This window comes from Mycolicibacterium moriokaense (assembly GCF_010726085.1).
GTDB lineage: Bacteria > Actinomycetota > Actinomycetes > Mycobacteriales > Mycobacteriaceae > Mycobacterium > Mycobacterium moriokaense.
This window is the reverse complement of the sequence record NZ_AP022560.1, coordinates 5515501-5630843: the sequence shown is the minus strand read 5'-3', so window position 1 is coordinate 5630843 and position 115343 is coordinate 5515501. Positions and strand designations below refer to the sequence as shown.

Here is a 115343-nt window from a genome sequence, read left to right as displayed (position 1 = left end):
CCACGTTCAGCCCGACGGACGAGCAGCGCGCGCGGGCGCTGCCGGTCTACTCGCGGCTGCCGGATGGCAGCGTGGCGCCGACCGAGGTCGACCTGTCGGTCGACCAGGAGTGGGACTCGGCCGGCCACGGCTCCTACGGGACGATCGCCGACTACGGGCGTTTCGTGCGTGCGTGGGTCAACGGCGGCGAGCTCGACGGCACACGCATCCTCAACGAGGAGACCGTGGAGCTCGCGTTGCAGGATCACCTCGACGGGGTGCCACTGCCGGCGAAGCTGGTGCCCACCGTCCCCGAACTGGCCAACCCGGTCGAGCTGCTCCCCGTGCCTCAGGGGTGGGGGCTCGGGTTTCACGTGTACTCGATCGATCTGCCGGGCATGCGCAGGGCCGGCTCGGGCGACTGGTCGGGTCTGTTCAACACCTTCTTCTGGATCGACCGCAAAGCGGGGATCGGCGCCGTGATCGGGACGCAGCTGTTGCCGTTCTTCGACGGCAAGATGATCGAGACGATCCTCGGCTTCGAGGCCGCGGTCTACGCGGAGCTCGGCGCCGCGGTCACCTGAACCGCCAACATCAGGCCGCCCGTCGATCCTCCAGGTTCGCGGGCGCACCCACTGGCACAGCAACCGCCTGAAGGATGCGCTCATGGCCGTCACGCACGGCACGGTAGTTCTCCATGTACCGGCTGATCTGCTCGCGTCGTAGCGGCCGCGCCCAGATGTTCTCACTAGGGATGTCGATGCCGCTGTCGTTGGACGCCGCCCGCGTACGGGCTCCGATGCGGAACCCCACAACCGTCGCGGCCATCAACACGATCAGGGCGGCACCGAGGATTCCCGCCACCGCGCTTTCGGCGGCCAACGCGTAGACGAACGTCCCCAACGCAACGAACGTCAGCAATAGACACACATACGCCACGTACGTCCTGGATACGTTGCGCACTGCCTTCAACACGTCGATCAGCTCCATCCATCCACTATCAAAACGCTACGCGTATCGTAGCGCTACGTTTAGTGTAGCGTTTTTTCCGCCGTCGGTATTCCCCGGCGACGGAGGAGGGAACGATGGCGCAGCGTCCGGATGTCGATGAGGGCATCGCCGATGCCACGTTGGCGCTGCTACGCACCAAAGGCCCCAGATCGGTGACGATCGAGGCTGCGGCGGCGCGCTCGGGCATAGCCAAGACCACCATCTATCGCCGGCACAGCGATCGCCGCGACATGCTGTCCGCGGCGCTGTCGCGCGTGGCCACTCCCGAGCCCCTCGCCGCCGATGCGCAGGCGCCCGATCGACTGCGGTGGCTCATCCACGAGGCCGTCAAGACCATCGAAGTGGGCATCGGCTTCGGCGGCCTGGCGGCCATGCTCACCGACGAAGACCCGGAGTTCAGCAAGATCTTCCGCCGGATCCTCGGGCGACAGCGGGCCGAGCTGGAGTCGGTGATCGACGCGGCGAAAGCGGACGGGTCGTTCCGTACCGACGTCGATGGCGAGACGCTCATCGACGCCATCGTCGGGGCACACATCGCCGAGCGCGCCCGCACGGGGCGTGTCGCGGCGGGGTGGGAAGCGCGGTTGTTCGACCTCTTCTGGCCGACAGTGCAGGGCTAAACAGTCATCGACGAAGAGCCTTGGCCTTCTTGGTGCGGTACACGCTAGGGCGTGCAGCCGGCCATGACCGCTTCGTCCAGAGTTCGTCGAGATTCGCCATGACCCGTTCTGCGCCGGGTGGCAACGGAACTTGGTCGACGGCGGTGCGTATCCGCTCCATCACTGACTCAACAGTGGCGCGCGCCCGCCGATGTGAGGTGCCCCATGACGCAGCCTCATCGACAAGATCGGTAGCTTCGACCGAATCGACCGACGTTTTCCCGTTGATGACGTGGCCGGTGCCCTTGTATCGAGAATCCAGGTAGAACGTCGGGGCGGCATCGTAAATCGGTGCGAGAGCTACGCTTCCATCACGATCGATCATCACTGAATAGTTCTTGGAGTGCGCGTCACCATTGCCGATGGCGACGTTGAACGTCACCGCTTCCAGCAGCGCGGTCCGAAACCTATCTGGATCGTGCGCTCTGGGCGCGCCTAGGCGAGCGACCCGCTTGAGTCGAGATCCGTGCCGGTCCGACTCGGCCGTGCTTTCGTACTTCGCTTGTGGGTCCAGGCCGAGCGCCTGGCAGAAGTCCTCCTGGTGGAAGCGCTCACCGGCCGTGCTGCGGTCATATCGGGTAATGACAATCGCATCACGGCGGTCGAACTTCGCCATTCGCGAGTCGGCTGCCGAGATGCCTGCCTGTGCGGCCACATGGAGCGCCCAGTCCTCGGTTTGGATCAAGTGCTCCAACGCGCCGGTCAGCGGTTCCGGCTTGATGATGTGCGTTGACGGCGCGCCTGACTCCGGCCAAGCCCAGCCGCCGTCCGGCAGCGCGGCCAGCAGCACCTTGTCTTGAATGCCTGCCAGCGACGCCTGCGGCGTTGTTCCTTCGGGTAGGCGGTAGGTGGGAAGATCGGCGACCAGAGCGGTGACTTCTTGATCCGAGAGTCTTCGCACGCGTCCAACGTCGGGGGGATCTCCGTCGGGCAGAAACTGAACGGCGCCTGCGCATTCCGCGCCAACGTGTTCCAGCAATCCCATGGTGTCGGTGACCGGAAGGCCGGCCTGGCTGGCGATGTGTTGACGTACATTGCCTTCTGGCAGAAGGCCTTCGACGAATGCCGTCACCGGGTAGCCCGAAGACCTTGCTTTCGCATCACGTACCGGCTGCTGGGAAATGGGCAATGCCAGCGAGAGCACGCGACTGCCTTCGCCGAAGGTATCGAGTGCGTCTGTGGTGAAATCGAGCCGCAGTCTGAACGGGCTCGGCTCGCTGAGACGTGCGATATGGACGCCATACAGCCATACCGCCAACGCTCTAGTTGCCATCGAGTACCGCCACACGAGTGAATTTCGGCGCCACTGCGACGGCGTAGCCGCACTCAGAAAGCGCGCGCAGCGCCGTGTCGACGCTGACGGACTGCCCGCGTTCCAACCGCGAAACCGTCATGCGAGTCACGCCAAGCCGGTCGGCGAGTTCTTCCTGTTGGAGACCCTTCTGCAGACGGGCGCGGCGGATCTGTTCGCCGAACTCGACAGTGTCGTAGACGAGCGCAACCGCATGATCCATATATTGAGCATACGCCGGATTGGGCAGAATGCGCGATATTTTAATCATCATGCTGCTGATGCGCCCTGATATAAATATCGATCATTTCGGCTGACGCCTAAACCCCATCGACCTGCCACTTAAGTCTCGGCCTGACCAACTTCAAGGCCTATGCATCGATCGAGGCCGAGAACGTCTGAACGCGCAGGACCTCTGATGGAGACACGACGAGCGTGAAGGGCCGGGCTGGTCGCAATCACTGAGTTGGCGATGGTCACGCCATTCCGCATAGTAGGCGCAACCTGCCTGTCCGGTCCCGGCTCTTAGGCCATGTCGAACAGGTCCTGCATCACCACGACGCTGGCGACACGCTGCAGATTGCCTTCCACCGCGATGCGTTGGTCGGCCGGGACCTCCAGCAGCTGGTCCAGCGCCGCTGACACCCTCGTCATGTCGAAGATCGGCTGGTCCTTGGCCGCCTGCGACGCGAATGTGTCCCGGTAGAACTCCAGCATCGGGTCGTTCGGGTTGCGCGTCGGTGGCGTCGTGAACGGATGCTTCTGCCGGTCGTACACCTCGGGGATCAACACATCCTTCGCCGCCTCGCGCAGCACATGCTTCTCCCGAATTCCCTTCACCTTCATGCTGACCGGCACCCGTGCCGCCGCTTCAGCGACGTGGTGGTCGAGGAACGGCACCCGTCCCTCGATCGAGTGCGCCATCTCCATCCGATCCGCCAGATAGTTGAGGATGAAGTTCGGCATCACCGTCTTGGCGTTGACATACAGCATCTGATTCAACCGGTCGCGGCCCACGACTCGCTGCGCGACCGGCAGCCGGTCCAACGCCGACACCAACGGCTGAAACTCGCGCACGGACGCCGGCAGGTCGTCGCGGAAGAAAGGGGCGATGCTATTCGCCTGGCTCGCAGCCACATTCAGCGTCGCGGGCAACCAGCCGAGCCTGCGCTCTATTGCCTGCATCTCGGGGCTGCTCACCCGCTCGGGCATCATCAAGGCCCGCGTCGCCGCATTGGCGCCGAGCATCTCGTCGAGCAGCTTGACCCGCTGCTCGGGGGTCATCGTCGGGTCATTGTTTACCGCGTCGACGCGGAAATACGGGTAGCCGCCGAGCATTTCGTCGGCGCCCTCGCCGGTGAACACCACCTTGATGCCCGCGTTGCGCACGGCGCGGCTGAGCAGAAACTTCGCTACGCCGTGGCCGTTGAACATCTGCGTCTCGGCGTGCCAGACGGCGTCGGCGAACGAGTCGGCGATCTCGCGGCCCGTGATCGGGATGGGGTGGTAGCTGGCGCCGACGCGCTTGGCCTGAGCCTCAGCGATGCTCGCCTCGTCGTAGAGCGCGTTGTCGAAGGTGAGCGTGAACGCGCGGATCGGCCGGTCCATCTCCTGTTGCGCCAGACCGAGCACCGCGCACGAGTCGATGCCGCCACTGAGATACGACGCCACCTCGACGTCGGCGACGAGTCGCTGCTTTACCGCATCGCGGAGTGCTTCGCGGAAGTCGTCGACGACCTCGGCCTCGCTGCGGGTGTCGGCCTGCATCTCCTCGGCCGTCGGCATCTCCCAGTCCCAGTACGGGTAGATGCGGACGTTGCCGTCGCGGGCGATCGCGTAGCAGCCCGGCGGGACGGTGCTGATGCCGTCGAATTCGGTCTTCTCGTGCGAGCGGCCGAAGCCTCCGGTGACCCCCTCGAGGTCCCACTTCGCGGGCACGCCGAGCGCCAGCAGCGCCTTGATCTCCGAGGCGAAGAACACGTCGCCGTTGACCACGGCGTAGTAGAGCGGTTTGACGCCGAAACGGTCGCGGATCGCGAACATCGCCTGCTGGCGTTCGTCGGCGATGACCACCGCGAACTCGCCGCGCAACTGCGTCGCCGTCTGCATCCCGCGCTGGTCGTAGAGGTGCAGCGCGATCTCGCTGTCGCTGTCGGTGGTGAACCGATAGCCGCTGGACCGCAGCTGCTCACGGAGTTCGCGGTAGCCGTAGAACTCGCCGTTGACGACGACGTGCACGGCCCCGTCGGGGCTGGTCATCGGTTGGCTGCCGTGGCGTAGGCCGATGATCGACAACCGGGTGTGCCCGAGCGTCCATGTCCCGTCCCGTGACGTCCAGGTGCCGGTGCCGTCGGGGCCGCGATGTTCGAGCAGCTTGAGGGCCTGATCGCAGCGGTCGCTGGGCAGGCCGTCGCGGGTCATCGCGGCGAAAATTCCACACATCGTTGTGTTCCTCCGGCTACATCTTTGTCATCGTCGCGCACCAACCTCAGAGCGTCGGCGCTGGGCGTGTACCTCTCCTTAACGAGGCCAACGCCTGGGTTTAGTAGACCATTCCCAGCTGTGCGGCCGTTGTGGGCATCGCTATCCACGAAATCCAGAGGGTTACTCGCACTTTCCCTGTGACTGTCGGATAGCGATGCGGGTGACGACTCAGCCACTCGCTCGAACTACGACGGCGCTCCCACGCCCGTCGTCCGGAACCGCCTGCGATACGAACTGGGGGAGACGCCCAGTGCCCGGCGGAACGTGCGTCGCATCGTGTCCGCGGACCCGAACCCGGCCCGTCGCGCGACCGCTTCCTGACTGTGATCGCCCGTCGCCAGCAGCACCTTGGCCGCCTCCACCCGCGCCCGCTCGACGAACCGCGCCGGTGTCATCCCCACCTGCACGCGGAACATGCGCACCAGATGCCGCTCGCTCACCGCGGCACGATCCGCCATCGCCGCGATCGAGTGGTCAGCGCCGGGATCGGCCACCACCGCATCCAGGATCTCGCGCAGCCCCGTCGACACCGGCGACGCCGCCTCCGTCCACACACTGAACTGCGCCTGCCCGCCCGGCCGCTGCAGGAACACCACCATCCACCGCGCGACCCGCCGCGCCACGTCCGGCCCGTAGTCGCTCTCCACCAGCGCCAGGCCCAGGTCGATACCCGCGCTGATCCCGGCACCGGTGATGAACGGCCCGTCCTGGACGAACAGCGAGTCCGGGTCCACCGAGACCTGCGGGTACTCCCGCTCGAGCTTCTGGCAGTGCGCCCAGTGCGTGGTCGCCCGACGGCCGTCGAGCAGGCCCAGCTCGGCGAGCACGAACGCGCCCGTGCACACCGATGCCACCCGGCGCGCCCGCGGCGCCAACTCCCGCACCATCTCCAACGCCGACGGCACGACCTCCGGCGTCTGCTCCTCGGGGATGTCGTGCTCACCGGGCGTGAAGTTGAAGTCGGCGGGCACACCGCCCGGCACGATCAGCGTGTCGATCCGGTCCGGCACCTCGTCGAGCGAGTGGTCGACGTTGAGGGTGACGAACGATGTTGTGTTGACTGGCTTTCCGTCGACCGACGCGAGTATCACGTCATACCGCGCACCGAAGTCGTTGGCGCGGGCGAAGATCTCCAGCGGCGCGGCGACGTCCTGCAGCGTGACCTTGTCGTAGAGCGCGAACACGATGGTCCTGCGCTGCCGTTGGGGTCGGCTCCCGTCGGACATCGGCTGCTGTCCTTTCGTGCCCCCGTCTGAAGTGACGACAAAGTAGCTCGCGACTGTTACGTCCACGTTGCGGGCAAGCCAAAGTCCGGATTTGCACGAATCGTGTCCGGTCCTGCCGGGCAGAGAAATTTGAGTGTAACTCGGCCGAAACCTGCTGCCGTGAACCTCATTTCATGGATTCACGAACAGCTCTGACGCTGAGCATAGGCGTCCTCGGTGGGCTCGCGGTCGCGCTGACCGCCGAAGTCATCACGGTACCGATCTGGGTGGTGTTCCTGACGTGGGCATCGTTCTTCTTCGTGGGCGGCGGCGTCGCCGGATGGGTGCGATCGCTGTCGTCGAACCTGGTCGGTGTCGTGATCGCGTCGGCCAGCTTGTTCGCCGCCCACCTGATGGGCGGCAGTCTGCTGGTCACCGCCATCGCCGTCGGTGTCGGCAGCGCCGTCATGGTGCAGGCGTCCTGGGTGCCGCTGCTGGCGACCACCCCGGCCGTCGTCGTCGGATTCGCGTCCACCGTGTCGACGGTCGCGGGCACCGGCAACACCATCACCGTCACGACCATCTCCCACCCGGGTCTGGTCGCCGCCGTCGCGTGCGTCCTCGGGGCGTCGTTCGGATTGCTCTCGGAGTACCTCGCCAGCGTGATGACGAAGAACCCGGAAACCGCTCCATCAACAGAAGGAAGCCCCGCCTGATGAAACTGCAGCACTATCTCGGCGGCCTTGAGGGCCTGCCTGAGTTCAACTTCGAAAAGCGTGTCTTCGTCGAGGAGTGGGAGAAGCGCATCTTCGGCATCCACGTCGCGATGATGGGGCTGTCGAACCACCTCGGCTCGGCGCTGCCGGCGTATCCGATCGACGAGGTGCCGACCACCTTCAAGGACGAGTGGACGTGGGCGGACCTGCGCACCGGCGCCGAGGCGATGAACCCGTTCGACTATTTCAAGTTCCGCTACTACGAGAAGTGGCTCGGCGGCATCACCCAGTTCTTCATCGACAAGGGCTATGTCACCGAGGAGGAGCTCGCCGAGCGCATCGCCGAAACACCGCCGGCGCCAGAAGGTTCCGGCGAGCCGGTGGTCGACGACCAGGTGATCTCCTACCTGCGACTGGGGGACAGTCCCCGCCGCGACGTCGCGCACCCGAAGTTCGCCGTCGGCTCGACGGTGCGCATCACCAATGTCCCGGCCGACGCGCACAGCCGCCTGCCCGGGTACCTACGCGGGCGTACCGGAAAGGTGGAACGCGTCTTCGAAGGCGACTACGCCTACTTCTGCCACACCGGCGACGGCATCGGCGACCCGATGCCGATCTACATCGTCGAGTTCGACCCGGCCGAGATCTGGGGTCCTCGCGCCGAAGACGGACCGTTGACCCTGTACGCCGAGCTTTTCGAGGCCTATCTGGAACCCATCGAGGAGAAGGAATGACAGAACAGTTCGCCTATCCGCCCGACCGCGAGGAAGCCAGCGCCAAGAAGGCCGCCGCGCTGGAGTCGCTGCTGATCGAAAAGGGCGTCATCACCCCGCAGACCGTGGACAAGGTGCTCGCCTACTTCGAGACGGAGATGACCCCGCTCAACGGGAAGAAGATCGTCGTAAAGGCCTGGACCGACCCGGAATTCGCCGAGAAGATCGTCGTCGACACCCCGGCCGCCATCGCCGAACTGGACTTCCCTGAGGGGATGGCCGGCGCCGAGGGTGAGCATCTGCAGGCCGTTGCCAACACGCCCGGCGTGCACAACCTGGTGATCTGCACGCTGTGCTCGTGCTTCCCGTGGCCAGTGCTGGGTCTGCCGCCGTACTGGTACAAGGATCCGACGTTCCGCGCCCGCGCCGCCCGCGAACCGCGGAAGGTCCTCGCCGAGGTGGGCCTGGATCTGCCCGCCGACACCGAGATCAAGGTGTGGGACTCCAGCGGTCACTCGCGGTGGTTCGTGATCCCCGAAAGGCCGGCGGGGACTGAGGATTTCACCGACGAGATGCTGATGGACCTGGTGACCACCGAGTCGATGATCGGTGTGGCGTTGGCGGGGCAGGCATCATGAAGCTGCATGCCACGTGCACCACCGATCAGGCGGCGCCGCAGTTCGATCACGAATGGCAGCGCCGGGCATTCGGGTTGGCGCTCGCACTGTCGGAGTTCCGGCACTACCAGTGGAGTGAGTTTCAGCAGACGCTGATCGAGACGATCGGCGAGTGGGAGAACACGCCCGAATCCGAACGCGGAGACTGGGAGTACTACGACCACTGGGTCGCAACACTGGAGAAGCTCGTCGACCGCCACGAACTGTTGACGGCGCCTGTGCTGACCGACGCCAACGACCACGCCCTGCCCGTCGCACACGACCACGACCACTGAGGAGTTCCATGAGCAACACCAAAGCCGCTGCCGCCCCGCACATCAACGTGCGGGCGGGATTCGCGCCCGCACTTGTGATCGCGGCCCGACTGACCGCGATCACGATGCTCGCGCTGATCGCCTACTACTTCGTCGGCTACGACCAGGGCGCGGTGTCGGTGTTCGGCAACGACACCCACGTCCACGAGTTCCTCCACGATGCCCGTCACCTGCTGGGGTTCCCATGCCACTAGACGTCGAAATGCCTTCTGCCGTCCGCTATCTCGTCCCCGGTGCGGTCGCCGGCCTGGCGGCTTTCGCGTTCAGCCGGGTGATGATCGAGCCGTTGATCGGCGTCGCCGTGGACTACGAAGGGCAGCGTGAACACGTCGAGGCGGAACTGACCGGCGAGCATGGGCACGGTCATGAGCTGTTCACGCGTGCGGTGCAGGAGAATTTCGGCGCCGCGGTCGGCATCGTCGTGTTCGGCATCGTGATGGGAGTACTGTTCGCGGTGGCGCACAACGTGATTCGAACGATATTGAAGCGACGGGGATTTGCGCCGGATCCGACTGGGCTGGCGTTGTTGCTGTCTCTGGGCATGTTTGTGGCGATCGCTTTCGTGCCGGGTCTGAAGTATCCGGCGAACCCGCCCACCGTCGGGCTGGATGAGACCACGGGGGTGCGCAGTTCGACGTTCCTGACGATGACGGCGCTGTCGGTGATGGCGGCGTGCATCGCGGTGGCGGCCGGCTTGGCGTTGGCTCGCTCGTGGGGTTTATGGCGGGCTGTTGCGCTTGCGGTCGGCGGTTATGCGGTGGTGATGCTGGGCGTGATGATGGTGTTGCCGGGCTTCGACGAGGTCCCCTTGCCGATCGCCGGGCCTGACGGGCTGCTGCTCGACGGCTTCCCGGCCGCGGTGCTGGCCGACTTCCGGATGTACACGATGCTGAACCAGGCGTTGATGTGGCTGGTGATCGGTGTCGTCACCGCGGTGCTCATCGCTGCATGGCGGCGCGTCGAGAAGGAGTCCGCCAGCTTCGTGTAGCGCGAATGTTTCGAACGTGCGTGCGATGGTTATCCCGGCCGCATGAGCAATGCACCTGCCGAGAACGCAGAGAAGGACCGTGACGACTGGGTGACCGGCGACGAGCCGATGACCGGGCCGCAACGCAGTTACCTCAACACCCTTGCGCAGGAGGCCGGCCGAGAGGTGCCGGACGACCTGACCAAGGCGCAGGCATCGGAGATCATCGACGAATTGCAGCAGCAGACCGGTCGCGGTGTCGGGTGATCGCACCGAGCTGCCGAATCTCGTTGACACCGCTAGGGTTGACGCCGATACGCGTGCACGGTTCAGCAGACTGCCGTCGGTGATCATTCTGACTATCTACGGAAGCGGTGTGCGATGGCTCTTTGGCGACGATCGAAGACGGTGGACGACATGCCGACCACAGGGCTGAAGCGAGACGTCGGAGCGGAGCTCGAGGTGGAGGTCACGTCGCCGACCATGCTCGAGTTTCAGATCGCCGTCGCGGATCATCCGGGAGCGCAGGTGACGGAGTCGCTCACGTTCACCTGCAACGGCAAGCGCATCACCCCGGACGAGATCATCGGCGAACACGGCACGCGGATTCATCGCTTCGCGGCGCCTGAGGGCACTGTCACCGCGTCCTATGAGGCGTCTGTTCTCGGGCAGGCCGACCCTGCGCCGGTGCGGGACATCGATCTGATCACGTATCTGCGCCCCAGTCGCTACGCCGAAGCTGACAAGTTCTTCGGTTTCGCAGCAACGGAATTCGAGCAGTACGTTGAATCGGAGAAGCTGCTGGAGAAGGTGTCGTCGTGGGTGGGGACCCGGCTGAGTTACGTGCCGGGATCGAGCGATCCGATCGACGGGGCGGCCGACACTGTGCTCGCCGGTGAGGGCGTGTGCCGCGACTACGCACACCTGGTGGTCGCGTTGCTGCGCGCCGTGAACGTGCCCGCGCGTCTGGTCGCGGTCTACGCGCCTGGGTGTGAGCCGATGGACTTCCACGCGGTCGCCGAGGCTTTCGTCGACGGGGTGTGGCGCGTGGTCGATGCGACGTGTTTGGCGCCGCGGCAGTCCATGGTCCGGATCGCGACAGGACGCGACGCGGCCGACACCGCGTTTCTCGACAATCACAAGGGTGCGATCACGCTGACGCACATGGAGGTGAGGGCGGTCGTCGACGGCGACCTGCCGCATGACTCCGTGCACGACCTCGTCTCGCTGCACTGACGGGGGGAATGCGATCTGGCGGGGCATGGTTGCCTCCTGCATGGGCAAGATGACCACCGAAGAGCGCGAAAAGTTCCTGTCCGATGTTCACGTCGGGGTGATCGCGGTCGAGCGACCGGATCGCGCCCCGTTGAGCGTCCCGATCTGGTACGGCTACGAGCCGGGCGGGGAGGTGCTGTTGTGGACGGAGTCGGGGACCCTCAAGCATCGGCTGATTCGCGATGCCGGCCGGTTCTCGATCACCGCGCAGGACGAGGCGCCGCCGTATCGGTATGTCACCGCGGAGGGCGACGTGACCGAGATCGGCCCGGCGACGGATGCCGAGGTGCGCCGGGTCGCGATCCGCTACCTCGGCGAGGAGGCGGGCAACCAGTTCACCGATGCGAACCTGGGGCAGACGTCGATCGTCATCCGGATGCGGCCGAAGCGGTGGCTGAGTTTCGATTACTCGGACGAGTGACTAGCCAAGGTCCCAGTTGACCGTAAAGCCTTGGTGCAGGACGAGTTCGGTCAGCACGTCGCTGCGCTTGCCGAGACGCCAACTTTCGACGGCGAATCCGTCGACCCCGAAGAACGCGTAGTTCAGCGACGACTCCGGCGTCGTGCGTGACCGATAGACGATCGCGTCGATATCGCCCCACCAACGCCTGACCGCGTCAGCCAGCCGATGGCAGGTGGCCCAGATGTCCGGGTGCTGGCCCGTGCTGATCTGATCGTCGACCTGCAGCACGTCGAGGTTCTTCTCGGTGCGCAGGTCGAGCACCCGCAGATTGCGCGACGCCACCAGTCGGACCAGATGATGCGTTCGATGATCAGCCGGGATGACTAGGCCCGTCGACCGGTACCGCTCCCTGAACGCGCCGACGAGCGTCGCTCCGGCGTAGCGGGTACGGAACGCGCCCGACTCCGGATCGAAGCGATAGCGCGGGTCGGGAAAGCCGGCCCAGTCCCACTTGGCCGGCGGCGTCGCATCCACCCGCCACATCTCGCTGCCGGCCGGAATTGATCGTCGGCGCAGGCCGACGGGCCTCCGCTCGGGGAACGGGCTCAGATAGCCCGCGGGGAGCTCAGGCACCGAGCGAGGTCAGCATCCGCCACGCGATCTCGGCGGTCTTGGGTTTGCGCAGGGCCTCGGCGATCGACGTGTTGCCGAGCTCCTCGTGTTTGAGCCGAATGATCCGGTCCGCCGCCAGCGGGTCCGACGTGAAGCGGCCCAGCAGCTCGAGGATCCGCGGCAGGTCTTCGCGCAGTCGGCCGCCGTCGAATTGCCAAGCGGGAAACCACGTCTGATTGCCGACCGCACTGCCGATCAGCTTGCCTCGGCTGCGCAGCCGGTGCACCGCCTGCGGCGTGCGCAGCTTCAGCAGCTTCTGCACCTCCGACGTCCGGATCGACCCGGCGACGAAGTCCTCGACCAGCGCGGCGCGGCGCAGGTCGCTGAGCCGGCGCGCCGCCGTCTTCTCCAGGGTGCCCTGCGGCGCGGTCGGCGCGGTGAGCAACGCGTCGAGGACCCTGGCGAATCGCGAGTCCTTCTGTGCGCGAGCGACCACCTGATCGGCGAGAGGGATGACAGCAGCGGTCATACCTCCACCCTACGCCGACAATTGAAACAATCGAAACAGACTGCTCATCGTCCCAACCACGCGAAGAACTCCTCGGCAGTGAACACCGCTTTGCCGTATTCCTGCGCCTTTCGCGCCTTTCCCGACTGCGTGCCGGCTTCAGCGGTGACCAACACCTCGCAGCGCGTCTTCGTCACGGACCGCACCGGCGTCAGACCGGCCGATGCGGCCAACCGCTCCATCTCGTCACGCTCGATCACCCGCCCCGCGGCGTCCAAAGCAGTTCCCGTGAAGCAAATTCGAGCACCTGGGACCAGCGCGGTACTGATGTCGTGGCGTGCGACCGTGACTGCCCCGGTCACTACATCGACACCGAGCAGCACTGAAGCGTCGTGCAGACGTGCCACCACCTCGTCGGGCAACAGGGCTCGTGACGCCGCCGCCCGGAGTTGGTCCGCCACGGACTGTCGAGCCGCGGCGTGCCACGTCGTCTCATCACGCGTGTCGATCTCGGCGGGGGACAGCCCTCCCAGCAGCACCGCCCCGACGTCGCGGCTCACGCGGAGTAACGCCGACAACGCCGGCAGATGATGGGCCGACGGCGTGCAAACGGAGTGGTCGCGGCTGACGAGGAGACCGGAAACCGATTCCGCCGGTTCAGGCTCGTCGAACGCCGACGAGCCACCCTGGGTGTCGACCGAGGAGTGCGCCTGCAGAGCCGACTCTGCGCGTTCCAGTGCCGTACGCCCCGTCACCGGCACCCGTCCGAGCTCGACACCGAGCGGCATCGCCGTCACGTGGCCCAGCCGCTTGAGCTCGAAATCGATCAGCCCCAGTGTCTCGTCGACGCCGACACCCACCGGTGTGCAGCCGGCCAGCATCGGTGCGATCACTGCCCACGCTTCACGCAGCGTCGGCGCCAGCAGAACGTCAGACACGCTGATCCCATAGGCATTCCGCGCATCCGCGAGGTCGCGCTGCGGGTTGATCAGCGTCGACAGCCCGGTGCCGTCATCGAACGCGACTGCCAACTCGACCGGACGCGGGCGCGACATTCGGCCCTCGTCGCCGACGGTCAGGATGCCGATCGCGCAATAGCGGCGTGACCCAGCGTCGCCGACCGAGTCGCGCAGAAACCGCGCGATGCGGCGGTCCGTCTTCAGATCCTTCGGCAGGACAGGGCGTTTCAGTACCAGACCGGCCAAGTAGGTGCACCTGCTCAGCGCCACATAGAGCTGACCCGTCGAGAACATGCCACCGGTGAGGTCGACGACCAGCCGGTCGAGCGTCTGGCCCTGGCTCTTGTGGATCGTGATCGCCCACGCCAGCTTGAACGGCAGCTGGGTGAACGTGCCGATCACCTCGTGCCGCAACGAACCACCCTCGACCACCGGCCGCGTGGCCTCCCACGTGAAGGGGGAGACGTCGGCGCATGAGCCGTCGGCGAATTCGACTTCGACGACGGCGCCGTAACGGTCGTAGTCCACGCCGATGACGCGTCCGATCGAGCCGTTGACCCACCGGTCGCCCTGATCGTTGTTGAGCATCATCACCTGGGCGCCGACCTTGAACCGCAGTTCGTCCTCGACCGGTTTGTCGAAAAGGGACAGGTCGCCCGATTCCTGTGCCCGGTGCAGGAACTCGTCGCCGGGGAGGCGTTCGAGCTGTTGACGGTTGCGGGCCGTCACCAGTCGATTGGTCGGCGCCAGCGTCAACCAGAACTCGTCGTCCGGCGGGATGAAGTCCCGATTCGCGCGGGCGTTGAGTTGCTCCTGGGCGTGGCCGAGCAGCACGCCTTCGCGAATCTCGTTGAGTATTGCCGTCATTCGGTCATCGCCCAACTGCCGGAACACGGTGGTCAGGGACACGGTGGGGAAGTCATCCCGGGTGAACTTGCGGGCCGAGAAGAAGTACGGCGTCGGGTATACCGTCGAGAAGTAGGCCTCCTCGCCGTCACGGATCACCGGTGGCAGTTGGTAGAGGTCGCCGACCAACACGATCTGCACGCCGCCGAAAGGCGACCCCGGCTCGGGGCCGAACCGCTCCAGTGCGCCGGCGACCATGTCGAACATGTCGGCGCGGACCATGGACGCCTCGTCGATGATCAACGTCTGCAGCGACAACAGTGTCTTGGTGAATCGGCCCGGTCGGTAGTCGCCACCGTTGACGTCGTCGACGGTGGTTGTGGTGCGGAACCCGAACAGCCGGTGAATGGTGTAGCCGTTGACGTTGAGGGCGGCGATCCCCGTCGGCGCTACGACCACCACGTTGCGGTCGGTGTTGGCCATGAAGGTGCGGATCAGGGTCGACTTGCCGGTGCCGGCCTTACCGGTGAGGAACATGTGCTTGCCGTCCCCAAGCAGCGCCAACGCGTGGCGGAACTCGTCGGTGAGGACGATCTCGCGTTCGACGGACAGGTGGTCGGCAGCCATCGCCCCCCAACTTATCCGCTCTCGGAGATGTCACAGCACGTGATTGGGCACGGGTCTCCCTGTCACATGGCCGACGGACACTCGGGCCATGCCGACGCGCGAGCGCCACGCCCGTCTGGCTCGTCAGGCCTACGCCGACTTCGGCAAGGGCAGCGGTCACCCCGCCCGACTGAACTTCGGCGATTGCCTCACCTACGCGCTGGCGCTCGACAGCCGCGAACCGCTGCTGTGGAAGGGCGACGCCTTCGGACACACGGGTATCGCTTCCGCGCTCGGGTGACATCCAACCTACGAGCGACACTGTCGCTCGGAGGTTGGCACCTCTATATATCGTTCCCGAACTCAGGCGACCGTCATCGCCTCACGCTCCATCACCTCGGCGGCAGCACGCTCACCTGAGCGGACCGCTCCGTCGATGAACCCGTACATCACCGCCGAGCTTTCCGTTCCCGCCCAATGGATTCGGCCGCACGGCTCGCGCAACGCAGGTCCGAACTCGGTGAGCACTCCCGGCGGCGCGTGGGCGATCATCCCGCCGCCCGAATACCGTTCAATGGTCCAGTTCTGCTCGACGTAGTCCGTCAGCGTCCGTGCCTTCTCACCGAACCTCGCGACGACAGCGTCGATGACCCCTTGTTTGCGCTCTTCCTCGCTGAGCTTCGTCATCTTCCGCGCTTCCGGCCCCTCGGTGATGACGCACAGCACCGCCGGCGATTCCTTGTCGGTGCTGGCATCGATCGTCAGGCTGGCCATCGACCCCGCCCCGAACGACTGACCCGACAGACCATCGGCACGCCACCACGGCTCGTCGTAAACCAACGCGATCTTGTACACCGCACCCGACGGCATCCGCTGCTGCAGGAACGACCGATCCATCGGCAGCATCGGTTCGAAATTGATCTGGCTGACAATGGAAACCGGCACCGCCACGATCGCGCGTCGTGCCCGCACCACCATGTCGTCGGAGCGCACCGTGACGCCGTCGGCATCCTGCGCAATGCTGCGCACCGGCTGCGACAGATGAATCGCGTCGCCGAGCTCATCGGAGATCGCCCGATGAATCGCGCCCATGCCGCCGACCACTCGCTCATCCTCGGCGGCGTCCTTGACACCGAGCACGAAGCTCGGCCCGCCGGCCGATGCCATCTGATACAGCACGAACAGCAGCGAAACCTCTGATGCCGCAGAGGTATACAGCCCGGCGACCGAGTGTTCGAGCAACTCACGCGCCGGCTTCGACAGCGTATTGCGGTCCAACCACCCCGCCCAGGTGGTCTGATCCCACTTCTTGGCCTTCGGTGCATCCCACGGCGCCTGCGGATCGATCTGCTTGCACATCTGCGTCAGCTCGAGGAAGACCGTGCCGATGTTGGCCACCGCCCACGGGCTCATCGACAACGGGATCGTGCCCTTGTAGCGATACTTCTTGCCGTCGACGAACATCATCGCGTCGCCCTCGGTGGGCTGTTTGTAGCTCGGAATCCCGAACTCTTTCATCAGCCCGTAGATCGCGTCCTGGCCCGGCCCGATCCACGCGCCGCCGCGGTCGATCCACAACCCGTCGTCGCGGGTTTCGGTCCACGTGCGGCCGCCGACCCGGTCCCGCGCCTCCAGCAGCGCCACCGAGTGACCCGCCTGCTTCAACCGCAATGCCGCGGTGAGCCCGCCGAATCCGGCACCCACCACGCAGTAATCAACATCGACCATGACAGACCCCTGTCGTCCGCGCAGGGCCGTAGGCGCGACGGCCGAGCAATGCTGCTCGCGCCCGGACGGACACGAGGTGGGTTCAGTTATTCAACATGCGCCTAACAGTATTAGACATACGCCCAATTACCGCGGCAGTCAATAGGGCGAACAACTTTTCACGATGCGGTTGGAACCGCTGCTGACCAGCTACTACGCAAAGGCGGGCTAGCAATTGCGAACGGTAGTAATTAACCCATCGGGACCAGGTTCAGCCCGGGCGTCGCGCCCGTAGCCGGCGCTGCCGGCACCGCAGCGCGAGGCGCGACCGGCACTGCGGGTGCCGCCACCCGAGGTGCCGCCGCCTGAGGTACAGCCGGCGCTACGGGCGCAGGCGCGGGCACTGCTCCCGGGGCGGGGGGAGCCGGCGGCGGTGGCGGCGGCGGAGGGTTCAGGATGCGCAGGATGTCCGGCTTCATCTGCTGTAGCTGAGCGCCCCAGTACCCCCAGCTGTGTGTGCCGTTCGGCGGGAAGTGGAACACCGCGTTGCGCCCGCCCGCGGCCAGATACTTCTCCTGGAACTCCTTGTTGGTAGCCAGCGTGATGTTCTCGAGGTACCCCGCGCTGAACTGCTGCCCGAAACCGCCGTCGCCGCCATCGAGATCGGACAGCACCCCGTTGCCGCAGTAAATCCACAGCGCCGTGCGGTTGGCCACCAGTCGATTGATGTTGAGCATCGGGTCATTGCGCTGCCACGCCGGATTGTTCGGCGGCCCCCACATGTCGACCGCGCGGTAGCCGCCGGCGTCCATCATCGCGAACCCGATCAGCGTCGGCCACATCCCCTTTGACGGGTTCAGGTAGCCCGACAGCGATGCGGCGAAGAAGAACTGCTGCGGATGCCACGCGGCCAACGTCAACGCGGCGCCACCCGACATCGACAGTCCCACAACGGCATTACCACGCGGATCCTGCTGCCGGTTCGCCATCAGCCAAGCGGGCAGCTCGTTGGTCAGGAACGTCTCCCACTTGTAGGTCAGCGTCCCGTTGAAGCCTTTCGCCGGGGCGTACCAGTCGCTGTAGAAGCTCGACTGCCCGCCGACGGGCATCACCACCGACACCCCGGATTCGTAGAACCACTCGAACGCCGCGGTGTTGATGTCCCAGCCGTTGAAGTCGTCCTGCGCGCGAAGCCCGTCGAGCAGATACACCGCATGCGGGCCGCCGCCCTGGAACTGCACCTTGATGTCGCGGCCCATCGACGGCGACGGCACGCTCAGCATCTCGACGGGCAGGCCTTCGCGTGAATACGCCGACGCCTGAGGTGCGGTAACCAACGTCAACGCCATCATCACCACGACGGCCATCAACACCCCGACGCGACGTCCCCGATCTGCGACTCCACCTGCCACGCCCGCGAAAGTAACAGCGCCGCCGGCGCGATCCATGCTCCCGCGCGGGGCAGTGACCACCTTGTTATCGAGCGCTCAAGCAGTCGAAATGCGGCGCGCCACCGCGCCGTAGCGCTCGATGCGCTCGGGATCGGCCAGCGCGTTGTACAGCACAACGCGCGACGCGACGCCCTCGTACTTCGCCACCAGCGCATCGGCCAGGCCGTCCCACGTCGACTCGGTCGCGAACGTCGCGATGTGCTCGTCGCTGATCTGCGCCGCCATGCCCTTGAAGTCGCCGGCCTTCTGCTTCTCGCGGATGCGGGCCGTCGTCCCCTCGAATCCGGCCTCGTCCCAGATGAACGCGTAGTTGGGCGTGCTGCCGTAGAAGCTCATGCTGGCGCGGACGAGCTCGCGTTCGCGATCGCGCTCCTCGTCGGTGTCGCCGACGATCGTCATCACCGGCACGATCACCGCGATGTCCGACGCCGAGCGGCCCGACTTCGCCGCCCCCTCAGCCATTTTCGGCACCACATGCCGCGAGATGTAGCCCGGCTCGCCGAGCGGATGCACGTGCACTCCGTCGGCCACTTCGCCCGCCATGCGCAGCATCCACGGATTCACTGCCGCGATGTCGACCTTCGGATCCGGCGCGTCGATCGGGCCCGCGCTCCACTGCGGACTGATGAAGTCGAGGTTGTAGAACTCACCGTGGTGATCGAGTTTCCCGGTGCGGAACGCCGCAAAGCACGCCTTGACCGCGAGCACGTAGTCGCGCAGCCGCGGACCGGGATGCTCGAAATCTGCGCTGTAGCGCCGCACTACGTGTGTGCGCACCTGCGTGCCGAGGCCGAGTCGGAACCGGCCGCCCGTCGCCTCCTGCAGTTCCCACGCCGACGCCGCCGTCACGAACGGGCTGCGCGGAAACGCCACGGCGACACCGGTCGACAGGTCGAGACCCGGTGCGGCTTGTGACGCCACGGCGACGTTGAGATAGGCGGTGCGGCCGGTCTCGGTGAACAGCAGTCCGGCGAACCCCGCCTCTTGTGTGCGACGGGCGAGGTCCCCGATCGACTGCAACGGTTGCGGCGTGATCATCGCGTCGACATACACAGGGCAACCCTATGCGCATTGCGGGCATGGACTCGTGGCGATTTTTAACATTTCGCTTTCTGACCAGGGCTGATGCGGTAACTGTTGAATAGTCGAATTCGCCGTGGGAGGGAACTGCATTGAGCATCAAGGGACTAGCAAAACTTGCCGGCGCGACCGCGGTCGCGGCCGGCCTCGCGCTCGGGACGGCTGGGATCGCGACGGCCACCGACAGCATCCAACAGTTCGGCGTGGAGCAGACGATCAACGACGTCGCGTCCGGCGGCCCACTGATCGGCTACGTAGTGACCGATCTTCAGCCGAGCACCGATTCGATCCCTTACCCGGTTGCCGGACGACTGTGGGAAGCGACGCTGACGGTGAATGCCTTTGGAAACTGGGCTAATCCGGTGCTGCCGCGTTTCAACGCCCGCGCGGAGAACGGCCAGGGGTACCAGGCGATCACCAACGTGTTCATCCCGACGGCCATTCAGGGCAACGCCGTACCGCCGAACGGTACATCGAGCGGCAAGCTCTACTTCGATGTCGTCGGTGTCGATCCGAACAGCGTCGTCTACAACGACGGGATTCGCGACATTCTCGCCTGGGTGCCCTGATCCCGACGGTGTGAGCCTGGCTCACAGCAAATTCACAGCGGCGTGAGTCGCTGGTCAAGCGACAACTTGGCGATGGATCTTGCCAACGTCGGGGCAGCCTCTGGTTGTCCCGACGTTTTCTGTCGTACCCTCGATCCATGGAACTACTACGTCACGTAGTTGTACTGCTGCACATCGTCGGTTTCGCCGTCACGTTCGGGGCGTGGGCCGCCGAAGCGGCCGCCAAACGGTTCCGCTTCACCCGCATCATGGACTACGGCATCCTGCTGTCGCTGCTTACCGGACTGGCGCTCGCCGCGCCGTGGCCGGTGGGTATCGAACTGAACTACCCGAAGATCGGCGTCAAGCTCGTCATCCTCATCGTGATCGGCGGCCTGCTCGGCATGGGAAGCGCGCGACAGAAGAAGACGGGCGAGGCCGTCGCGCGTGGGCTCTTTGTCGCCGTGGGTGTGTTGTCGTTCGCGGCCGCCGCGATCGCCGTTCTCTGGTGATTTGTGTGCGTTGAGGAGCGGTGAGCGCTCTCGAATGCGCACAAATCGCTCGCGTAGGGTGGGGGTATCGGCGGTACTTCGTCATATGACCGTTCAAGGTTGTGTCGTCGTCGATTCGTAGGATCTGGCCGGCTCACGGTCAAGACGGGAGCGTCGAATGACGCGAAATCAACCTTCCACCACCGATGCGCCTCGCACCACGCCCGATCAGACGCCGCGACTGCGCTTGAAACCCAAGGCCTGCATGAGCGGGTATGTCGACGGCGCATGGTGGCCGCACAGCGACGACCTCACGACTCAGCTACCGGACCTGCTGGCAGTGCTGTCGGTACGGCTGGGCCCGATTGGCCGCGTGGTGTACAACGCGAATGAATGGGACACGCCGCCCCGGAAGGTGACCATCGGCGGCCGAACGGTGCGGCTCGGCGGATTTCAGTATCAGCCGGTGCACACCCTCGAAGTTCTCGGCTTGAGCGGCAACAGAATTGCCTTACTTGTGGTTCCACCGAACACCGATCCCGAGGAGGCGCACACCGCGCTGATGGCCGCTGCGGGTCCGGGCAATGATTCGACCGTTGCCGATCTCCTGGCGTCGACCGCGCGGGTGGGCACCTGATGTGCTCCATGCGGTCCCGGGAGGCTCGACCATGACGGTGATCGTGACCCGCTCAGACGGCGGCTCCGACGAGTACATGCGCAACGGCGACGTCTACGTCACGCACCACGACGGTGCGCTCGACATCATCCGCGTGGGCGCCAAACGGCCGTATCACTACGAGCCGGCAGCGTGGACCGATGTCACCGGCGATCAGAAAGCGCGGAAAGCGGGCCGTTTCTGGTGATTTGTGTGCATTTAGGAGCGGTGAGCGCTCTCGAACGCACACAAATCGCAACGATTCGGAGTTGCGCGACGAGTGCGTCCGTCACCCGGACCATCCTGTGAATGCGGTGCCGATCTACGACTCGAGCATTTCCTGTGGTGTGCCGCAAAAGATTTCGCGTCCGGTAAGGTTCGCCATCGTTGGTACCGGTACGTGTCCACCGTGTGGGCTTGCGAGGTTCACCGCCGGTCTGGCTTCGGCTTTGGGTAAGTCGGCTGTCAGCTGGGTGGCAGACACACCGGACGGGTCCATGGCCGCGGGACGCAGCCAGGTGGACGTCGCGATCGTGCAACATGAAGTCGGCACGACCGACGACGTGGTCGAAATCGTCGACGGACTGGGTGTCCCGTCGATAGTAGTCGTCCACAGCATTCCGGAACAACCTACGGCACAACAATGTTCGAGCCTCGAAGCGATCGCGGCCATTGCGGACCGCGTGGTCGTGATGTCCGAGGCGGCGCGTCAGCGCCTCTACCTCACCTACGCCATGGACCGGCGCAAGATCGCCACGATCCCGCACGGTGCCACGTTGCCGACCGTCCCTCGGGTGAAACGCCCGAGTCGGCCCACCATCCTGACGTGGGGCCTACTGCGTCCAGGCAAGGGCATCGAAAGGGTCATCGACGTGATGCCGACCCTCGGCGACATCCCCGGCCGACCCCGCTACCTGGTTGCCGGGCCGATGGATCCCGCGATTCCGGTGGCCGAAGCCGAGGCGTATCGCGATGCGCGAGTCGAACAGGCGCGGCGTCTGGGCGTGGCCGATTCGGTGTCGTTCGACCCCCGCTACTACGACAATTCATCGTTGGCCGCACTGATCCAGCAGGCCTCCGTGGTGGTGGTGCCCAACGACTCCACGGCGCAAGTGAGCTCCGGTGTGCTCGTCGACGCGTTGGCCAATGGCAGACCTATTGTGGCCACGGCGTTTTCGCACGCCATCGAGTTGCTGGCCAGCGGGGCGGGCATGGTCGTCGAGCACGATGACCCCGTCGCGCTCGCGGGCGCGCTCCGACAGATCATCACGCAGCCGCGACTTGCCGGCTCGATGGCAGCCGAGGTCAGACGGCGGGCGCCGGAGGTCGGATGGCCGGTGGTCGCCGCCGCCTATACGGAACTCGCGCAGCGAGTCATGGCTGAACCGCGTGCGGATAGGTTTGGTCGCGGCGCTGAAACGACAGAATCCCGGGATTGAGGACGACACCGTCGCGGATCTCGATGGCCCTGGCGATCGTCGGAGTGTCGTCCCATGCCTGCGGACCCGCCAGCAGCGCGTCCAGGTGGGGTAACAGGGCCTCGCTGATCTCCCACGTGGCCGAATTCCAGAGATAGGACGGGCTGTGGTCGACCGCGTAATAGTGGATGCCGTTCGCCACCTCGATGATGGGCTGGGTGAATGACGTCGGACGCGCCCAACTGAAGCCCATGCCCACGTCGCAGGACACGTCGACGATGAGACTGCCGGCAGTGAAGGTGGCCAAGTCGTTCCCGGTGACGAAGACGAGGGGCGCGTCCGGATCCTGAAGGACACAGTTGACGACGATGTCGTTGTCCGCGAGTAGATCGGCCACTGGGACGACCCCGTCGGGGGTGTCTGCCCATATCCGCTCAGGCGCGTCCGGATCGGGCCCCATCTGGATGATCTGGGTGGAGTGGATCGGCGACCCGACGGCCGCCACGTCCCGGTTGGTGAGCACGCGCACGTCGTCGACACCGTGCGAGTTCAACGCGGTGACGGCGCCGCGGGCCGTCGCACCGAATCCGATGACGGCAGCGCGCAACTTGCGCCCGTAAATGCCAGTGATCCCTACGGATTGCATTGCGTGCAGGACGGAGCAGTAGCCAGCCAACTCGTTGTTCTTGTGAAAGACGTGCAGCCCGAACCCGCCGTCGGACTGCCAATGGTTCATCGCCTCGAAGGCGACCAGTGTCAACCGATTGTCGATGGCGAGTTGCGTCATGGCGGGGTCCTGGACGCAGTGCGGCCAGCCCCACACGATCTGCCCCGCCTTGAATGCGGCCAGATCCTCCGCCTGAACTTTCGGCAACAGAATGACGTCGCACGTGGCGATCAGATGCTCGCGGTCGGCTATTCCGCCGACGAGTTCGGCCAGGTCAGCGTCCCTGGCGCCGAAGTCCGAACCGTAGCCGTGCTCGAGAAAGATGCGCTCGCGGATCCGGTGATCGATCCTTGCGAAATGTGCTGGGTGGATCGGCAACCTGAACTCGTTCGGCTTGCGCGAGCGAGCCAGAACTCCAAGCGAAAGCTGTTGAGCCCTATCGCTTCTTGTCATGGAAGAGCGCCTCGGCTGCGGAGGCCTTGGCTGCGGACTTGGCGTGCTTGTCGGCGCGCTTTTCTTTCAGCGATTTGCCCGACTTCTTGGTCATGGATTGCCGCGGAGATTTATCAGACACCGATGGCCCCTCGATAGTGGGGCCTGGATGGTCCCGATCACCCGACCCTACCCCTCGGGCCGCGAGATCACCCGGCGCGCGGCCGGGGTAGACTGACAAGTACGCCGACGCGCAACCGTCGTATTCTCAGATCTCGACCGCTCGTCCGCATTCTTTCGGGTTCGTTCAGGAGCCCTTGCCCTGATTCACCCGCCGGCTCCACAGGACTTTCAATGGCGATTGCCGATGTCGCCGCGTACGCCCATCTCAGCGACGCGGATGTCGAAGCTCTGGGTGATGAGCTCGATGCCATCCGCAGCGACATCGAGGAGTCCCTCGGCGAACGCGACGCGGCCTACATCCGGCGCACCATCAAATTCCAGAGATCGCTGGACGTCGTCTCCCGCGTGATCATCGCGTGCACCCAGTCGAAGGGTGGCTGGCTGCTCGGAACGACGTTGTTGGCCTTAGCGAAAAGCGTCGAGAACATGGAAATCGGCCACAACGTCGGTCACGGCCAGTGGGACTGGATGAACGATCCGGAGATCCACTCGAGCACGTGGGAGTGGGACATGGTCGGCGTCTCGTCACAATGGCGCTATTCGCACAACTACCGCCACCACGTGTTCAGCAACATCGTCGGTGTGGACGACGATCTCGGTTTCGGTGTGATACGCATGACGCGCGACGAGCCGTGGGAGCCGGTGAATCTGCTGCAGCCGCTCCGTAATCTGTTGCTGGCCTGTGTCTTCGAATGGGGTATCGGCCTACACGGAATTCATTCGGCGCGTGATCGACTGGTCTCGGGCGACGGAGAGTTCGCCAGGGCGAAGGGTGCGTTCATTCGAAAGATCGCCCGGCAATCGCTCAAGGATTACGTGCTGATCCCCGCGATCAGCCGATCGCGCTGGCGCAGAACTCTGACGGCCAACGCCACGGCCAATCTGTTGCGGAATGTCTGGGCGTACGTGGTGATCTTCTGCGGTCACTTCCCCGACGGCGCCCTGACATTCACCGCCGACGTGCTCGAGGACGAAACCCGGGCCCATTGGTATCTGCGCCAGATGCTGGGTGCCGCGAACTTCAAGGCCGGTCCGCTGCTGGCCTTCGCCAGCGGGAACCTGTGCTACCAGATCGAGCATCATCTGTTCCCCAGCCTGCCCAGTAACCGCTATCCACAGATCGCGGGCCGCGTCCGCGAACTGTGTGACAAGTACGACGTGCCCTACACCACCGGTTCGCTTGTGCGCCAGTATCTTCAGGTGTTGCGCACCATTCACACACTCGCACTGCCTGATCGAGTGACGCTGACGTACCCAACCCCCAACGGCGCCGCGTCCTGCCCGGAGGAGGAGGCTGAGGGAGTGAGCTTCGATCCGCGTCCGGCGGGCAGCGTTGATGCCCCACTTGCGTTCGGGTAGACGTGGCGATTGCAGAGCAACTTTTCGCCGCTGTCGACGGACGGCAGGGGACAGATGCCGCCGACCGACTCTGCGAAGCGTGTGTGGTGCTCTTCGACATCGACGCGGCGGCGATCTCTCTGGTGTTCGACGGCGCCAGCAGTGGAACCCTCGGCTCCAGCGGTGAACACGCGCGCACCTGCGACGAACTGCAGTTTCTCCTCGGTGAAGGTCCGTGTCTGGACTCGGTCGTCCGACGCGCACCCGTCCTGATCGTCGATCTCGCCGACCCCAAGGAAGGGCGCTGGCCCGTGTACGGGCCCGCGATGTTGGACCTGCGGGTCCGCGGCGTTTTCGCGATGCCCGTTGTCGTCGCAGGTGAGTACGTCGGCGCTCTCGACCTCTTTCGCGCCGCGCCCGGCCCCCTGGAGGGCGAGCAGTTGTCCGGTGCCATCGTGGCCGCGGAGCTTGCCGGTGTTCCGCTGCTCGACCTCCTCGACGGCGACCTGCAGGCCGCCGTGGCCGATCCCGACAGCAATGCCTGGGCCGAACTACACGCCCTGTCCCGCGTCGAGGTCAGCCAGGCCACCGGCATGCTCGTCGCGCAACTCGACCTAGAGCCGGCCGAGGCGCTTGTCCGCCTGCGTGCCCACGCCTACGCGACCGGCCGCAGCGCCACCGACGTCGCACGCGACATCCTCGATCGCAGGCTCAGGCTCGAGGCAGACTGATGGGCACCAGGGACGGAGTGTGAAATGACCGAACCCCCCCGCGAGACCCGCGTTCTCGACGCGGTCGTTTCCCTCGTCGACTCTCTCCTCGACGATTTCGACATCGTCGATCTGATGACCGAACTCACCGAGCACTGTGCCCGGCTGCTCGGCGTCGCGGCCGCAGGTTTCCTGCTTGCCGATCCCCTGGACCAACTGCGACTGATCGCGGCCACCTCCGAGCAGGCTCGCGAGCTGGAGCTCTTTCAGTTGCAGGCCGACGAGGGACCCTGCATCGAGTGCTACGCCGGTGGACAGATGGTTTCGGTGGCCGACCTGGCGGCTGCGGCGGACCGGTGGCCCCGGTTCGTGCCCGCCGCGCTCGATGCCGGCTTCGCCTCCGTGCACGCCGTCCCGATGCGTGCGGCAGGCATCGTCCTCGGCGCGCTCGGCTTGTTCGGTGCCCATCCGGGCGAACTCGACCCGGCGGACCGTCTCGTGGCCCAGACGCTCGCACACATCGCCTGTGTGGCGATCCTGCAGGAGCACCCCCCCACGTCGGTGACCGTGATGCCGCAGTTGCGCTCGGCGCTGGCCAGCCGTGTCATCGTCGAGCAGGCGAAGGGGCTGCTGCGGGAAACCCTCGACGTCTCGGTTGAAGAGGCCTTCGCCCTGCTTCGAGCGTATGCGCGCGCCAACAATGAGCATCTCACCGAGGTCGCCCGGCGTCTGATGAGCGATCGCCACGCACGTCCGGTGCTGACCGCCGCGATCGGTGAATTCGCCTCGACGGAAAGGTAACTCAGCCGCGTCGGCGCGCCCTTGCGCGCCGCACCGCCTCGTCGACCAGGCGCTCGGCGACGATGTGTAGTTTCACGTTCTCCGCTTGGCTCATCCGAATCAGCCTGTCGAACGCCTCCTGCGCGCCGATGCCGGAGCGGGCGCGGATGATTCCGATCGCCTGATCGATCACCGCGCGGGTGCCGAGCGCATCCTGCAGCTGTTTGGTCCGCTCCTGTGCCCGGCCGAGCAGTTGCGCGTTGTACACCGACGCCGCTGCGGGCCCGGCGAACCTCGAGCCCAGGTCGACGGCATGGTCGTCGAATGCATCGCGGCGGTGTGCGTACGCGGCGATGGCACCGACGAGCTGATCGCCCACGAGCATTGGCAGCGCAAGCGCGGAATGCACGCCCATCCTGGCGACGCCTCCAGCGAAGTGTGGCCACCGGCCGTCACTACCCAGCGAACCGCTGACGGTGGGCCGCCTCGTCTGCATGCAGGTGAGGAACGGACCCTCGTTGTCTTGCAACTTGTCGAGGTCCGCAACGAATTGAGCGGTGACGGCCCGCGCCTTGATCGACGGTGCGTCCGCGGAAGTATCTACGACCGTCACCCCGACACCGTCGACGCCGGGAATCGCCCGAAGGGCCAACTCCGCAACGTCGTCGAGTAGGGCCATCACCCCTTGACCGCTGGCCACCAGACTGGCGACCCCGCTCAGTGCGGCATACAGGTCGAGGTCGTCCGCTTCGCGTTGTGCGGCAGTCAGATCGGGCTGCGGTACCGATACCCGACCTGGCTGGGGGTCGTAGTCAGCCATGGGCGGTACAAATGTACTCGTTCGTGCGGGCCTTCGGCCCGTCTCGTCAACCCACCAGCGAGAGTGCTTGCGTGCGCCTCAACTTGCCCGACGGTGTCTTGGGGATGGTGCCGGGTGCGAGCACCACGACGTTGCGGGGTCGCACGTCGACCTCACTGAACACCTCGTGGGCGACCTGCCGTTCGACGCGGCGGACCTGTGTGGAATCCGCGAATTCCTTGCACTCCACCGCGACGGCGAAAGTCTCGCGTGACAGGCCGGCGTCGAGGCGCACCGCGACGGCACAACCGGGACGAACCCCGTCGACGCGGCAGGCGGCGCGTTCGATGTCGGTCGGGTAGATGTTGCGCCCGGCCATGATGATCACGTCCTTGAGGCGTCCGCACACCACCACATCACCGGCTTCGGTGAGATAGCCGAGGTCACCGGTGTCATACCAGCCGCGCTCGTCTTGGGCCGGAATGAAACCGGCGACGGTGGTGTAGCCCCTGGTCACGGGTTCGCCGCGGACCTCGATGACACCGACACCGCGCGCCGTGAGCACGCTACCGTCCTCGTCGACGATCCGGACCTCCAGGCCCTGCAGTGGCTTGCCGAGCGAGACCAGCCGTCGGGTGTGGCCCCTGGTGGCCGGGACGGCACGGTGTAGGACAGCCAACAGATCGGCGTCCACCTCGTCGACGACCATGCCCTTGGCGCACTCTGAGAACGACACGGCCACCGTCGTCTCGGCCATCCCATACGCCGGGACGATTGCCTCGGGCTTCAACCCGAACGGTGCGCCGGCATCGCAAAGGTCCTCGACGTCGAGTGGGTCGACCTGCTCGGCACCCGACAACGCCCACCGCAGCGAGGACAGATCGAACTCGCCGGGTCTGGCTTGGCGACGTAACCGCTTGGCGAACAAGTTGTAAGCGAAGTTCGGCGCCGCCGTCATCGTGCCCTTGTACTTGTCAATCAGCTTGGCCCACAACAACGTATCGCGGAGAAAGTCCATCGGCGTCACCTTCACCAGCTCGGCCCCGATGTACATCGGCACCGTCAGGTATCCGGTCATCCCCATGTCGTGGAAGCACGGCAACCAGCTGATGATCACGTCGGAGTCGACGTCGAAATTGCAGCCGACGACCATCGCCTCGGCGTTGGCGACGATGTTGGCATGCGTGATCTGGACGGCCTTGGGGGAGCCTGTCGAGCCCGACGTCAGCTGCATCAACGCCACATCGTCGTCGAAGCTGTCGAGCGGCTCGATTGGAGCGCCCGCCAACAGCGACTCGATCGTCAGCACCGTCGTCCCGCGCTCCGCCAGCACCGGGGCCGCGGCCATGAACGGATCGGAGACGACGACGGCTTTCGCCGAGATCATGTCGATCACCGCGGTGGTCTCTTCGGCCCAGCGAGCCAGGTCAGTGCGGGGAGTGGGCTGATGAACCATGGTCGCGCTGGCGGCGCGCATCCAGATTCCCTGCGCGGTCGGGGCGATTTCGACCGGGGCCCCGGCCAGCACAGCGACGGCGTCACCAGGCCCAATACCCGCCGCGGCCAGCCCGCCGGCCACCCGTCGGGCGCGGTCATGGACTTGAGCCCAGGAATGGCGGACGGGCGCATCGGGCTCCCCGGTGACCATGCCCTTCGAACTGGACTGGGCGTTGCGGTACATCGTCTCGGTGAATCGGCTCACGGCAATCCCTCTGGCCTCGGCGCGCTGGCACCGCTTATCGGCTGTGGTAGTGATCCTGCGCGAATCTTCTTGTGCGCCAGGTGGTATGGGAGCCGCTGGGGTTCGACTGTCGCCCGGTCCGGTTGCGGACCGACGAGGACGGTGGAGGTGTGTCTCTCCTCTGTATTGACCCCAGGTGTTTCGCCGCACCGGTCGGGGCGACGTGCCGTGCATGTCGGACGAACTGACTGTACAGACCCGATGCCTGCGGAACCTCCGCGCACGCCGACACAGATCCAAGTCGTTACGAACTCTTCGCTTGCAGGCACCCGAGCCCCCCAGCCCGTTCGTGACCTGAATTGCGGCTGACGTCGGGTTAGGCACCCGGGCCGGCGGGGAGCAGTGTCGCCGCCGAGACGTTTCCGTGGGGCTGTGAGATCAACCCGGTCAAACTCTACCCCGTTGATGGTGCAGATGGGTTCTCTGGTGATTTGTGTGCGTTTAGGAGCGGTGAGCGCTCTCGAACGCACACAAATCGGTTTAGCGCAGGCGTTTCCTCGCCCGGGCGACAAGTTGCGCCGCGAACGACGGCCCCGTCGCCGGCCGGCGCGACACGTACGGCCAGGGATTGTTCCGCTCGGGGACGGCGTCGGTGCGCACCTGCTTCAGCTGCATCCTCAGGTACCTGCGCAGGTCGTCGAGCGCCGGGTCCGGCCACCGGTTGACGGCTTCGGTCGGGTCACTGGTCAGGTCGTAAAGCTCCCACTGGTCGTCCAGCGGCGACGTCCGGTAGGCCTCGCCGCCCAGCCCGTTGGCCGCGAGATGTCGCACCCCGGGTTCCGTCCACGTCGCCGGGTCGTCGAATGTGCGCACCAGCTTCCACAGGTGACCCTCGCCGCCGTCAGCCTCGTCGACGCGCATGACCAGCCCCTCGAAGTTGGAGGCGACGTGTGCGGGAACCTGAATACGCAGCGGCGCAGGCGGATTCGTCGTCAGCTTCAATCGGCGCGCCAGCCCCGATGCGCCGGTGTCACCCTCCAGCACGTTGTCGCGCGTCAGCAGGTACACCGCGCGTGTCTCGTCGGCGGGCGCCCCGTCGACCACCGGCATCAGGTTCCGGCCGGGCAGGTCGTGCACCTCGGAGAACGACTCCCTCAGTGTCGCCGCCGCCTCTGCGACGTCGATGCCCGCGGCGCCCAGCAGCGTCGGCACCAGATCCACATGTGACGTCGGCGCCGTCACGGTGCGCGCCTCCGTCGCGTCCACGCCGATCCGCGCGACGACGAACGGCACCCGGGTGGCCTCGTCGTACAGGTTGAACCACTTTTGGTGCAGGCCGCCGTGCGCGCCGAGCAGGTCGCCGTGGTCGGAGGTCCGCACGAGCACCGCGTTGTCCGAGCCGCCCTCGGTCACCGCACGGCGCACCCGGTCGATCGGCGTGTCGACCTCGGCGTGCAGTCGGTAGTAGAGGTCGCGGTAGCGCTGGGCGCTGCCGTTGTACGTCCGGTCGACCGCAGGCGCGACCCCGTAGCCGGAGTAGTACGCCTCGCGGAAGGCGATCTGCGCGGCCGGCTTGGTCGACAGGTCCTCATCGGCGGTGGGCGCGAGGGGGACGTGCGGCGGGTCGAGGTGCGACGGCTTGACCGGACTCCTGCGTACCCACGCGGGGAAGAGCACGATGTCGTGCGGGTTGACGAAGCTGGCGACCAACAGGAACGGCTTCAGCGCCTCGGGGTCGCCTGCGCGTCGCCGCGCGTAGCGGTCGTTGAGCCAGGCGACGACGCGGTCGGCGATCAGCGGGTCGCGGCGGATGCCGGCGTTGGCGAGCAGCGCGCCGTGCGGCTCGGGGCCGACCCAGCCGGAAAACCCGAACGGCGCAAGCGGATCGGCGTCGAGATAGCGCTGCACCGCCTCGTGGTCGATGACGCCGTCGTCGTCGTTGGTCGCGAGGGGGCCGCCGGTGGCGGGGTCGGTGAGGTCGGCGTGCGAGATATGCCATTTGCCGTCGTAGTGGGTGTCGTATCCCGCTGCGCGGAACCAGTTTCCGAGTGTGGGCACCTCGCCCTGGCGCAGCCAGCGCATGCGGGAGTCGTTGTACACCTTGCCGATGCCGTCGGTCTGCGTGACGCCGTGCAGATCGGGGTATTGCCCGGTGAAAATCGTTGGGCGGCTTGGCACGCAGGCCAGCGAGCCGGTGTAGTGACGGGTGAAGCTGACGCCGTGCTCGTCGAACCATTTGCGGCCGGTCAGCGTGCGGTCGCGCCATGCGAGCACGTCGGGCGACTCGTAGGGAGGTATCGCACGTTCCTCGTCGGTCATGATGATGACGATGTCGGGGCGCTCAGACACGAGAGTTCTCCAATCGCTTGTCGAGTCCGGCGAGCATGCCGCCGGACTCGCGGGCCATCACGCGGCATACGGCACGTTCGGCGAGCTGTCGTAGTGGGCCGGAACCGATTTCGACGGTGCTGGTCAATGTGACCGATGTCGAGTCGCCCTGCGGTCTCAGGCTCCAGCGGTTGGTGACGCGACCCAGTTGCTTCGGCAGTCCGTCGATCTCGTAGGCGAGGGCGCGCGGCGGGTCGAACTCGACGATGGTCTCTACGAGCGTGTTGCGACCCATCTGCACCCGCCGGCTGGTGCCAACAGGGCCGCCGTCGGGGCCGTGCACGAGGATGCTCGAGTGGTCGGCGCGGTCGACCCACGTGCTGAGGGCGCCGAAGTCCGCGAGGACATTCCAGACTTCCTGTGGGGCAGCCGCGATGGTGCGGGTGCGGGCGATCTCGGCCACGGCCTCACGGTACCTGCGTTGTGCAACGGCGGGTGAGCAGAAGTGTCACGATGGGGGCATGTCCGATGATGCGATGGCCGGGGAACGCGAATTCAACAAGCAGAACATCGAGGAGTTCCGCCGCAACGGCGGGAAGGTCGGCGGGCAGTTCGAGGGCTTCCCGCTGCTGCTGTTGACCTCGACCGGCGCGAAGAGCGGCGAAGAGCGCATCAACCTCGTGGCTTACTTCGACATCGACGACAAGATCTATGTCGTCGGGTCGGCGGCGGGGCGCGATCAGAGTCCGGCCTGGGTGTTCAATCTGCGAGCCCATCCCGAGGTCAACGTCGAGATCGGCGCGGATCCGCCGCGGTCCGTCGTCGCCAAGGAGCTGCCGCGCGACGAGCGCGACCGCATCTACCGGATCGTCGTCGAGCGCGCGCCGGGGTTCGGCGAGTACGAGAAGCGCACCGATCGCGTGATTCCAGTCTTCGAACTCGCGTGATTTCTGGCGATTTCGGTGTGCGCAGTCGCGCTCAGCGCGACTAAATACGCCGAAATCGCACAAAATCAGGCCCGCAATCGTTGCGCCAGGCCCGACGCTCGGACCGCCCGCCGCTGCACCGCCGCCCGCACCGACTCCTCGGTCCCGATGACGCGGATGCGTTCCTTGGCGCGCGTGACCGCGGTGTAGAAGAGCTCGCGGGTCAACAGCCGCGAGTCCTCGGGAGGCAGCAGGACGGTCACCTCGTCGGCCTGGCTGCCCTGCGATTTGTGGATCGTCATCGCGTGCATCGTGTCGACCTCGGAGAGCCGCCCCGTCGCGAACTCCAGAGGTTCCCCGCCGGCGGCCACCACCGCGCGCAGCCCCTCGTCGCGCACCACCGTCACGCCGGTGTCGCCGTTGTACAGGCCCAGCCCGTAGTCGTTGGCCGTCACGAGGAGGGGTCTGCCCGCATACCACTGCGTCCACAGCGGCTCGCCCGTCGCGTCGGTCAGCCACCGCTCGACCTGGTGGTTCCAGAACCGCACCCCGTACGGCCCGCGGCGGTGCGCGCACAGCAGCCGGTGCTCGTCGAGCGTCGACAGCGCGGCCTTCGCGTCGCCGAGGGTCGCCGCCTCCCGCAGCCGTAACGCATGGGGGAGAAGCACTTTGCGCAGCTGCTCGGCCGGAGAGTCGGTCTCGAGCCACTCGATGTGCTCCCCGCCGGCCCGAAGCGAGGCGATGACCTCGTCGGTGTCGCCCGTGCGGATCGCCGACGCCAGCTTGCCGATCGACTCGCCGAACCGGTGCGACGTCTTCAGCTCGGCGATCCGTTCCGCCCCGAGGCCGTCGACCATATCCGCCAGCACCGCCCCGGCCTCGACGGACGCCAGCTGGTCGGGGTCGCCGACGAGCAGCAGCCGGCTGTCGGGGCGCAGCGCCTCGAGTAGGCGCGCCATCAGTGTCAGCGACACCATCGACGTCTCGTCGACCACGATGACGTCGTGCGGCAGCCGGTTCTCGCGGTGGTGCCGGAACCGCGACGAGTTGTCCGGCCGCGACCGCAACAGCCGATGCAGCGTCGAAGCCTTCAGCTCCGGCAGCCGGTCGCGATCGACGGGGTCGAGCTTGTCGACCTCCAATTGGACCGCCTCCAGCAGCCGCGCCGCCGCCTTACCCGTCGGCGCCGCCAATGCAATACGCAACGGCGGACGCCCCGAGAGCGACGCCTGCTCCGCCAGCAACGCCAGCAGCCGCGCGACCGTGGTCGTCTTACCCGTGCCCGGACCGCCTGTCAGCACCGTAAGTGACTGTGACAGTGCGACTTCCGCGGCCGCTCGCTGCTCCTCCCACCCTTTGGGGAACAGTCGCTCGAGACTCGGGACCGCGCCAGGCAGCGACGAGGACAGCAGTGTCAGCACGTCCTCGCACACCTGCTGCTCCTCGAGCCAGTAGCGGTCCATGTACAGCAGATCGCCGTACAGCCGCAGCACCGGAGTGTCGGTGACGAGCGGGCTCGCCCGCACCGCCGCCAGCCACGCGTCGGGTACCGGCCAAGGCAGGTCGGGCATTTCGAGTTGCTCGGCCACGGACCGCAGGTCCACGCACACCGAGCCGCCGCGCAGCGCCCGCACCACAATCGCGATCGCCAACTGGACCGTCTCGTCGCTCTCCTTCGCCATCGCGGTGAGCCGGCGTGCGACGTGCACGTCGGCCGGCTCGAACAACTCCGCGAACGCCTCGAGAAGACTCACGCCGCCACCGTTCCCGCGTCGAGCAGGTCCGACAGCGCCACGATCAGCGCCGCCGGCGGCTGCCAGCTGAACACCCCCGCCGGATGCCCGTCGACCACCGGCGTCTGCGCGCCGCACATGCCCCGCACGAACAGGTACAGCACGCCGCCGAGATGCTTCTCCGGCGAATAGCCGGACTGTCGCCACCGCAGGAACCGATGCAGCACAACGCTATACAGCAGCGCCTGCAGCGGGTAGTCCGAATGCAGCATCGCCTCGACCAGCCGCGGCTGGCCATAGTCCGCGGCCGTCAACGACCGCCCCGGCTCGCCCAGCCAGTTCGTCTTGTAGTCGACGACGAGATAGCGGCCGTCCACCCGCAACACCACGTCCAGCGACCCCGTCAGGTACCCCTTCAGCGACTGCGCACCCAGGGCACCGCCCGACAGGCGATCGGCGTACGAGGCGAGGGGGTCGTCGGACGGCAGGTGTTCGGCCAGCAGCCGGCCGACGTCGGCCAAGGTGATCGACGGCGCGCCGGTCCGCACGTCGCCACCCGCCAGCGGGAACTCGAACTCCATCTCCTGCAGGCGGTCTCGCAGACCGATCTGGCGCAGCGTCAACCCGGGCGCCAGCGGACCGAGCGGGGTGTCGTGCATCGGCACCATCGCCGTCGCCAGGTCTTCGGGCGCGGCGTCGACGGGCCACCACACCGAGTGCTCGCGGATCTTCGACTCCAGCTCGGCGGCGAGATCGTCGGCGAACGGGTCCGCCGTCTCGAGCACCGCGTGCACCAGCGTGCCGAATTTCGCACCGGTCGGCAGGTCGGCCATCGGCGACGGCACATCCGCCCCGACGTCGGCGGGCTCGTGCACGGGCACCTCGCCGACCTCGTCATCGAGTTCGATGACCTCCGGCTCGCTGGTCACCCCCACCGATTCGGCCGCCCGGATCAGGCCCGAATACGACGTCCGCCGCCAGGAGGTGTCGATCCGACGGTGGAAGTGTCGCACGTCGAGACCCCATGGTGTGGGCGGCAATTCGACCTCGACGGGCGGTGTGATCACCGACTCCTCGAGCACCGGCCCGCCGGCGGTCTCCCAGGCTCGCAGCGCGGTCAGCGCGTCGGCGTCGTCGATCTTCGGCGGGTCGCAGCGGTCGGGCACCACCGGGTCGCCGGGTTGCCGGCCGCGCAGCAGCCGCGACAGCCCACCGTTGGGTTCGTCCCACGACGGCGCCCACCATGCGACCACCTGCGACTGTGCCCGGGTGAGCGCGACATAGGTGAGCCGGACGTCGTCGCTGGCCGCCTCACGCCGGCCCAACTGCTGGACCGCCGAGTAATCCGGGCTCTGCTCGCCGCCGATGTGCAGGCAGCGGGTGTCGCCGTCATGGAACAGCACGACGTCGCGGGTCTGGATGTTGCGGTTGAACGCGAACGGCAGGTACACCACCGGGTACTGCAGGCCCTTGCTCACCCACACCGTCATGATCTGCACGGCTGCGGCGTCGCTGTCCAAGCGGCGATTGCGCTCGACGGCGCCGCTGGGCTCTTCGCGCTGTGTCCGTAGCCAGTCGCGAAGCGCGGGCAGGCTGAAGTGCTCGCGATGGGCGGTGTCGTGCAGCACCTGCGTCAGATGCGCGAGGTCGGTCATGTGGCGTTCGCCGTCGACCCACGACAGCACCCTGGTGCCCATTCCCCTCAGCTGTGCGGCCTCGAACACGGCGGCCACGCCGCGGTCGCGCGCATGGTCGGCCCATTCGCGCAGGATGTCGGCGATGCGGTCGGTCAACGTGTCACCCTCGGCGGCAAGGGTTTCCGCGGTCTCGCCGAAGAACATGGTCGTCGCCGCCGCGCGCACCAGCCCGGAGCGGTGGGGTTGATCGAAGGCCTCCAGCAGACACAGCCAGTCGTCGGCCGCCTGCGACGAGAACACGTCCGAGTCGCCGGTGTACACGGCGGGAATGCGCGCCGCGGCGAGGGCGTCGAAGCAGGCCCGGCCGTCACGGTGCGTCTCGACGATCACGGCGATGTCACCGGGCCGCAGCGGCCGGTCGCAGAACGTCGCGCCGCTCGACAGCAACGCGGCGATGTCGGACGCCAGGTCCGCGCTGATATGGGGCCGCAGCCGGTCCATCGTGATGGTGCGATCGGGTTTGGTGCGCAACGTGTCCCGCGACACCACCCGCAGCCGGAACGGCTCGTTGTGTGGCGCACCCTTGAGCCGGTGCTCCTTGTGGTTGGCCTCGACCTCCCGGACCACGATCCTGGAATCGCCGAGCTGTGCGTCGCGCATCACCGCCTGCAGTCTGTTGACGAGCGGGCCGTCGCTGCGCCAGTTGGTGCCGAGGGTGCGACGTTCGCCCGCGCTCTCGGCGGCGTGCAGGTACGTGACGATGTCGCCGCCGCGGAACGCGTAGATCGCCTGCTTCGGATCGCCGATCAGGATCACCGTGGAGTGGCCGGAGAACGCGCGGTCGATCACCTGCCACTGCACCGGGTCGGTGTCCTGGAACTCGTCGACCATGACGATCGACCAGCGGCGCTGCATGTGGGCCCGCGCCGGAGAATCGGTGGGCTCCAACGCGTTCGCGAGCCGCGAGAGCAGGTCGTCGTAGTGCAGGATGCCGAGCTTGCGCTTGCGCTTCTCCAGCTCCGCGCACACGGCCTTGGCGAAGTCGACACGCACCGCGGGCTCGAGACCCGGCGGCGGATCCAACGGCCGCAGCTCGGTGTGCGGGTTGGCGACGACCTGTCGCGCCAGGTCGAGTGCCTGCTCGCGGGTCAGCTGCGGATCGTCCTTCTGCTGACCGAAGTGCGCCAGGTACAGGTCGTCGACGATCTCGGCGACGATATCGTCGAGGCTTTCGACCAGCTGCACGCCCGCATCGGTATCACCCGCCACTCCAAGCGATTTCAACACCAGCTGGCAGAACTGATGCGTGGTCGCGATGGTTGCGGCGTCGAATCCGGCCAGCGCATCCCGCAGCCGGAGCTTGCGCTCGGCGAGCTCGTCGGGGTCGGCATCGAGCAGATGCTTGAGGATCTGGTTATCGCCGACCGTCGACGGGTCGTCGAACGCCAGCAGCGCCTCGAGGATCTGGCTGCGCACCCGCTCCCGCAGTTCCTGGCTCGCGGCGCGCCCGAAGGTGATGAGCAGCATCTCATCGAGCGTCGCCACACCCTCGGCGACATAACGCGTCACCAGGCCCGCGAGTGCGAACGTCTTACCCGTCCCCGCGCTCGCCTCGAGCACGGTCGTGGACCGCGGCGCAGGCAGCGGACCCAGCAGGTCGAAGGGGACCATCTCCATCAGTCGGGATCCCTCTCGGCCGAGAGCATCGGCGACCACAGCCGTGTCGCATAGTCCGGCAGGCCGGCGGCGACCAGGTCTTCCAGCGGATAGCTCGGGCCCCACACCCGCACGTGGGCAGGCTCCTGGTCCTCACCGGGGTAGCGGCCGGTCTTCCATTTCCAGCTTGCCTCCCGCATCGGCGTGCCGCGGTGGTGCTCGGTCTCTGCCCACGCATAGGACGTCTTGAGCGGCAACGGAATCGGCTGGCGACGTCCCTCGTCGTACATGGCGACGAGATCGCGCAGCACCTCGAGCGCGGCGTCCGGCGGACCCAACAGCCGCTCCTTCGGCGGGCCCGCCTGCTTCGGGCGACCGATGCACACCGCCGTCCACTCCCGGCCTGGATATTGGGCCGTCAACGCCACCAGGCGAATCCACGATTCCAGTAGGTGCCGCCCGTCCAGCTTCGAGTACGTGACCGCGACGAGCCGGTCGCCGTACAGCCGCGGGACGGTGCCGGTGATGCGGCGCCCGCCGAGGTCGATGTCGACGTCATAGGCGTCCGGCTCGACGGTGCGGTGTCGCTTCGCGGCCTTGGCCAGCGCGTCGGCCTTGACGCAGATCTCCGTCGCCGTGCGCCAGCCCAGCTTGCCCGGCGGCAGCGAGCCGCGACGCCATTCGGCCTCCCGTGCGTTCTCGGGCGACATGCCGCGCAGCATGTCATCGAGCATCCGGTCGCCTACCTTCCACTCCTGCAGGGCGTCGATCTCAACGGGCATCGCATCCTCGACCGCTTCGACGTCCCAGGGCAGCGTGTAGTCCAGCGCACGGAAGAACCCTTTCACCGGGTCCTTGAAGAAGCCGATCAGGTCGTCGAGGGCGAGGTCGTCCGGCGGCGGTGGGGGCAGCGGTTGACCGATGAGACGCGGACGCTGGGCGCGGTGGCCGGTCGCGACCTGGGCCACGGTGAGAGCGGTCGGGTCGAACGTGAACGGTTTACCCGGCGGCATGCCGAGCTCGCCCGGCGTCACATTGCGAACATCGAAGGGCTGCAACGGATGTTCGGTGAGTACCCGATCGCGAACCTTCTCCGACGTGGTGACATCGAGCGTGTCGAGCAGTTCGACGAGCGGCACCGCGGGCGGTTTGCGCTGCCCCGAGTACTCGTTGGCGCCGGTGTAGGTGATGACGAGCTTCTCGGTCGCCGCGCCGATCGCGTCGAGCAGCAATTGCCGGTCTTCCGAACGGATGTCGCGCTCGCCGGTCATCGGATCGCGGGCCAGCGCGTCGTCGCCGTCGACCACCCCGAGCCGGGGGAAAACGCCGTCGTCGAGCCCGACCAGGCAGACGACGCGGTGCGGCACCGACCGCATCGGCACCATCGTGCACACGGTCAGCGTGCCGGTGCGGAAGTTCGCGCGGGTCGGCCGGCCGGCGAGGTGACGGTCGAGCAGCGCCTTGATGTCCGGCAACCGCATCAGCGTGTCGGCATGCGGTCCGGCCTTCGCGAGCACCTCGTTGAACTCGCGCTCGACCTGGCTGGACTGCCACAGGTCGGCATCGGACACCGCGGTCAACCGGGCGATGCCGGTGGACAACGCGGTGAGCCATTCGCGTAATGGCCGTGCGCCGGAGAGTGATTCGACGCACGCCTGCAGCCGTTCGACGTACTCGGCGAGCCGACCGGCGAGCTCGATGCGGTTGCTGCCGACGTCGTCGAGCGGAAGCGTGGTGTCCAGCCACGCATGCGAATCGTCGGACATCGCCACTCCCGCGAGCACGCGGTCGATGCCGAAGCGCCACGTGTTCTGTAGGAAGTCGACGCCGTACGGGTGGCGGTGCGCACGGTCGAAGCCCCAGCGGATGTTCGCCTCGCGCACCCAGTCGGCGATGGCGTCGAGGTCATCGTCGCTGAAGTTGAAGCAGGCGCGCACGGGACCCGCCTCGGCGAGGTTGAGGACCTCGCTGGCGGTGGCGCGTCCACCGGCGAGCGTGAGCAGTTGTGACGCGACCCCGAGCAGCGGATTGGTCTGTGTCAGTGCACGATCCGCGAGTTTGACGCGCAGCTGATGCGCGGGATGCGCGCCGTCGACGACGTCGCCGAGGCCGAATCCGGCGACGATCAGCGGTGCGTAGGTCTCGATGTCCGGGCACATGACGAGGATGTCGCGCGGCTCGAGGGTGGGGTCGTCGGCGAGCAGGCCGAGCAGTACCTCGCGCAGGACGTCGATCTGGCGGGCGGGGCCGTGGCAGCTGTGCACCTGCACGGAACGATCGTCGGCGCTGAGGGTACGGCCCTGTGGGCGCACGGCGTTGGCGGTGATGTCGGACTGCAGCCAGCCGAGCAGCGTCTCGGGATGCGTTCCGCTGCCGAGGTATTCGTCGGTCTGCGCGTCGGCGGGCAGGGCGCGCTGCAGTTCGCGCAGATCACGTCCGAGTGTCGCGAGCAGCGGGTGGTGGACCCGCCGATGGGAGGTGTCGTCGCGGCGCGGGACGGGTCCGCGGTCGTTGGCGAGCGACGTCCACAGGTCGTCGCTGGGATGCGGCAGCCACAGGTGCAGGTCGTGATGCGTGGCCAGCGCGTCGAGCAGTTCGATTTCGGTAGACGGCAGGCGTGTGTGGCCGAACAGGGAGATGCGCTCCGGCAGATCGGTGGGCAACTCCTGCAGTGTGGCAACGGTTTTGGCGTGCCGGAAATGGGGCGGGTCGGCGTCGATGCGGTCCAGCAGCGCGCGCCATAGCGCCGGCTGCCATCGCAGGTCGGCGTCGATACCGCCGTCGTCCCCGCTTTCCCAGTCGATGAGCAATTGCGGTCGCTGGCGGGCGTAGGAGGCGAAGAGCCCGGCGAGCCGTCGGGCGACGGCGTAGCGGCGGCCCTGCCGGAGTTCGCGTTCGTCGCCCTGTTCGAAGTGGCCGAGGTGGGTGGCCAGTGTCCAGCACCAGGGTTCGTCGCAGGTGTCGTCGATGACGGCGAGCAGCGGCCACACCATGGCGTCGGGTGACCACGGGTCGTCGCGGTCGGTGCCGCTGATCTCGGCGATCAATGAGCGCGGGCTGCGGAACGAGATGCCTGCGCACACGCCGTCGTCGCCCCGCCCACGGCCGAGCACGTGCGACAGCCGCTGACTGAGCCACCGTTCGACGCCCTTGGCGGGGACGATGACGACTTCCTCGGCGAAGGGGTTGGGCAGCGGATCCGATAGCAGGGCACCGAGGCCGTCGGCCAGCAGGTCAGTGCGCTCAGCACGGTGCAGGTGCAGTGCCATCAGGCGTCCACCATAAGCGGCGCGACCGCGTTGTCAGACCAGGATGACGCGGTCGTCGCCGTCGACAAGACGCTTGAGCTCGTCGACGACGCGGTCGAGCTCGTCGACCATCCAGCTGTCCAGCCCGCGTTGGCGGTACGCGGCCAGGAGTTCGCCGTAGTACCAGAGGTGGTCGCGGGGGTCTTTCACGTTGAAGCGCTCCCATAGCTGGGGGCCGTGTTCGTGGTAGTCGCGCAGCATGGAGCGGGCGTTGTCGAGCTTGTCGGCCACCGACACCAGCAGGGTGTCCATGCCCACCTGTCGCAGATGGCGGATGTAGGCGCTCTTGCGTTCGTGCCACGGCGGTTTCGGCACGACGTCGGTGTCGCTGCACTCATCGACGATGCGCGCGACGTCCTCGCCGAAGTTGCGCCGGATCTCCTCGAGCGTCGGGGGTCCGCCTGCGTCTTCGACGGTGTCGTGCAACAGCGCCGCGATGGCCTGGGCTTCGGAGCCGCCGTCGTTGATGACCAACCCGGCGACGGTGAGCAGGTGGCCGATGTAGGGAATGTCGCCGCCCTTGCGGACCTGGTTGTGGTGCTTCAGCTCGGCGTAGACGAGCGCCTTGGCGAACTGGCCGGTCAGTTTGGGTGTCGAGGTCTGCTTACTCACGTCGTTCCTCTCCTGTGACCCGACCTTAGCCCCGAGGGGTGACATGCCTTCGTGCCAACCTCGTAGCGACAGAGTCGCTCAATTACTACCGCGGACCCCATCTTGAGCGACAAAGTCGCTAAGAGGTTGGCAGATCGACTAGTGCTTCCGGGGGGCAAGAAGTTAGGTGCCGTTGATGCGGCGGATCACCAGATCCTTGAGTTCGGCGAGGTGTTCGTCGACAGAACGAAAGCCCGCGCGCACCTCCTGTCGGAGGTCGGCGAGCCCGGACTCGACGGCACCCAAGCGCGTCTCGACCGTCGTCACACGCCGCGAGTGTTCGCGCTGGTTGGCTCCCAGCGCATTGACCGCCGGCGGCACTGCGTGGCAATCGGCCTGCGAGGCCTCCAGGGCCGCCACTCGCGCCTCCGGATCCTCCGGCGTGGCCACCACCGCTCCTAGGCGGCGCCATCCGAGCGGCCACCGGAAGTTCAGCCGCGGGAGACCGTATTCGATCCCGTGGCGTCGACCTTTGGATCGCCCGAGTGATAGATGACTTCGTTGTCGAAGCCTGACGCTCCGATGGTGTCGACGCTGTCGACGGTGACGTTGTTGTCCACGCCGGACACGGTGACGCTCAGGCAGTGTCCGGTCAGCGTGATGGTGTTGTTGACGCCGCTGACGCTGATGTTGCTGTCGTTGCAGGGGATCGTCCTGACGTTGTCGACACCCGCGACGCTGAACTGTCCGCCGGGTTTCGGCGTCTCTTCCACGGTGCTGGGGATGGTGGGAATCGCGGGAATGCTTGGCAGCGTGATCGTCGGCGGGCGAAAGGTCGGCGTGTTCGGCCGGTCGACCGACCCGCCGCCGCCGGCCACCCCCTCGATCGTCGACGACATGTTCCACACAAACGCGGCGATCGCACCGAAGACGGCGAGGAAGACGAACACGACCAGGCCGATGATCAACCCGACGGGCGCACCCTTCTTCTGTATCGGGGTGTACTGCGTGCCGAACGGCGGCTGATAGGGGTCGCCGTATGACGGCGCGTCTCCGTAGGGCGGCGGGGGCGGGCCGAATGCGGGCGGGGGCGCATAGGCAGGGGGCACTGGCGTGTTGTAGGCCGGCGGCGGAGGGAGCTGGGACGACGGATCGACGCCTTCGCGCGGGGCGTGCTCGGCGCCCAGCTCCACTGCCCCGTACGAGGCGGCCGACTGCTCCAGCTGCCTGATTCGTTCCTCGGGGTCTTCCGGGGAGGTCATGGGCAGATATTCGCATATTGCGATCAGGTGTGGGTGTCGAAGTTTCCGCGCCGGGTAACTTCGTGCCCATGCCACGTGCCTCGAATGTCCTGAGCAGCGTCAAGCAGAGGATGGGGTCGTCCCGCTGGATGCCCATCGCGTTTGTGCTGCTCGCCGTGGCTCTGTTGGCTGTCGCGGTGGTGTGGGTTGTGAAACCCCGGCTGTCCGGGCCGACGACGCCGCCGTCGAACGAGGCGTCGCCGCCGCCGTCGGCTGCACCCACTCCGCCGTCGTGCAACGACGCCGAGGCCTTGGTCAACACCATGTCGACCCGCGACAAGCTCGCCCAGCTCCTGATGGTCGGGGTGACCGGCGCCGACGACGCTCGCGCCGTCGTGGCCGACCACCACGTCGGCGGCATCATGATCGGCAGCTGGACCGACCTGTCGATGCTGCAGGACGGCTCCCTGCGCGAGATCGTCGCGTCCTCCGGTCCGCTGCCGCTGGCGGTCAGCACCGATGAGGAAGGCGGCCGGGTGCAACGACTGTCGAGCATCATCGGGTCGCAGCCGACGCCGCGCGAACTCGCCGCCACCAGCTCACCCGAGGAGGTGTACAACATCGCGCTGCAGCGTGGTCTGGCGATGAAAGAGCTTGGTGTCACAGTCGATTTCGCCCCCGTCGTCGACGTCACCGACGCCCCTGACGACACCGTGATCGGCGATCGGTCCTTCGGCGCGGACCCGCAGACCGTGACCACCTACGCCGGTGAGTACGCGCGCGGGCTGCGTGAAGCCGGCGTGCTGCCCGTGCTCAAACACTTCCCCGGCCACGGACACGGCTCCGGCGATTCGCACACCGGCGGCGTGAGCACCCCGCCGCTCGAGCAGCTGAAGGCCGACGACCTCATCCCGTACCAGACGCTCACCACACAGCACCCCGTCGCCGTCATGCTCGGACACCTCCAGGTGCCGGGGCTGACCGGCACCGACCCCGCCAGCCTGGCCAAACCCGCCTACGACCTGCTGCGATCCGGGGCCTATGGCGGGCCGCCGTTCACCGGGCTGGTGTACACCGACGACCTGTCCAGCATGGCCGCGGTCAACGAGCGCTACAGCGTCCCCGAAGCGGTGTTGCGCGCCCTGCAGGCCGGCGCCGACGTCGCGCTGTGGATCACCACCGACGAGGTGCCCGCGGTCTTGGATTCGCTTGAGCAGGCGGTCAACTCGGGTCAGCTGAGCATGGACCGCGTCAACGAATCGGTTCGGCGGGTAGCGGCGTCGAAGAGCGCGAACCCGACCTGCGGCGGCTAGCGGTCGTTTGCCGCGCCGCGATAGCGGCAACCCCCAGACCATGCTGGGAAAGCGACGGTCGGGCAAAAGTGACAAAAGCCTGACAAGCGACGTGTCGCGCTCCGCGCAGTGGTACCCAGGAGATGTGGCGGCAGCAGGCTTCATCGCCATCGGGAGTGGGCCCGCGGGGCTGAGCGCGGCGGAGACGTTCCGCAGCAAACACCCCGGCATCCCCGTGCGCATCCTCACCGGCGACCCCGCGCTGCCCTACGCCAAGCCTCCGCTGAGCAAGGGCTTCCTGTGCGATCGCGAGGACAAGCGCGACCTGCACAGCGCCGGGTGGTTCGACCACCACAAGATCGAACTCATCCGCGGCATCACCGTCGACCGCATCGACACCGACGACCAGGAGGTCATCACCGCCGGCGGCCAGCGGTATCCCTACTGGCATCTCGTCATCGCGTCGGGCGCCACACCGGTCAAGCCGGATATCCCCGGCGCCTCAACGGCACTGAGCCTGCGGTCGTTCGCCGACGCCGTCGCGCTGAAAATGGCCGCCCGCTATGCGGAGTCGGCCGTCGTCATCGGGGCGGGCCTGATCGGCTGTGAGGCCGCCGCCTGTCTCGCCGCCCGCGGCGTGGAGACCGCGCTGGTGGCCGCGGAAGCCGTTCCCGTGCAACGGCGTTTCGGTCCCGAGGCTGGTGAGCGCGTGCTGAAGATCCTGTCCGACAACGGCGTCGGGTTCGTCGGCGAGACCACCGTCACCGAGATCCGTGACACGGGTGTGGTGTTCGACGATGGGACGGAGGTCAAAGCGGACCTCGTCGTCCTGGCGACCGGCGTGCGTCCGGACATCCGACTGGCCGAGTCGGCGGGATTGGAGACCAGCGATGGGCGCATCGTCGTCGACGAGCACATGCGCGCGTCGGCGCGCAACGTCTATGCCGCGGGCGATGTGGCGCTCGCTCACAACGTGACAGCGCGGCGACGCATCCGGTCCGAGCATTGGCGCGACGCCGCGGTTCAGGGTCTGGTCGCCGGACTCGCGGCCGCAGGCATCGACGCCGCATGGGATCAGATTCCCGGATTCTCCTGCACTATCGGCGATTCCGTCCTCAAGTACCGCGGCTGGGGCGGTTACGACACCTGCCGACTGGTCGACCACCACGGCGGGTTCACCGTCTGGCACGAGGCCGACGGTGACGTGGTCGGCGTGCTGACCCTCAACACCGACGCGGACCTGTTGCGGGTCGACGAACTGCTCAGAGCCAATCCCGTCGCTTGAACATCCAGTACAGGACGATCACGATCAGCACGATGATCGCCGTACTGGTCACGAACCCGCCGAAGGTGTCGATGCCCGGGTACAACACATTCTGGCCGTAGAAACCGGTGATCGCCGTCGGGACCGCGATGATCGCGGCCCACCCGGTGAGCTTCTTCATCACCGTGTTCAGCCGCGCGTCCTGCAGCGACAGGTTGGTCTCGAACACCGTTGTGACCATGTCCCGCAACGATTCTGTCCACTCCGAGGCACGTAACACGTGGTCGTAGAGGTCGGCGTACAGCGGGTCGAGCTCGGGGGAGGTCTTGGCGTCCAGCCTGCGGTGCTGAATCGAGTTGACGACCTCGCGCATCGGCAGCACGACTCGGCGCAGCTCGACGAGATCCTTGCGCAGGCTGAACGTCTTGCGCTGTATACCCTTTCGAGTGTTGTTGGCGAACAGATCGTCCTCGATCGCCTCGATGCCGTCGTCGAGCGCCTGCACCGCGTCGAAGTGACTGTCGACCACGACGTCGAGCAGTCCGTGCACCAGCGCACCCACCCCGAACTCCTGGCCGCCGAGCTCGTCGAACCGCTCCGAGACGGCGTCGATGTCGAAGTGCGGCGACAACCGCACCGTGATCAATCCGCGTGGCAACACGAACCCGGAGATCCGGTGGATGTCGAGAATCGACGCGGCGTCGTCCTCGGGCAGCGGATCCTTCACCGCGACGCTGTAGACGGTGAAGAAGGTGTGCGTGCGGTAGACGACCGCCTTGGTCCGCTCGGCCTCGGCGAGCGCGTCCTCGACCGCCCACGTGTCGAGTTCGAGTTCGTTCGCCAGGTCCTTGAGGATCGCGTGGTTGGGGTCGTAGATGTCGCACCAGACCAACGTGCCGTCGTCAGTGAGGCAGTCCGAGATCGACGAGAACTCGAAGCCGTCCTGGGGCTTGCCGTGGCGCCACACCCGGCCTCGAACCTCGGTCACCTCACCATGATGTCAGTGTCTCGCTTGTGTAGACCCGGGATCAGCATCGGCACTCGCTTCCGGTACTCGGCATAGTGCGTGCCCAAAGCCGCCATCAGGTCGTGCTCCTCGATCTGCAACGCGAGCAGGATGTATCCCGTCATCGTCGCCGCGAACAGCAGATGGCCCGCGGTCATCGTCGGGGCGGCCCAGAAGGCGATGATGAAGCCCAGCATCAACGGGTGGCGCACCACGCGGTAGAACAGCGTCGTCCGGAAACCGGTCTCGACGGCAGGCCGCGATCGCCATGCGGCGAACACCTGCTTCAGCCCGAACAACTCGAAGTGGTTGATCATGAACGTCGCCGCCAGCACGATCGCCCAGCCCAGCCAGAACAGCGTCCACACCGCAAGCCGCGCCGGCTGCCACGTCACGTCCCACACCACCGAGGGCAACTCGCGCCATTGCCAAAACATTAGGGCGAGAACGAGACTCGCGATCAGCACGAATGTGCTGCGCTCGATGGGTTCCGGCACGATGCGCGTCCACCAGCGTTTGAACGCCGGCCGGGCCATGACGCTGTGCTGCAGCGCGAACAGCGTCACCAACACGATGTCGATGAGTACCGCCCACCCCACGGGAGCGGTGCCGGCGCTGTCGACGCTGCGTGGCACGAGCAGCCCGCCGACAAACCCGATCAGGTACAGAAAGGCAACAAGGAACAGGGTGTAACTGAAGATGCCGTAGACCACGGCGAGATATCGGTTCATGGTTCGACTCTTCACCTCAGGCGGCCCCCGGCGCGTGAGGCGAATGCCTCAACTCTCGGCGACCAGGCCGTGTTCGAGGGCGTACATGCTGGCTCCGATCCGGTTCGAGACGCCGATCTTGGTGTAGGTGCGCTCGACGTGATTGCGGACCGTCTTCTCGCTGAGCACCAGTTTGGCCGCGATCTCCTTGTTGCTGGCGCCCTGCGCCACCAGGCGGAGCACCTCGACCTCGCGTGCGGTCAGCCCGTGTGGCCGCGCCTTCGGCCGGCCCGGCGCCTGCCCGGAGGCGTAGAGCACGGCGTCGGCGGCCACCGAGTCCAGTTCGCCGTCGCGGACGCGTTCCCGCAGCCGACGCGCCGCGCCCGCCGGCCCGAGCGCCTCGCGGTAGGGCCGGGGTTCGAGCGCGCTCTGGTAGCTGACCGCGCAGGCCAACAACCGGTCAGGCATCGTCAACTGACGCGCGGACAAGCCGCGCGGATAGCCGGAGCCGTCGAGGCATTCGTGGTGGTTGGTGGCGACGGCCGCGACGTCCTTCAGGCCAGCTACCCGCGACAGGATGCGCTCCGACAGGTACGGGTGAAGGCGCATCCGCTCGAACTCGGCCATCGTCAAAGCGCTTGACTTGGACCAGATCTGGTTCGACACGCCGATGCGGCCGATGTCGTGTACGCATGCCGCCCTGCGGATCAGGGTGACCGCCTCGTCGTCCAGACCGACGGTGACCGCCGCGTCGGCGGCCAGCTGTGCGACCGCGCGCGAATGGCCGAGGGTGAACGGGCATTTGAGGTCGACGAAATCGCCGAGCGCGACCAGCAGTACGTCCAGCGATGGCCCGTCCAGGCGGGTGTTGCGGTCGGGTGCGTGCTGCAGCGCGGTGGCCCACACGTCACCGGCGGACGGGACCGCGAGTATGTGCGACGGGTCGGCGACGAACGCGTCGACCACCGCGGGATCGAACTGCCCGCCCCGGCGGCTGCGGGCCATCGCGACCGCGCCCTCGATCCCGTACTCGCGCTGGTGCACCTCGACCATGTCGGCGAGTTGGGCCACCCGCATCTCGATCGGGATCGCATCGCCCGACGCCCCGTCGGGCAGTCCGCCACCGTCGTAGCGTTCGAAGGTGAACCGCAACGCCGTCTGCACGTCGTCGGACAGCCCGATCCGTTCGGCCAGCAGCGCCGCCGACGTGCAGTGCGAGTGGATGAGCTGCGAAATGTGTCCTCGCGCATTGGCATACAGCGTCGCGGCGATCTTCAGTCGCGTCAGCAGTGACTCGCCCCGGCCGATGTTGGTCAGCAGGAAACGCTGATAGGGCAGCCCGGACCAGTCGACGAGATACGAGCCGCGTCTTACCGCGATGTCGTCGCCGAACCAGCGGGCGTACTCGTGGGAGTCGGCATGGCAGCCGATCCACATGATCAGCGTCGCGTAGTAGATGCAATCGCGCTGCGATGCAGTGAGTCCCAGCCGGTCGGCGATCCGCGTCGCGATCAGCGAGGACCGCAGCATGTGTTCGGCGGGCTGCCCCAGCCCGAGGTCGATCGCGACCGACAGCGCCGCCAGCACTTCCGCACGCGTCGGAAGGTCTGGCGGCGCCTGCCCGGAGGCCATCTGCCGATTCTGCAGGGTGGTCATCGGTTTGGTCAGCTGGATATGTCAAGACGGTGGCCGTCGCGGTGCCTGGTCACGTCGAACGCCTCGAAACGGCCCTGCGCGACGACGCAGATGCCGCGCTGGGGCAATTGGAAGTCGGCGAGGTTGCCCTGGACGGGATGCGGGCCGATGGGCCCGAGATCCTCACCCTTGACGACGGCGCTCGAGTCGGCGACGGCCCAGACCCGTCGCGGTGCGATCCGGAACTCCTGGCCGTTGGGCAGGTTGCCGGTCAGGTTGATCTTCCCGATACCCAGCAGCGGGCCCACGATCCGACTGATCGCGGCGAGGGCTTTGCGACTCCTCGACACCGGCGCGGGCATCCGCGATCCGATGGCGCTCATCAGTCGCGTCGCCGGCGTCGTGGTGATGTCGACACGCCAATCCACCACTCCGTCAATGGAAATCGCGAGCGACCACGGTGTGACCCAGTGCGACGTGATGTCGCAGACGACCGGATCGACGGGGGTGGCGGAGCTGAAGTAGCGCGAGCAGCTCTGCGGGCCGGGTGTCGTCGCGTAGAACGTCCATACGCCATCCGGGGTGCGATGCCACACCGACAGATACGCGGGGGAGAACGACGTCTCGAGGAAGTCGCGGAACGCGAGGTAATGGCCGTTGGCGAAGGGCAGGCCCATGACGCCGAAGCCGACGACGCGTTCCTCGTCGCCGTCGGGGAGGGGCAGATTCTTGGACGCGGCCGCGGCCGCTTCGGGTGTAGTGGTCATGCGGGTCATCATTTGTCGGCGGCCCGAGCGGTCACATGGGGCAATTGCCCCAATCCTCTCTGCGGCGAGCAGACGCGCACACCCCCAATGTGGGTCAGATTTGGGGGTGTATGTGTCTGCTCGCCGGGGGGGTCAGACGGCCCGGAAGCCCTCCAACAGCGACCGCACACCCAACTTCCACCGCCGCTCGACCACCTGCCCCGACGGACCCAGCCACCGGCCCAGCTCCTGCACCGCCAGGCCCTGTGCCAACGCCAGCAGTACGTGCGCGATGTCGGCGACGTCGCCGGACAGCAGCCCCTCATCGACGCAGCGCTGTATCCGGCCGACGAAGACCTCGCGCACCGACGCGCCCGCCGCCAACTCGTCGGGCCCCGGCTCGAAGTCCATGAACGGCCGCGAGAACATCACCTGCGCCAGCCTGGGGTAGGCCCGGCAGAAGAGCCGGAACACGGGCACGAGCCGTTCCAGGTCGGCCAGCGGATCGTCGGTTGTCGGCACCTGCGCCAACTCGGCTCCGAGCAGCCGGAAGCCCTCGAAGAACATCGCGCGCACCAGGCCGGCCTTGTCGACGAACAGCTCGTAGACCGCGGGCACCGACGTCCCGGCGCGCTCGGCCACCCGCCGCGTCGTGAACCCGGCCACGCCCTCCTCGGCCAGCGTCGCGATCGCGACACCGAGCAGATGCTCGCGGAGTTCGGGCGTGCGTTGCTTGGCCCTGGGCACGTCAGCGGCCTAGCCGAGCGTGAATTCCGTTGCCAATCCGTCGATTCCGGCCCGGATTGCCTTCAACGCCGAATCGCGCGCCTTCAGCTTGGTCGCCACGTGCGCACCCGTGTGCAGCTTCGCGGCCTCGGCGGCGGCCTCCTGGGCGGTGGCGAGCACGGCGTCCTTTTCGACGATCGCGTCCAGCCAGCCCGCGGCGATCGCCTCGTCGCCTGAGTAGATCGACGCCAACGCCGCACCACGCTGGAACGCGGCGGGCGTCAACCGCATCCGCATGATCTCGATCGCGGCGATCGGGATCGTCATGCCGATGGCCACCTCGATCGCCTGGCACTTGGTCTTCGGCTGACCCACCCGATGGTCCCCCGATAGCAGCAAGAACGACCCCATCGCGATCGCCGAACCAGTCGCCGCCATGATCACCGGCGCCGGGAACGTCAGGCACCGCACCGCCAGCTCGAAGCCGCCGGTCAACATGCCCAGCGCCGCTTTCGCATCGCCGGACTGGAACACCGCGAGGTCGAACCCACCGCTGAACACCCGCTCGTTGCCCGCGATCACGACCGCCTTCGCGGAGTCCTTCTCGGCCCGGTCGAGGGCCTCGTTGATCGCGGCTTGCATGTCTGGACCCAGCACGTTGACCTTGCCGTCGTCCATGGTGATCGTCGCGACCGAATCATTGAGCTCGTAGCCAACTGTGCTGGTCATCGCCTCTCCTTTGAGTGCGCTGCGATTTCAGATCGATGTTACGTAACATCGTTACGAATTGGAAGGCCGCTTCCGAGTGGAGTAGTCGGCTACTCACGACGCCGATGGCGCACCGCTATAGCTTTTCACCAGGCCCGGCAGCGGAGGGGGCTGCCGGGCTTCGAAAACCTGGCGATCAGCCGAGATCTCGGCGGTGCCGCGGCGCTCCGTTGAGCACCTGGGTGTGGGCGTCGTCGTCCTCGTAGGCCGCGCCGTTCTCGCGGACGAGCACTGGCGGGTTGAACGGCATGTTGCGCGGCGGGGCGGCCTGGCCGTTGGGCGTGCCGACCTTGGCGGTGGCCAGGCGCTCGCGCATCTTGTCGGCGGCGTTGCGCACCCGGTTGATCTCGCTGCGCAGCACCTCTTCGCGACTCTCGCTGGCCGCATAGTGGTAGTAGGTCAGCAGGTTGCGCAGCAGTTCCAGCTTCTGCTTCTCCTGGCGCGCCAGGTCATGGGTGGTCAGCAGCTCGAGGCGTTCGACGGGATGCAGTGTCGCCCAGTCCAATACGGCCGCCGAGCGGAACTGACGACCGGCGCGTTTGGAGCCCTTGTTCGGCGGCTGGTCGGTATAGGTGACCGCGCCGTCGAATCGGGACGCGATGGCTTCGCCGAGTTCGCGGCGGTCGAGCGCGGAATCCCATACGATTCGCCACTCCTGCGACGGCGCCAGGTACGGGATCTCGGCCGGCAGGTTCAGCGGGACGATGTCGTAATAGCGGTCCTCGTACAGGTTTTCGTACTTACCGACGGTCGGCGGATGAGCCCATTCGAATCGGATGCCGTACGCCGGGGTCTGCCCGAAGTTCCGCACCACCAGCTCGACGAGATGCCAGTCGTTGGCGGCGGGCTCCATGTACATCGCCACGTTGGGCTGCATGAGTTCTTCGGCCTGCGCCCTGGCGCGCTGATATGCCCGCCACGCGTACACCAGCGCGGCGACGAGAACCATCACGGCCACCCAGGCGGCCAGTGCGGTCCACCCCGTGGCCGATACATCGGTCACGCTCAGAGACCGGAGTTCGACCGTTTCCACGCCCCGCTGTATATCACGGTCCAGCGGCTCTCACAGCACTCAAAATATTGTCGCGAGCGTCATTTGCTGTAAAACGCCAGGACGGTGGGTAAGCAGAGGCGAAAGTTCCTATCGAGGTTTGCAGCAAACCGTGCGGTATGGATGTCAGCAAACGTCAGGAGAGCGGAACCTCCGCGCCGGGAGTGGTGGGATCGGCGTGCAGCTCAATGGTTTCTGCCGGTGTGCCCTGCGGCACGTCGAACGCGAGGGAAACGTCGGCGGAGGCGCCCGGCGCGAGGTCTGCGAATGTCCCTTCGAGGTAGGCCGTCGCCTCGTCGTCCAATGCGAACGTCGTCCCTCCGGCGTGCAGCGTCTGGAACGAGCCGATGAACGTTGCCGGGTCGGTGCCGACGTTCGTCACGGTCATGTGCACGACGATGAACTCGCCGACCGCGGTCTTCTCGAGCGGCGCATCCGACATCACCACCGTCTCGCCGACCTCGATGCCGTGGACGGTGAACGACAGCGGGCCGTCGACGACGTCCCCGGTCGGGCCTACCGTCGTCGGCTCTGCGGTCGGCGTCTCCGTGGGCGTCTCCGATGGGGTCGACGTCTCCGTGGAAGTGGGGGACTCCTCGGTCGAGGTGCCCGGCGACGAGATCTCTATCTCGGGCTGATCCTTGATCACGAAACCGTAGATGGCCACGCCCGCCAGAATCACAAGCAGGACAGCAACTCCGATGCCGTACCACACAGCGAGGCCGCGGTTGCGACTCGGCGGTGGTGCCTCGGGTGCGTATTCACCGAACGTCGGCGCGGAGGGGTACGGGTCTGATTGTCGGGGAGCCGCCGGCGAGTCAGTGGGTGGCGCACCGAATGTCGGCGGTGGGCCGGATGGCGGCGGCGTCGAAGGCGGGACATCCGGCGCGATCCGCTGACTCACCGGGTCGGTCCGCTGCGTGAACGACTCGGGCGATGCCGCGGGTTCGTTCTCCGGGTCGGGTTTGCGGTGGGCGCCGACGCGCTCCTCGGCGGGTGCGGGCGGCAAGTTCACAATCGCGGTCGGCTGCTCACTCGCCGCGGGCTCGTCCGAGGCCGGTTCAGGTGGCAGGTTCACGACCGCGGTGGGCTGCTCGCTGGCGGCGGGCTCCGCGGGCGCGGCCGGCGGAGGCGTCGGCGTGGGTGGCGGAGGCGTGGGCGGGGGAGGCGTGGGCGGGGGAGGCGCTGCGGGGTACCGGTGTTCGGTCCAGGAACTGCCGTCCCAATACCGTTGACCGCCACTGCCGTCGGGATCGGGATACCAGCCAGCAGGCGTGGGCGGTGTCGTCATCGAGTCGAGTCCTCCGATCCCGCGCCCCTGAGGCGCTGGCCACGGAGAATAGCTCAGGTTCGACGAAACCCGACGTGTTTTACTGCGGCAAAATTCCAGGTCGCGCCGTGGTCAGGCGCCCATCAGCATGCGCCACTGATCCAGATTGCTCGCGCGGTAGACGTAGTTGGTGCGCCGAACCTCCGACAGCGAGGCGCTGGGTTCGATCGAATACCAGTGGCCGGGAAAGACCGTCGGATCGCCGGACAGCTGCGCCAGCGCCTGCAGACTGCGGAACATCGCGTCGACGTCACCGCCGGGGAAGTCGGTGCGGCCGCAGCCCTCCAGAAACAGCGTGTCGCCCGCGACGAGTCGACCGTCGAGCAGGAAGCACTGGCTGCCCGGCGTGTGGCCGGGCGTGTGCAGCAGCTCGATGTCGATGTCGCCGACCTTGACCACATCACCGTGCTCATGACCCGTCAGCTCGCTGCGCGCGATCCCGGTGACGCGTGAAACCCAGTCCAGCTCAAGGTTGTTCACGTGAACAGGCACACTGGTGCGCTCCAGCAGTTCGGCGAGGCCCTTCAGTTCGAAGCCAATCATCGAGCCGCCGACGTGGTCGGGATGGTGATGGCTGACGAGCACACCCGACAGGTGCATACCGTCGGCCTCCAACGTGTCGACCAGATCCCCTGCGGCATACGCCGGATCGACCACGACGCAGTCGCCGGTCTCGCGGTCGCCGATGAGGTAGGCGAAGTTGCGCATCTGCTGGGCGATCATGTCGCCGGCGGCGAAGTCTCGACCCGAGAGCAACTGGCGGAAGTACAGGCGGTCCGTCATGCACTAAGACTAAGCAGTCGCCTAGTTGCCCTGCGGACGCAGTCGCACCATGCGGGTGGTGCTGCTCTCGTCGAGCTCGGCCACGTCGCTGCGGGATCGCAGGAAATCGCTGAACGAACGGAACCCCAGCGACTTCTCCGAGAACGACGGGTCCATCCGCTTCATCTGCGCCTTGACCGCCGAGTTGTGCAGCCAGTCGGCGTCGTCTTTCTCGTGGCCGATCCGCAGCGCCCGTTCGAGCAGCGCCGTCGCTGTCGCCTGCGGGTCCGGCGAGTCCGGCTCCTGGGCACCCTCGTCCACCTTCTTGCGGGGCTTCTTCTTCGCCGGCTCGGCGACGGGCACCCCCGGCAACGCGTCGTAGGTGACGAACTCGTCGCACGCGGCGGTCAGCGACTTGCTGATCGACCCCGTGATTCCGATGCCGACGACGTAGCGGCCCAGCCGCTTGCAGCGCTGCGCCAGCGGGATGTAGTCGGAATCACCCGCCACGATGACGACGTGGGTGAGGTCGGGCAGCCGGAACATGTCCTCGACCGCGTCGACCGCCAACCGGATGTCGGCGCCGTTCTTGGCGTACGCCGCCGCAGGGAACAGCTGCACCAGGTCGACGGCCCGGCCGACCAGCTGTCCCTGGTATTCGGCGTTGACGTCGGCCGACCAGTCCGCATAGGCCCGCGTCAGCACCAGCGTGCCGAACGACGACGCGAAGTCGATGATCGCGCCGACGTCGACCATCGCCTCCGTCAGGCGTCCGGGCTTCTTGTGGAAACCGGCCGCCCGGTCCCGCTGGAAGGAGTTGCGACCGTGAATCTGGTCGTAGCGGGAGATGACGATGTTGTCGAAGTCGATATAGACAGCCACGCGTGGGGCGACGGGTTCGATCACATTGGCCCCTAACGTCACGACCTGAACTGCATGAAAGCCCGGTCTCAGCGAAGTGATAACCAGCGGTTTGGCGAGCCAAACGCCGAGAATGTACCCTCTTTAAGGCCCGCGGCACGGCTGGCGGGCCTCGGTGAAGTGCAGGCCCCCTTAGCTCAGTCGGTAGAGCGTTTCCATGGTAAGGAAAAGGTCAACGGTTCGATTCCGTTAGGGGGCTCGGTGGACGGGACGGTGCGCCGGCCCGGACTATCGGGGCGGTGTAGCTCAGCTGGTTAGAGCGCACGACTCATAATCGTGAGGTCGGGGGATCGAGTCCCCCCACCGCTACAAGACGTTAGAACCGTAGACAAAGGACGAGAGAAGTGGCCTCCAGTACTGACGTACGGCCCAAGATCACCTTGGCGTGCGAGGTGTGCAAGCACCGCAACTACATCACCAAGAAGAACCGCCGCAACGACCCCGATAGGCTGGAGCTGAAGAAGTTCTGCCCGAACTGCGGCAAGCACCAGGCGCACAAGGAATCGCGCTAAGGCGTCGACCCGTGGGCGGTCGCCCGGGGTTAGACGGATAGGTTCACCACACTGTGGCGTTGTCAGAGCAGATCGTCGGGATGCACTACCGCTATCCCGACCACTATGTCGTCGGACGGGAGAAGCTGCGCGAATACGCCGTCGCAGTGAAGAACGACCACCCTGCCCACCACGACGAGGCCGCGGCCGCTGAACTCGGCCACTCCAGCATTCCCGCGCCGCTGACGTTCATCTCGGTGTTCGGCTACATGGCCCAGTCGGCCTTCTTCGAAAGCGCCGACATCGGCATCAACGACATGCAGATCGTGCAGGTCGACCAGGTGCTGAAGTTCCGCAAGCCGATACACGCCGGTGACACGCTCTACTGCGACGTGTACGTGGACTCCGTCCGGCAGGCGCACGGGACCGACATCATCGTGACCAAGAACATCGTCACCGACGACAAAGGTGACGTTGTGCAGGAGACCTACACGACCCTGGCGGGTCGTTCTGGCGAAGACGGAGAAGAGGGTTTCAGCCATGGCACTTCGTGAGTTCGATTCGGTGAAGGTGGGTGACCAGCTTCCCGAGAAGGTGATCCCACTGACTCGTAGCGACCTGGTGAACTACGCCGGCGTATCCGGCGATCTGAACCCGATTCACTGGGACGACGAGATCGCCAAGCAGGTCGGACTCGACACCGCGATCGCGCACGGCATGCTCACCATGGGCCTCGGTGGCGGCTACATCACGTCCTGGGTCGGCGACCCGGCGGCGGTCACCGAGTACAACGTGCGGTTCACCGCCGTGGTCCCGGTTCCCAACGACGGCGTGGGCGCTGAAATCGTCTTCAATGGAAGGGTGAAATCCGTTGAACCCGAGACGAAGTCAGTGACCATCGCGTTGACGGCCACTGCGGGCGGCAAGAAGATCTTCGGCCGCGCCATCGCTACCGCAAAGCTGGCGTAACCGATGGCATTGAAAACCGACATCCGCGGGATGGTTCACAAGTACCCGGATGTTTTCGTCGTGGGCCGTGAGCAGATCCGCCAGTTCGCGCACGCGGTGAAGGCTGAAGACCCGGCCACTCATGACGAGGCCGCGGCGGCCGAGCTTGGCCACGAGGCACTCGTTGCACCCCCGACATTCATGACGATCTTGGCGGTGATGATCCAGCGCCATTTCTTTCAGCACGTCGACATCGGCATGGAGACGATGCAGATCGTCCAGGTGGACCAGAAGTTCAAGTTCCACCGGCCGGTGAAGGCCGGCGACCGGCTGACCGGGACGATGTATATCGAGACCGTTGACGAGCGGTTCGGCGCCGACATCGTCACCACCCGCAACGTCTGCACCGACGAGGACGGCGAGATCGTGATGGAGGCTTTCACCACGCTCATGGGCCACGAGGGCGACAATTCGATCTCGGCGAAGTGGGATCCGGAGACGGGACAGGTCATTCGTACGGCGGTCAGCACGAACGGTCAGAGCGCCGACAAAGCGGATTAGTACCTTGCGCGGGTGGCACGCTACACTCGTCACTCGGGGTTTTCCCAGTCCAGCGCGCTGTCCGTCGGTTTCTAGATCGACCGAACGGGGAGCGCGCGAATTGTGTGAGCCCCGGAACCGGCGATATCGCCGCGCCAGCGGTGTCATCGTAAAGGGGCGTAGCTCAACTGGCAGAGCAGCGGTCTCCAAAACCGCAGGTTGCAGGTTCAAGTCCTGTCGCCCCTGCTCAACTGAATACTCGACAAGCGTGGACACTGGATGGTGTCCATAACCAACAGACGGAAGGCATGCGGTGAGCGACGAGCGTGATCGTGCCGGCTCCGCAGGGGCCGACGACACCGGCAACGACGGCTCCGGCGCGGTCGTAACCCGGCCTGCTCGGCCCAGCGGCAAGCGGACACGGCGCGCGGCGACCGGCGAGGACGTCAGCAGCGCTGTCGACCTGGCGACCGGCACCGATGCCTCTCCGACGAAGAACGGCTCGGGCTCCGCGAAGAAGACCGCCAAGAAGCGTGGCGACGGTCCTTCACGCAACCCGATCGCGTTCGTGTGGAACTACCTGAAGCAGGTCGTCGCCGAGCTGCGCAAGGTGATCTGGCCGAACCGCAAGCAGATGGTCAGCTACACCATGGTGGTGCTGGTTTTCCTGGCGTTCATGGTGGCGCTGATCGGCGGGGTCGATCTGGGTATCGGCAAGCTCGTGATGTGGGTGTTCGGCTGAGCGCTCGTGCGGACAGTGAGAATTCGAGAGGACTGACAAGTGACTAGCTTCGAGGGCGAGACGCCTTCGGCCGAGACCGACGAGGTCACCGCTGATGCGGGGACGGCGGTCGACGTTTCCACCACCGACCCTGCGACCGAGTCGGTCGACGTCGTGAGCGACGAGACCGTCGAGGGCACCGACGCGGCTGTCGAGGCTCCTGCTGAGGCGGCTCCGGAAGAGGACGAGGATCCGGCCGTCGCGCTCAAGAAGGAGCTGCGGTCCAAGCCCGGCGACTGGTACGTCATCCACTCCTACGCCGGCTACGAGAACAAGGTGAAGGCCAACCTCGAGACCCGCGTGCAGAACCTCGACGTCGGCGACTACATCTTCCAGGTCGAGGTGCCCACCGAAGAGGTCACCGAGATCAAAAACGGCCAGCGCAAGCAGGTCAACCGCAAGGTGCTGCCCGGCTACATCCTGGTCCGCATGGAGCTCAACGACGAGTCGTGGGGCGCGGTGCGCAACACCCCCGGCGTCACCGGGTTCGTCGGTGCGACGTCGCGGCCGTCGCCGCTGTCGCTGGACGACGTGGTGAAGTTCCTGCTGCCGCCCGCTGCGGCCAAGAAGCCCGGTAAGGCCGCGTCGACGGCCGCCGCCGCCGCGGAGACCGGCGGAATCGAACGGCCCGTCATCGAGGTTGATTACGAGGTCGGCGAGTCCGTCACCGTTATGGATGGCCCCTTCGCCACGCTGCCTGCGTCGATCAGCGAGGTCAACGCCGAACAGCAGAAGCTCAAGGTGCTGGTGTCCATCTTCGGCCGCGAAACACCTGTCGAACTGACCTTCAACCAGGTCGCCAAGATCTAACACAGGCGATTTGTGTGCGCCAAGGAGCGGTGGGCGCTCCTAAACGCACACAAATCGCAGGAGAAAGGAAAAGCATGGCCCCGAAGAAGAAAGTCATCGGGCTGATCAAGCTCCAGATCCAGGCCGGGCAGGCCAACCCCGCCCCGCCCGTGGGCCCGGCGCTCGGCCAGCACGGCGTCAACATCATGGAGTTCTGCAAGGCGTACAACGCCGCGACGGAGAACCAGCGCGGCAACGTCATCCCCGTGGAGATCACCGTCTACGAGGACCGCAGCTTCACGTTCGCGCTGAAGACCCCGCCCGCCGCCAAGCTGCTGCTGAAGGCCGCAGGCGTGCAGAAGGGTTCCGGCACCCCGCACAGCACCAAGGTCGCCAAGGTGACCTGGGATCAGGTGCGCGAGATCGCCGAGACCAAGAAGGAAGACTTGAACGCCAACGACATCGAGGCGGCGTCCAAGATCATCGCCGGCACGGCCCGGTCGATGGGGATCACGGTCGAGTAGTTCGGCCGCGAACCCGTGGGAGAGCTGGCATCGGCTCGCCAACCACAACTCTGATTAGGAGATATGAATGAGCAAGAACAGCAAGGCATATCGCGAAGCCGCGGCGAAGGTCGACAAGGACCGCCTGTACACGCCGCTGGAGGCCGCGAGGCTCGCCAAGGAGACGTCGTCGAAGAAGCAGGACGCCACCGTCGAGGTTGCGATCCGGCTGGGCGTCGACCCCCGCAAGGCCGACCAGATGGTCCGCGGCACCGTGAACCTGCCCAACGGCACCGGTAAGACCGCGCGCGTCGTCGTGTTCGCCGTCGGCGACAAGGCCGAGGCCGCGCTGGCCGCAGGCGCCGACGAGGTCGGCAGCGACGACCTGATCGAGAAGATCCAGGGCGGCTTCCTGGACTTCGACGCCGCGATCGCGACGCCGGACCAGATGGCCAAGGTCGGCAAGATCGCCCGCGTGCTCGGCCCGCGTGGCCTGATGCCGAACCCCAAGACCGGCACCGTCACCCCCGACGTCGCCAAGGCCGTGTCCGACATCAAGGGCGGCAAGATCAACTTCCGTGTCGACAAGCAGGCCAACCTGCACTTCGTGATCGGCAAGGCCTCGTTCGACGAGAAGCAGCTGGCCGAGAACTACGGCGCCGCACTCGACGAGATCCTGCGTGCCAAGCCGTCGTCGTCGAAGGGCCGCTATCTCAAGAAGGTCGTCGTGTCGACCACGACTGGTCCGGGCATCCCCGTCGACCCGTCGGTCACCCGCAACTTCACCGAGGCGTAACTAGCCGTCGCCCATCAGCCGCCCAAGCTCGGCTCGTGACTTGATGCCGAGCTTGCGGTAAACCCGAGCGAGGTTGGACTCCACGGTCTTCGGGCTGATGAACAGCGCGGCGGCGACGTCACGGGTCGTCATCCCGGTGGCTGCGAGTTCGGCGACGCGCTGCTCCGAGGCGGTGAGTCCGAGCGCTTGCGCGGGCGCACCGCTGGAGCGGGTGAGTTCGGCGCGAGCCCGGTTGGCCCACAGTTGGGCCCCCAACTGTTCGAAGGTTGCCAAGGCCTCGTTCAGTGCGGTGCGCGCGGATTCCTTCTTGCGCTGACGACGTTGCAGCTGCCCGACCAGTAGGAGCGTGCGGGCACGCTCGAAGGGCATCGGAAGACGCTCGTGGTGTCTGAGCGCCGTCTCGGCCACACCGAGGGCACCGGCGATATCTCCTTGTGCGGCAAGCCACATGCTGCGACAGCGCGCGCCGATCGCGAGCATCCACGGGCGGTCCAACCATCGGCCGTTGACTTCGATCGCGTTGATCATCGGCTCGGCGTCGGTGTGGCGGCCCAGCGACACCAGGGCCTCGACAGCGTCGGGAACATAACCGGCCGTGACGATCTCGGTGCCCGGCATGTTATGAAACCTCGCGATCAGAGGTGTCAGGGCGGTGATCGCGGCCGCGTGGTTGCCCAGGGATACCTCCAGGAATCCCAAGCTGATCGATGCCCAGTCAGCCAGTCGCGGCGCGCCGCACCGCTCGGCCAGTTCGATGGCCGACGTTGCAGTGGTGCGGGTTTCGGTTTCCCGGCCGGTGTGGGCGCTGACGACGGCCCGCATCGTCGTCCCGACGACCTGCAGGGGATCGCCGCCGAGTTGCTGTGCCCGTTCGACGGTTTCGTCCGCCAGGGCCGCCGCGGCGGTGTAACGGCCCCGCCAGACCTCCATCAGCGTGGTGTAGTACGCCACCGACACCAGGTCGGTCTCGGCGCCGCGGTGCATGCAGCGTCGACGGACGATCGACATCTGCTCGACGGCCTCGTCGAGCCGGCCCGCCCACGACAGCAGCACACCGTAGATTGCGCTGGCGCGCAACGTGATCGAGGTGTTGCCGTGGGGATTTTCCAGGGCATTGGCGCGGCGCAGGGCGGTTTCGTCGAACCCGTTGCCACACATGCTCGTCACCATCGCCCGAATGGCCAGCACCTGGCTCGTCAGATCAGGGTCGTCGATGCCCTCGGCGAGGATGACCGCCCGCTCGGAGTGCTGCATGGCGTGGACGAACTCGCCGGCGTTGATCTCGGCGAACGACAACAGCAGCATGGTGCGCACCCTGACGTCGAGCTGATCCGCGGCGTTGGCGAGCGCCTCCTTGAGCATCTCGACGGCCTCGGCGAAGCTGTTGAGGTGAATCTCTATGCCCGCCAACAGGTTCAACGCCAAGGCCCGGCTCACGCCGTGCGGCACCGTGTCGATGACTCCGTGGAGGAGTGCGGTGGCACGTGGGAGGTCGCCTGCGTGGATGAGGTGGTCAGCGGCGCGGATCCGACGTTCCGGGGTGTCGCCGCCGAGGCGGATGGCCAGTTCGACGAGCTCGGCAGCTGCGGCCGGAGCGCCGCGACTGGATGCCACGTTCGATGCGACATCGAGCGCGCTCAACGTCGTCGGGTCGGCGCTCGAGGCGGCCAGCGCCATGTGTCTGGCCCGCAGCTCGGGCATCTTCACCGTCTCCGACAGCGACCGGTGCATCGCGCGTCGCTCGCGGGGCGTCGCGTCGGTGTACACGCTTCGGGCCAGCAGAGGATGGGAGAACCGCACGACGTCACCGTCGAGCGCGATGATGCCCTTGGTCCTCGGCTCCTCGAGTAGCTCGTGGGCGACGTCGACGGGAGTGCCGGTCACCTGGGCGAGAAGATCGACAGTCGGATTGGATGCGCATGCCGCGGCCAGCAGCAGATCCTGAACCTCACGGTCCAGCCGTCCGATCCGCATCCGCATCAGTTCAGCCAGCGTCGCCGGTAGCACCGACGCGGAGCCGCCTGCGTCGACGGCCCGCGCCAATTCGAGTGCGTAGAACGGATTTCCGGCCGAGATCTCCGCGATGCGCACCATCGTCGGACGGGGGAACGACCGGCCAAGGCGCGACGAGACCAGCGCGTGCAGACCGCCGAGGCTCAGCGGGCCGACGTGGACGCGGGCCATCGCGTCGGGGTCGGCGAGCTGCAGCCAGTCCGCCGCGCCGGCACCCTCGTGTTCGGTGCGCTCGGTGATCAGGAGTCCGACGCGGCCGGTGAACCGACGCGCCGCCGCGGCCAGAACCGCCTGGCTCGACGGGTCGAGCCACTGCACGTCGTCGATGGCCAGCAGGATCGGAGCGTCTGCCGAGAGCCGGTCGACAACGGCGGCGAAGGCCGCGGCGACCACGCTCTCGCCGGTCGCCGGACCCTCGGCGGTGGTGCGCAACAACACCCGATCGACGGCGATGCGCTGGACGTCGGGCAGTTCGGCGAGGACGTCGGGGTCGACGCCGCCGAGGAGGTCGGCGAGCGCGGCGAACGTGAGCACCGTCTCGGCCTGCCCCGCCCGCGCGGACAACACCCGAAACCCGCGCTCACCCGCCTCGGTGAGCCCGGCGAGCCAGACGGTGGTCTTGCCGATGCCGGCTTCGCCGTCGATGACCAGCCCCGATAAATGCATGCCCGCCGACTGCAGAAGATCCGAGACAGCGCGGAACTCGGCAGGACGCTCGACAACCCCCGCAGCCATTCCCTGATCCCCCGCTTTGCAGAAGTCAGGGTAACCACGCGAGCGCCGGTCTAATCAGCCCCGCTTACAGGCGACCGCGGCGGATCCGCGTTCCGATGCGCTCGGACAGCCGCTGATGTGGCGCACCGGCCCGAATGCACGTCATCGAGACGATGTCGGGGGAGTGCGCGTCGAAGACGCCGTACAGGACTTCGTCGGCGGGCACGGAAAGCGTGACGAGCAGTCGGACGGGGGTGCCCTCGTCGCTGACCGTGGCGGCGGCGGCGTCGAGCCGCGTGACGATGTCGTCGACCGTTTGCTCATTGAGCTCCGGCAGGTACCACTCAACGAGATAGCACGCCGGTTTGCCAACGGCCTTCATGCGACCGAACGGTAGCGGCGAAAACAGCAGGAGGAATCAGGGGTTTCCCTATCTGTTGGCCAAGCTCAGCCGGGCCGCCTGCGCGGTCCGGCGTGTCGGCGGACTCGGATTCCAGCAACAGGACGAAGTAATGCATGGCGTCACCTTCCGGATGCGAGCAGAACCCTGCGTTCTACTCTCTACCTGGTCGACGAACAACGCCACGGAAATCCGACAGTCGGCGCGACACACATGTGGGCAAATTTTCGATTCAACGAGAAGACTGCCCTGCGTTATGTGATTGTTGTCGCATGCGCAAGGTTGGTCGGGTTGTTCGTATCTTCCTCCTGAGCTTGCTGAGCACCGCGGTGCTCGCCGCAGCAACGGCGATCGTGGCGGCCGTCAGCCTGGCCGCCACTGCGGTCATCGTGCCGGGCACGGGAACGCCGAACGCGAACGTGGTCGGCAACTATATGCAAAATTTCCGCAACTACTACATGCAGAAGCCGTGTTCCGACATGGACCCCGCCAACGGTTGCGACAACCTCCTCGGCGTCAACTATCCCGCGTCTTTTTGGCCGATCCCTCTACCCGGGTGGTGCCCGAATCTGCAGTGCGACAAGTTCGACGTTTCGGTCGCAAAGGGTGTCGCAAACCTCCGTTCCGACGTGATGGGTGTGGCTGGCCCATTCTTGATTGCGGGCTACTCTCAAGGCGCCCGCGTGGCCACTATCGCGAAGATACAAATCGTTAGGGGCGCATGGGCAGGCTTGCCCCTGCCGGATGCATTCACGTTCATCGGCAACCCCAACCGTCCCAACGGCGGCATCCTGTCGCGCTTCGGCATCATCGGCCGCATCCCGATCCTCGATGTGACGACCGGCCAACCCACACCCACCAACTCCGGAATCCCCACTGAAGACTGGGCCATCCGGTGGGAGGGCATTGCCGACTGGCCGCAGTACCTGCTGAATCCGCTTGCGATAGTCAACTCGATCCTCGGCTTCACTTACGATCACGGCACATACCTGGCGGTGAATGCGAAGAGTGATCCGGGGGAGATTCCTGCGGGATACGACCCCGCCGTCTGGCAGGACATCGTGTCCAACCCGCAGAACTACCCCGCCATCGTCAATATTCAGACGTACGGAGATACGACCTACTACACGATCACTCCGAAGGTTCTGCCGCTCGTCCGGTGGCTTCACGACATCCCGTTGATCGGCAAGCCGATCGCGGACTTCTTTGAGCCCATCCTTCGCGTGTTGATAGAAGAGACCGGCTACAACCGCGCCATCCCGTTTGGCTATCCAATAGGGACGAGCCTGATCCCGTGGTTCAACCCGATCTCGCTATTCGTCAAGCTGATCCCGGCAGTCTTGATAGGTATCAACAACTTCTTCGCGAACTTCGGCTTGGCGACGGAGATCCCGCTGTCGCCGACGACGCCGGGGGCGACGAATCCCCTCGGGACGACGAGCATTGCGAGCTCGCTCGCGAGTTCTTCCAGCCTGGCGAGCTCGAGCGTGCCATCGGAAGAAGAGCACGACGGCGACGAACCGCAGGATGCGGCGGACCTCCGAATGCTGGCGTTCGGCGCTGAAGGTGGCGACCTCATGGAGGGCACCGTCGAGGAGACCCAGGGCATTGTCGAGGAGACCCAGGGCGCGGTCGAAGAGGTCCAAGGCACCGTCGAGGGGACCGAGGGCACCGTCGAGGAGACCGTTCAGGAGACCCAGGGGACGGCTCAGGAGACCCAGGGGACGGTTCAGGAGACCCAGGGGACGGTCCAGGAGACAACCAAGCCCGAGGTCGTGACGGTGCTCAAGAACGATCCTGAGAAGGACAAGGAGCCCGAAAAGGTCACGCAGCCTGAAGAGAAGAAGAATCTGCCGAGCAACCGTGTCGACGCGAACGGCGGCAGCGTCTCGTTGAACTTCTCGACGAACAAGACGAACGAGACCTCGACCAAGGGCGATGACGACGGCCCCGCCCCCGTCAAGCCCGCCGGCGACCCGGCGCCCACCGCGGGCCCAGCGACGGGACCGACCTCGAACGACGACAGCGACAACAGTTCAAACGACGCCGGTAAGGCCGCCGCCTAGCTGAGAAGACGCGAAGACCCCCAAATCCTCGTGAATTTGGGGGTCTTCGCGTCTGTTCGCGTTGAAGAGCGCTAAAAGATCAGGCTGCTACGGCACCCGGCTTCAGGTACGTGACGAGGCTGACGTCGATGCTGTCGTCGATGAAGTAGTACTGGCAGCCCTTCAGGTACCGCATGTAGCGGTGGTAGTTCTCCTCGTCGGTTGCCGCGATCGCGGCCTCCTTGTTGCGCTCCAGACGGTCGGCCCAGATGCCGAGCGTCTTGATGTAGTGATTGCGCAGCGACCGAGGCTCGGGCACCACGAAGCCGGCCTTCTCGCCGTGCTCGACCATCATCTGCGTGGTCGGCAACCGTCCACCCGGGAAGATCTCGGTGATCATGAACTTGATGAAGCGGGCCAGTTCGAACGTGAGCTTCTTACCGCGCTCGGCCAGATCGTAGGGGTGGTAGCCGACGCTGCTCTGAATGGTCATCCGGCCGTCGTCGGGCAGGATCTCGAAGCACGTCTTGAAGAAGTCGTCGTAGCGCTCGAAACCGAAGTGCTCGAACGCCTCGATCGACACGATCCGGTCAACGGGGGAGTGGAACTGCTCCCAGCCCTCCAGCCGCACGTCGTAGGTCCGCTCGCTGTCGACCTTGCTCAGCAGTTGGTCGCAGTAGGCCTTCTGGTTCTTCGACAGCGTCAGGCCGATGACGTTGACGTCGTACTTCTCCATTGCCCGCTGCAGCGTCAGTCCCCACCCGCAGCCGACCTCCAGCAGCGTCATCCCTGGCTTGAGGTCCAGCAGATCGAGGTGCTGGTCGACGTTGGCGATCTGCGCCTCTGACAGCGTGGCATCGGGCCCGGTGAAGAACGCGCAGCTGTACTTGCGCGTCGGATCCTGGAATACGCCGAAGAAGTCGTCCGACAGGTCGTAGTGGGCCTGAATGTCCTCGAAATGAGGCGTCATGTCCTTCGTGCCAGTGGAATTGTCAGACATATTCGTCCTGGGCCTCCGTAGTGTTGATCTGGTCGTACACCCTAGCCCGTGGCGTGGGTCACGCCCTAATTCCGCGCTACTTGGCGAGGGTGAATTGGTTGACGTCGATGTACCCCATTCTGAAGCCCTTTGCGCAGCCAGTTAGATAGTGCATATAACGGTCGTAGACCACCTCGGACTGCACGGCGATCGCGTCGTCCCGGTGCCCCTGCAGCGCCGCTGACCAAGTGTCCAGGGTGCGGGCGTAGTGCAGCTGCAGCGACTGGCGGCGGGTGAGAGTGAATCCGGCAGGCGTCGCATGCTCCTCAACCTTCTCGATCGACGGCAGCCGTCCACCCGGGAAGATCTCGGTAAGAATGAACTTCACGAACCGCGCCACCTCGAAGGTCAGCGGAATCTTCCGGTCCGCCATTTGCGGCAGGGTCAACGCGGTGATGGTGTGCAGCAGCATCACCCCGTCGTCGGGTAGCGCGGCGTAGGCCATCTTGAAGAAGTCGTCGTAGCGGTCGAAGCCGAAGTGTTCGAACGCCCCGATGCTCACGATCCGGTCCACGGGTTCGTCGAACTGCTCCCAGCCCTGCAGTAGCACCCGTTTGGTACGGGCACTGTCCGACGCCGCGAAAACCCTTTCCACATGGGCCTTTTGGTTCTCGCTCAAGGTCAGCCCGACGACGTTGACGTCGTAGCGCTCGAGCGCTCGCATCATGGTCGAACCCCAGCCGCAGCCGACGTCGAGCAGCGTCATGCCGGGCTGCAGACCCAGCTTGTCCAGCGCGAGGTCGATCTTGGCGACCTGCGCTTCCTCCAGCGTCATGTCGTCGCGCTCGAAGTATGCGCAGCTGTAGGTCCGGGTCGGGTCCAGCCACAACCGGAAGAACTCGTCGGACAGGTCGTAATGCGCTTGTACGTCTTCGAAATGCGGTTTCAGATTGCGTGCAACAGCCATCAGTCGGTGCCTTTCTGGGCGAATCAGCAGCTCCGCCGTCATCACCGTTGACAGCTCGCAAAGCCCTGAAGCACTCGACTCGCATGCTAGCCCCAATTCCTGAAGCTAACGAACCGAGAAGCGCCGTAACAGCAGTTACGCAGCTGCGAAGTTGGTCTTCAACTCGCCGACGATGTCGTCCCACAGTTCGCGTGGCAACTCGTGGCCCATCCCGTCGAACAGCACCAGGCGTGCGCCCTTGACTGCGCGGGCGACGGCGCGACCGCCGAACGGGCGCATCAGCTTGTCCGCCTTGCCGTGGATGACGACCGTTGGCGCGGTGATCTGACGGTCATAGCGCAGCAGGCTGCCGCTGCCCAGGATCGCCGCGAAATGGCGCCCGATGCCTGCGGGGTAGTACGAGCGCTCGTAACCCTCGATGGCCTCGGCGCGGATCCGGTCCTCAGGCGCGGGATAACCGGGGCTCCCGATGATCTTGCTGACGCGGATCGCATTCTCGATAATCGCCTCGCGCGACGCGTCTTTCGGCCGTTGCAGGATCGCCAGCAGCTGTTTGGGCCCAGGCGGAGGCAACAACGGCTGGTTGTTGCTCGAGAAGATCACGGCCAGCGTCTTGGTGCGCACGTTGTGCCGAGCGGCGAAGACCTGCGCGATCATTCCGCCCATCGATGCGCCGACGATGTGGGCCGAGTCGATGTTGAGGTGGTCGAGCAGTGCGGCGGCGTCGTCGGCCACGTCCTCGAGCGTGTAGACCGCCGGGCTGCGCAGCCCGAGAAACGACCGTGCCATCCTCGGCAGCAGCGCGGCACCCGAATGCTGACCCGTCACCTTTGAGGACAGCCCGACGTCGCGGTTGTCATACCGGATGACTCGGAGCCCCTGGTTGACGAGCTTCTCGCAGAAGTCCTTGCGCCACAACAACAACTGCGCACCGAGACCCATGATGAGCAGCACCGCCGGATCGTTCGGATCCCCCATGTCCTCGTAGTAGATCTCGAGCTCTCCGGACTTGGCGGTGCCGGTGCGCAACTGCAACTCAGGCCTCGACTTCTTCGGTGTGCTCCCGGCTGACCTCGACCATGAAGTTCGCGAAGTAGCCTGTCAGCTGCGGGTCGGACATCATCTGCCACTTCGGCGCGAGCAGCTTCATGTACCGCTCGACGTAGAGGAACTGCTTGCCGATCAGCACCAGCTCACGCGGCAGCTTGACGTCGTACGCGTCGGCCAGCACCGAAAGTTGTTTCCCGATCTCGGCATAACTCATATCGCCCAACGACGACATGGTCAGCGGCGTCGCGAACTTCTCCAGATCCTTCGCAGCCTGGGCTTCGGGTTTCATGGTGCCGACGGCGCCCATCAGCACGACGATCTTGCCCGCCGCGGCGTGGTCCTTCTTCACCAGCAGGGCGTACACCAATTCCCTTAGCAGCCAACGGGTGCGGGGATCGATGCGGCCCATGATGCCGAAGTCGAGGAACACGATCTTGCCGTCGGGGTCGACGAACAGATTGCCCGCGTGCAGGTCGCCGTGGAACAAGCCGTGTCGCAGTCCACCCTCGAAGACGCTGAACAGCAACGCCTTTACGAGTTCGGTGCCGTCGAAGCCCGCCTTGCGGATCGCCGCGACGTCGTCGATGCGGACGCCCTCGACGCGCTCCATCGTGAGCACCCGCTCACTGGTCAAATCCCAGTAGACCTGCGGCACCCGGATGTTCTTGCCCAGCGGCGAGGCGTGCATATGCGACACCCACGCGTCCATCGACTGTGCCTCGAGCCGGAAGTCCAGCTCCTCGGCGAGGTTGTCGGCGAAGTCCGCGACGACATCCTGCGCCGACAGCCGCTGACCGAGCTTGGCGAGTTCCACCAGGCGCGCACCGCGTTTCAGGATCTGCAGATCGGCGGCGACGCGGCGACGAATGCCGGGCCGCTGGATCTTGACGACGACCTCCTCGCCGCTGTGCAGGGTCGCGTAGTGCACCTGCGCGATCGAGGCCGAGGCGAACGGCTTCTCGTCGAAGGAGGCGAACAGCTTGGACGGTTCGTCGCCGAGCTCCTCCTTGAACAGCTTGTGGACTTCGTCTTCGTCGGCAGGCGGCACGGCGTCGAGCAGGCTGCGGAACTCGCGGCTCAGCTGCTCGCCGAATGCGCCGGGACTCGACGCGATGATCTGTCCGAACTTGACGTAGGTGGGTCCGAGGTCGGCGAACGTCTGGGGGATCTGCTTGAGGATCTTCTGCTGCAGTGAACCCTTGCCGGCGAGCTTGGTGACGACTCGCGCGCCGGTGCGGGTTATCTGCCAACCCGTCGCGCCGATGCGGGCGGCCTCGACCGGGAGCGGAACCCGATCCAGCTTGGCCCCCTCGCGGGATTTAGTCGTACTCATAGAGGCCAGTGTCTCAAAAACGGCCGTGAGCCGCGAAAACGTGTGCCGTGTCACACGTATTCGCGTGTCGCCAACGGCACGCTTGTTGTACGTAAACGCCGAGTGCCACCGGAAACAAGCGTGCACTCGGCGGACGGGCAATCTGTGAGCAAAATGCGCAAAACCAGCGCATCGATGCAAAGGCGGCTTGTGCGCACAAGCGCGACCCGCCCGTCTACCGTCCGTAGCTTCGGGACCATGGCAACTTTGGTCAGCGAGCAGGGCACGTCGATCACGCGGGTCGCACTGGCCAGCTATGTCGGGTCGGCGATCGAGTACTACGACTTCTTCATCTATGGGACCGCCGCGGCGCTGGTGTTCCCGAAGGTCTTCTTCCCGCACCTGGGCACCACCATGGCGACCGTCGCCTCGATGGCCACCTTCGCCGCAGCGTTCCTGTCCCGGCCGCTCGGTGCCGCGTTCTTCGGGCACTTCGGCGACCGCCTCGGGCGCAAGTCGACACTGATTGCCACCCTGCTGATCATGGGCCTGTCCACGATGACCGTCGGCCTGGTGCCCGGTGCCGCGACGATCGGCATGGCCGCTCCGCTGATTTTGTTGACACTGCGCCTCGTACAAGGATTCGCGGTCGGCGGCGAGTGGGCCGGTGCCGCGCTGCTGTCCGCGGAGTACGCACCCGCCGAGGCGCGCGGCCGCTACGGAATGTTTCCCCAGATGGGTGTCGGCAGCGGATTGGTGATGAGCAGCCTGGTGTTCCTTGTCGTGAATCAGACGATCGGGGAGACCAGTCGCGTCTTCCTCGACTGGGGATGGCGAATTCCGTTCCTGCTCAGCGCCGTTCTGATCGTCATCGCGATGTACGTGCGACTGAACGTCGCGGAGACGCCGGTGTTCGCGGGGTTGAAGTGTGATGCCGAGTCGACGCCCCTGGTCGCGCTGTTCCGCAATCAGCGGCGCGAGGTGGTGCTCGGCGCGGGAGCGATGATCGGCTGCTTTGCGTTCGCCTTCATGGGCAATACGTATCTGATGAGTTATGCCCATGCGCACGTGGGCTTTTCACCGCGAATGGTATTGACGGTCAGTCTGATGGGCGGCGTCGTGTCGCTGGTGTGCAACGGGGTCAGCGCCGTGCTGTGCGACAGGTACGGACGCCGCCGCGTCATCATCGCGGCGTTGGCCGTCGGGGTGCCGTGGTCGTTCGCCATGCTTCCGCTGCTGAACACGGGCAGCACAATGTGGTTCGTCGTGGCGATGGCGGGCACCTTCGCGGTCGCGGGTGCCGCGTACGGGCCGATGGCGGCGTTCATTCCGGAGATCTTCGCGACGCGGTACCGCTACAGCGGCGCGGGACTGTCGCTCAACCTCGCCGGTCTGGTCGGTGGCGCGGTACCGACGATCGCCGCCACACCGCTGTCGCAGACCTACGGGGTCGCGTCGGTCGGAGTGATGCTGGCGGTCGTGGTCGGCGTGAGCCTCGCGTGCATGGCGATGCTGCCGGAGACGAAAGGTGCAGTGCTCTAGGCGCTTCGAGTGCGCGCTTGATGCACACGAAACGCGAGTAGGGGCGTCAGCGGAAGCTGAGCTCGACCTCGTCGCGGCTGCGCACTGGGTCGTCGCCGAGTACATAAGACGGCAGCGTGTGCGGCACCGTGGTTCCTGACTTGACCCTGGCCTGCGCCTGCCGGAATTCGGGTGCCGTTCCTGCCGCGAGCTCCAAGCCGTTGATGATGCTCCAGACCGTGGCGCGCCTGGCCGTGCGCTCAACGATGTTGGGATCGCGATGCTGGATCAGTTCCTTGGCCCATTTCGGCATCGTGTCGCGGACTGCCCAGTCGATGGCGCTGTGCGGCAACGCGAGATTGGGCCCGGTCGACATCGCGGTGCCGTGCGTGACCGCAAGCCTCGGCAGATACGCCTTGAGGCACTCCAGGGTGTCGGCCTTGGTGGTGGGCAGGTCGGTGCCGCCGAGGGCATGGCCGACGCGGACGAACTCGCCGTAGTACTTGTCGATCTTCTTGCCGCGCAGCGGGTTCGGGTGATACAGCTCGTGCGCGGTCGCGAGACCCCAGACGACGGTCGCGTAGTTCCAGCGCAGCCACTCCGGGTCGTCGGCGTCGTAACGTGCCCCGTCGGGCCGGACCCCTTTGATGGTGTGGTGCATTGCGCGAACCGACTGGGCGAGCCGCTCGGCCGTCTCGGTCGAGCCGTAAGCGGTCCCGATGAAGAACGCGACGGAGTGACCGAGCCGCACCGCGGCGCCCTTCGGATCGATCACGGGCACGGCCGTGCCGTCCTCGTTGCGTTTGACCAGCCGCGAGTGATGCATGCCCATCCAGTAGATCGACGGGTCCAGCCGTTCCAGGTAGGCGGCGCACTGCAGTCCGAAGATCAGCGCGTGCATGTGGGAGTGGACGTGCCAGACGGCGCTGCCGGGGCCGAACCAGCCGGGGTCGCCGACGGGTGCCGCGAACTCCATGCCGCGGAAGAAGTGCTTGCGCACGGCCTGGTCGAATCGCTGATTGACGAACTGCCCGACCAACTGGTGCGGCAGGTACACGGCGGCCCCCTCTTGGAGTTTGGTTACAGCTGTGACCAGAATACTATTTGGACACGCCTGTGACCAGATTTGGCGGGTCCGGCTTACGCTGTGGTGATGTCCAGTCCGACCCGATGGGCGGGCGTGCCGTTGACCGACCGCCGCGCCGAGCGACGTGCGCAGCTGATCGACGCCGCGTTCCGCCTGTTCGGCGAGGGTGGCGAGGCGGCTGTGGCGGTGCGGTCGGTGTGCCGCGAGTGCGGGCTGAACACCCGCTACTTCTACGAGAGTTTCGCCGACACCGACGATCTGCTGGGCGCGGTCTACGACCAGGTGAGTGCGCAGCTCGGGGCGGAGGTGGAGGCGGCGATCGCCGCATCGGGCGATTCGCTTCGCGATCGGACGCGGGCGGGGATCGCGGCGGTGCTGGGATTCAGCTCTGCCGATCCGCGGCGCGGTCGGATTCTGTTCACCGATGCGCGGGCCAATCCGGTGCTTGCGGCGCGACGGGCGGCTACCCAGGATCTGCTGCGCGAAGGCGTGTTGACCGAAGGCTGGCGGCTGAATCCGGGCTCGGATCCTGTTGCGGCACAAGTCGGTGCGGCGCTGTACGCCGGCGCGATGGCCGAGTTGGCCCAGCAGTGGCTGGCGGGAAATCTCGGCGACGACCTCGACGCCGTCGTCGAGTATGCGGTGCAGACCGTGCTGCCCTGAGAGCGCGTTTCTACGAAAACACCACCGCGCGTGGACTTTTCGCGACTTTCGGGTGAGCTGTTGACTTCACCTATCGAACATGTGTTCTAATGGCGCTATGACTCTAGATACCCTGGCACCCGAAGCGCAGTCCGTCTACTACGACACGCCGGATGCGGTGGTTCCGCCCGCTCAAGAGGCTGTCACCGAGGAGGCCGTCGCAGCGGAGCCCGCGGAGGCCGTAGAGGAGAAGCCCAAGAAGGCTCCGGCCAAGAAGCCGGCGGGTAAGAAGTCGAAGACGCTCGAGCTGACGCTGACGGTCACTGGGACCGCCGACGGCGAATGGCGCGCGGAATTGAAGCAGGGCACCACCTATCGAGCGCGGAATCTCGCCGTCGCGGCCGCCGCAGTGTCCCGCGCCGCGAAGGAACTGCACGAGGATCTCTCTGCACCGATCGACGAGCTCATCGAGGAGGCGCGCACCCAGCAGGCTGCGAAGGTCGCCGCGCTCGAGGCCGAGCTGGAAGCCGCTCGCAAGGCCCTCGCCGAACTGGAGTGAGCGTCTGGCCGTGCGTGCCATTGCCATGCGACGCGGTGGCGGTCTAGTTGGCGCACTGCGCTGGGAAATGCGGCGAGGTCGAGTCCGTCGTCTCAGGCGCGGACTGTACGGACCGGGACATATGCCCCGATCCACCGAGTACTACATCCACAAGCGGGCGTTGGCGCTCCGAGAAGATGCGGGGCGGAGGATTGGCCGCAACCACGATGCTTATTGGGATTCCACCCTCGCCTGACGTTCACACGGCTACGGAGCGGCGGTGAAGTTCTCCGTCAGCGTCTCGATGACCGGACGCCAAACCGGTTCGGGCAGATCGTGTCCCATGCCATCGACGACCACATACCGGGCCCCGTCGATTACCCGGGCCAGGTTGCGCCCATTGCGTGGCCGCACCATCGGATCCTCCGAACCGTGGATCACCACCGTCGGCGCCACGATGCTGCGCGTGTAGCGCACCAGGCTGCCGGTGCCCAGGATCGCGTCGAACTGGCGCAGCATGCCCTGCGGATAGTCGCTGCGGGCGCGTAACTCCTCGACGCGTCGCCGCAACTGCTCAATGGGCGGTAGGAAATTCGGGCCGTTGATGATCGAGATGTTGCGGACCTCCGACTCCAACCGTTCCTCCCATGGCGCATCCTTGCCCGGCCCGCCGAACGCCAACCGGATCACCCGCCACCGCGGCAGCGCCGAGAACGCCTTGCCCGAACTCGACATGAGAATCCCGAGCGATCGCACCCGCGACGGATGGTTACCCGCCAACACCTGCGCGATCATCCCGCCCATCGACGCCCCGACGACATGCGCACTATCGATCCCCAAATCGTTCAGCAGCGCCGCAGCGTCGTCGGCCATATCGACCAGCGTGTACGGGACCGCGCTAGACCGGCCCATCGCATAGCGGGCCACCCGCCGATACACCGAACCCTGCGCGCGGTGGCCGGCCATCTTCGTGGAGAGCCCAACGTCGCGATGGTCGTACCGGATCACCCGATAGCCCTGCTTGACCAACCGCTTACAGAACCCGTCCGGCCACATTGGCAGCTGTGCGCCGACGCCCATGATCAGCAGCACGGGCGGGGCCTGCGGGTCGCCGAGATCCTCGTAATAGAGCTCGACTTTCCCGCAGACCGCCGTCCCGCTGCGCGTTTGCATACCTACCTGTTTACCGGCTCCTTGCCCCACGGCGTCAGCCACGGTGTCGGCTCCCAGTCCTCCAACGCGGCCAACAGTTCGTAAAGGGTTGCGCCGTCGATGCTTTCGCGAATGATGTCGGCGTGTCCGGCATGCCGGGCCAGCTCCTCGATCATGTGGAAGAGGACCCACCGCACCGACCAGGCCGGGACATCCTTCGGGAACCACGGCACATTCTGCGGAATCGGCACTGCAGCGTCCAGGTCGGCGGTCTCGATCAGCCGGATCGTCTCGGCGTTCTGCTCGTCGAACTTGGCCAGGACGTCTGCCAGTGTCTCGTCCTCGCGCATCACGAACTCGTCCTGGTAGTCGGCCGCCCGGTCCTCCATCGCTCGAAGGTCCACCTCGACCAGTTCCGGCGCGGCGCCCACCCGTTCCATCCACCCCCGCTGGCATCCCGTGACGTGTTTGATCAGTCCGCCGATCGACAGGGCGCTGACCGTCGGCGTCGACCTCGCCTGCTCGTCGGTCAGGCCGAAGGCCACCGCATAAAACGCATGCTGTTGCGCGGCGACGTACTCGCGCAGGCCGGCTCGTTCATCGGCGATCGGTGGGGGCATCGCGGCCATACTCAGTTTCCCTTCTTGGTGTGGACGTAAAGATCTCGGATGCAGGCGATTTCGGCGCCGTGATGAATAACCTCACGGTTGATGTGCAGAACAAGGGTGGCCATCGGATAGTCAGCGTACGGTCCCTCAGCCGGTCCGCAGGGGCGCCACAGAGCGTCTTCGGAGAGCCCGCGCACGCCGTCGATCCACGTGCGGTACTGCACGTCTAGCTGGTGCAGCGCCGTCGCGGCGTCTGTCGCGTAGGGCCAGGTCTCATAGCCGGCCTCCGGCGCCCCGAAATGGCTGTGGTTGCGCATCGCGAGGACGCCGACGATCACGTGCGCGAGCCGCCACGCGATCGTCGTGAACGGCGCTGGCTCGGGCGGCGGATACGCAAAGTCGATGCCGCCGTCGCGGCGCACCGTCCAGCAGTTTGGGACCGGCTGCCAGAAGTACTCGTCATCGGTCAGGCCCTCGAGCCGAGGCCGTAGGGCGTTCGTCCAGTGGAAGTCGAGTTGGAAGGCCAGCTCCGCCGTCACGCTCGTCGTCGTCATGTTCATACGACTACCCTCAATCAGATATAGGACAGTTTCGGTCCTATAACTGCGACAGGGTGGAGTGATGGCGGAGACGACCAGCCGGGTCCTGCAGCTCCTCGGTTTGCTGCAGTCACGCCGCGTATGGACCGGCGAGGAGCTGGCCGAGCGGCTCGGCGTGACGACCCGCAGCGTCCGCCGCGACGTGGATCGGCTGCGTGACCTCGGCTATCCCGTGCACGCCAGCAAGGGCCACGGCGGCGGGTACCAGCTGGGCGCGGGCGCGGCGCTGCCTCCGCTGCTGCTCGACCCCGACGAGGCCGTCGCGATGGCCGTGAGTCTTCGGCTCGCGGCGGGCGGCACGGTCGCCGGTGTCGGCGAAGCGGCGCTTCGAGCGCTGAGCAAGCTGGATCAGGTGATGCCGTCGCGGCTGCGGTCGCAGGTGTCGGCGGTGCACGACGCGACCGTCACGCTGACGTCGCCGTCGTCGACCGAAGCCGTCGAACCCGACATCCTGATGACGCTGGCGCGTGCCTGCCGCGACCGCGAGCACGTCAACCTGCGCTACGTCGACATCCGCGGCAACGCCACACAGCGGCGGCTCGAGCCCTACCAACTGGTGACGACCGGCAGGCGCTGGTACCTACTGGCCTACGACCGCGACAAGCAGGATTGGCGCAGCCTGCGGCTGGACCGGATGTCCGACGTGACGGCTCTCGGCAGCACGTTCTCCAAACGTGACGCGCCCGACGCCGCGGCCTATGTGCAACGGTCGATCAGCGCCTCGCCGTACCGCTACGTGGCGCGGGTGCGCTACCGCGCATCCGAACAAGCCCTCGCGCAACACTTTTCACCCGCTTCGGTGGCCATCGAGCCGGACGGCCCCGACGCCTGCATCGTCACCGCGGGCGCCGACGACCCCGAGCGGATGGTGTTGTACTTCGCGACCGTCGGCTACGACTTCGAGGTACTCGAACCGCCCGAGGTCGCGCAAGCCGTCAAGGTCCTGGCCGACCGGTTGCGTCGCGCGTCCGTCAAGAGGTGAGTCCGAGCCGGTCGGCCAGGAACAGGAACGCGGCCGCGAAATCGTTGTCCTTGGTCGCGGTTCGCAGGTGATCCCAGTCGAGTTGCTCACGCACCGCGCGGACACCCGGCACCAATGACGCGAAATCGCAGTTGTGCTCGTTGAGTGCGTTGAGCTTCTCGGTCATCACGTGCGTCGGCCGCATGACCCGCATCCGCACCGCAAGCACGTCGCATTCCTCGGCGGACAACACGGTTTCCGGTTCGACCGGCACACCATTCAGACGGTGCAGCACGTCGATGACGAATTCGTCGCCCACGCAGGCCTTGAACAGCCAGTCCTCGGGCGTGCGCTCGATGTTGAACCCGGCCTCCTGCAGTGTGGCGACAGCCTTTTCCGTATCGGCTTCCGCGACGACGAAATCCACGTCGTGCACGGGCTCGGGACCGCCGAACACCCACAGCGCGTAGCCGCCGGCCAACGCGAAGTCCGGACCGTGCGCACGCAGGGCCGACGCGGCGCGCTTGAGCGCGTCGCGCAGATCGTCGTTGCGTGCGGGCACATGTCTCCTGATGGGCCGAAGGGCATTGCGGGTATGTGAGTACCCATGCGGATGGCCACTTTCAACATCCTGCACGGACGCAGCGTGCATGACGGGGTTGTGCACCGGGACCGACTCATCGACGCGATAAGGCAACTCGATCCCGACATCCTCGCGCTGCAGGAGGTCGACCTCGATCAACCGCGCTCAGGGATGGCCGATCTGACGGCCGTCGCCGCGACCGCGATGGATGCGGTGAGCCATCGATTCGTCGCCGCCATCGCGGGCACCCCCGGCGCGACGTGGATGGCCGCAACCGGGCGCGAACAGCCGGGCACCGCCGCCTACGGCATCGCCCTGCTCTCGCGATACCCAGTCGACGACTGGCAGGTGGTGCGCCTGCCCCGCATCCCGATGCGGTTCCCGATGTACCTGCGTGGCCCCAACCGGGTGCAGGTCGTCAACGAGGAACCGCGGGCGGCGGTGATCGCGCGGCTGGAGACCCCGGTCGGGCCGCTGACCGTCGCCAACACGCATCTGTCGTTCGTGCCCGGGTGGAATCGCAGGCAGCTCCGGCTGCTCATGCGCGATCTGCGGGGTTTTCCGGGGCCGCACGTGTTGATGGGTGACCTGAACATGGCGCCGTCTCAAGCGGGCCGGCTGAGTGGGCTGCGGCCGCTGGGCCAGGCGGCGACGTTTCCCGCCGACGGGCCGGAGACGCAACTCGACCACATCCTGACCGACGACGACGGACTGCGGGTGAGCGATTGCTGCGCGCCGAGGCTGCCGATCTCCGATCACCGAGCCCTTGTCGTCGACATTTCGAGGGGCTGACGCCGTAGGGTTTTGGCGTGCACGTGATCTCCGCGGAGGCGACGCAGCTGTTCACCGGGCCGTCGCAGGCGCCGCAGCAGTTGGTGCGGGTCACCTACACCGATGGAGCCGGGAGCGTGCGCATCGAAGGTGACCGCCTGACCGGGCGCGCCAAGGCCGACCCCGGCGACGGCAGCATCGAGGTGCCCGTCGTGGTGACCGACCCGATCCCCGGCGAGGTGCGCGGCGCGCGGGTGATCGCCGGGGACAGCATCACGCCGTTCGAGTTCATCGTCGCCGAACCCGGCTGGACGATGTACATGGTCAGCCACTTCCACTACGACCCCGTGTGGTGGAACACCCAGGGGGCGTACACGAGTCTGTGGACCGAGGACCCGCCGGGGCGCTGCAGACAGACCAACGGCTTCGACTTGGTGCGCGCCCATCTCGAAATGGCGCGGCGCGAACCAGAATACAAGTTCGTGCTGGCCGAGGTCGACTACCTCAAGCCGTTCTGGGACACCCATCCAGAAGAGCGCGCCGACCTGCGCAGGTTCATCGCAGAGGGCCGCGTCGAGATCATGGGCGGCACCTACAACGAACCCAACACCAATCTGACGAGCCCGGAGACCACGATCCGGAACTTCGTGCACGGCATAGGGTTTCAGCGCGGAATCCTGGGGGCCAACCCCGCCACCGCATGGCAGCTCGACGCGTTCGGGCACGATCCACAGTTCCCCGGTATGGCGGCCGAGGCGGGCCTGACGTCCAGCTCGTGGGCGCGCGGACCGCACCATCAGTGGGGTCCGATGCTCGGGGGTGGCGATCCCGAACGGATGCAGTTCAGCAGCGAGTTCGAGTGGATCGCACCGTCCGGTCGCGGTCTGCTGACCCATTACATGCCAGCCCATTACGCGGCCGGGTGGTGGATGGACTCGGCCGCCACGCTCGAGGAAGCCGAGGCCGCGACGTACGAGTTGTTCGCGTCGCTGAAGAAGGTCGCGTTGACGCGCAACGTGCTGTTGCCGGTCGGCACCGATTACACGCCGCCGAACAAGTGGGTCACCGAGATCCATCGCGATTGGAATGAGCGCTACACGTGGCCGAAGTTCGTGTGCGCGTTGCCAAGAGAGTTCTTCGCCGCGGTGCGCGCCGAGCTGACCGAGCGCGGTGTCGAGGCGTCGCCGCAGACCCGCGACATGAACCCGATCTACACCGGCTGCCACGTGTCCTACATCGACACCAAGCAGGCGAACCGGGCGACGGAGGACGCGGTGCTGGACGCCGAGAAGTTCGCGGTGTTCGCGGGTCTGCTCGGAGGAGCGACCTATCCGGAAGCCGCGCTGGCCAAAGCCTGGGTGCAACTCGTCTACGGCGCGCACCACGACGCGATCACCGGCTCGGAGTCCGACCAGGTTTACCTCGACCTGCTGACGGGATGGCGCGACGCGTGGGAACTCGGCACGACGGCGCGCGACAACGCGCTGGCCATGCTGTCGCAGGCGGTCGACGGGGACGTCGTCGTCTGGAATGCGGTGGCGCACAAACGCAGTGATGTGGTGACGGCGAGATTCGAACGACCCGTCGGACCTGGGGTTCGGGTGTTCGATTCCGACGGTAGCGAGTTGCCCGCGCATGTCGAGCACGGGGGGCGGGAGGTCAGCTGGCTGGTGCGTGACGTGCCGTCGTTGGGGTGGCAGTCGTATCGCCTGGAACCCGCGTCCTCGGCCGACGGCTGGAAGCCGTTGGACGGGAACGAGATCGGCAACAGTCACTACCGGCTGCGGGTGGACCCCGCACGGGGCGGCGGAGTGGTTTCGTTGGTTGAGGTCGCATCGGATCGCGAATTGATTGTCGCGGGCAGGGTCGGCAATGAGCTCGCGGTGTACGACGAGTACCCCGCACATCCGCAGGCCGGTGAGGGACCATGGCATCTGCTGCCGAAGGGCCCGGTCGTCTGCTCGTCGGCGGGCCAGGCTGAGGTCCAGACGTATCGTGGACCGCTGGGGGAGCGGGTGGTGATCCGCGGCCGCATCGGAGATCTGTTGCGCTACACGCAGACCCTGACGCTGTGGCACGACGTGGCGCGCGTCGACTGCCGGACCACCGTCGATGAGTTCACGGGAGCCGACCGCCTGCTGCGGTTGCGCTGGCCGTGTCCGGTCCCTGGGGCATTGCCGGTCAGCGAGGTTGGCGATGCGGTGATCGGCCGCGGATTCGGGCTGCTGCACGAGAAGGGTGAGCAGTCGGCCGTCGACTCGGCCACGCACCCGTGGACGCTGGACAACCCCGCCTACGGCTGGTTCGGTCTGTCCTCGGCCGCGCGGGTGCGGGTGGACGCCGGGGTGCGTGCCATATCCGTGGCCGAGGTGGTGACGCCGGCGGCGGAGGCGTCGGCCCCGATGACCCGCGCGCTGATGGTCGCGCTGGTCCGTGCGGGCGTCACCGCAACGTGTAGCGACGCCGACCATCCGCGTTACGGCAATCTCGATGTGGACTCCAACCTGCCCGATGCGCGGATCGCCATCGGTGGTCCAGGCGAGAATTCGTTCGTCGCAGCGGTTTTGGCTGCGGCCGATCCGGAGTACACCGGGGAGCTCGAACGCCAGTTGCAGTCGACGGGCCACGCCCGAGTCTGGGTGCCGGCCGCGGCGCCGCTAGCAGACGAGTGGGTGCCGGGTGCGGATCTACGCCCGGTGCGTGCGCTGCCGGTGCTCATCGTGGCGGGTTCGAATCTCGAGGCGGCGGTCGACACCTTGGTCGAGGACCTCGCCGACTTCGAGATCGTCGTCGACCAGACGGCGCCCGCGGGACTCGAACCCTTCGAATCGCGCACGGTCGCGGTGCTCAACCGCGGAATACCGGGATTCGCCGTCGATTCCGACGGCACCCTGCACACGTCGCTGATGCGTTCGTGCACCGGTTGGCCGTCGGGCACCTGGATCGACCCGCCACGACGCACCGCACCCGACGGCTCCAACTTCCAGCTGCAGCACTGGACGCACACCTTCGAATACGCGGTGGTGTCCGGTGACGGCGACTGGCGTCAGGCCGCGATCCCGGCCCGCAGCGCAGAGTTCTCCCGGCCGCTGCATGCCGTCATCGAGAACACCGGCGCCGCAGGCGGTTTACCCCCGTGGGGTTCGCTACTGGAGATCGAGCCGGCGGGCACCGTGCAACTCGGCGCGCTGAAGGCGGCGGGCAATCCGTTGGCGGGTGGTAGCGCCCGGCACGTCCACCCCGTCGACGGTGTCGCGGTGCGCTTGGTCGAGACCTCCGGTGCCGCAACCGAGGTGGAGGTCCGGTCGGGCCTGCGTCGCGTGGCGGCGGCCGCGCGCGTCGACCTCCTCGAACAGCCCCGTGTTCAACATCTTTCGTCGGGCGATCTCACCCTGCACGGATTCGAGATCGCCACCGTCCTGACCCGGCTGAACCTGCCGAAGGTGCTGGAGGCCGACCACACCGTGCTGGCGCCCGACGCCGAGGCGGCACAGCCGCTGTATGCGCGGTACTGGCTGCACAACCGCGGCCCTGCACCACTCGGCGGCCTGCCGGCCGTCGCGCACCTGCATCCGCAGCACGTCGCCGTCGAACCGAATTCGCAGGTACAGCTGCGACTTACGGTATCCAGCGACTGCAGCGACACCGTGTTGCACGGCAGGGTCAGGCTCTTGTGCCCGGACCGCTGGACGGCCGATCCCGCCGAGTTGCCGTTCATGCTGCCGCCGGGCGGGCACCTCGCGACCGATGTGCTGCTCGATGCACCCAAGGACGCGGCGCCGGGCCTGTACCCGATTCGCGCCGAACTCGTCCTGACCGGCCACCACGTCTCGATGCCACCGTCCTGGCGGCAGGTCGTCGAGGACGTCTGCGTCGCAACGGTTTCCGCCCCGACCGACGACAGCCTGTTGCGGTTCGTCGCCGACCCACAGCCCGTCGATGTCAAGGCGGGTGAACGCGCCGTCCTGACAGTGAATGTCGCCACCGACGCCTACGCCGACATCGCCGTCGAGGCCCACCTGATCAGCCCGTGGGGGACCTGGGAGTGGATCGGCCCAGGGGTGACGGGAGTCGACCTGGCGGCGCGCGGCACGGCCGAACTCACCTTCGACATCGCGCCGCCGGCCTGGGTGGAGCCCGGCCGGTGGTGGGCGTTGATCCGGGTCGCGGGCGCCGGGCAACTGCTGTACTCGCCCGCCGTCGAGGTGACGGTCCGGTGAGTGTCGCGGCGATGGTCAACGGGGTGCCGGTGTCGGTTGCGGAGGTCGACGCGCGGGAAGCGCAGCTGCGAGGATCGCGTGCCGCGTCGTCGTTGCCGCGTCCCGGCACCAGCGAGGGGCGGCAGCTGAGGCGTTGGCTGACACAGCTTCTCGTCACCGAACGCGTCGTGGCCGCGGAGGCGACGGCTCGTGGATTGACCGCCGATGGCGCGCCGTCCGAGGCCGAGCTGTTGCCGAACGTGACCGTACGGCTCGAGATCGGTAGCGTCGCTGCGTCGGTGCTCGCCGATCCGTTGGCGCGGGCGCTGTTTGCGAGCATCACGGAAGCCGTCGACGTGACCGACGACGCGGTCGCGGCGTACCAGGCGCGGAACCCGATGCGCTTCGCCGACCGCGCGGAGGTCGCCGACCACCTGCGCGCCGCGGCCCGGCGTCGCGCGTTCCGGCTGTGGCTGGACGCCCGCTGCGCCGCGCTCGTCGAACTGGCGCCCGGCTATGAGCACCCCGGCGATCCGCGACAGCCCGACAACACCCACCGACACTGATGAGCGACCTCACCCTCGCAATCGACATCGGCGGCACGAAGATCGCCGCGGGTCTCGTCGACGACGACGGGGCACTGGTCCATCACGCGAAGCTGCCGACGCCCGACGGGGACGCCGAGGCGGTGTGGACGGTGGTCGATTCGCTCGTCACCGAGGCGCTCGCGGTGGCGGGCGGTGCCGTGCGCGGCGTGGGCGTCGCGTCCGCCGGGCCGATCGATCTGCTCGCGGGCACCGTCAGCCCGATCAACATCACCGAGTGGCGCCGCTTCCCGATCGTCGAGCGGGTGTCGGCGATCGTCGGCGCGCCCGTGCGACTGGGTGGCGACGGGCTCTGCATGGCGATGGGGGAGCGGTGGCGCGGCGCGGGGCGGGGCGCCGAGTTCATGCTCGGCATGGTGGTGTCGACGGGCGTGGGCGGCGGACTGGTGCTCGACGGTGCGCCGTACGACGGTCGGACCGGCAACGCGGGACACGTCGGCCATGTGGTCGTGGACCCCGAGGGTCGACCGTGCGCGTGCGGGGGCCGCGGCTGCGTCGAGACGATCGCGAGCGGTCCCCGGATGGCGCAGTGGGCGAGGGAGCATGGCTGGGAGGCGCCCGCAGACGCCGATGCCAAGGAACTGGCCGACGCGGCGGCGGCGGGCGATGCCATCGCACTACGTGCCTTCAAAAGGGGTGCGACGGCCGTGGCCGCGACGATCGCGTCGGTCGGTGCGGTCTGCGACCTCGACCTCGTCGTCATCGGCGGGGGTGTCGCCAAAGCCGGCGCGCTGTTGTTCGACCCTCTTCGCGAGGCACTCGACGCCTACGCCGGGCTGGACTTCATCCGCGATCTGCGCGTCGTGCCCGCCGAACTCGGCGGCGATGCCGGCCTCGTCGGCGCGGCGGCCTTGGTGGTTTCGGCGTGCTGAGTCTCGCTGAGCGTGACTGCGCACGCCCACATCGCGGGTGAAAGTATGTGCATATGCGTGTCGGTGTGGTGTTTCCCCAGACAGAACTAGGCGGTGACGTCGGTGCGGTACGCGCCTACGGGCAGGGAGTCGAGGAGCTGGGGTACACGCACGTCCTGGCGTACGACCACGTCGTCGGCGCCGATCCCGCCGTTCATGCCAACTGGGATGGGCCCTACGACATCGACACCACGTTTCACGAACCGTTCGTCATGTTCGGCTACCTCGCGGGGGCGACGACAGCCCTCGAGTTCGTCACCGGCATCATCATCCTTCCCCAGCGCCAGACCGCGCTGGTCGCCAAGCAGGCTGCCGAGGTCGACCTGCTGACGCAGGGTCGGTTCCGGCTCGGCGTCGGAATCGGTTGGAACGCAGTGGAATACGAGGCGCTTGGGCAGGACTTCAAAACCCGGGGCGTGCGGTCGGAGGAACAGATCGAGCTCATGCGACGGCTGTGGACCGAGCGCAGCGTCACGTTCAAGGGCAAGTTCGACACGGTGACGGGCGCCGGCCTGGCGCCGCTTCCGGTGCAGCGGCCGATCCCGGTGTGGATCGGCTCGGCGGCGACCAAGGGGTACGAGCGGATCGGGCGGCTCGCCGATGGCTGGTTCCCGATGATGAGTCCAGGGCCGAAGCTGGACGACGCCCGCCGGGTGGTCAATGACGCGGCGATCGCGGCGGGTCGCGACCCCGAAGCGATCGGCATGGAAGGACGGATCAACACCGCCGACCCCGACGCCGCCGCGACCGCGTTGGCGGAGTGGGCCGACGCCGGGGCCAGCCACGTCACCATCAACACCATGGGTCGGGGACTCAAGACCGTCGACGACCATCTGGCCGCCCTGACAGCGATCGCCAAGGTGGTTTCGGCGTGACTGGTCACGCTCAGCGAGACTGAGCACGCCGAAATCGCAGCCGTCGGGTACGCGTTTTGGCTGATCGGCGGGTGGTCGGCTATTCTTGCGGCGTTCTACCGAAGACCGTTGGTCACCGAGAAGTCGGTTGAAGGTCCGGGATTGCCCGGCGGCCCACGCAGGAGGACGAGGCTAGTGCTCTATTTGCGCGCCCCGACCTGTCTGCGTCGGGGCGTTCGTCATTTCCGGACGTGATTCCTCTCGGTCCCGCGGTCCCCATCTACGAGGAGGCATGCATGGCCAAGGCTGACAAGGCCACCGCGGTTGCCGACATCGCCGAACAGTTCAAGGGCTCGACGGCGACGCTCGTCACCGAGTACCGCGGACTGACGGTTGCCAACCTCAAAGACCTGCGCCGTTCGCTCGGCGATTCCGCCACCTACACGGTCGCCAAGAACACGCTGGTCAAGCGTGCCGCGGCGGAGGCGGGCATCGAGGGTCTCGACGAGCTTTTCGTCGGGCCCACCGCGATCGCGTTCGTCAAGGGTGAAGCCGTCGACGCCGCCAAGGCGATCAAGAAGTTCGCCAAGGAGAACAAGGCGCTCGTCATCAAGGGCGGCTACATGGATGGCCGCCCGCTGAGCGTCTCCGAGGTCGAGCGGATCGCCGATCTGGAGTCGCGTGAGGTGTTGCTGGCCAAGCTGGCCGGCGCGATGAAGGCCAATCTATCGAAGGCTGCCGGGCTGTTCACCGCGCAGCAGGCGCAGGCCGCCAGGCTGTTCGCCGCATTGCAAGAAAAGAAGGCCGCCGAGGCGCCCGCTGCTGCGGAGGCTCCGGCTGCTGCAGAGGCACCCGCCGAATAACCCCGTCACAAACCCACACGTAAAAAAGTAGGAAAGGTTCAACCATGGCCAAGCTGTCCACCGACGAGCTGCTCGACGCGTTCAAGGAACTGACGCTGCTGGAGCTCTCTGAGTTCGTCAAGAAGTTCGAGGAGACCTTCGAGGTCACCGCCGCTGCCCCGGTCGCTGTGGCGGCCGCAGGCCCGGCCGCTGCCGGTGCGCCCGCCGAGGCCGCCGACGAGCAGTCGGAGTTCGACGTCATCCTCGAGAGCGCCGGCGACAAGAAGATCGGCGTCATCAAGGTTGTCCGCGAGATCGTCTCCGGCCTGGGCCTCAAGGAGGCCAAGGACCTGGTCGACGGGGCTCCCAAGCCGCTGCTCGAGAAGGTCGCCAAGGAGGCCGCCGACGACGCCAAGGCCAAGCTCGAGGCCGCAGGCGCGACGGTCACCGTCAAGTAGCCGCAGCATCACGGAAAAGCCCCCGGTTCGCCGGGGGCTTTTTCTGTTGAACCGGCGCCGCACGCCCATACCGAGGGGTTTTGCCGCAATTTATGGTTTAGGCTGACAGCAGTGTGAAAATTAAATTTCACCAGCGTCAATATCTGTATTGACACTAGTCCGGTGGCGCCGTTGGCCGTGCGCTACAGTGACTCAAGCCACAGGCGGGAGGCATGTGGCCGGCGAACATTTTTGGCGGAAGGATCGCGCGCGTGGGCATTGGCATTCAGGTTGAGGGACTGACCAAGTCCTTCGGGCCCCAGCGAATCTGGGAGGACGTCACGCTGGAGATTCCGGCAGGCGAGGTCAGCGTGCTGCTGGGCCCATCCGGTACCGGCAAATCGGTCTTCCTGAAGTCGCTGATCGGCCTGCTGCGTCCCGAGCGAGGCAAGATCATCGTCGATGGAACCAACATCATCGAGTGCACCGCCAAGGAGCTCTACGAGATCCGCACTCTGTTCGGTGTGATGTTCCAGGACGGTGCCTTGTTCGGCTCGATGAGCCTGTACGACAACACCGCTTTCCCCTTGCGTGAGCACACCAAGAAGAAGGAAAGCGAAATCCGCAACATCGTCATGGAGAAGCTCGACCTCGTGGGTCTGGGCGGTGACGAGAACAAGTTCCCCGGCGAGATCTCCGGCGGTATGCGCAAGCGTGCCGGCCTGGCCCGCTCGCTGGTGCTCGACCCGCAGATCATCCTCTGCGACGAGCCCGACTCGGGTCTCGACCCGGTGCGTACCGCCTACCTCTCCCAGCTGCTCATCGACATCAACGCGCAGATCGACTGCACGATCCTGATCGTGACGCACAACATCAACATCGCGCGCACGGTGCCGGACAACATGGGCATGCTCTTCCGTAAGCACCTGGTCATGTTCGGCCCCCGCGAGGTGCTGCTGACCAGCGACGAGCCCGTCGTCAAGCAGTTCCTCAACGGCCGCCGTATCGGCCCCATCGGCATGTCCGAGGAAAAGGACGAGTCGACCATGGCCGAAGAGCAGGCCATGATGGACGCCGGCCACCACGACGGCGGTGTCGAGGAGATCGAGGGCGTGCCGCCGCAGATCCAGGCGACGCCGGGCATGCCGGAACGTCGGGCCGTGGCCCGTCGCCAGGCGCGTGTCCGCGAAATCCTGCACACCCTGCCGCCGAAGGCGCAGGAGGCGATTCGCGACGACCTCGAGGGCACTCACCGGTACCACACCAGCCAGTTCGCGGAGGAGCCCACCACGCGGCACCACCACGACGAGGACGCCCCGACCGGCGTCATCCCGACCGTCGAGAGGTAGATCTCGTCGCGGGTTCGCCGCCGTGGACTGCTGTTAGCGGGTTGATTGTCTGCACTTAGTGCGGGGGATCAACCCGTTAATGCATAACGGTCCCATCCGGAGGCGAAGAGGGCATGACGACCGAGCACAAGCCGACGTTCTGCCGGATCTGCGAGCCGCTGTGCGGCATGATCGCGACGGTCGAGGACGGTCGCCTCACGGCGCTGCGCCCCGACAAGGACCACCCGATCTCGGCTGGTTTCGCCTGCCAGAAGGGCATCGCGTTCAGCGAGATCGTCAATGATCCCGACCGGGTCACCGAACCGCTGCGGCGTAGGCCCGGCGGCGGTTTCGAACCGGTCGGCTGGGACGAGGCTATGGCCGACATCGCGGCCCGACTGGCCGACATCCACCGCAGGCACGGATCCGGCGCGATCGGCTGGTACTACGGCAACCCCGGCGCGTTCAGTTATAGCCACACGCTCAGTCTGAATACGTTGATGTTCGGCTTCGGCTCCAAATTTCACGTGTTCACCGCAGGCAGTCAGGACGTCAACAACCGGTTCGTGGCCAGCCAGCTCCTGTACGGCTCGCCGCTGGCGCTGCCGGTGCCCGACGTCCTTCGCACCGATCTGCTCGTCGTGGTCGGCGCGAATCCCGTTGTGTCCCATGGCAGTGTGCTGACGGCCCCGCGGATCAAGGATCGCATGCAGGACATCGTCAAGCGCGGTGGCCGCGTACTCGTCGTCGATCCGCGTAAGACGGAAACGGCCGCAGCATTCGAATGGCTGGGCATCGTGCCCGACGGCGACGCCTACCTCCTGCTGTCGCTGCTGCACGTGATGTTCGGCGAGAACCTCGTCGACTGGACGCGGCTCGCCCGCCAGGCCGACAGTGCCACGTGGCTCGAGCAGCTGGCCAGACCGTTCACCCCGGAGGCGACGGCGCAGCGCACCGGAATCGATCCCGACACGGTCCGGTCACTGGCTCGCGACCTCGCACGCACCAAACGCGCCGCGGTATACGGCCGCGTCGGCACCAGCATCGGCGAAAACGGCACGCTCACAACGTATCTGCTCGACGCGGTCAACCTGGTGGCCGGAAACCTCGACGTGGCGGGCGGCAGCATGTTCGGCCGCTTCGGGCTGCCCGGCGAGCGCTGGCTGGGCAAGGCCGGTGCCGCGCTGCTGCGGTCGACCTACTCGCGCAGGCGCTCACGCATCGGCGGCTTCCCGTCGGTGCTCGGATCCGAGCCCGCCGCGGTGATGGCCAAGGAGATCACGACGCCCGGCCGCGGTCAGGTCAAGGCGCTGTTCGTCAGCGCGGGCAATCCGGTGCTGTCGGTGCCCAACGGCGAGGAGCTGGAGACCGCGCTGGAGTCCCTGGAGCTGATGGTCGGCATCGATCTGTACGTCAACGAGACGCTGGCGCACTGCGACTACGTGCTACCCGCGGCGTCGATGTACGAGCGCGACGACTTTCCGCTGCCGTTCCAGACGCTGCAGCCCACTCCGTTCCGGCAGGCCACCGAGGCCGTCATCGCCCCGGTGGGGCAGGCCCGTCCCGAGTGGGAGATCATCGACGATCTCACTTCGCGGCTGACGCGACGGACACCGGGGTTCGCGATGCTGGCCGCTGCGCGAAAGGCGTTGTCACTCTTCGGTGTTCGGCTCACCCCACGGCTACTGGTCGACGCCGTCATCCGGCTCGGCGAGGCGGGGGACCGGTTCGGGCTGCGTCGCGGCGGGCTGTCCTTCACCCGCCTGACCGCGGAACATCCGCACGGCATCGTGGTGACGCCGCACCTGCGCGAGGGGGTGCTGAGGAACATCGTCGTATACCGCGGCGGCCGGGTGCGGCTGCGCCACGACGACATCGCCGCCGAGGTCGACAAGCTCGCGCGCCGCGAAGCACCCGAGGGATATCCGCTGCGGTTGATCGGCATGCGCGAGGCTCGGTCCGAGAATTCGTGGATGCACAACGCGCCGCTGCTGATGCGCGGTGAGCGCAGCCAGCGTGCGCGCATGCACGTCGACGATGCGGCCGCGGCGAACATCGTCGACGGCGACGTCGTGCGCATCGCGTCGCCGCACGGCGAGATCGAGGTGCCCGTCATCGTCACCAAGGACATCGTCGCCGGGGTGGTCGCGGTACCGCACGGCTGGGGGCACAAGGGCACGGGCGGGTGGCGGCTGGCCAACCGCGCGGGCGGCGCCAACGTGAACAAGCTGACGTCCAGCAACCCCGAGGACATCGAGCGGCTGGCCGGCATGGCGCGACTGACCGGGGTGCCGATCCGCGTCGAGCGAGTCGCCTCTTAGCGTCGCACCGCGCTAACAGAGCCACCACCTGAGCAAACGCTCCGGTTCGGCTCGGAATCTCGGAACCGCCCAATTGAGCTGACAATGCACGTTATCTTTCTGGCGGTCAGCGAACAGGAGGGTGCATGGTCGACCGGGTCTTGGTGTGGATGGCGACCGGCGTGGTCACCGTGGGGGTCTCGGCAGGGTTGTTCGCCGGGTCGGGGATCGCAATGGCTACCGAAGGCGCGTCCAGCGACGGCGGCAACACATCGACGTCATCGTCGTCGGATTCCACCGGAAGCAAGAGCGACGGCGCTGGGTCGGCGACGGGCCCCAAGAGCGACGACGGAACCAAGCAAGGCGATTCCCGCACCGGTAGTGAGCAGAACAAGAAGGACGACGAGAAGAAGGGCGACGCCAAGAAGGACGACGAGAAGAAAGCCGACGAGAAGAAAGCCGACGCCAAAAAGGACGACGAGAAGAAGACCGACGACGGCACGGACGCTCAAGCCGAGAAGTCCGACGAGAACACTCAAAACGAGACGACCGACGACGAGGTCACCAGCGGTGACGAGGTCATCCAAGCCGACACCACCGCGGTGGAGATAGACACCGGCCACAACGACGCGAGCGCGGCATTCGACACGTCGGGCGGTTCACAGACGCCCACGATCGAGCGGGGCCTGACCCAGAGCGTCGACACCCAATTCGGAAACGCCGCGAAGACCACCGGAGAGGACGTCGAGAAAGAGACGCCAGTCGTCGAAACCGAACCCGGAGAAGCCCGGGAATTCGCAACGGAATTCACGACGCTGGCGCTCGACACCACCTTCGCAGAAACCGAAGATCCCGAACTCACGGCCGTCGCGGTGGCGTCCACCGCCCGGACCCAGGTCACCGCCGTCGCGACCGCGACACCCTTGAACCTCCTGCTCGACGTGATCGGCACGATCGTCTTCGGCCTGTACGGCTTCGTCATCCAGCTGTTCGGCGGGCCACCCATGCTTCCGCCCAACAGCACGGTGACGGTGTACAGCTCGAGGCTGCGGATCGACTGCGGGTGCGCGCCGGGAGCCGGCGAGAGTGTGCCCGCCGACTGGTACGTCCCCAAGAACTCGCAGCCGGATCGGCTCATCTATCTGCAGCACGGATTCCTCGCGGCCGGGCCGTGGTACAGCTACACCGCCGCCACGCTGGCCGAACAGACCAACAGCATCGTCGTCGCCCCGTCGATCACCTCGAACTTCCTGGACTACGGCCAGTGCTGGCTCGGCGGTGCGCCGATGCACCAAGCGATGGCCGGGCTGTTCACAGACGACAACACGGCGCTCGCCGAGAGCGCGGCCGCGGCGGGCTACAACGGCCCGATTCCCGACCGGGTGGTGTTGATGGGCCACTCGCTCGGCGGCGGCGCGGTCTCCGGCATCGCCGGCTACATGACCGACAACGGCAGCGTCGACCGGCTCGCCGGCGTGGTGCTGCTCGACGGCGTCGGTCTGAACGGCCGGATGGCCAGCGATCTGCGAAAGGTCGACGACGGTATCCCGATCTACCAGCTCGCAGCGCCCAAGTACATGTGGAACATGTTCGGCAACGGCACCGCCGCGCTGATGCAGGCGCGCCCCAACGCCGACTTCTACGGTGTGACGCTGGCCGGCGGCTCCCACGTCGACACGATGCGCGGCGGCAACTTCCTGATTCAGTTCGCGCAGCAACTGGTGGCGGGTTTCTCCAGCCCGCAAAACGTTGCGGCGGCCCAGATCCTGATGGTCGGCTGGGTCAACGACATGTTCGCCGGCAACACCGACCAGGGCATCTACCTGCAGCGCGGAGAGACCCGCACGATCGACACCCCTGCAGGTCGGGCCACCCTGGTTGACCTGCCGAATTCGCTGCGCAGGCCCTACCTGCTGAACTTCCTCGAACCGTTCATGGCGCTGAGTGCGGGACTGTTCACGCTGCAGCCGGGGTGTCTGCGGGAGGAGGTCGGAACGAGGATAGCGTCCCGGGGAGTGGTGGACTTCGGATCTGGCGTGGTTCACGCGTTGCGATCAACGAGTCATGTTGAACGCTAGGTGATTTGGTGTTGTTTGACAAGTGCTGCCGCGGCGTGTTTTGTCTCGATGACGGCGCGTAGTTCGTCCATGGAGACATCGGAAAGATAGCGGCGGGTGACCTGCCACTCGTCGTGGGCTTCGATGACTACCGCGGTGGCCAGGCGCAGGAACGCTGCGGGGTTGGGGAAGATCTCCACGACATCAGCGCGGCGCTTGATCTCCTTGTTGAGCCGTTCGATGGGGTTGTTCGACCAGATCTTCTGCCAGTGCGCCCGCGGGAACGCGGTGAACGCCAGCACGTCGGTCTTGGCCTCGCCGAGCATGGCCGCGACTTTCGGGAAGCTAGGGGCCAGGGTGTCGGCGACGCGGTCCCACTGGGCGGCGACCTCGGCGGGGTCGGTGTGGGCGAAGATCGTCTTGACCGCCGCAGTCACCGCCGGCGCGTGTTTGGCGGCGACCGCGGTGTGCAGGTTACGCATGAAATGTACCCGGCACCGCTGCCACGATGAACCGGTGAACTGCTGCGCCACCGCGGCTTTGAGCCCGGCATGGGCGTCGGAGATCACCAGATGCACCCCAGTCAGGCCGCGGGCTTTCAGCGACGCCAGAAACTCTCGCCAGAACTCGAAGGACTCACTGTCACCGACCGCAGTGCCCAGCACTTCACGGGTGCCCTCGAGGGAGACCCCGGTAGCCACCACCAGGGCCTGAGAGACGACGTGCGCCCCGATACGCACCTTGCAGAACGTCGCGTCGCAGAACACGTACGGGAACTGCGTGTGGGTCAAGCTGCGGGTCCGAAACGCCTCGATCTCCTTATCCAGGCCCGCGCAGATCCGTGAGACCTCCGACTTGAGACCCCGCCGCGACGCCCATCGCCGCGACCAGGTCATCGACACTGCGGGTCGACACGCCGTGCACGTAGGCCTCCATGATCACCGCGTGTAACGCCTTGTCGATACGGCGGCGCCGCTCCAACAGCGACGGGAAGAACGACCCAGCCCGCAGCTTGGGGATCTGCACCTCAATATCGCCTGAGGTGGTCGACACTGTCTTCGGGCGGTGCCCGTTGCGGTGCACCGTGCGTTCGTCACTGCGCTGATAGCGGCCCGCGCCGATCGTGGCGGTGGCCTCGGCCTCGATGAGCTGCTGCAGGCCGGCGCGGATCAATTCGGCAAACACTGCGCTCGCATCAGCGGACTTGAGCGCGTCGAGCTGGGCAAGCAGGGCAGAATGATCCTGGGTCATCGCGTCGTGTGTCTTCCTGTTGAGTCACTTGGTAGGTAACTCACTGACCACTACGCGATGGCCCACCCCAACACCGGCAACGACACACCCAGCACCATCGGCCTCAGCTCCCGAAACCCCACCACACCAGGGGACTTACCCGGAACGAGCGCCCGATGCACGAATACGGTCACCGCTTGAGCCTCCGCAAACCGGGTATCAACGTAAAAGTCCACACCAAACACCGCGTTATCTCTTGACGGAAGGGCTTCGAAGGGCCAATCTGTTGGTCAGCAATGTACGGATGGATGAGAAGGATCGAGTCGCCAGCCAGCGTCCCGGCTGTCCGTACGTGCGGTGGTTGAGGAATACGCCGTCCTGCGGTACTGTTGGACGTTGCGCTGGCTGCATCCTGCCCTCCAAACCCGCACCTGACACCGATGTTTTAGCCTGAGTCCGCTCAGTGATCTAGTCGTGTGTCCTGCTTACGGGCACTTTTGGGCTTGAGAAGCCAGCCAAACCGACGCAGATATCGCGATATGAACGGAACGGCGCTCAAGCCTTTTGAGGCCATCCGGATCGTCGCATGAGGTGCTGGAAGGATGCATCTTGGCAGGGTCCCGCCAATCCAAGTCAGCAGTAGCAACCAATAACTCCGTACCAGGAGCACCAAACCGAATTTCCTTTGCAAAGCTCCGTGAGCCGCTCGAGGTTCCGGGGCTACTTGACGTTCAGACCGAGTCTTTCGAGTGGCTGATCGGATCGGATCGCTGGCGCGAGAACGCCAAGCTCCGCGGCGACGCCATCGAGCCCGTCGGCGGCCTCGAAGAGGTGCTGACCGAGCTCTCGCCGATCGAGGACTTCTCGGGTTCTATGTCGCTGTCGTTCTCCGACCCGCGCTTCGACGAGGTAAAGGCCCCGGTCGACGAGTGCAAAGACAAGGACATGACGTACGCGGCGCCGCTATTCGTCACCGCCGAGTTCATCAACAACAACACCGGTGAGATCAAGAGTCAGACGGTCTTCATGGGCGACTTCCCGATGATGACCGAGAAGGGCACCTTCATCATCAACGGCACGGAGCGTGTCGTGGTGTCCCAGCTGGTCCGCTCGCCCGGTGTGTACTTCGACGAGAGCATCGACAAGTCCACCGAGAAGACGCTGCACAGCGTCAAGGTGATCCCCGGCCGCGGTGCGTGGCTGGAGTTCGACGTCGACAAGCGCGACACCGTCGGTGTGCGTATCGACCGCAAGCGTCGTCAGCCGGTCACCGTGCTGCTGAAGGCGCTGGGCTGGACCAACGAGCAGATCGTGGAGCGCTTCGGCTTCTCCGAGATCATGATGGGCACGCTGGAGAAGGACAACACCGCAGGCACGGACGAGGCGCTGTTGGATATCTACCGCAAGCTGCGCCCGGGCGAACCGCCGACCAAGGAGTCCGCGCAGACCCTGCTGGAGAACCTGTTCTTCAAGGAGAAGCGCTACGACCTGGCCCGCGTCGGCCGCTACAAGGTGAACAAGAAGCTGGGCCTCAACGCCGGCCAGCCGATCACCAGCTCGACGCTGACCGAAGAGGACGTCGTCGCCACCATCGAGTATCTGGTGCGCCTGCATCAGGGCGATCAGACGATGACCGCTCCCGGCGGCGTCGAGGTCCCCGTTGAGGTCGACGACATCGACCACTTCGGCAACCGTCGTCTGCGTACCGTCGGCGAGCTGATCCAGAACCAGATCCGGGTGGGCCTGTCCCGCATGGAGCGCGTCGTGCGCGAGCGGATGACGACTCAGGACGTCGAGGCGATCACGCCGCAGACCCTGATCAACATCCGTCCCGTCGTGGCGGCCATCAAGGAGTTCTTCGGCACCAGCCAGCTCTCCCAGTTCATGGACCAGAACAACCCGCTGTCGGGCCTGACCCACAAGCGTCGTCTCTCGGCGCTGGGCCCCGGCGGTCTGTCCCGTGAGCGTGCCGGCCTCGAGGTGCGCGACGTGCACTCGAGCCACTACGGCCGCATGTGCCCGATCGAGACGCCGGAAGGCCCGAACATCGGCCTGATCGGCTCGCTGTCGGTGTACGCGCGGGTGAACCCGTTCGGCTTCATCGAGACGCCCTACCGCAAGGTCAAGGACGGTGTCGTTACGGATGACATCGAGTACCTGACCGCCGACGAGGAGGACCGCCACGTCGTGGCGCAGGCCAACTCACCGACCGACGAGAAGGGCCGCTTCCTCGAGGAGCGTGTCCTGGTTCGCCGGAAGGGCGGCGAGGTCGAGTTCGTGTCGGCGACCGAGGTCGACTACATGGACGTGTCGCCGCGCCAGATGGTGTCGGTCGCGACGGCCATGATTCCGTTCCTCGAGCACGACGACGCCAACCGCGCCCTGATGGGTGCGAACATGCAGCGCCAGGCGGTTCCGCTGGTCCGCAGCGAGGCGCCGCTCGTCGGCACCGGCATGGAGCTGCGTGCCGCGATCGACGCCGGTGACGTCGTCGTCGCCGACAAGGCGGGCGTCATCGAAGAGGTCTCCGCCGACTACATCACCGTGATGGCCGACGACGGCACCCGGCACACCTACCGGATGCGCAAGTTCGCGCGGTCCAACCACGGCACCTGCGCCAACCAGCGCCCGATCGTCGACGCCGGCGATCGCGTGGAGGCCGGCCAGGTGATCGCCGACGGTCCCTGCACCGAGAACGGCGAGATGGCACTGGGCAAGAACCTGCTCGTGGCGATCATGCCGTGGGAGGGTCATAACTACGAAGACGCGATCATCCTCTCCAACCGTCTGGTGGAAGAGGACGTGCTCACCTCGATTCACATCGAGGAGCACGAGATCGATGCTCGCGACACCAAGCTGGGCGCCGAGGAGATCACCCGGGACATCCCGAACGTCTCCGATGAGGTGCTGGCCGACCTCGACGAGCGCGGCATCGTCCGCATCGGCGCGGAGGTCCGCGACGGCGACATTCTGGTCGGCAAGGTCACCCCGAAGGGTGAGACCGAGCTGACCCCGGAGGAGCGGCTGCTCCGCGCGATCTTCGGTGAGAAGGCGCGCGAGGTCCGCGACACGTCGCTCAAGGTGCCGCACGGTGAGTCCGGCAAGGTCATCGGCATCCGCGTGTTCTCACGTGAGGATGACGACGAGCTGCCCGCCGGCGTCAACGAGTTGGTCCGCGTCTACGTCGCGCAGAAGCGCAAGATCTCCGACGGCGACAAGCTGGCCGGACGCCACGGCAACAAGGGCGTCATCGGCAAGATCCTGCCCGTCGAGGACATGCCCTTCCTGCCCGACGGCACGCCCGTCGACATCATCCTGAACACGCACGGCGTGCCGCGACGGATGAACATCGGCCAGATCCTGGAGACCCACCTCGGGTGGGCGGCCAAGGCCGGCTGGAAGATCGAGGGCAATCCGGACTGGGCGGCCAACCTGCCCGAGGAGATGCACGAGGTCGAGCCGAACACCATCGTCTCGACGCCGGTGTTCGACGGTGCCCGCGAGGAGGAGCTGCAGGGTCTGCTGTCCTCGACGCTGTCCAACCGCGACGGCGACACGCTCGTCGACGGCGACGGCAAGGCGCAGTTGTTCGACGGCCGCAGTGGTGAACCGTTCCCGTACCCGGTGACGGTCGGCTACATGTACATCCTGAAGCTGCACCACCTGGTCGACGACAAGATCCACGCCCGCTCGACCGGCCCGTACTCGATGATCACCCAGCAGCCGCTGGGCGGTAAGGCGCAGTTCGGTGGTCAGCGATTCGGCGAGATGGAGTGCTGGGCCATGCAGGCCTACGGCGCGGCGTACACGCTGCAGGAGCTCTTGACCATCAAGTCCGACGACACCGTCGGTCGCGTCAAGGTCTACGAGGCGATCGTCAAGGGCGAGAACATCCCCGAGCCGGGCATTCCCGAGTCGTTCAAGGTGCTTCTCAAAGAGCTTCAGTCGCTGTGCCTCAACGTCGAGGTGCTGTCGTCGGACGGTGCCGCGATCGAGATGCGCGACGGCGATGACGAGGACCTGGAGCGCGCTGCCGCGAATCTGGGAATCAACCTGTCCCGCAATGAATCTGCGTCCGTTGAGGACTTGGCCTAATAGTTTCTAGTCCCGAAAGGGGAAAGGGAGTTACGTGCTAGACGTCAACTTCTTCGATGAACTCCGTATCGGTCTCGCGACCGCGGACGACATCCGCAACTGGTCCTACGGCGAGGTCAAGAAGCCGGAGACCATCAACTACCGCACGCTCAAGCCCGAGAAGGACGGCCTGTTCTGCGAGAAGATCTTCGGGCCGACTCGCGACTGGGAGTGCTACTGCGGCAAGTACAAGCGTGTCCGCTTCAAGGGCATCATCTGCGAGCGCTGCGGCGTCGAGGTCACTCGCGCCAAGGTGCGTCGTGAGCGGATGGGCCATATCGAGCTGGCCGCTCCCGTCACGCACATCTGGTACTTCAAGGGTGTGCCTTCGCGCCTGGGCTATCTGCTCGACCTGGCCCCGAAGGATCTCGAGAAGATCATCTACTTCGCGGCCTACGTGATCACCGCGGTCGACGAGGAGATGCGCCACAACGAGCTGTCGACGCTCGAGGCCGAGATGGCCGTCGAGCGCAAGGCCGTCGAGGATCAGCGCGACGCCGACCTGGAGGCCCGGGCGCAGAAGCTCGAGGCCGACATGAAGGAGCTCGAGGAGGAGGGCGCCAAGTCCGACGTCAAGCGCAAGGTGCGTGACGGCGGCGAGCGCGAGATGCGTCAGATCCGCGACCGGGCCCAGCGTGAGCTGGACCGGCTCGAGGAGATCTGGACCACCTTCACCAAGCTGGCCCCGAAGCAGCTCATCGTCGACGAGGTGCTCTACCGCGAGCTCGTCGATCGCTACGGCGAGTACTTCACCGGCGCCATGGGCGCGGAGGCGATCAAGAAGCTCATCGAGAACTTCGACATCGACGCCGAGGCCGAAGAGCTGCGTGACGTGATCCGTAACGGCAAGGGCCAGAAGAAGCTTCGTGCTCTCAAGCGCCTGAAGGTCGTCGCGGCGTTCCAGTCGAACACCAACTCGCCGATGGGCATGGTGCTCGACGCGGTTCCGGTGATCCCGCCGGAGCTGCGCCCGATGGTGCAGCTCGACGGTGGCCGGTTCGCGACGTCGGACCTCAACGACCTGTACCGCCGCGTCATCAACCGCAACAACCGACTCAAGAGGCTGATCGACCTCGGCGCGCCCGAGATCATCGTCAACAACGAGAAGCGCATGCTTCAGGAGTCGGTGGATGCGCTGTTCGACAACGGCCGTCGCGGCCGTCCGGTCACCGGACCGGGCAACCGTCCGCTGAAGTCGCTGTCGGATCTGTTGAAGGGCAAGCAGGGCCGGTTCCGTCAGAACCTGCTCGGTAAGCGCGTCGACTACTCGGGCCGTTCGGTCATCGTGGTGGGCCCGCAGCTCAAGCTGCACCAGTGCGGTCTGCCCAAGCTGATGGCCCTGGAGCTGTTCAAGCCGTTCGTGATGAAGCGTCTGGTCGACCTGAACCACGCGCAGAACATCAAGAGCGCCAAGCGGATGGTGGAGCGTCAGCGTCCCCAGGTGTGGGACGTCCTCGAAGAGGTCATCGGCGAACACCCGGTGTTGCTGAACCGTGCACCGACGCTGCACCGCCTCGGCATCCAGGCCTTCGAGCCGCAGCTGGTGGAGGGCAAGGCAATTCAGCTGCACCCGTTGGTGTGTGAGGCGTTCAACGCCGACTTCGACGGTGACCAGATGGCCGTGCACCTTCCGCTGTCGGCGGAGGCGCAGGCCGAGGCTCGCATCCTGATGCTGTCGTCGAACAACATCCTGTCGCCCGCGTCGGGCCGCCCGTTGGCCATGCCGCGTCTGGACATGGTGACCGGGTTGTTCTACCTGACCACCATGATCGAGGGCGACACCGGCGAGTACACGCCTGCGGCCAAGGACAAGCCGGAGACGGGTGTGTACAGCTCACCCGCCGAGGCGATCATGGCGATGGACCGCGGTGCGTTGAGCGTTCGCGCCAAGATCAAGGTGCGGTTGACGCAGCTGCGTCCGCCCGCCGACGTCGAGGCCGAGCTGTTCCCGGAGGGTTGGAAGCCGGGCGATGCTTGGACGGCGGAGACCACGCTGGGCCGGGTGATGTTCAACGAGCTTCTCCCGCAGGCGTATCCGTTCGTCAACGAGCAGATGCACAAGAAGGTGCAGGCGCGGATCGTCAACGATCTGGCCGAGCGCTACCCGATGATCGTCGTCGCGCAGACGGTGGACAAACTCAAGGACGCCGGCTTCTACTGGGCCACGCGTTCGGGTGTCACCGTCTCGATGGCCGACGTGCTTGTGCCGCCGCAGAAGCAGGAGATCCTGGAGCGTCACGAGCTCGAGGCCGACCGGATCGAGAAGCAGTACCAGCGCGGCGCGCTCAACCACGACGAGCGCAACGAGGCGTTGGTGAAGATCTGGCAGAACGCCACCGAAGAGGTCGGTGAGGCGCTGGAGGCGCACTACCCCGAGGACAACCCGATCATCACGATCGTGAAGTCGGGCGCCACGGGCAACCTGACCCAGACCCGCACGCTGGCGGGCATGAAGGGTCTGGTGACCAACCCGAAGGGTGAGTTCATCCCGCGTCCGATCAAGTCCTCGTTCCGTGAGGGCCTGACGGTGCTGGAGTACTTCATCAACACCCACGGCGCGCGAAAGGGTCTGGCGGACACGGCACTTCGTACCGCTGACTCGGGTTACCTGACCCGTCGTCTGGTGGACGTCAGCCAGGACGTCATCGTGCGCGAGACCGACTGCGAGACCGAGCGCGGCATCAACGTCACGCTGGCCGAGAAGCAGCCCGACGGGACGCTGATCCGCGATCAGCACATCGAAACCTCGGCCTACGCCCGCACTTTGGCGCAGGACGCGGTCGACGCCGACGGCAACGTCATCGTCGAGCGTGGCCACGACCTGGGTGACCCGGCGATCGAGGCGCTGCTGGCTGCCGGCATCACCGAGGTGAAGGTCCGCTCCGTGCTGACCTGCGGCACCGGCACCGGCGTGTGCGCGATGTGCTACGGCCGTTCGATGGCGACGGGCAAGCTCGTCGACATCGGCGAGGCGGTCGGCATCGTTGCCGCGCAGTCCATCGGTGAGCCCGGTACGCAGCTGACCATGCGGACGTTCCACCAGGGTGGCGTCTCTGGTGGTAGCGACATCGTCGGTGGTCTGCCTCGCGTGCAGGAGCTGTTCGAGGCCCGTATCCCGCGTGACAAGGCGCCGATCGCCGATGTCTCCGGACGCGTGCAACTCGAGGAGGGCGAGCGCTTCTACAAGATCACCATCATCCCGGATGACGGTGGCGAAGAAGTGGTGTACGACAAGCTGTCTCGTCGTCAACGCCTGAAGGTGTTCAAGCACGACGACGGCACCGAGCGGTTGCTGTCCGACGGCGACCACGTCGAGGTGGGTCAGCAGCTGATGGAAGGCTCGGCCGATCCGCACGAGGTGCTGCGTGTCCAGGGCCCCCGCGAGGTGCAGATCCACCTCGTCAAGGAGGTTCAGGAGGTCTACCGCGCTCAGGGCGTGTCGATCCACGACAAGCACATCGAGGTCATCGTCCGGCAGATGCTGCGGCGCGTCACGATCATCGATTCGGGTGCGACGGAGTTCCTGCCCGGCTCGCTGACCGAGCGTGGCGAGTTCGAGACCGAGAACCGTCGGGTCGTTGCCGAGGGTGGCGAGCCCGCGGCGGGTCGTCCGGTGCTGATGGGTATCACGAAGGCATCGCTGGCCACGGATTCGTGGCTGTCGGCGGCGTCGTTCCAGGAGACCACTCGCGTGCTGACCGATGCGGCAATCAACTGCCGTAGCGACAAGCTGCAGGGTTTGAAGGAGAACGTGATCATCGGCAAGCTGATCCCGGCCGGTACCGGCATCAACCGCTACCGCAACATCCAGGTGCAGCCGACCGAGGAAGCACGTGCGGCCGCGTACACGATCCCGTCCTACGAGGATCAGTACTACAGCCCGGACTTCGGCCAGGCGACCGGTGCCGCAGTGCCGTTGGACGACTACGGCTACAGCGATTACCGCTAACTAGTTACTGCGCGAGCAGACGCGAACACCCCCAAAATCTGGCGATTTTGGGGGTGTTCGCGTCTTTTCACCGGGGTTATCCACAGGCTCCTGTGTCGTGGGCTTTCGCTGCGGTTGGCCACCCGCAAGCATGCGAGACGTGTCTAACGAGGCGGCCGAAAATATCTTTGCGGCCAATGGTGGTGTTGCCACCACACGACAGTTGCTCGCCGTCATGTCGCCGAAGGCATTGGAATATGCCGTTCGAGCGGGCAAATTGTTCCGAGTGCGACGCGGCGTGTACGCGTCGAAGGCGCCCGATATATCCGCCAGACTTGCTGCGCTTGACCTCGCGTGTGGCGAGCGCATTGTTGCCTGCATGCAGACTGCGGCCGAAATGTACGGGTTCAATACCGAACCGGATCCGCGGCTGCACATTCTCGATCCGGGTATTCGCGTGAGGCCTTCGCCGGCAGTGATGGTGCATCAACGAGTCGGTGCGCCGCTGAGGCGTGTCGGTGGTCGGCTCGTGACGGCCCCCGCATGGACGGCTGTCGAGGTCGCGAGGACCCTGCGTCGACCACGGGCACTCGCGGTTCTCGATGCCGCGTTGCATGCGGAGTGTTGTTCGCAGCTAGAGCTGGTTGCGGCGGTTGAGGAACAGAAGGGGCGACGCGGCATCGTTCAGGTCCGCGAACTTCTGCAGCTCGCCGACGCACGCGCCGAGTCACCAATGGAAAGCGAAGCGCGCCTGGTGTTCGTCGACGGCGGCATACCCTCACCCGAATTGCAGTACGAGATCAGAGATCTTCACGGAAACCTGTGGCGGGTGGACTTCGCGTGGCCCGACGCGAGAGTGGTCGCCGAGTACGACAGCGTCGAATGGCACGCCAACCCTGACGGGTGGAAACACGACCGCATGAAATCCGCCAGATTGGCGGAGTGCGGGTGGACGACTGTCCCAATGGTTGTCGACGACGTCCGCAAGTATCCAAACGAGCTGGTGCGGCGGATCGCCGGTCATCTGGAGCGCACCAACCTCGCCAGCTGAACTCTGGCTGCCGAGCAGACGCGTACACCCCCTATTTCCGCGTGATTTGGGGGTGTACGCGTCTGCTCGCGAGGAGACTCGACGTTAGTGGTTGCGCATGCGGCGTGGTTCGTGGTGGGGTTGGCCGCCCTGGTCGCCGGGGCGGAAGTAATGGTGCGCGGTGCGACGAAGATCGCCTCGCGACTGGGTATCAGCGCGATCGTCATCGGCCTGACTGTGGTGGCGATCGGCACGAGCATGCCCGAACTGGCGATCGGCGTGGTCGCCGCGTCGGAAGGGACGGGCGCGCTGGCAGTTGGCAACATCGCGGGCGCCAACGTGATCAATCTGCTGTTCGTACTCGGCCTGAGCGCGTGGATGCTGCCGCTCGCCATCGAGATGCGCACGCTTCGATTCGAACTGCCGGTGATGGCGGCCGCCGCGATCCTGCTGCTGATCCTGGCATTCGATGGTGTGCTGTCCCGTGTCGACGGGACAATCCTGGTCGTGTGCGCGGTGGTCTACACCTTCGCCGTGATTCAGACAGCTCGACGGGAAACCCGTGACACCGCAGCTGAATTCGTCCAGGCGTACCCCGCCGATGCTCCGAGCGGCCGCAGCACCGCCCTGCATGTGGCGATGATGGTCGGCGGCATCGCGATCATCGTGCTGGGCGCCGACCGGCTTGTCGACGCCGCGGTCGGCATCGCCGGCGGATTCGGCGTATCCGATGCATTGATCGGGCTGACGGTCGTCGCAATCGGCACGACTGCACCCGAACTCGTCACCACCGTCGTCTCCACGTTGCGCGGCGACCGGGACATCGCCGTCGGGAACCTACTCGGCAGCAGCATTTTCAACATCCTGCTGATCCTCGGCGTCACCTGTCTGGTACCCACAGGCGGCCTCGAGTTGCCGTCTGCACTGGTGCGGATCGACATCCCGATCATGGTCGCCGTGACGTTGGTATGTATCCCCATCTTCATCACCGGCCGACGAGTCCATCGTGGCGAGGGCGCCGCCATGGTGTGCGCGTATGTCGCGTTCCTGGTCTTCCTGTTTACGACGCAGACGTGAGCAGACGCGTACACCCCCAAATCGCACGGAAATAGGGGGTGTGCGCGTCTGCTGGCGGGAAAGACCGACGGCGCGTCAGACGGGTTGGTGTGCCGCGAACCCGGCGAGGTTGGCCTGCAGATAGTCGCGTACTGTGACCGGCTCGCGGCCGATGAGGTCGCGCAGTGCATCCGCGTCGGCGGGCAGTGTGCGTCCACTCCGCGCCACCATGTCGCCCACCGCCGAAATATGCTGTGCCATTGCGGGGTTCACAACATTCTCACCGGCGTACTGAGACTGCGCCTCTAGATCGCGGCGCCACTCCTCCTGCGTGACGGCCTCGTAGCGGACGTCCACGGAGCTGAGTTCAGTGATCAGCGCGGCGATCTCGGTGTGGCTGAGCACCTCCGCACCCTTCGCGTAGTAGATCGGTTCGGCGAATCGCTCCGGCCGCAATAGCGCGGTCAAGGCCAGTTCCGCGGCATCGCCGCCGTTGATCCACGCGACTTCATTCGGCCCGAACGAGTTGCGGATGACTCCACGCTCCAGAACCGAACGACCATGCAGCACAGCGAGGTTCTCGTGGAACAGCGCCGCTACCCGAAGAATGAGCAGTTCGAGGCCGGCCCACTGCAGGATCTCCTCTGCGAGCCACTGCGCCCGCCCGAGACCGCTCGGGCTTTCGGGATGCGAAGGCCCCATCGACATCACGACAGTCCTCGGTCGGCGCCCGACCTCGCGCACGGCCGCGGCGTAATTGGCCGCCGCCGGGATGACGCCCGCATCGATCGGATAGGTGAAGTACGCCAGGTCGACATCGGTCAGCGCGGGGACCAGCGTCCGTCGGTCATGCAGGTCGCCGACGACGACTTCGGCGCCGAGTGCGGTGAGGCGATCAGTGCGCTCGCCAAGGGTGCGAGCCAGCACCCGCACCGTGCGGCCCTCCTCGCGCAGGCGTCGCACTAGGTACTCGCCGGTGTTGCCGTGGCGTCCTGTCGCACCGGTCACCAGGATGGGGTTGGTCGTCATGGATGGGATCTCCTCGGGGTGGACGTCAGTCGAAGGTGAACAAGACCTTGCCGCCCCGCTGCGTGGCCTGGGCGTGCGCGAACGCCTTCTGGTATTCGTCGAGGTGATAGGTGGCCTCGACGGGCACCGACAGTTCGCCGTCGGCCACCAGCCCGGCGAGGTAGGTCAGCGTGTCGGCGATCTCCTGCCGCGGCGCGGTGAAGTACCAATTGCCAAGCCAGAAACCGGTGTACCGAATCTCCTTGGCGAACAGCGCGGCGGTGGACGGGCCCGTCGGCGCGCCGGTCAGCGAGCCGTAGGCGATGGCGGTGCCACCGAACTTCAGCGCCTCGACCAGGCTGGCGGCGTGTGTGCCGCCCAGCGGATCGAGAACCAGGCTCAACTGCCGCCCTCCGAGGGCCTCGCCGATTTCGGAGCCCAGGTCAGGTCCGCTGACGAGGACGACGTCGCCCCCGAGCTCCCTGACTTCGGCCGCGGCGTCCTCGCGCCGGACCACGTTCAGCGTCTTCAGGCCGCGTCGCTTCGCGAGCGCCACCACGAACCGGCCGACGGCCGAATTCGCGGCGGTCTGACCGACCCAGTCACCGACCTTCAGGTCGGCCCGCTCCAACAGCAGGTGGGCGGTGGGCGGGTTGATGGTCAGCATCCCCAGTTGCAGAGGATCGGCATCGGGCACCTCGACGACGTCATCGCGGGGTACCACCACCTGCTGTGACCAGGTGCCGTATTCGTATGTCGGCAAAAGGATTACGCGCTTGCCGATGATGCCGCTGTCCACACCGTCGCCGACGGCGTCCACGGTACCGACTCCTTCGGCGCCGACGGTCGCCGGCAGTTTCGGGCGTGCGAGGTAGCGGCCCTGTATCAACAGGAGATCCGACGGATTGATGGCGGCCGCCTCCAGGCGTACCGACACCTGATTCGGACCGGGGGTGGATTCGGGACTGTCGGTGAGTTCGATCGAGTCCTCAGGCGAACCGAACTGGGTTGCGACGAGATGCTGCATGACTGCCTCCTTCGATGCTGCGCATCAAAGTACACCGATCGGTACCCACTGGGCTAGACCCAGTGACATTTCCCATATTCGGGAATACCGGGCGTTCTCGGCGCTAACCGCCGAAGGAGTACTTGTAGTAAACGATCTGGCTGGACGTCACGAGCAGGGCGCCGTCACGAGACCACAGCTGGGCGGTCTGATCGAAGTAACCCCGCGCGAACTGCTGACCCGCTGCGGTCGCCAGTACATAGTCATCGCCCAGGCCGACCACTTCGGCATCCTCGACGTGGAAGTACACCGTCATCGAGATGGTCCCTGCCGGGACGGGTTCGCCCCGACGCAGGAAGATTCGCGGGTAGAAGATGTCGGAAAGCGCGGCCAGTGCGCTGAAGTCGAGATCTCGGACGGGATCGTGGCGCACCCAAAGCGTTGTCGTCGACGACGGTCGGGCCACGCCGTCGACGGGCGGGGGTCCGGCGACGAAACGCAGGTCGTAGTTCTGCAGGAACCGGATGCCCTCGGGCCCCGGCGTCCGCTCCACCGACTCCGGAGCGGGCACGTCCGGCATCTGGGCCTCGATGTCGGACCAGGTATCGCGTCGGGTTCCGAAAACAGCCGTAGCCGTGGCCATTACACCATCACCCTGATGCAGGGACACGGTCCAGTGCTGGTTGGTGCGATTGGCCCGCACCAAGTTGGTGTCGATGTGGAACTCGCCGTCGGCGATCGGTGCCGCGAAGTTCACGGTGAGTGCCACAGGGCTACCGGCGCGCTCGGGATGCAGCTCAACGGCGCGCAGCAGCGCTGCGGCGCTCGCCCCGCCGAACGGCCCGACCATGTTGGCGTATTCGGGCACCGTGCGGCCCGCCAGACCCTGTCCGCCGGCTTCGAGTTGGATCGCCGCGTCGAATGGGTGGGTCACATCGTCTCCTTCACGCAGGTCCATGTAGCTATGGTACCGATCGGTATACTCGCATGCATGACCACCAAGGCGTCCCATGGTGGCCGGGGAGCGCGAGAACGCCTCGCCGCCACCGCCGCGAGACTGTTCTACCGCAACGGCATCAACGCCACCGGTGTCGAGGCGGTGATCCAAGAGGCCAAGGTGTCGAAACGGACGCTCTATCAACACTTCTCGAGCAAGACCGAACTCGTCGAGAACTACCTGCGCACACTTGACCAGTCGGGTACACCGATGGAGCGGCCCTTGGACCGTACGGACCTCACTCCCCGGGAACGACTTCTGGCGATCTTCGAGGCGCGGCCGGTGGAGCGGTTTCGGGGTTGTCCGTTTCACAACGCCGCGGTCGAGTCCGCGGGCGAATGGGCGGGCATCGACGAGATCATCCGTACGCACAAGCGGCGCTTTGCCGAGCGGCTCGTCGGGGTGGCCGAGGAGGCCGGCGCGGACGACGCGTATGCCCTGGGTAATCAGCTGATGGTGCTGTTCGAGGGAGCGACGGCGTTGGCGACGTCGCTCAATGACACCTCGGCGCTGTTGCACGCGCGCGCCGCGGCCGCTCGGCTGATCGACGACGCCACCGGGCGACGGGGGTGAGTGTCGGGGTGCGCGCCTAGACTCGGCTGCGTGCTCATCGGTTCGCATGTTCACGGAGACGACCCCCTGGCCGACGCTGCCGCCGACGGTGCCGACGTCGTGCAGTTCTTCCTCGGCAACCCGCAGAGCTGGAAGAAACCCAAACCGCGCGAGGACGCCGACGTGCTCAAGGCGTCCAGCATCCCGCTCTATGTGCACGCGCCCTACCTGATCAACGTCGCATCGGCCAACAACCGTGTGCGCATCCCGTCGCGCAAGATCCTGCAGGACACGTGTGACGCCGCATCGGAGATCAATGCGACGGCGGTGATCGTGCACGGCGGGCACGCCGACGACAACGACTACGAGGCAGGCTTCGAACGCTGGGTCAAGGCGCTCGACTACCTCGAGACCGACATGCAGATCTACCTGGAGAACACCGCGGGCGGCGATCACGCGATGGCGCGGCACTTCGATGTCATCGGTCGGCTGTGGGACCGCATCGGTGATACCGGTATCGGCTTCTGTCTGGACACCTGCCACGCGTGGGCCGCGGGGGAGGAACTCGTCGACGCGGTTGACCGCATCAAGGCGCTCACCGGCCGCATCGACCTGGTGCACTGCAATGACTCGCGCGACGCCGCGGGGTCGGGCGCCGACCGGCACGCCAACTTCGGCACCGGTCAGATCGATCCGCAGTTGCTGGTCGCGGTGGTCCAGGCGGCCGACGCCCCGGTCATCTGCGAGACGGCCGACGCGGGCCGCAAGGACGACATCGCGTTTCTGCGCGAGCACCTCGGCTGACCCGCCGTCCGGGCACGGTGCAATAACAAAAACGTCATTCAAATTTCGGGTGCACGGACAGTTAACTAGGCTCGTCGGCGGAAACAGGCGGTACCGATCGCCGACCGGCATCCGAGGGGTTCAGTGTCCGCCATTGAGCAGCAAGCGGTTGTGCTGCCAACTGCGGTCGAGGCGCCATCGAGCGCGGGTCGTTCCGGCCGATGGCTGCGCATCACGCGGTGGATCGCAATCGCTATCTGGGCAACAGTCGTCATCTATCGCACCGCGACCGACGGCTTCGCGTTCAACCGCGAGCTGGTCCTGCTCTACATCTGCACCGGCCTAGCCGCGGCGAGCATCGGTCAGGGCCGCCGGATGTTCTACATCATCCGCGACTGGCTGCCGTTCGCCCTGGTGCTGATCGCTTATGACCTGAGCCGGGGCGCCGCCGACATGATCGGTCGGCCGACCCTGTGGGAGTGGCCCGCCGACGTCGACCGCTGGCTCTTCTCCGGGACGATGCCGACGGTGTGGCTGCAGGAGCACCTGAAGCTGCCCGATCCGCCCTGGTGGGAGGTGGTCGTCAGCAGCGTTTACATGTCGTTCTTCATCCTTCCCTACGTGGTGGCGGCGGTGCTGTGGCTGCGCGACCGTGAGGAATGGAAGGCCTTCGTCAAGCTGTTCGTGGGTATCTCGGTCGCTGGGCTCGTGGTCTATGCCACGCAGCCGGCCGCACCGCCATGGGCTGCGGCGCGCTGCACACCCGAAGATGTCGCGGGCGGCCCCGCCAACCCGCAGTGCATGTTCCGCTCGGCCAGGGGCGTGCCCGACGGCGGCGTCCTCGGCGCGATGCAAACGGCGCAGGACGGCGCCAACAACTGGATCGAACGTATCGTCGGCCGGGGCTGGGGCAATCTCAACCTGCACTCGGCGACGGCGTTGCTCGATCAGGGCCAGGCCAGCGTCAATCTCGTCGCGGCCATTCCATCCCTCCACGCCGGCATGACCGCCGCGGTGGCGATGTTCCTGTGGAACCGGGTGCACTGGGGCTGGCGTCCGGTGCTGGTGATCTATCCGCTGATCATGGCGTTCACGCTGGTGTACACCGCGGAGCACTACGTCATCGACATCCTGCTGGGCTGGGCCCTGGCCATCGTCTCGATCGTGCTGCTCCACCGCCATCAGACGCGACGAGCGCGTCGGTCGAGCGCGCCCGAAGTCCCGGAACCCGAGGGCGCACCCGCCACGTAGGTAGTATTACATCTTCCCTACGACTGTCGCGAAAGCGTAATATCGGCGACATGGCAGATACGCACGTCGTCACCAACCAGGTTCCTCCGCTGGAGGACTACAACCCGGCTACGTCGCCGGTGCTCGCCGAGGCGCTGATCCGCGAGGGCGGCGAGTGGGGCGTCGACGAGGTCAACGACCTCGGCGCGATCGCGGGCTCAGAGCAGGCCCAGCGCTGGGGCGAGCTCGCCGACCGCAACCAGCCGATCCTGCACACCCACGACCGGTACGGCCATCGCGTGGACGAGGTCGAGTACGACCCGGCGTACCACGCGCTGATGAGCACGGCGATCGGCCACGGCCTGCATGCCGCGCCGTGGGCTGACGACCGGCCCGGCGCCCACGTCGTACGCGCCGCCAAGATGTCGGTCTGGACACCCGAACCCGGCCACGTCTGCCCCATCTCGATGACCTACGCAGTCGTCCCTGCCCTGCGGGCCAACCCCGAACTCGCCAAGGTCTACGAGCCGCTGCTGACCAGTCGCCAATACGACCCCGAACTGAAGGTGCCCACCACCAAGGTCGGCATCACTGCGGGCATGTCGATGACCGAGAAGCAGGGCGGCTCCGACGTGCGCGCGGGCACGACGCAGGCGATGCCGAACGCCGACGGCAGCTACAGCCTGACCGGCCACAAGTGGTTCACCTCGGCGCCGATGTGCGACATCTTCCTCGTTCTCGCACAAGCCCCGAAGGGGCTGTCCTGCTTCTTCCTGCCGCGGGTCCTGCCCGACGGCACCCGCAACCGCATGTTCCTGCAGCGGCTCAAGGACAAGCTCGGTAACCACGCCAACGCCTCGTCCGAGGTGGAGTACGACGGTGCGACCGCGTGGCTCGTGGGTGAGGAAGGTCGCGGCGTGCCCACGATCATCGAGATGGTCAACCTCACCCGGCTGGACTGCACGCTGGGCAGCGCGACGAGTATGCGCAACGGCCTGACCCGCGCCATCCACCACGCGCAGCACCGAAAGGCGTTCGGCGAGTATCTGATTGACCAGCCGCTGATGCGCAACGTGCTGGCCGATCTGGCGGTCGAGGCCGAGGCGGCGACCATCCTGGCGATGCGCATGGCCGGTGCCACCGACGCCGCGGTGCGTGGCGACGAGCGCGAGACGCTGCTGCGCCGCATCGGGCTGGCGGCGGGCAAGTACTGGGTGTGCAAGCGCGCCACCCCGCACGCCGGCGAGGCGATGGAGTGCCTGGGCGGCAACGGCTACGTCGAGGAGTCCGGCATGCCGAGGCTCTACCGCGAAGCGCCGCTGATGGGCATCTGGGAGGGCTCGGGCAATGTCAGCGCGCTGGACACATTGCGCGCCATGGCGACTCGGCCGGAATGCGTCGACGTCCTGTTCGACGAGCTTTCCCGAACCGCAGGACAGGATGCGCGGCTGGACGCCCACGTCGACGCGCTGCGTCCCGCGCTGGGCGACCTCGAGACCATCCAGTACCGCGCCCGTAAGGTCGCCGAGGACATCAGCTTGGCGCTGCAGGGTTCGCTGCTGCTGCGCCACGGCCATCCCGCGGTTGCCGAGGCGTTCCTCGCGACGCGGCTGGGCGGCCAGTGGGGCGGCGCATTCGGAACGCTGCCAACGGGACTGGATCTCGCGCCGATCCTGGAACGCGCGCTGGTCAAGGGATGACGGTTCCAACGGCGAGCAGTCGCGAAATGCCCGGAATTCCCGGCGTGTCGGGGCAGTTCGTGTCTGCTCGCGGGAGAAGGTGACGGGGCGATGACGCACGCGATCAGGCCCGTCGACTTCGACAACCTCAAGACGATGACCTACGAGGTCACCGGCCGGGTTGCGCGGATCACGTTCAACCGGCCCGAGAAGGGCAACGCGATCGTCGCCGACACGCCGCTGGAGCTGTCGGCGCTCGTGGAGCGGGCGGACCTCGATCCGAATGTGCACGTGATCCTGGTTTCCGGTCGCGGAGAAGGGTTTTGCGCGGGGTTCGACCTGTCCGCATACGCGGAAGGGTCCTCGTCCGCGGGCGGTGGCAGCCCGTACAAGGACACCGTGTTGTCGGGCAAGACGCAGGCGATCAACCATTTGGCCGATCAGCCCTGGGATCCGATGATCGACTACCAGATGATGAGCCGCTTCGTTCGGGGGTTCTCCAGCCTGCTCCACGCGGACAAGCCGACGGTGGTCAAGATCCACGGCTACTGCATCGCGGGTGGTACCGACATCGCGCTGCACGCCGATCAGGTGATCGCGGCGGCCGACGCCAAGATCGGCTACCCGCCCACCCGGGTCTGGGGTATCCCCGCTGCGGGTATGTGGGCACATCGACTGGGCGATCAGCGGGCCAAACGCCTTCTGCTGACCGGTGATTCGATCACGGGTGCGCAGGCCGCCGAATGGGGTCTGGCGGTCGAGGCACCCGCCCCCGAAGATCTGGATGAGCGTACGGAGCGGCTGGTGGAGCGGATCGCCGCCGTTCCCGTCAACCAGCTGATCATGGTGAAGCTCGCGATGAACTCTGCGCTGCTCAACCAGGGCGTGGCCAACAGCGCGATGATCTCGACGGTCTTCGACGGCATCGCCCGGCACACGCCGGAGGGTCATGCGTTCGTCGCGCAGTCCCGCGAGCACGGCTTCCGTGAGGCCGTTCGTCAACGCGACGAGCCGTTCGGCGATCACGGCAGGAAGGCGTCCGGGGTTTAGGGAATGGTCGCTCAGTCCGATGCCCCGGCGCGCCTCTCGACTGGGCGGATGACGGCCCGCTCGGTGGTGCTGAGTGTGTTGCTCGGTGCGCATCCGGCATGGGCGACGGCGAGCGAACTCATCAGGCTCACAGCCGATTTCGACATCAAGGAGTCGACGGTGCGGGTCGCGCTGACCAGGATGGTCAGCGCGGGCGACCTGGTGCGCTCGGAGGACGGCTATCGCCTGTCCGACAGGCTGCTGGCCAGGCAGCGACGCCAGGACGACGCGATCAACCCTCGCGTCCACCCGTGGGATGGGGTGTGGAAGACGCTGGTGATCACCAGCGTCGGGACCGACGCCCGTACCCGCGCGGCCCTGCGGACCACCCTGCAGAACAACAGATTCGGTGAACTTCGCGAAGGGGTGTGGCTTCGTCCGGACAACCTCCATGCGGAGTTGCCGGACGAGGTGCTGCGCCGGGGGAGGCAATTGCACATGCGTGACGATGACCCAGCCGAGCTGGCTGCACTGCTGTGGGACCTCAAGGCCTGGTCGGCTCGCGGACATGAGCTACTCGCCGAAATGAACGCGACCGTAGATATTCCAGGCCGATTCGTCGTAGCCGCCGCGATGGTTCGTCACCTCCTCGCCGACCCGGTGCTTCCGGGCGAACTCCTACCTGACGACTGGCCGGGTGACCGACTGCGCCTGGCGTACAACACCTTTGCCGCGGAGCTGATCTCGCGGCGCGACAGCGAACGACTGATGGAGGCGACATGACAAGTGGGGTGCGGGTCGAGAAGAACGGTCCCGTGACGACGGTGATCATGAATCGTCCGGAGGCGCGCAACGCGGTCAACGGACCCGCCGCCGCAGACCTGTACGCCGCATTCGACGAATTCGACAAGGACGAGGACGCCGCCGTCGCCGTACTGTGGGGTGACAACGGAACGTTCTGCGCGGGAGCCGATCTCAAGGCCATCGGCACTCCGGATACCAACCCCGTACATCGCACCGGTCCCGCGCCGATGGGTCCTAGCCGGATGGTGCTGTCGAAACCGGTGATCGCTGCCGTCAGCGGTTACGCCGTCGCGGGCGGACTCGAGCTGGCCGTGTGGTGCGATATGCGAGTGGTCGAGGAGGACGCGATCTTCGGCGTGTTCTGCCGCCGCTGGGGTGTGCCGCTGATCGACGGTGGCACCGTGCGCCTACCTCGCCTGATCGGGCACAGCAGAGCGATGGACCTCATCCTCACCGGCCGCCCCGTCGACGCAGCCGAAGCTTTCGCGATCGGACTCGCGAACAGGGTCGTGCCCAAAGGCGAAGCGCGTCAGCGGGCCGAGGAACTCGCCGCCGAACTGGCCAGGCTTCCGCAGCAATGCATGCGTTCAGATCGGTTGTCGCTACTGCATCAGTGGGGGATGGGCGAAGCCGATGCGATGGATTTCGAGTTCGGCAGCATGTCGCGAGTGTCCGCCGAATCGTTGCAAGGCGCCTCGCGGTTCGCAGCGGGCGAGGGGCGGCACGGCGCGCGCGCCTAGCGTCAGCCCGGCCTAGCCCGGCCCGGCCCGCTGCGCGAGCAGACGCGAACTCCCCCTACATCGCCCAATTTTGGGGGAGTTCACGTCTGCTCGCGGTGTGGGTCCAGCCCGCGGGAGAAAGCGGCGGGGAGAGAAGCGCGGAGAAAAACTCAGCCTTTGGTGATCTTGTTGTTCGAGCCGGTGTCGTTGATCTTCGGCTCGCCGTCCTTGTAGGTCACGGTGTTGTTCAGGCCGACGACACTGATCTCTTTGTCGATGCGCTCGAAGGTGACCTTGTTGTCGGCGCCGCCGATGTTCACGTTGGCACATGTGCCCTTGACAGTCAGGGTGTTGTTCGACCCCCCGATGTTGAGCGATTTGCCGTCCGCGCAATCGATGTCGGCGGTCGTGCCGAACGAGCCGTAGTTGATCGTGTTGCCGACCTCGACCTGGGCGCCGGACGTCCCTGCCGTCGCGGTCGGCGTATTGGTGTCAGAACTCTCCGAGCCGCAGCCGGCGAGGACAACCGCGACGGCGGCTACAGCGACGGCAGCCCTACGCATCAGGCGGGCACCCTGTTGACGATGTTCGTCATACCCAGTTCACGGCCGCGGTCCCAGATGGCCGGTGATCCATTCTTGTAGAGCACGGTCTGGTCCCAGCCGTACACCGTCACGTCGTTGATGACGTTGTCGGCGACCACGACGTTCCCGTTGCCCTGCACAGTCACCGCCCAGCAGGTCCCCAGCGCGGTGATCTGGTTGCCTCCGCCGTTCACCAGCAGTGTGTGGCCGTTGCAGTCGATCGTCCTGACGATCCCGACGCCCGTGATGTGTGTGTCGCCGGGCGGGTGGGCACCGACGATGCTGTTGTCGGCGCAGGTACGTGCCAACGGGTTGCAGACCCCCGGCGGTTGCGCACCCGCGACCGGTGCTCCCACCGTCAATGCGACGATCGGTAACGCAACCACACAAGCCACCACAGTCCGCACCATGGGTCAGAGATTACGTCGTCACGCTCGGGCGTTGGCCGGGTTCGTCCAAGTCGCCATTCGCCACGGTGCTGGGTAGCGTGTCATGTCGATGCGTTGGCGTGTCAATCAGGTTGTCGTCGTGGCGGTCACAGCGGCGGCGATCGTTGCAGGATGCTCTTCGACCGTCAGCGGTACCGCGCGACGGGCGCATCCCGCCGTACCCGATCCCACCCGCAGTTACGGCTATGTCGATGACCGCTGCGGCCTTCTGGCCGACTCCTCGGTCCAGGAGACGCTGGCCGCCGATCACGTGGTGCGCCCCTACAGCGGCGCCGTCTGCCAGTACGTCCTGAATCGAGGCAACACGACCATGGACGTGACGTTCTCGTGGTTCGAGACGGGCAGCCTGGAACGGGAGCGCGAGCTGGCCACCGAACGGGGCGCGACGATCACCGCCACGGATGTCGAACGGCACGAGGCGTTCCTGGCCCGACGCGATACGACCGGCGCGGCGTGCTCGGCCACGGCCGCCGCCGGCACCGGAGTGCTGAGTTGGTGGGTGCAGTTCCGCGGCCAGTGGGGTGGCGACCCGTGCCGCGACGCCGAGAAGCTGCTCACCGCCACCCTGCAGTCGGACATGTGATGGTCCGTACGCGAAATCTATTGTCGTGGTTGGTGATAGCAGCCGCGGGATCGATCGTGCTCGTCGGCTGCGGCACCCCGAGCGAGGGTCCCGCGCCGTCGACACCGGCCTCGGGCACCGCGGCCGACGGCTTTCGCAGCGGTGACTGCAACGGCATCACGGACGCGGACATCGCCGCCGCAGCCGGTCCTGCGAAGTTCACCAAGTCCGTCGTCAGCGACGTCGGATGCTTCTGGCAGGAGAACTCCATGTTCGGCTCCGTCGGCGCCGGGATGGGGATCTCGACGTGGTGGTACCGCGGCAGCGATATGGACACCGAGCGGGCGCTGGAGCAGGGTGCCGGTCGCACGATCACCGAACTGTCGGTGGACGGCAACAAAGGCTTCAAGGCCTACGACGGCAACGCCTGCAGTATTTATGTCGCCAAGGGTGGCGACGTCATCACGTGGTCGATCCAGACGCTGAACCCGGCGACATTGCCCGATTTGTGCACGATCATCGAAAAACTTGCCCAGCTCAGCCAGGAGCGTGTCAACTGACCGGACACAGACTGAGCAGGTAAAACTAGAGGTGTTAGTTTGACGTCACCCGGTTCCGCGGGATCTCGGCGAACCCGGAGAGGGGGCGAAAGGCAGATGGCAGCTCAGCCGTCGACCGCCCAGGGCCGGCGTCCCGCGAGGTTGAGCCGAGACTCCATCGTCAACGCGGCGCTGACGTTCCTGGACCGCGAGGGCTGGGACGCGCTCACGATCAACGCGCTGGCGACTCAGCTCGGCACCAAGGGTCCGTCGCTCTACAACCATGTGCACAGCCTCGAGGACCTGCGCCGAACCGTGCGGATGCGGGTGGTGGGCGACATCATCGAGATGCTCAACACCGTCGGTCAGGGCCGTACCCGCGACGACGCGGTCATGGCGATGGCCGCCGCTTACCGCAGCTATGCCCACCACCATCCGGGCCGCTATTCGGCATTCACCCGGATGCCGCTCGGCGGCGACGACCCCGAGTTCACCGAGGCCACCCGGGCCGCGGCGGCTCCAGTGATCGACGTCCTGGCGTCGTACGGACTCGAGGGTGAGAACGCGTTCTATGCGGCCCTGGAGTTCTGGTCGGCGATGCACGGTTTCGTGTTGCTCGAGATGACCGGTGCGATGAACGGAATCGACGCCGATGCGATATTCACCGACATGGTGATGAGGCTGGCGGCCGGAATGGAACGGCGATGAGCGCTTGCGCGAAGAGCAACGGTCGCAGATGAGCGCTTGCGCGAAGAGCAACGGTCGCAGATGAGCGCTTGCGCGAAGAGCAACGGTCGCAGATGAGCGCTTGCGCGAAGAGCAACGGTCGCAGATGAGCGCTTGCGCGAAGAGCAACGGCTGAAGCTAGCGCTGACCTGCGGTTAGCCCGTCAGCGACGGGTTTGG

General features: G+C 66.3%; 109 protein-coding genes, 3 tRNA genes and 3 pseudogenes (1 of these 115 running past the window's edge). 64 read left to right on the top strand and 51 right to left on the bottom strand.

Translation table 11 applies throughout. The annotated features are described in order from the left end of the window. A protein-coding gene (locus G6N43_RS27500) for a serine hydrolase domain-containing protein (RefSeq protein ID WP_083157041.1) crosses the window boundary here: on the top strand, positions 1-563 show its final stretch. The gene continues 589 nt to the left of window position 1, outside the view; the window shows 563 of its 1152 coding nt (coding positions 590-1152); its start codon lies beyond the left edge, outside the window; the stop codon is at positions 561-563. 10 nt (positions 564-573) lie between these two features. Here G6N43_RS27500 and G6N43_RS27495 read toward each other — a convergent pair whose 3' ends face one another. Further along, complete coding sequence (locus G6N43_RS27495) at positions 574-969, bottom strand: hypothetical protein (protein WP_179967936.1); 396 nt, start codon at positions 967-969, stop codon at positions 574-576. 95 nt (positions 970-1064) lie between these two features. On the opposite strand from G6N43_RS27495, the gene G6N43_RS27490 reads away from it, so the two are divergent. Next, positions 1065-1610 carry a TetR/AcrR family transcriptional regulator gene (locus tag G6N43_RS27490; protein ID WP_083157024.1) on the top strand — a complete coding sequence of 182 codons (546 nt, stop codon included), beginning with the start codon at positions 1065-1067 and terminating at the stop codon, positions 1608-1610. A gap of 4 nt (positions 1611-1614) precedes the next feature. Here the strand turns inward: G6N43_RS27490 and G6N43_RS27485 are convergent, their stop codons facing one another. From G6N43_RS27485 to G6N43_RS27470, 4 genes are all read right to left on the bottom strand, one after another. Beyond that, positions 1615-2922 (bottom strand): HipA domain-containing protein, encoded by a 1308-nt coding sequence (locus G6N43_RS27485; RefSeq protein ID WP_083157023.1) that lies wholly within the window; start codon positions 2920-2922, stop codon positions 1615-1617. Beyond that, positions 2912-3163: a type II toxin-antitoxin system RelB family anti-toxin gene (locus G6N43_RS27480; RefSeq protein ID WP_083157022.1), complete on the bottom strand. Its 252-nt coding sequence runs from the start codon at positions 3161-3163 to the stop codon at positions 2912-2914. The genes G6N43_RS27485 and G6N43_RS27480 overlap by 11 nt, the downstream gene beginning before the upstream one ends. A gap of 302 nt (positions 3164-3465) precedes the next feature. Next, the gene (asnB, locus tag G6N43_RS27475; protein ID WP_083157021.1) at positions 3466-5382 is read right to left on the bottom strand and encodes an asparagine synthase (glutamine-hydrolyzing); all 1917 of its coding nucleotides are present in this window, start codon (positions 5380-5382) and stop codon (positions 3466-3468) included. Between the two features lie 227 nt (positions 5383-5609). Beyond that, a complete protein-coding gene (locus tag G6N43_RS27470; protein ID WP_110810535.1) occupies positions 5610-6650 on the bottom strand; it encodes a GlxA family transcriptional regulator in 1041 nt (346 codons plus the stop codon). Positions 6651-6823: 173 nt separating this feature from the next. Here G6N43_RS27470 and G6N43_RS27465 point away from each other — a divergent pair, with 173 nt between their 5' ends. From G6N43_RS27465 to G6N43_RS27425, 9 genes are all read left to right on the top strand, one after another. Further along, entirely contained in the window at positions 6824-7345 is a 522-nt protein-coding gene (locus tag G6N43_RS27465) for a DUF1097 domain-containing protein (RefSeq protein WP_083157020.1), read from the top strand. Further along, entirely contained in the window at positions 7345-8079 is a 735-nt protein-coding gene (nthB, locus tag G6N43_RS27460) for a nitrile hydratase subunit beta (protein WP_083157019.1), read from the top strand. The genes G6N43_RS27465 and nthB overlap by 1 nt, the downstream gene beginning before the upstream one ends. Then, on the top strand, positions 8076-8696 hold the full coding sequence (nthA, locus tag G6N43_RS27455; RefSeq protein WP_083157018.1) for a nitrile hydratase subunit alpha: 621 nt from the start codon (positions 8076-8078) through the stop codon (positions 8694-8696). Before nthB ends, nthA begins: the two co-directional genes overlap by 4 nt. Next, positions 8693-9010 (top strand): nitrile hydratase accessory protein, encoded by a 318-nt coding sequence (locus G6N43_RS27450; protein ID WP_083157017.1) that lies wholly within the window; start codon positions 8693-8695, stop codon positions 9008-9010. The genes nthA and G6N43_RS27450 overlap by 4 nt, the downstream gene beginning before the upstream one ends. Before the next feature lie 8 nt (positions 9011-9018). After that, complete coding sequence (locus G6N43_RS27445) at positions 9019-9243, top strand: CbtB domain-containing protein (protein WP_083157016.1); 225 nt, start codon at positions 9019-9021, stop codon at positions 9241-9243. An 8-nt stretch (positions 9244-9251) separates the two neighbouring features. Then, positions 9252-10037, top strand: coding sequence for a CbtA family protein (locus G6N43_RS27440; RefSeq protein ID WP_234810286.1), 786 nt, complete (start codon positions 9252-9254; stop codon positions 10035-10037). A 42-nt stretch (positions 10038-10079) separates the two neighbouring features. Beyond that, a complete protein-coding gene (locus tag G6N43_RS27435; RefSeq protein ID WP_083157014.1) occupies positions 10080-10283 on the top strand; it encodes a DUF3072 domain-containing protein in 204 nt (67 codons plus the stop codon). Positions 10284-10433: 150 nt separating this feature from the next. After that, positions 10434-11252: a transglutaminase-like domain-containing protein gene (locus G6N43_RS27430; RefSeq protein ID WP_083157038.1), complete on the top strand. Its 819-nt coding sequence runs from the start codon at positions 10434-10436 to the stop codon at positions 11250-11252. Between the two features lie 40 nt (positions 11253-11292). Then, on the top strand, positions 11293-11712 hold the full coding sequence (locus G6N43_RS27425) for a pyridoxamine 5'-phosphate oxidase family protein (protein WP_179967935.1): 420 nt from the start codon (positions 11293-11295) through the stop codon (positions 11710-11712). Here the strand turns inward: G6N43_RS27425 and G6N43_RS27420 are convergent, their stop codons facing one another. The 3 genes from G6N43_RS27420 to G6N43_RS27410 are packed head-to-tail and all read right to left on the bottom strand — an operon-like array spanning position 11713 to position 15246. Then, positions 11713-12327: an RES family NAD+ phosphorylase gene (locus G6N43_RS27420; protein WP_110810534.1), complete on the bottom strand. Its 615-nt coding sequence runs from the start codon at positions 12325-12327 to the stop codon at positions 11713-11715. Beyond that, positions 12320-12835 carry a hypothetical protein gene (locus G6N43_RS27415; RefSeq protein WP_083157012.1) on the bottom strand — a complete coding sequence of 172 codons (516 nt, stop codon included), beginning with the start codon at positions 12833-12835 and terminating at the stop codon, positions 12320-12322. Before G6N43_RS27415 ends, G6N43_RS27420 begins: the two co-directional genes overlap by 8 nt. Before the next feature lie 44 nt (positions 12836-12879). Next, positions 12880-15246: an AAA family ATPase gene (locus G6N43_RS27410; protein ID WP_083157011.1), complete on the bottom strand. Its 2367-nt coding sequence runs from the start codon at positions 15244-15246 to the stop codon at positions 12880-12882. Between the two features lie 91 nt (positions 15247-15337). On the opposite strand from G6N43_RS27410, the pseudogene G6N43_RS27405 reads away from it, so the two are divergent. Beyond that, positions 15338-15526, top strand: a pseudogene (locus G6N43_RS27405) (type II toxin-antitoxin system VapC family toxin); the annotation flags it as partial. A 62-nt stretch (positions 15527-15588) separates the two neighbouring features. On the opposite strand, the gene G6N43_RS27400 reads toward G6N43_RS27405, so the two are convergent. The 3 genes from G6N43_RS27400 to G6N43_RS27390 form a co-directional block, all read right to left on the bottom strand. Then, entirely contained in the window at positions 15589-16953 is a 1365-nt protein-coding gene (locus G6N43_RS27400) for a flavin monoamine oxidase family protein (RefSeq protein ID WP_083157010.1), read from the bottom strand. Positions 16954-17183: 230 nt separating this feature from the next. Continuing rightward, complete coding sequence (locus G6N43_RS27395) at positions 17184-18299, bottom strand: esterase family protein (RefSeq protein ID WP_110810539.1); 1116 nt, start codon at positions 18297-18299, stop codon at positions 17184-17186. A 120-nt stretch (positions 18300-18419) separates the two neighbouring features. Continuing rightward, positions 18420-19436: a TIGR03617 family F420-dependent LLM class oxidoreductase gene (locus G6N43_RS27390; RefSeq protein ID WP_083157008.1), complete on the bottom strand. Its 1017-nt coding sequence runs from the start codon at positions 19434-19436 to the stop codon at positions 18420-18422. A 119-nt stretch (positions 19437-19555) separates the two neighbouring features. Here G6N43_RS27390 and G6N43_RS27385 point away from each other — a divergent pair, with 119 nt between their 5' ends. The 5 genes from G6N43_RS27385 to G6N43_RS27365 all read left to right on the top strand — a co-directional run bounded on the left by G6N43_RS27385 (position 19556) and on the right by G6N43_RS27365 (position 22596). Continuing rightward, complete coding sequence (locus tag G6N43_RS27385; RefSeq protein ID WP_083157007.1) at positions 19556-20032, top strand: DUF1942 domain-containing protein; 477 nt, start codon at positions 19556-19558, stop codon at positions 20030-20032. 137 nt (positions 20033-20169) lie between these two features. Further along, positions 20170-20523: a Fe-S protein gene (locus G6N43_RS27380; protein WP_083157006.1), complete on the top strand. Its 354-nt coding sequence runs from the start codon at positions 20170-20172 to the stop codon at positions 20521-20523. 157 nt (positions 20524-20680) lie between these two features. Continuing rightward, positions 20681-21139 (top strand): DUF5994 family protein, encoded by a 459-nt coding sequence (locus G6N43_RS27375; protein ID WP_083157005.1) that lies wholly within the window; start codon positions 20681-20683, stop codon positions 21137-21139. 31 nt (positions 21140-21170) lie between these two features. After that, a complete protein-coding gene (locus tag G6N43_RS27370; RefSeq protein WP_083157036.1) occupies positions 21171-21365 on the top strand; it encodes a hypothetical protein in 195 nt (64 codons plus the stop codon). A gap of 265 nt (positions 21366-21630) precedes the next feature. Further along, positions 21631-22596 (top strand): glycosyltransferase, encoded by a 966-nt coding sequence (locus G6N43_RS27365; RefSeq protein WP_234810285.1) that lies wholly within the window; start codon positions 21631-21633, stop codon positions 22594-22596. Here G6N43_RS27365 and G6N43_RS27360 read toward each other — a convergent pair. Beyond that, positions 22532-23695 (bottom strand): N(5)-(carboxyethyl)ornithine synthase, encoded by a 1164-nt coding sequence (locus G6N43_RS27360; protein WP_083157003.1) that lies wholly within the window; start codon positions 23693-23695, stop codon positions 22532-22534. The two genes, G6N43_RS27365 and G6N43_RS27360, sit on opposite strands and share 65 nt — an antisense overlap. Next, on the bottom strand, positions 23679-23816 hold the full coding sequence (locus G6N43_RS30465; RefSeq protein ID WP_165761908.1) for a hypothetical protein: 138 nt from the start codon (positions 23814-23816) through the stop codon (positions 23679-23681). The genes G6N43_RS27360 and G6N43_RS30465 overlap by 17 nt, the downstream gene beginning before the upstream one ends. Before the next feature lie 212 nt (positions 23817-24028). Between G6N43_RS30465 and G6N43_RS27355 the strand changes: the two genes are divergently transcribed. The 3 genes from G6N43_RS27355 to G6N43_RS27345 are packed head-to-tail and all read left to right on the top strand — an operon-like array spanning position 24029 to position 26706. After that, the gene (locus tag G6N43_RS27355; protein WP_083157002.1) at positions 24029-25216 is read left to right on the top strand and encodes a fatty acid desaturase family protein; all 1188 of its coding nucleotides are present in this window, start codon (positions 24029-24031) and stop codon (positions 25214-25216) included. Positions 25217-25218: 2 nt separating this feature from the next. Next, on the top strand, positions 25219-25926 hold the full coding sequence (locus tag G6N43_RS27350) for a GAF and ANTAR domain-containing protein (RefSeq protein WP_083157001.1): 708 nt from the start codon (positions 25219-25221) through the stop codon (positions 25924-25926). Positions 25927-25950: 24 nt separating this feature from the next. Continuing rightward, on the top strand, positions 25951-26706 hold the full coding sequence (locus G6N43_RS27345) for a GAF and ANTAR domain-containing protein (protein ID WP_083157000.1): 756 nt from the start codon (positions 25951-25953) through the stop codon (positions 26704-26706). A gap of 1 nt (position 26707) precedes the next feature. Here G6N43_RS27345 and G6N43_RS27340 read toward each other — a convergent pair whose 3' ends face one another. The 4 genes from G6N43_RS27340 to G6N43_RS27325 all read right to left on the bottom strand — a co-directional run bounded on the left by G6N43_RS27340 (position 26708) and on the right by G6N43_RS27325 (position 31956). After that, complete coding sequence (locus G6N43_RS27340; RefSeq protein WP_083156999.1) at positions 26708-27505, bottom strand: GAF and ANTAR domain-containing protein; 798 nt, start codon at positions 27503-27505, stop codon at positions 26708-26710. A gap of 46 nt (positions 27506-27551) precedes the next feature. Further along, complete coding sequence (locus tag G6N43_RS27335) at positions 27552-29186, bottom strand: fatty acyl-AMP ligase (RefSeq protein WP_083156998.1); 1635 nt, start codon at positions 29184-29186, stop codon at positions 27552-27554. Between the two features lie 519 nt (positions 29187-29705). Further along, a complete protein-coding gene (locus G6N43_RS27330; RefSeq protein WP_083156997.1) occupies positions 29706-31514 on the bottom strand; it encodes a sulfatase family protein in 1809 nt (602 codons plus the stop codon). Continuing rightward, complete coding sequence (locus G6N43_RS27325) at positions 31507-31956, bottom strand: SRPBCC family protein (protein WP_083156996.1); 450 nt, start codon at positions 31954-31956, stop codon at positions 31507-31509. The genes G6N43_RS27330 and G6N43_RS27325 overlap by 8 nt, the downstream gene beginning before the upstream one ends. A gap of 58 nt (positions 31957-32014) precedes the next feature. Between G6N43_RS27325 and G6N43_RS27320 the strand changes: the two genes are divergently transcribed. Further along, the gene (locus tag G6N43_RS27320) at positions 32015-32440 is read left to right on the top strand and encodes a nitroreductase family deazaflavin-dependent oxidoreductase (RefSeq protein ID WP_083156995.1); all 426 of its coding nucleotides are present in this window, start codon (positions 32015-32017) and stop codon (positions 32438-32440) included. 65 nt (positions 32441-32505) lie between these two features. On the opposite strand, the gene recD is transcribed toward G6N43_RS27320, so the two are convergent. From recD to G6N43_RS27290, 6 genes are all read right to left on the bottom strand, one after another. Further along, complete coding sequence (gene recD, locus G6N43_RS27315) at positions 32506-34173, bottom strand: exodeoxyribonuclease V subunit alpha (RefSeq protein WP_083156994.1); 1668 nt, start codon at positions 34171-34173, stop codon at positions 32506-32508. Next, positions 34170-37460 carry an exodeoxyribonuclease V subunit beta gene (recB, locus tag G6N43_RS27310; protein WP_083157035.1) on the bottom strand — a complete coding sequence of 1097 codons (3291 nt, stop codon included), beginning with the start codon at positions 37458-37460 and terminating at the stop codon, positions 34170-34172. Before recB ends, recD begins: the two co-directional genes overlap by 4 nt. 5 nt (positions 37461-37465) lie before the next feature. Further along, a complete protein-coding gene (recC, locus tag G6N43_RS27305) occupies positions 37466-40714 on the bottom strand; it encodes an exodeoxyribonuclease V subunit gamma (RefSeq protein ID WP_083156993.1) in 3249 nt (1082 codons plus the stop codon). Between the two features lie 33 nt (positions 40715-40747). Further along, positions 40748-41365, bottom strand: a complete 618-nt coding sequence (locus tag G6N43_RS27300) for an HD domain-containing protein (RefSeq protein WP_083156992.1) — start codon at positions 41363-41365, stop codon at positions 40748-40750. A 162-nt stretch (positions 41366-41527) separates the two neighbouring features. Next, positions 41528-41794, bottom strand: coding sequence for a hypothetical protein (locus G6N43_RS27295; RefSeq protein WP_083157034.1), 267 nt, complete (start codon positions 41792-41794; stop codon positions 41528-41530). Positions 41795-41835: 41 nt separating this feature from the next. Continuing rightward, complete coding sequence (locus G6N43_RS27290) at positions 41836-42606, bottom strand: DUF3060 domain-containing protein (protein WP_163658229.1); 771 nt, start codon at positions 42604-42606, stop codon at positions 41836-41838. Between the two features lie 110 nt (positions 42607-42716). On the opposite strand from G6N43_RS27290, the gene G6N43_RS27285 reads away from it, so the two are divergent. After that, positions 42717-43898, top strand: coding sequence for a glycoside hydrolase family 3 N-terminal domain-containing protein (locus G6N43_RS27285; protein ID WP_083157289.1), 1182 nt, complete (start codon positions 42717-42719; stop codon positions 43896-43898). 124 nt (positions 43899-44022) lie between these two features. Further along, a complete protein-coding gene (locus G6N43_RS27280) occupies positions 44023-45162 on the top strand; it encodes an NAD(P)/FAD-dependent oxidoreductase (RefSeq protein ID WP_083157288.1) in 1140 nt (379 codons plus the stop codon). Here G6N43_RS27280 and G6N43_RS27275 read toward each other — a convergent pair. From G6N43_RS27275 to G6N43_RS27230, 10 genes are all read right to left on the bottom strand, one after another. Further along, on the bottom strand, positions 45140-46129 hold the full coding sequence (locus G6N43_RS27275) for a magnesium transporter CorA family protein (protein ID WP_083157280.1): 990 nt from the start codon (positions 46127-46129) through the stop codon (positions 45140-45142). The genes G6N43_RS27280 and G6N43_RS27275 overlap by 23 nt on opposite strands. After that, complete coding sequence (gene mddA, locus G6N43_RS27270; RefSeq protein WP_083157279.1) at positions 46126-46878, bottom strand: methanethiol S-methyltransferase; 753 nt, start codon at positions 46876-46878, stop codon at positions 46126-46128. Before mddA ends, G6N43_RS27275 begins: the two co-directional genes overlap by 4 nt. Before the next feature lie 48 nt (positions 46879-46926). After that, positions 46927-48513, bottom strand: coding sequence for an HD domain-containing phosphohydrolase (locus G6N43_RS27265; RefSeq protein ID WP_083157278.1), 1587 nt, complete (start codon positions 48511-48513; stop codon positions 46927-46929). 8 nt (positions 48514-48521) lie between these two features. Continuing rightward, positions 48522-49268 carry a hypothetical protein gene (locus G6N43_RS27260; RefSeq protein ID WP_179967933.1) on the bottom strand — a complete coding sequence of 249 codons (747 nt, stop codon included), beginning with the start codon at positions 49266-49268 and terminating at the stop codon, positions 48522-48524. Between the two features lie 123 nt (positions 49269-49391). Further along, on the bottom strand, positions 49392-49985 hold the full coding sequence (locus G6N43_RS27255) for a TetR/AcrR family transcriptional regulator (protein ID WP_083157277.1): 594 nt from the start codon (positions 49983-49985) through the stop codon (positions 49392-49394). A gap of 9 nt (positions 49986-49994) precedes the next feature. Continuing rightward, positions 49995-50693, bottom strand: a complete 699-nt coding sequence (locus G6N43_RS27250; protein ID WP_083157276.1) for a crotonase/enoyl-CoA hydratase family protein — start codon at positions 50691-50693, stop codon at positions 49995-49997. Between the two features lie 175 nt (positions 50694-50868). After that, complete coding sequence (locus G6N43_RS27245; RefSeq protein ID WP_179967932.1) at positions 50869-51765, bottom strand: DUF8453 domain-containing protein; 897 nt, start codon at positions 51763-51765, stop codon at positions 50869-50871. A 154-nt stretch (positions 51766-51919) separates the two neighbouring features. Next, entirely contained in the window at positions 51920-53074 is a 1155-nt protein-coding gene (locus tag G6N43_RS27240) for a DUF4352 domain-containing protein (RefSeq protein WP_163658227.1), read from the bottom strand. Between the two features lie 111 nt (positions 53075-53185). Then, positions 53186-53896 carry an MBL fold metallo-hydrolase gene (locus G6N43_RS27235; protein WP_083157274.1) on the bottom strand — a complete coding sequence of 237 codons (711 nt, stop codon included), beginning with the start codon at positions 53894-53896 and terminating at the stop codon, positions 53186-53188. A gap of 21 nt (positions 53897-53917) precedes the next feature. Then, entirely contained in the window at positions 53918-54781 is an 864-nt protein-coding gene (locus G6N43_RS27230) for an NYN domain-containing protein (protein ID WP_083157273.1), read from the bottom strand. Between the two features lie 141 nt (positions 54782-54922). On the opposite strand from G6N43_RS27230, the gene G6N43_RS27225 reads away from it, so the two are divergent. From G6N43_RS27225 to rplA, 11 genes are all read left to right on the top strand, one after another. After that, positions 54923-54995 (top strand) — tRNA-Thr (locus G6N43_RS27225). A 36-nt stretch (positions 54996-55031) separates the two neighbouring features. After that, positions 55032-55105, top strand: a tRNA-Met gene (locus G6N43_RS27220). Positions 55106-55140: 35 nt separating this feature from the next. Further along, positions 55141-55308, top strand: coding sequence for a 50S ribosomal protein L33 (gene rpmG / locus G6N43_RS27215; protein WP_006246868.1), 168 nt, complete (start codon positions 55141-55143; stop codon positions 55306-55308). Positions 55309-55361: 53 nt separating this feature from the next. Beyond that, positions 55362-55841 (top strand): (3R)-hydroxyacyl-ACP dehydratase subunit HadA, encoded by a 480-nt coding sequence (hadA, locus tag G6N43_RS27210; RefSeq protein WP_083157272.1) that lies wholly within the window; start codon positions 55362-55364, stop codon positions 55839-55841. Beyond that, entirely contained in the window at positions 55828-56256 is a 429-nt protein-coding gene (gene hadB / locus G6N43_RS27205) for a (3R)-hydroxyacyl-ACP dehydratase subunit HadB (protein WP_083157271.1), read from the top strand. The genes hadA and hadB overlap by 14 nt, the downstream gene beginning before the upstream one ends. 3 nt (positions 56257-56259) lie before the next feature. Beyond that, positions 56260-56796: a (3R)-hydroxyacyl-ACP dehydratase subunit HadC gene (gene hadC, locus G6N43_RS27200; protein ID WP_083157270.1), complete on the top strand. Its 537-nt coding sequence runs from the start codon at positions 56260-56262 to the stop codon at positions 56794-56796. A 152-nt stretch (positions 56797-56948) separates the two neighbouring features. After that, positions 56949-57021: transfer RNA gene (locus tag G6N43_RS27195), tRNA-Trp, on the top strand. Between the two features lie 67 nt (positions 57022-57088). Beyond that, positions 57089-57517 (top strand): preprotein translocase subunit SecE, encoded by a 429-nt coding sequence (gene secE / locus G6N43_RS27190; RefSeq protein ID WP_083157269.1) that lies wholly within the window; start codon positions 57089-57091, stop codon positions 57515-57517. A 39-nt stretch (positions 57518-57556) separates the two neighbouring features. Next, positions 57557-58366 carry a transcription termination/antitermination protein NusG gene (nusG, locus tag G6N43_RS27185; protein WP_083157268.1) on the top strand — a complete coding sequence of 270 codons (810 nt, stop codon included), beginning with the start codon at positions 57557-57559 and terminating at the stop codon, positions 58364-58366. A gap of 74 nt (positions 58367-58440) precedes the next feature. Continuing rightward, the gene (rplK, locus tag G6N43_RS27180) at positions 58441-58869 is read left to right on the top strand and encodes a 50S ribosomal protein L11 (protein ID WP_083157267.1); all 429 of its coding nucleotides are present in this window, start codon (positions 58441-58443) and stop codon (positions 58867-58869) included. A gap of 67 nt (positions 58870-58936) precedes the next feature. Continuing rightward, complete coding sequence (rplA, locus tag G6N43_RS27175; protein ID WP_083157266.1) at positions 58937-59644, top strand: 50S ribosomal protein L1; 708 nt, start codon at positions 58937-58939, stop codon at positions 59642-59644. Here the strand turns inward: rplA and G6N43_RS27170 are convergent, their stop codons facing one another. Together G6N43_RS27170 and G6N43_RS27165 are read right to left on the bottom strand one after the other, a co-directional pair. Beyond that, positions 59645-62392 (bottom strand): AAA family ATPase, encoded by a 2748-nt coding sequence (locus G6N43_RS27170; protein WP_083157265.1) that lies wholly within the window; start codon positions 62390-62392, stop codon positions 59645-59647. Positions 62393-62456: 64 nt separating this feature from the next. After that, positions 62457-62753, bottom strand: coding sequence for a hypothetical protein (locus G6N43_RS27165; RefSeq protein WP_083157264.1), 297 nt, complete (start codon positions 62751-62753; stop codon positions 62457-62459). A 290-nt stretch (positions 62754-63043) separates the two neighbouring features. Here G6N43_RS27165 and G6N43_RS27160 point away from each other — a divergent pair, with 290 nt between their 5' ends. After that, positions 63044-64837: a PE-PPE domain-containing protein gene (locus G6N43_RS27160; protein ID WP_083157263.1), complete on the top strand. Its 1794-nt coding sequence runs from the start codon at positions 63044-63046 to the stop codon at positions 64835-64837. A 79-nt stretch (positions 64838-64916) separates the two neighbouring features. Here the strand turns inward: G6N43_RS27160 and G6N43_RS27155 are convergent, their stop codons facing one another. The 4 genes from G6N43_RS27155 to G6N43_RS27140 form a co-directional block, all read right to left on the bottom strand. Then, the gene (locus tag G6N43_RS27155) at positions 64917-65816 is read right to left on the bottom strand and encodes a cyclopropane mycolic acid synthase family methyltransferase (protein ID WP_083157262.1); all 900 of its coding nucleotides are present in this window, start codon (positions 65814-65816) and stop codon (positions 64917-64919) included. 76 nt (positions 65817-65892) lie between these two features. Beyond that, entirely contained in the window at positions 65893-66762 is an 870-nt protein-coding gene (locus G6N43_RS27150) for a cyclopropane mycolic acid synthase family methyltransferase (protein ID WP_083157285.1), read from the bottom strand. A gap of 135 nt (positions 66763-66897) precedes the next feature. After that, positions 66898-67797: an alpha/beta fold hydrolase gene (locus tag G6N43_RS27145; RefSeq protein ID WP_083157261.1), complete on the bottom strand. Its 900-nt coding sequence runs from the start codon at positions 67795-67797 to the stop codon at positions 66898-66900. A gap of 1 nt (position 67798) precedes the next feature. Continuing rightward, positions 67799-69145, bottom strand: coding sequence for an ABC1 kinase family protein (locus G6N43_RS27140; RefSeq protein WP_083157260.1), 1347 nt, complete (start codon positions 69143-69145; stop codon positions 67799-67801). A gap of 237 nt (positions 69146-69382) precedes the next feature. Here G6N43_RS27140 and G6N43_RS27135 point away from each other — a divergent pair, with 237 nt between their 5' ends. Continuing rightward, positions 69383-70666, top strand: a complete 1284-nt coding sequence (locus tag G6N43_RS27135; RefSeq protein ID WP_083157259.1) for an MFS transporter — start codon at positions 69383-69385, stop codon at positions 70664-70666. A gap of 46 nt (positions 70667-70712) precedes the next feature. Here the strand turns inward: G6N43_RS27135 and G6N43_RS27130 are convergent, their stop codons facing one another. Beyond that, positions 70713-71702 carry an oxygenase MpaB family protein gene (locus G6N43_RS27130; protein WP_083157258.1) on the bottom strand — a complete coding sequence of 330 codons (990 nt, stop codon included), beginning with the start codon at positions 71700-71702 and terminating at the stop codon, positions 70713-70715. 96 nt (positions 71703-71798) lie between these two features. Here G6N43_RS27130 and G6N43_RS27125 point away from each other — a divergent pair, with 96 nt between their 5' ends. From G6N43_RS27125 to G6N43_RS30775, 3 genes and pseudogenes are all read left to right on the top strand, one after another. Beyond that, on the top strand, positions 71799-72395 hold the full coding sequence (locus G6N43_RS27125; RefSeq protein ID WP_083157284.1) for a TetR/AcrR family transcriptional regulator: 597 nt from the start codon (positions 71799-71801) through the stop codon (positions 72393-72395). 97 nt (positions 72396-72492) lie between these two features. Beyond that, positions 72493-72933 (top strand): DUF6319 family protein, encoded by a 441-nt coding sequence (locus G6N43_RS27120; protein WP_083157257.1) that lies wholly within the window; start codon positions 72493-72495, stop codon positions 72931-72933. 52 nt (positions 72934-72985) lie between these two features. After that, positions 72986-73168, top strand: a pseudogene (locus G6N43_RS30775) (hypothetical protein); the annotation flags it as partial. An 11-nt stretch (positions 73169-73179) separates the two neighbouring features. On the opposite strand, the gene G6N43_RS27110 reads toward G6N43_RS30775, so the two are convergent. The 3 genes from G6N43_RS27110 to G6N43_RS27100 are packed head-to-tail and all read right to left on the bottom strand — an operon-like array spanning position 73180 to position 75232. Continuing rightward, positions 73180-74085, bottom strand: a complete 906-nt coding sequence (locus G6N43_RS27110; RefSeq protein WP_083157255.1) for an alpha/beta fold hydrolase — start codon at positions 74083-74085, stop codon at positions 73180-73182. Positions 74086-74087: 2 nt separating this feature from the next. Continuing rightward, positions 74088-74693, bottom strand: a complete 606-nt coding sequence (locus G6N43_RS27105) for a DinB family protein (protein ID WP_083157254.1) — start codon at positions 74691-74693, stop codon at positions 74088-74090. A gap of 2 nt (positions 74694-74695) precedes the next feature. Continuing rightward, entirely contained in the window at positions 74696-75232 is a 537-nt protein-coding gene (locus G6N43_RS27100) for a DinB family protein (RefSeq protein WP_407664844.1), read from the bottom strand. Between the two features lie 61 nt (positions 75233-75293). Here G6N43_RS27100 and G6N43_RS27095 point away from each other — a divergent pair, with 61 nt between their 5' ends. Next, a complete protein-coding gene (locus G6N43_RS27095; protein ID WP_083157253.1) occupies positions 75294-76253 on the top strand; it encodes a helix-turn-helix transcriptional regulator in 960 nt (319 codons plus the stop codon). Here G6N43_RS27095 and G6N43_RS27090 read toward each other — a convergent pair. Then, complete coding sequence (locus G6N43_RS27090) at positions 76243-76794, bottom strand: nucleotidyltransferase (protein WP_083157252.1); 552 nt, start codon at positions 76792-76794, stop codon at positions 76243-76245. The genes G6N43_RS27095 and G6N43_RS27090 overlap by 11 nt on opposite strands. A gap of 45 nt (positions 76795-76839) precedes the next feature. Here G6N43_RS27090 and G6N43_RS27085 point away from each other — a divergent pair, with 45 nt between their 5' ends. The 10 genes from G6N43_RS27085 to G6N43_RS27040 all read left to right on the top strand — a co-directional run bounded on the left by G6N43_RS27085 (position 76840) and on the right by G6N43_RS27040 (position 91140). Beyond that, complete coding sequence (locus tag G6N43_RS27085; protein WP_083157251.1) at positions 76840-77607, top strand: endonuclease/exonuclease/phosphatase family protein; 768 nt, start codon at positions 76840-76842, stop codon at positions 77605-77607. A gap of 17 nt (positions 77608-77624) precedes the next feature. Beyond that, positions 77625-81806, top strand: a complete 4182-nt coding sequence (locus G6N43_RS27080) for a glycoside hydrolase family 38 N-terminal domain-containing protein (RefSeq protein WP_083157250.1) — start codon at positions 77625-77627, stop codon at positions 81804-81806. An 11-nt stretch (positions 81807-81817) separates the two neighbouring features. Next, positions 81818-82351 carry a DUF7158 domain-containing protein gene (locus G6N43_RS27075; RefSeq protein WP_083157282.1) on the top strand — a complete coding sequence of 178 codons (534 nt, stop codon included), beginning with the start codon at positions 81818-81820 and terminating at the stop codon, positions 82349-82351. Continuing rightward, positions 82351-83262 carry an ROK family protein gene (locus G6N43_RS27070; protein ID WP_083157249.1) on the top strand — a complete coding sequence of 304 codons (912 nt, stop codon included), beginning with the start codon at positions 82351-82353 and terminating at the stop codon, positions 83260-83262. The genes G6N43_RS27075 and G6N43_RS27070 overlap by 1 nt, the downstream gene beginning before the upstream one ends. Positions 83263-83315: 53 nt before the next feature. Then, positions 83316-84176: an LLM class F420-dependent oxidoreductase gene (locus G6N43_RS27065; protein ID WP_083157248.1), complete on the top strand. Its 861-nt coding sequence runs from the start codon at positions 83316-83318 to the stop codon at positions 84174-84176. A 275-nt stretch (positions 84177-84451) separates the two neighbouring features. Then, positions 84452-85018 (top strand): 50S ribosomal protein L10, encoded by a 567-nt coding sequence (gene rplJ, locus G6N43_RS27060; RefSeq protein ID WP_083157281.1) that lies wholly within the window; start codon positions 84452-84454, stop codon positions 85016-85018. A gap of 44 nt (positions 85019-85062) precedes the next feature. Continuing rightward, a complete protein-coding gene (gene rplL, locus G6N43_RS27055; protein WP_083157247.1) occupies positions 85063-85455 on the top strand; it encodes a 50S ribosomal protein L7/L12 in 393 nt (130 codons plus the stop codon). A gap of 251 nt (positions 85456-85706) precedes the next feature. Continuing rightward, entirely contained in the window at positions 85707-86783 is a 1077-nt protein-coding gene (locus tag G6N43_RS27050; RefSeq protein ID WP_083157246.1) for an ABC transporter ATP-binding protein, read from the top strand. A 113-nt stretch (positions 86784-86896) separates the two neighbouring features. Beyond that, positions 86897-89083, top strand: a complete 2187-nt coding sequence (locus tag G6N43_RS27045; protein WP_083157245.1) for a molybdopterin-containing oxidoreductase family protein — start codon at positions 86897-86899, stop codon at positions 89081-89083. Positions 89084-89208: 125 nt separating this feature from the next. Next, positions 89209-91140 (top strand): alpha/beta hydrolase family protein, encoded by a 1932-nt coding sequence (locus G6N43_RS27040; protein WP_179967871.1) that lies wholly within the window; start codon positions 89209-89211, stop codon positions 91138-91140. Here the strand turns inward: G6N43_RS27040 and G6N43_RS27035 are convergent. Both G6N43_RS27035 and G6N43_RS30905 read right to left on the bottom strand, forming a co-directional pair. Beyond that, positions 91137-92370: pseudogene (locus G6N43_RS27035) on the bottom strand (IS256 family transposase). The gene G6N43_RS27040 and the pseudogene G6N43_RS27035 overlap by 4 nt on opposite strands. Positions 92371-92420: 50 nt before the next feature. Then, complete coding sequence (locus tag G6N43_RS30905) at positions 92421-92543, bottom strand: hypothetical protein (protein ID WP_263991961.1); 123 nt, start codon at positions 92541-92543, stop codon at positions 92421-92423. Between the two features lie 397 nt (positions 92544-92940). On the opposite strand from G6N43_RS30905, the gene rpoB reads away from it, so the two are divergent. The 4 genes from rpoB to G6N43_RS27015 all read left to right on the top strand — a co-directional run bounded on the left by rpoB (position 92941) and on the right by G6N43_RS27015 (position 102518). Beyond that, a complete protein-coding gene (gene rpoB, locus G6N43_RS27030) occupies positions 92941-96444 on the top strand; it encodes a DNA-directed RNA polymerase subunit beta (RefSeq protein WP_163658224.1) in 3504 nt (1167 codons plus the stop codon). 34 nt (positions 96445-96478) lie between these two features. Beyond that, complete coding sequence (locus G6N43_RS27025) at positions 96479-100432, top strand: DNA-directed RNA polymerase subunit beta' (RefSeq protein ID WP_083156127.1); 3954 nt, start codon at positions 96479-96481, stop codon at positions 100430-100432. 130 nt (positions 100433-100562) lie between these two features. Next, positions 100563-101462 (top strand): type IV toxin-antitoxin system AbiEi family antitoxin domain-containing protein, encoded by a 900-nt coding sequence (locus tag G6N43_RS27020; RefSeq protein WP_083156125.1) that lies wholly within the window; start codon positions 100563-100565, stop codon positions 101460-101462. Positions 101463-101549: 87 nt separating this feature from the next. Continuing rightward, positions 101550-102518: a calcium/sodium antiporter gene (locus G6N43_RS27015; RefSeq protein ID WP_083156123.1), complete on the top strand. Its 969-nt coding sequence runs from the start codon at positions 101550-101552 to the stop codon at positions 102516-102518. Between the two features lie 75 nt (positions 102519-102593). On the opposite strand, the gene G6N43_RS27010 is transcribed toward G6N43_RS27015, so the two are convergent. From G6N43_RS27010 to G6N43_RS27000, 3 genes are all read right to left on the bottom strand, one after another. Next, complete coding sequence (locus G6N43_RS27010) at positions 102594-103526, bottom strand: NmrA family NAD(P)-binding protein (RefSeq protein ID WP_083156121.1); 933 nt, start codon at positions 103524-103526, stop codon at positions 102594-102596. A 25-nt stretch (positions 103527-103551) separates the two neighbouring features. Continuing rightward, positions 103552-104532: a zinc-dependent alcohol dehydrogenase family protein gene (locus tag G6N43_RS27005; RefSeq protein WP_083156119.1), complete on the bottom strand. Its 981-nt coding sequence runs from the start codon at positions 104530-104532 to the stop codon at positions 103552-103554. A gap of 103 nt (positions 104533-104635) precedes the next feature. Beyond that, positions 104636-105469, bottom strand: coding sequence for an acyl-CoA thioesterase (locus G6N43_RS27000; protein WP_083156117.1), 834 nt, complete (start codon positions 105467-105469; stop codon positions 104636-104638). Positions 105470-105502: 33 nt separating this feature from the next. On the opposite strand from G6N43_RS27000, the gene G6N43_RS26995 reads away from it, so the two are divergent. From G6N43_RS26995 to G6N43_RS26965, 7 genes are all read left to right on the top strand, one after another. Further along, positions 105503-106081, top strand: a complete 579-nt coding sequence (locus G6N43_RS26995; protein WP_083156170.1) for a TetR/AcrR family transcriptional regulator — start codon at positions 105503-105505, stop codon at positions 106079-106081. Positions 106082-106111: 30 nt separating this feature from the next. Beyond that, positions 106112-106864 carry a deoxyribonuclease IV gene (locus G6N43_RS26990; RefSeq protein ID WP_083156115.1) on the top strand — a complete coding sequence of 251 codons (753 nt, stop codon included), beginning with the start codon at positions 106112-106114 and terminating at the stop codon, positions 106862-106864. Between the two features lie 123 nt (positions 106865-106987). Next, a complete protein-coding gene (locus G6N43_RS26985) occupies positions 106988-108094 on the top strand; it encodes a phosphatase PAP2 family protein (protein WP_083156113.1) in 1107 nt (368 codons plus the stop codon). Between the two features lie 50 nt (positions 108095-108144). Next, a complete protein-coding gene (locus G6N43_RS26980; protein WP_083156112.1) occupies positions 108145-109773 on the top strand; it encodes an acyl-CoA dehydrogenase family protein in 1629 nt (542 codons plus the stop codon). Positions 109774-109863: 90 nt separating this feature from the next. Next, positions 109864-110802: a crotonase/enoyl-CoA hydratase family protein gene (locus G6N43_RS26975; RefSeq protein WP_083156110.1), complete on the top strand. Its 939-nt coding sequence runs from the start codon at positions 109864-109866 to the stop codon at positions 110800-110802. 48 nt (positions 110803-110850) lie between these two features. Then, positions 110851-111564, top strand: coding sequence for a PaaX family transcriptional regulator C-terminal domain-containing protein (locus G6N43_RS26970; RefSeq protein WP_083156108.1), 714 nt, complete (start codon positions 110851-110853; stop codon positions 111562-111564). After that, a complete protein-coding gene (locus G6N43_RS26965) occupies positions 111561-112325 on the top strand; it encodes a crotonase/enoyl-CoA hydratase family protein (RefSeq protein WP_179967931.1) in 765 nt (254 codons plus the stop codon). The genes G6N43_RS26970 and G6N43_RS26965 overlap by 4 nt, the downstream gene beginning before the upstream one ends. Before the next feature lie 149 nt (positions 112326-112474). Here G6N43_RS26965 and G6N43_RS26960 read toward each other — a convergent pair whose 3' ends face one another. Continuing rightward, positions 112475-112867 (bottom strand): DUF3060 domain-containing protein, encoded by a 393-nt coding sequence (locus G6N43_RS26960; protein ID WP_083156104.1) that lies wholly within the window; start codon positions 112865-112867, stop codon positions 112475-112477. Then, positions 112867-113298, bottom strand: coding sequence for a DUF3060 domain-containing protein (locus G6N43_RS26955; RefSeq protein ID WP_083156102.1), 432 nt, complete (start codon positions 113296-113298; stop codon positions 112867-112869). Before G6N43_RS26955 ends, G6N43_RS26960 begins: the two co-directional genes overlap by 1 nt. Positions 113299-113386: 88 nt before the next feature. Between G6N43_RS26955 and G6N43_RS26950 the strand changes: the two genes are divergently transcribed. The 3 genes from G6N43_RS26950 (at position 113387) to G6N43_RS26940 (ending at position 115146) form a co-directional block, all read left to right on the top strand. Further along, entirely contained in the window at positions 113387-113920 is a 534-nt protein-coding gene (locus G6N43_RS26950; RefSeq protein WP_083156168.1) for a DUF3558 domain-containing protein, read from the top strand. Next, positions 113920-114459: a DUF3558 domain-containing protein gene (locus G6N43_RS26945; protein ID WP_083156097.1), complete on the top strand. Its 540-nt coding sequence runs from the start codon at positions 113920-113922 to the stop codon at positions 114457-114459. Before G6N43_RS26950 ends, G6N43_RS26945 begins: the two co-directional genes overlap by 1 nt. 96 nt (positions 114460-114555) lie before the next feature. Continuing rightward, the gene (locus tag G6N43_RS26940) at positions 114556-115146 is read left to right on the top strand and encodes a TetR/AcrR family transcriptional regulator (protein WP_083156095.1); all 591 of its coding nucleotides are present in this window, start codon (positions 114556-114558) and stop codon (positions 115144-115146) included. Positions 115147-115343 lie beyond the last annotated feature (197 nt).

Bases quoted from the DNA above. Each gene is read 5' to 3' on its own strand.
- G6N43_RS27495 (WP_179967936.1), bottom strand. From the start codon at position 969: ATGGAGCTGATCGACGTGTTGAAGGCAGTGCGCAACGTATCCAGGACG.
- G6N43_RS27490 (WP_083157024.1), top strand. From the start codon at position 1,065: ATGGCGCAGCGTCCGGATGTCGATGAGGGCATCGCCGATGCCACGTTG.
- G6N43_RS27485 (WP_083157023.1), bottom strand. From the start codon at position 2,922: ATGGCAACTAGAGCGTTGGCGGTATGGCTGTATGGCGTCCATATCGCA.
- G6N43_RS27480 (WP_083157022.1), bottom strand. From the start codon at position 3,163: ATGGATCATGCGGTTGCGCTCGTCTACGACACTGTCGAGTTCGGCGAA.
- asnB (WP_083157021.1), bottom strand. From the start codon at position 5,382: ATGTGTGGAATTTTCGCCGCGATGACCCGCGACGGCCTGCCCAGCGAC.
- G6N43_RS27470 (WP_110810535.1), bottom strand. From the start codon at position 6,650: ATGTCCGACGGGAGCCGACCCCAACGGCAGCGCAGGACCATCGTGTTC.
- G6N43_RS27465 (WP_083157020.1), top strand. From the start codon at position 6,824: ATGGATTCACGAACAGCTCTGACGCTGAGCATAGGCGTCCTCGGTGGG.
- nthB (WP_083157019.1), top strand. From the start codon at position 7,345: ATGAAACTGCAGCACTATCTCGGCGGCCTTGAGGGCCTGCCTGAGTTC.
- nthA (WP_083157018.1), top strand. From the start codon at position 8,076: ATGACAGAACAGTTCGCCTATCCGCCCGACCGCGAGGAAGCCAGCGCC.
- G6N43_RS27450 (WP_083157017.1), top strand. From the start codon at position 8,693: ATGAAGCTGCATGCCACGTGCACCACCGATCAGGCGGCGCCGCAGTTC.
- G6N43_RS27445 (WP_083157016.1), top strand. From the start codon at position 9,019: ATGAGCAACACCAAAGCCGCTGCCGCCCCGCACATCAACGTGCGGGCG.
- G6N43_RS27440 (WP_234810286.1), top strand. From the start codon at position 9,252: ATGCCTTCTGCCGTCCGCTATCTCGTCCCCGGTGCGGTCGCCGGCCTG.
- G6N43_RS27435 (WP_083157014.1), top strand. From the start codon at position 10,080: ATGAGCAATGCACCTGCCGAGAACGCAGAGAAGGACCGTGACGACTGG.
- G6N43_RS27430 (WP_083157038.1), top strand. From the start codon at position 10,434: ATGCCGACCACAGGGCTGAAGCGAGACGTCGGAGCGGAGCTCGAGGTG.
- G6N43_RS27425 (WP_179967935.1), top strand. From the start codon at position 11,293: ATGGGCAAGATGACCACCGAAGAGCGCGAAAAGTTCCTGTCCGATGTT.
- G6N43_RS27415 (WP_083157012.1), bottom strand. From the start codon at position 12,835: ATGACCGCTGCTGTCATCCCTCTCGCCGATCAGGTGGTCGCTCGCGCA.
- G6N43_RS27410 (WP_083157011.1), bottom strand. From the start codon at position 15,246: ATGGCTGCCGACCACCTGTCCGTCGAACGCGAGATCGTCCTCACCGAC.
- G6N43_RS27400 (WP_083157010.1), bottom strand. From the start codon at position 16,953: ATGGTCGATGTTGATTACTGCGTGGTGGGTGCCGGATTCGGCGGGCTC.
- G6N43_RS27395 (WP_110810539.1), bottom strand. From the start codon at position 18,299: ATGGCCGTCGTGGTGATGATGGCGTTGACGTTGGTTACCGCACCTCAG.
- G6N43_RS27380 (WP_083157006.1), top strand. From the start codon at position 20,170: ATGGAACTACTACGTCACGTAGTTGTACTGCTGCACATCGTCGGTTTC.
- G6N43_RS27375 (WP_083157005.1), top strand. From the start codon at position 20,681: ATGACGCGAAATCAACCTTCCACCACCGATGCGCCTCGCACCACGCCC.
- G6N43_RS27370 (WP_083157036.1), top strand. From the start codon at position 21,171: ATGACGGTGATCGTGACCCGCTCAGACGGCGGCTCCGACGAGTACATG.
- G6N43_RS27360 (WP_083157003.1), bottom strand. From the start codon at position 23,695: ATGACAAGAAGCGATAGGGCTCAACAGCTTTCGCTTGGAGTTCTGGCT.
- G6N43_RS27355 (WP_083157002.1), top strand. From the start codon at position 24,029: ATGGCGATTGCCGATGTCGCCGCGTACGCCCATCTCAGCGACGCGGAT.
- G6N43_RS27345 (WP_083157000.1), top strand. From the start codon at position 25,951: ATGACCGAACCCCCCCGCGAGACCCGCGTTCTCGACGCGGTCGTTTCC.
- G6N43_RS27340 (WP_083156999.1), bottom strand. From the start codon at position 27,505: ATGGCTGACTACGACCCCCAGCCAGGTCGGGTATCGGTACCGCAGCCC.
- G6N43_RS27320 (WP_083156995.1), top strand. From the start codon at position 32,015: ATGTCCGATGATGCGATGGCCGGGGAACGCGAATTCAACAAGCAGAAC.
- recB (WP_083157035.1), bottom strand. From the start codon at position 37,460: ATGGTCCCCTTCGACCTGCTGGGTCCGCTGCCTGCGCCGCGGTCCACG.
- recC (WP_083156993.1), bottom strand. From the start codon at position 40,714: ATGGCACTGCACCTGCACCGTGCTGAGCGCACTGACCTGCTGGCCGAC.
- G6N43_RS27290 (WP_163658229.1), bottom strand. From the start codon at position 42,606: ATGACCTCCCCGGAAGACCCCGAGGAACGAATCAGGCAGCTGGAGCAG.
- G6N43_RS27285 (WP_083157289.1), top strand. From the start codon at position 42,717: ATGGGGTCGTCCCGCTGGATGCCCATCGCGTTTGTGCTGCTCGCCGTG.
- mddA (WP_083157279.1), bottom strand. From the start codon at position 46,878: ATGAACCGATATCTCGCCGTGGTCTACGGCATCTTCAGTTACACCCTG.
- G6N43_RS27265 (WP_083157278.1), bottom strand. From the start codon at position 48,513: ATGACCACCCTGCAGAATCGGCAGATGGCCTCCGGGCAGGCGCCGCCA.
- G6N43_RS27260 (WP_179967933.1), bottom strand. From the start codon at position 49,268: ATGACCCGCATGACCACTACACCCGAAGCGGCCGCGGCCGCGTCCAAG.
- G6N43_RS27250 (WP_083157276.1), bottom strand. From the start codon at position 50,693: ATGACCAGCACAGTTGGCTACGAGCTCAATGATTCGGTCGCGACGATC.
- G6N43_RS27240 (WP_163658227.1), bottom strand. From the start codon at position 53,074: ATGACGACACCGCCCACGCCTGCTGGCTGGTATCCCGATCCCGACGGC.
- G6N43_RS27235 (WP_083157274.1), bottom strand. From the start codon at position 53,896: ATGACGGACCGCCTGTACTTCCGCCAGTTGCTCTCGGGTCGAGACTTC.
- hadB (WP_083157271.1), top strand. From the start codon at position 55,828: ATGGCACTTCGTGAGTTCGATTCGGTGAAGGTGGGTGACCAGCTTCCC.
- hadC (WP_083157270.1), top strand. From the start codon at position 56,260: ATGGCATTGAAAACCGACATCCGCGGGATGGTTCACAAGTACCCGGAT.
- rplK (WP_083157267.1), top strand. From the start codon at position 58,441: ATGGCCCCGAAGAAGAAAGTCATCGGGCTGATCAAGCTCCAGATCCAG.
- rplA (WP_083157266.1), top strand. From the start codon at position 58,937: ATGAGCAAGAACAGCAAGGCATATCGCGAAGCCGCGGCGAAGGTCGAC.
- G6N43_RS27170 (WP_083157265.1), bottom strand. From the start codon at position 62,392: ATGGCTGCGGGGGTTGTCGAGCGTCCTGCCGAGTTCCGCGCTGTCTCG.
- G6N43_RS27165 (WP_083157264.1), bottom strand. From the start codon at position 62,753: ATGAAGGCCGTTGGCAAACCGGCGTGCTATCTCGTTGAGTGGTACCTG.
- G6N43_RS27160 (WP_083157263.1), top strand. From the start codon at position 63,044: ATGCGCAAGGTTGGTCGGGTTGTTCGTATCTTCCTCCTGAGCTTGCTG.
- G6N43_RS27155 (WP_083157262.1), bottom strand. From the start codon at position 65,816: ATGTCTGACAATTCCACTGGCACGAAGGACATGACGCCTCATTTCGAG.
- G6N43_RS27150 (WP_083157285.1), bottom strand. From the start codon at position 66,762: ATGGCTGTTGCACGCAATCTGAAACCGCATTTCGAAGACGTACAAGCG.
- G6N43_RS27140 (WP_083157260.1), bottom strand. From the start codon at position 69,145: ATGAGTACGACTAAATCCCGCGAGGGGGCCAAGCTGGATCGGGTTCCG.
- G6N43_RS27135 (WP_083157259.1), top strand. From the start codon at position 69,383: ATGGCAACTTTGGTCAGCGAGCAGGGCACGTCGATCACGCGGGTCGCA.
- G6N43_RS27125 (WP_083157284.1), top strand. From the start codon at position 71,799: ATGTCCAGTCCGACCCGATGGGCGGGCGTGCCGTTGACCGACCGCCGC.
- G6N43_RS27120 (WP_083157257.1), top strand. From the start codon at position 72,493: ATGACTCTAGATACCCTGGCACCCGAAGCGCAGTCCGTCTACTACGAC.
- G6N43_RS27110 (WP_083157255.1), bottom strand. From the start codon at position 74,085: ATGCAAACGCGCAGCGGGACGGCGGTCTGCGGGAAAGTCGAGCTCTAT.
- G6N43_RS27105 (WP_083157254.1), bottom strand. From the start codon at position 74,693: ATGGCCGCGATGCCCCCACCGATCGCCGATGAACGAGCCGGCCTGCGC.
- G6N43_RS27100 (WP_407664844.1), bottom strand. From the start codon at position 75,232: ATGAACATGACGACGACGAGCGTGACGGCGGAGCTGGCCTTCCAACTC.
- G6N43_RS27095 (WP_083157253.1), top strand. From the start codon at position 75,294: ATGGCGGAGACGACCAGCCGGGTCCTGCAGCTCCTCGGTTTGCTGCAG.
- G6N43_RS27085 (WP_083157251.1), top strand. From the start codon at position 76,840: ATGCGGATGGCCACTTTCAACATCCTGCACGGACGCAGCGTGCATGAC.
- G6N43_RS27075 (WP_083157282.1), top strand. From the start codon at position 81,818: ATGGTCAACGGGGTGCCGGTGTCGGTTGCGGAGGTCGACGCGCGGGAA.
- G6N43_RS27070 (WP_083157249.1), top strand. From the start codon at position 82,351: ATGAGCGACCTCACCCTCGCAATCGACATCGGCGGCACGAAGATCGCC.
- G6N43_RS27065 (WP_083157248.1), top strand. From the start codon at position 83,316: ATGCGTGTCGGTGTGGTGTTTCCCCAGACAGAACTAGGCGGTGACGTC.
- rplJ (WP_083157281.1), top strand. From the start codon at position 84,452: ATGGCCAAGGCTGACAAGGCCACCGCGGTTGCCGACATCGCCGAACAG.
- rplL (WP_083157247.1), top strand. From the start codon at position 85,063: ATGGCCAAGCTGTCCACCGACGAGCTGCTCGACGCGTTCAAGGAACTG.
- G6N43_RS27045 (WP_083157245.1), top strand. From the start codon at position 86,897: ATGACGACCGAGCACAAGCCGACGTTCTGCCGGATCTGCGAGCCGCTG.
- G6N43_RS27040 (WP_179967871.1), top strand. From the start codon at position 89,209: ATGGTCGACCGGGTCTTGGTGTGGATGGCGACCGGCGTGGTCACCGTG.
- G6N43_RS27020 (WP_083156125.1), top strand. From the start codon at position 100,563: ATGCGAGACGTGTCTAACGAGGCGGCCGAAAATATCTTTGCGGCCAAT.
- G6N43_RS27010 (WP_083156121.1), bottom strand. From the start codon at position 103,526: ATGACGACCAACCCCATCCTGGTGACCGGTGCGACAGGACGCCACGGC.
- G6N43_RS27005 (WP_083156119.1), bottom strand. From the start codon at position 104,532: ATGCAGCATCTCGTCGCAACCCAGTTCGGTTCGCCTGAGGACTCGATC.
- G6N43_RS27000 (WP_083156117.1), bottom strand. From the start codon at position 105,469: ATGGACCTGCGTGAAGGAGACGATGTGACCCACCCATTCGACGCGGCG.
- G6N43_RS26995 (WP_083156170.1), top strand. From the start codon at position 105,503: ATGACCACCAAGGCGTCCCATGGTGGCCGGGGAGCGCGAGAACGCCTC.
- G6N43_RS26980 (WP_083156112.1), top strand. From the start codon at position 108,145: ATGGCAGATACGCACGTCGTCACCAACCAGGTTCCTCCGCTGGAGGAC.
- G6N43_RS26975 (WP_083156110.1), top strand. From the start codon at position 109,864: ATGACGCACGCGATCAGGCCCGTCGACTTCGACAACCTCAAGACGATG.
- G6N43_RS26970 (WP_083156108.1), top strand. From the start codon at position 110,851: ATGACGGCCCGCTCGGTGGTGCTGAGTGTGTTGCTCGGTGCGCATCCG.
- G6N43_RS26965 (WP_179967931.1), top strand. From the start codon at position 111,561: ATGACAAGTGGGGTGCGGGTCGAGAAGAACGGTCCCGTGACGACGGTG.
- G6N43_RS26960 (WP_083156104.1), bottom strand. From the start codon at position 112,867: ATGCGTAGGGCTGCCGTCGCTGTAGCCGCCGTCGCGGTTGTCCTCGCC.
- G6N43_RS26955 (WP_083156102.1), bottom strand. From the start codon at position 113,298: ATGGTGCGGACTGTGGTGGCTTGTGTGGTTGCGTTACCGATCGTCGCA.
- G6N43_RS26950 (WP_083156168.1), top strand. From the start codon at position 113,387: ATGCGTTGGCGTGTCAATCAGGTTGTCGTCGTGGCGGTCACAGCGGCG.
- G6N43_RS26945 (WP_083156097.1), top strand. From the start codon at position 113,920: ATGGTCCGTACGCGAAATCTATTGTCGTGGTTGGTGATAGCAGCCGCG.
- G6N43_RS26940 (WP_083156095.1), top strand. From the start codon at position 114,556: ATGGCAGCTCAGCCGTCGACCGCCCAGGGCCGGCGTCCCGCGAGGTTG.